The sequence below is a fragment of the Paenarthrobacter sp. NPDC090522 genome (genome assembly GCF_044769225.1).
In the GTDB taxonomy this organism is placed as follows: Bacteria; Actinomycetota; Actinomycetes; order Actinomycetales; family Micrococcaceae; genus Arthrobacter.
This window is the reverse complement of the sequence record NZ_JBIVXL010000011.1, coordinates 1-110,507: the sequence shown is the minus strand read 5'-3', so window position 1 is coordinate 110,507 and position 110,507 is coordinate 1. Positions and strand designations below refer to the sequence as shown.

At 63.9% G+C, this 110,507-nt stretch carries 108 protein-coding genes, 3 pseudogenes and 1 riboswitch; of the genes and pseudogenes, 64 read left to right on the top strand and 47 right to left on the bottom strand.

Annotated elements, in window-relative coordinates; all coding sequences use genetic code 11:
• Positions 1–32: 32 nt before the first annotated feature.
• Positions 33–221 carry a CsbD family protein gene (locus ACIQT2_RS15585; RefSeq protein WP_397324497.1) on the bottom strand — a complete coding sequence of 63 codons (189 nt, stop codon included), beginning with the start codon at positions 219–221 and terminating at the stop codon, positions 33–35.
• A 184-nt stretch (positions 222–405) separates the two neighbouring features.
• Between ACIQT2_RS15585 and ACIQT2_RS15580 the strand changes: the two genes are divergently transcribed.
• On the top strand, positions 406–822 hold the full coding sequence (locus tag ACIQT2_RS15580; RefSeq protein ID WP_402948103.1) for a hypothetical protein: 417 nt from the start codon (positions 406–408) through the stop codon (positions 820–822).
• 235 nt (positions 823–1,057) lie between these two features.
• On the opposite strand, the gene ACIQT2_RS15575 is transcribed toward ACIQT2_RS15580, so the two are convergent.
• Complete coding sequence (locus tag ACIQT2_RS15575; RefSeq protein ID WP_402948100.1) at positions 1,058–1,762, bottom strand: alpha/beta fold hydrolase; 705 nt, start codon at positions 1,760–1,762, stop codon at positions 1,058–1,060.
• A gap of 238 nt (positions 1,763–2,000) precedes the next feature.
• On the opposite strand from ACIQT2_RS15575, the gene ACIQT2_RS15570 reads away from it, so the two are divergent.
• The 7 genes from ACIQT2_RS15570 to ACIQT2_RS15540 all read left to right on the top strand — a co-directional run bounded on the left by ACIQT2_RS15570 (position 2,001) and on the right by ACIQT2_RS15540 (position 8,961).
• Complete coding sequence (locus ACIQT2_RS15570) at positions 2,001–3,524, top strand: fumarylacetoacetate hydrolase family protein (protein WP_402948098.1); 1,524 nt, start codon at positions 2,001–2,003, stop codon at positions 3,522–3,524.
• Positions 3,517–4,170: a GntR family transcriptional regulator gene (locus tag ACIQT2_RS15565; RefSeq protein ID WP_402948095.1), complete on the top strand. Its 654-nt coding sequence runs from the start codon at positions 3,517–3,519 to the stop codon at positions 4,168–4,170. Before ACIQT2_RS15570 ends, ACIQT2_RS15565 begins: the two co-directional genes overlap by 8 nt.
• Positions 4,171–4,182: 12 nt before the next feature.
• Positions 4,183–5,694 carry a 5-carboxymethyl-2-hydroxymuconate semialdehyde dehydrogenase gene (hpaE, locus tag ACIQT2_RS15560; protein WP_402948092.1) on the top strand — a complete coding sequence of 504 codons (1,512 nt, stop codon included), beginning with the start codon at positions 4,183–4,185 and terminating at the stop codon, positions 5,692–5,694.
• Between the two features lie 117 nt (positions 5,695–5,811).
• The gene (hpaD, locus tag ACIQT2_RS15555; protein WP_400333208.1) at positions 5,812–6,903 is read left to right on the top strand and encodes a 3,4-dihydroxyphenylacetate 2,3-dioxygenase; all 1,092 of its coding nucleotides are present in this window, start codon (positions 5,812–5,814) and stop codon (positions 6,901–6,903) included.
• Between the two features lie 4 nt (positions 6,904–6,907).
• Positions 6,908–7,693 carry a 2-oxo-hept-4-ene-1,7-dioate hydratase gene (hpaH, locus tag ACIQT2_RS15550; RefSeq protein ID WP_400333211.1) on the top strand — a complete coding sequence of 262 codons (786 nt, stop codon included), beginning with the start codon at positions 6,908–6,910 and terminating at the stop codon, positions 7,691–7,693.
• Positions 7,678–8,481, top strand: coding sequence for an HpcH/HpaI aldolase/citrate lyase family protein (locus tag ACIQT2_RS15545; RefSeq protein ID WP_402948088.1), 804 nt, complete (start codon positions 7,678–7,680; stop codon positions 8,479–8,481). Before hpaH ends, ACIQT2_RS15545 begins: the two co-directional genes overlap by 16 nt.
• A gap of 45 nt (positions 8,482–8,526) precedes the next feature.
• Positions 8,527–8,961: a hypothetical protein gene (locus ACIQT2_RS15540; protein ID WP_402948086.1), complete on the top strand. Its 435-nt coding sequence runs from the start codon at positions 8,527–8,529 to the stop codon at positions 8,959–8,961.
• On the opposite strand, the gene ACIQT2_RS15535 is transcribed toward ACIQT2_RS15540, so the two are convergent.
• Together ACIQT2_RS15535 and ACIQT2_RS15530 are read right to left on the bottom strand one after the other, a co-directional pair.
• Positions 8,962–9,318: a nuclear transport factor 2 family protein gene (locus ACIQT2_RS15535; RefSeq protein ID WP_402948083.1), complete on the bottom strand. Its 357-nt coding sequence runs from the start codon at positions 9,316–9,318 to the stop codon at positions 8,962–8,964.
• Between the two features lie 145 nt (positions 9,319–9,463).
• Positions 9,464–10,063 carry a hypothetical protein gene (locus tag ACIQT2_RS15530; protein ID WP_402948080.1) on the bottom strand — a complete coding sequence of 200 codons (600 nt, stop codon included), beginning with the start codon at positions 10,061–10,063 and terminating at the stop codon, positions 9,464–9,466.
• A 298-nt stretch (positions 10,064–10,361) separates the two neighbouring features.
• Here ACIQT2_RS15530 and ACIQT2_RS15525 point away from each other — a divergent pair, with 298 nt between their 5' ends.
• Complete coding sequence (locus ACIQT2_RS15525; protein WP_402948077.1) at positions 10,362–11,570, top strand: aspartate transaminase; 1,209 nt, start codon at positions 10,362–10,364, stop codon at positions 11,568–11,570.
• A gap of 13 nt (positions 11,571–11,583) precedes the next feature.
• Positions 11,584–12,258 (top strand): 4-carboxy-4-hydroxy-2-oxoadipate aldolase/oxaloacetate decarboxylase, encoded by a 675-nt coding sequence (locus ACIQT2_RS15520; protein ID WP_397324513.1) that lies wholly within the window; start codon positions 11,584–11,586, stop codon positions 12,256–12,258.
• Positions 12,259–12,629: 371 nt separating this feature from the next.
• Here the strand turns inward: ACIQT2_RS15520 and ACIQT2_RS15515 are convergent, their stop codons facing one another.
• Both ACIQT2_RS15515 and ACIQT2_RS15510 read right to left on the bottom strand, forming a co-directional pair.
• Positions 12,630–12,851, bottom strand: a complete 222-nt coding sequence (locus ACIQT2_RS15515; RefSeq protein ID WP_397324515.1) for a hypothetical protein — start codon at positions 12,849–12,851, stop codon at positions 12,630–12,632.
• Positions 12,852–12,975: 124 nt separating this feature from the next.
• Positions 12,976–13,920, bottom strand: coding sequence for a LysR substrate-binding domain-containing protein (locus ACIQT2_RS15510; RefSeq protein ID WP_397324516.1), 945 nt, complete (start codon positions 13,918–13,920; stop codon positions 12,976–12,978).
• Positions 13,921–14,250: 330 nt separating this feature from the next.
• On the opposite strand from ACIQT2_RS15510, the gene ACIQT2_RS15505 reads away from it, so the two are divergent.
• The 6 genes from ACIQT2_RS15505 (at position 14,251) to ACIQT2_RS15480 (ending at position 19,450) form a co-directional block, all read left to right on the top strand.
• Positions 14,251–15,039, top strand: coding sequence for a LamB/YcsF family protein (locus ACIQT2_RS15505; protein WP_402948072.1), 789 nt, complete (start codon positions 14,251–14,253; stop codon positions 15,037–15,039).
• A gap of 1 nt (position 15,040) precedes the next feature.
• Positions 15,041–15,778 (top strand): allophanate hydrolase subunit 1, encoded by a 738-nt coding sequence (locus ACIQT2_RS15500; RefSeq protein WP_402948070.1) that lies wholly within the window; start codon positions 15,041–15,043, stop codon positions 15,776–15,778.
• Entirely contained in the window at positions 15,775–16,788 is a 1,014-nt protein-coding gene (locus tag ACIQT2_RS15495) for a biotin-dependent carboxyltransferase family protein (protein WP_400333244.1), read from the top strand. The genes ACIQT2_RS15500 and ACIQT2_RS15495 overlap by 4 nt, the downstream gene beginning before the upstream one ends.
• A 58-nt stretch (positions 16,789–16,846) precedes the next feature.
• Positions 16,847–18,187: an MFS transporter gene (locus tag ACIQT2_RS15490; RefSeq protein WP_400333246.1), complete on the top strand. Its 1,341-nt coding sequence runs from the start codon at positions 16,847–16,849 to the stop codon at positions 18,185–18,187.
• A gap of 73 nt (positions 18,188–18,260) precedes the next feature.
• A complete protein-coding gene (locus tag ACIQT2_RS15485) occupies positions 18,261–19,010 on the top strand; it encodes an SDR family oxidoreductase (protein WP_400333249.1) in 750 nt (249 codons plus the stop codon).
• 206 nt (positions 19,011–19,216) lie between these two features.
• Positions 19,217–19,450: a hypothetical protein gene (locus ACIQT2_RS15480; RefSeq protein WP_400333252.1), complete on the top strand. Its 234-nt coding sequence runs from the start codon at positions 19,217–19,219 to the stop codon at positions 19,448–19,450.
• 184 nt (positions 19,451–19,634) lie between these two features.
• Here ACIQT2_RS15480 and ACIQT2_RS15475 read toward each other — a convergent pair whose 3' ends face one another.
• The 4 genes from ACIQT2_RS15475 to purB all read right to left on the bottom strand — a co-directional run bounded on the left by ACIQT2_RS15475 (position 19,635) and on the right by purB (position 23,201).
• The gene (locus tag ACIQT2_RS15475) at positions 19,635–20,069 is read right to left on the bottom strand and encodes an acyl-CoA thioesterase (RefSeq protein WP_397324526.1); all 435 of its coding nucleotides are present in this window, start codon (positions 20,067–20,069) and stop codon (positions 19,635–19,637) included.
• Positions 20,070–20,148: 79 nt separating this feature from the next.
• Positions 20,149–20,652 carry a GNAT family N-acetyltransferase gene (locus tag ACIQT2_RS15470; RefSeq protein ID WP_400333255.1) on the bottom strand — a complete coding sequence of 168 codons (504 nt, stop codon included), beginning with the start codon at positions 20,650–20,652 and terminating at the stop codon, positions 20,149–20,151.
• A gap of 198 nt (positions 20,653–20,850) precedes the next feature.
• Complete coding sequence (locus ACIQT2_RS15465; RefSeq protein ID WP_402948064.1) at positions 20,851–21,507, bottom strand: histidine phosphatase family protein; 657 nt, start codon at positions 21,505–21,507, stop codon at positions 20,851–20,853.
• Positions 21,508–21,794: 287 nt separating this feature from the next.
• Positions 21,795–23,201: an adenylosuccinate lyase gene (gene purB / locus ACIQT2_RS15460; protein WP_402948061.1), complete on the bottom strand. Its 1,407-nt coding sequence runs from the start codon at positions 23,199–23,201 to the stop codon at positions 21,795–21,797.
• Positions 23,202–23,368: 167 nt separating this feature from the next.
• Here purB and ACIQT2_RS15455 point away from each other — a divergent pair, with 167 nt between their 5' ends.
• The 3 genes from ACIQT2_RS15455 to ACIQT2_RS15445 all read left to right on the top strand — a co-directional run bounded on the left by ACIQT2_RS15455 (position 23,369) and on the right by ACIQT2_RS15445 (position 25,100).
• Positions 23,369–23,680: a hypothetical protein gene (locus tag ACIQT2_RS15455; protein WP_402948058.1), complete on the top strand. Its 312-nt coding sequence runs from the start codon at positions 23,369–23,371 to the stop codon at positions 23,678–23,680.
• A gap of 95 nt (positions 23,681–23,775) precedes the next feature.
• Positions 23,776–24,600: a hypothetical protein gene (locus tag ACIQT2_RS15450; RefSeq protein ID WP_402948055.1), complete on the top strand. Its 825-nt coding sequence runs from the start codon at positions 23,776–23,778 to the stop codon at positions 24,598–24,600.
• A gap of 35 nt (positions 24,601–24,635) precedes the next feature.
• Positions 24,636–25,100, top strand: a complete 465-nt coding sequence (locus ACIQT2_RS15445; protein ID WP_402948052.1) for a hypothetical protein — start codon at positions 24,636–24,638, stop codon at positions 25,098–25,100.
• 101 nt (positions 25,101–25,201) lie between these two features.
• Here the strand turns inward: ACIQT2_RS15445 and ACIQT2_RS15440 are convergent, their stop codons facing one another.
• A complete protein-coding gene (locus ACIQT2_RS15440; RefSeq protein WP_397324536.1) occupies positions 25,202–25,630 on the bottom strand; it encodes a phage holin family protein in 429 nt (142 codons plus the stop codon).
• Positions 25,631–25,768: 138 nt separating this feature from the next.
• Here ACIQT2_RS15440 and ACIQT2_RS15435 point away from each other — a divergent pair, with 138 nt between their 5' ends.
• The 5 genes from ACIQT2_RS15435 (at position 25,769) to ACIQT2_RS15415 (ending at position 31,519) form a co-directional block, all read left to right on the top strand.
• Positions 25,769–26,887 (top strand): histidinol-phosphate transaminase, encoded by a 1,119-nt coding sequence (locus ACIQT2_RS15435; RefSeq protein ID WP_402948049.1) that lies wholly within the window; start codon positions 25,769–25,771, stop codon positions 26,885–26,887.
• 151 nt (positions 26,888–27,038) lie between these two features.
• The gene (gene pdhA, locus ACIQT2_RS15430; protein WP_402948047.1) at positions 27,039–28,223 is read left to right on the top strand and encodes a pyruvate dehydrogenase (acetyl-transferring) E1 component subunit alpha; all 1,185 of its coding nucleotides are present in this window, start codon (positions 27,039–27,041) and stop codon (positions 28,221–28,223) included.
• The gene (locus ACIQT2_RS15425) at positions 28,223–29,203 is read left to right on the top strand and encodes an alpha-ketoacid dehydrogenase subunit beta (protein WP_402948044.1); all 981 of its coding nucleotides are present in this window, start codon (positions 28,223–28,225) and stop codon (positions 29,201–29,203) included. Before pdhA ends, ACIQT2_RS15425 begins: the two co-directional genes overlap by 1 nt.
• Positions 29,204–29,256: 53 nt before the next feature.
• The gene (locus tag ACIQT2_RS15420) at positions 29,257–30,879 is read left to right on the top strand and encodes a 2-oxo acid dehydrogenase subunit E2 (RefSeq protein ID WP_402948041.1); all 1,623 of its coding nucleotides are present in this window, start codon (positions 29,257–29,259) and stop codon (positions 30,877–30,879) included.
• Between the two features lie 22 nt (positions 30,880–30,901).
• Positions 30,902–31,519 (top strand): phosphatase PAP2 family protein, encoded by a 618-nt coding sequence (locus tag ACIQT2_RS15415; RefSeq protein ID WP_402948191.1) that lies wholly within the window; start codon positions 30,902–30,904, stop codon positions 31,517–31,519.
• A 73-nt stretch (positions 31,520–31,592) separates the two neighbouring features.
• On the opposite strand, the gene ACIQT2_RS15410 is transcribed toward ACIQT2_RS15415, so the two are convergent.
• The 3 genes from ACIQT2_RS15410 to ACIQT2_RS15400 all read right to left on the bottom strand — a co-directional run bounded on the left by ACIQT2_RS15410 (position 31,593) and on the right by ACIQT2_RS15400 (position 33,809).
• Complete coding sequence (locus ACIQT2_RS15410; protein ID WP_402948038.1) at positions 31,593–31,931, bottom strand: hypothetical protein; 339 nt, start codon at positions 31,929–31,931, stop codon at positions 31,593–31,595.
• A 145-nt stretch (positions 31,932–32,076) separates the two neighbouring features.
• The gene (locus ACIQT2_RS15405; protein ID WP_400333283.1) at positions 32,077–32,505 is read right to left on the bottom strand and encodes a universal stress protein; all 429 of its coding nucleotides are present in this window, start codon (positions 32,503–32,505) and stop codon (positions 32,077–32,079) included.
• Positions 32,502–33,809, bottom strand: coding sequence for a PLP-dependent aminotransferase family protein (locus tag ACIQT2_RS15400; RefSeq protein WP_402948034.1), 1,308 nt, complete (start codon positions 33,807–33,809; stop codon positions 32,502–32,504). Before ACIQT2_RS15400 ends, ACIQT2_RS15405 begins: the two co-directional genes overlap by 4 nt.
• Before the next feature lie 112 nt (positions 33,810–33,921).
• Between ACIQT2_RS15400 and ACIQT2_RS15395 the strand changes: the two genes are divergently transcribed.
• The 3 genes from ACIQT2_RS15395 (at position 33,922) to ACIQT2_RS15385 (ending at position 36,476) form a co-directional block, all read left to right on the top strand.
• Positions 33,922–34,770, top strand: a complete 849-nt coding sequence (locus ACIQT2_RS15395) for an isocitrate lyase/phosphoenolpyruvate mutase family protein (protein WP_400333289.1) — start codon at positions 33,922–33,924, stop codon at positions 34,768–34,770.
• A 103-nt stretch (positions 34,771–34,873) separates the two neighbouring features.
• Positions 34,874–35,956 carry a hypothetical protein gene (locus tag ACIQT2_RS15390; protein WP_402948031.1) on the top strand — a complete coding sequence of 361 codons (1,083 nt, stop codon included), beginning with the start codon at positions 34,874–34,876 and terminating at the stop codon, positions 35,954–35,956.
• Positions 35,937–36,476: a hypothetical protein gene (locus ACIQT2_RS15385; RefSeq protein WP_402948029.1), complete on the top strand. Its 540-nt coding sequence runs from the start codon at positions 35,937–35,939 to the stop codon at positions 36,474–36,476. The genes ACIQT2_RS15390 and ACIQT2_RS15385 overlap by 20 nt, the downstream gene beginning before the upstream one ends.
• A gap of 35 nt (positions 36,477–36,511) precedes the next feature.
• Here ACIQT2_RS15385 and ACIQT2_RS15380 read toward each other — a convergent pair whose 3' ends face one another.
• Both ACIQT2_RS15380 and ACIQT2_RS15375 read right to left on the bottom strand, forming a co-directional pair.
• Positions 36,512–37,408 (bottom strand): hypothetical protein, encoded by an 897-nt coding sequence (locus tag ACIQT2_RS15380; RefSeq protein WP_402948026.1) that lies wholly within the window; start codon positions 37,406–37,408, stop codon positions 36,512–36,514.
• Between the two features lie 173 nt (positions 37,409–37,581).
• A complete protein-coding gene (locus ACIQT2_RS15375; RefSeq protein WP_400333303.1) occupies positions 37,582–38,148 on the bottom strand; it encodes an NAD(P)H-dependent oxidoreductase in 567 nt (188 codons plus the stop codon).
• Between the two features lie 85 nt (positions 38,149–38,233).
• Here ACIQT2_RS15375 and ACIQT2_RS15370 point away from each other — a divergent pair, with 85 nt between their 5' ends.
• The 6 genes from ACIQT2_RS15370 to ACIQT2_RS15345 all read left to right on the top strand — a co-directional run bounded on the left by ACIQT2_RS15370 (position 38,234) and on the right by ACIQT2_RS15345 (position 46,347).
• Positions 38,234–38,839: a TetR/AcrR family transcriptional regulator gene (locus ACIQT2_RS15370; RefSeq protein ID WP_402948023.1), complete on the top strand. Its 606-nt coding sequence runs from the start codon at positions 38,234–38,236 to the stop codon at positions 38,837–38,839.
• Between the two features lie 350 nt (positions 38,840–39,189).
• Positions 39,190–40,173, top strand: a complete 984-nt coding sequence (locus tag ACIQT2_RS15365; protein ID WP_400333309.1) for an ABC transporter permease — start codon at positions 39,190–39,192, stop codon at positions 40,171–40,173.
• On the top strand, positions 40,173–41,144 hold the full coding sequence (locus tag ACIQT2_RS15360; protein ID WP_402948019.1) for an ABC transporter permease: 972 nt from the start codon (positions 40,173–40,175) through the stop codon (positions 41,142–41,144). The genes ACIQT2_RS15365 and ACIQT2_RS15360 overlap by 1 nt, the downstream gene beginning before the upstream one ends.
• Positions 41,141–43,288 carry a dipeptide ABC transporter ATP-binding protein gene (locus tag ACIQT2_RS15355; protein WP_402948016.1) on the top strand — a complete coding sequence of 716 codons (2,148 nt, stop codon included), beginning with the start codon at positions 41,141–41,143 and terminating at the stop codon, positions 43,286–43,288. Before ACIQT2_RS15360 ends, ACIQT2_RS15355 begins: the two co-directional genes overlap by 4 nt.
• Before the next feature lie 68 nt (positions 43,289–43,356).
• On the top strand, positions 43,357–45,087 hold the full coding sequence (locus tag ACIQT2_RS15350) for an ABC transporter family substrate-binding protein (protein WP_402948013.1): 1,731 nt from the start codon (positions 43,357–43,359) through the stop codon (positions 45,085–45,087).
• A gap of 210 nt (positions 45,088–45,297) precedes the next feature.
• Positions 45,298–46,347, top strand: a complete 1,050-nt coding sequence (locus tag ACIQT2_RS15345) for a Gfo/Idh/MocA family oxidoreductase (RefSeq protein ID WP_402948010.1) — start codon at positions 45,298–45,300, stop codon at positions 46,345–46,347.
• On the opposite strand, the gene ACIQT2_RS15340 is transcribed toward ACIQT2_RS15345, so the two are convergent.
• The gene (locus tag ACIQT2_RS15340; RefSeq protein WP_402948007.1) at positions 46,344–46,817 is read right to left on the bottom strand and encodes a hypothetical protein; all 474 of its coding nucleotides are present in this window, start codon (positions 46,815–46,817) and stop codon (positions 46,344–46,346) included. The two genes, ACIQT2_RS15345 and ACIQT2_RS15340, sit on opposite strands and share 4 nt — an antisense overlap.
• A gap of 48 nt (positions 46,818–46,865) precedes the next feature.
• Positions 46,866–48,044 (bottom strand): WXG100 family type VII secretion target, encoded by a 1,179-nt coding sequence (locus tag ACIQT2_RS15335; protein WP_402948005.1) that lies wholly within the window; start codon positions 48,042–48,044, stop codon positions 46,866–46,868.
• A gap of 272 nt (positions 48,045–48,316) precedes the next feature.
• Between ACIQT2_RS15335 and ACIQT2_RS15330 the strand changes: the two genes are divergently transcribed.
• The 6 genes and pseudogenes from ACIQT2_RS15330 (at position 48,317) to ACIQT2_RS15305 (ending at position 51,881) form a co-directional block, all read left to right on the top strand.
• Positions 48,317–49,030, top strand: a complete 714-nt coding sequence (locus ACIQT2_RS15330) for a hypothetical protein (RefSeq protein WP_402948002.1) — start codon at positions 48,317–48,319, stop codon at positions 49,028–49,030.
• Between the two features lie 137 nt (positions 49,031–49,167).
• A complete protein-coding gene (locus ACIQT2_RS15325; protein WP_402947999.1) occupies positions 49,168–49,725 on the top strand; it encodes an RNA polymerase sigma factor in 558 nt (185 codons plus the stop codon).
• Complete coding sequence (locus ACIQT2_RS15320) at positions 49,722–50,585, top strand: hypothetical protein (protein WP_402947996.1); 864 nt, start codon at positions 49,722–49,724, stop codon at positions 50,583–50,585. Before ACIQT2_RS15325 ends, ACIQT2_RS15320 begins: the two co-directional genes overlap by 4 nt.
• Before the next feature lie 147 nt (positions 50,586–50,732).
• Complete coding sequence (locus tag ACIQT2_RS15315; RefSeq protein ID WP_402947993.1) at positions 50,733–50,918, top strand: hypothetical protein; 186 nt, start codon at positions 50,733–50,735, stop codon at positions 50,916–50,918.
• 12 nt (positions 50,919–50,930) lie between these two features.
• Entirely contained in the window at positions 50,931–51,332 is a 402-nt protein-coding gene (locus ACIQT2_RS15310) for a class I SAM-dependent methyltransferase (RefSeq protein ID WP_402948188.1), read from the top strand.
• A 46-nt stretch (positions 51,333–51,378) separates the two neighbouring features.
• Positions 51,379–51,881: pseudogene (locus ACIQT2_RS15305) on the top strand (GNAT family N-acetyltransferase).
• 31 nt (positions 51,882–51,912) lie between these two features.
• Here the strand turns inward: ACIQT2_RS15305 and ACIQT2_RS15300 are convergent.
• The gene (locus ACIQT2_RS15300) at positions 51,913–52,368 is read right to left on the bottom strand and encodes a GNAT family N-acetyltransferase (RefSeq protein WP_402947987.1); all 456 of its coding nucleotides are present in this window, start codon (positions 52,366–52,368) and stop codon (positions 51,913–51,915) included.
• 148 nt (positions 52,369–52,516) lie between these two features.
• Between ACIQT2_RS15300 and ACIQT2_RS15295 the strand changes: the two genes are divergently transcribed.
• Positions 52,517–52,999: a hypothetical protein gene (locus ACIQT2_RS15295; RefSeq protein ID WP_402947984.1), complete on the top strand. Its 483-nt coding sequence runs from the start codon at positions 52,517–52,519 to the stop codon at positions 52,997–52,999.
• Between the two features lie 304 nt (positions 53,000–53,303).
• Here ACIQT2_RS15295 and ald read toward each other — a convergent pair whose 3' ends face one another.
• Complete coding sequence (gene ald, locus ACIQT2_RS15290; RefSeq protein WP_400333346.1) at positions 53,304–54,422, bottom strand: alanine dehydrogenase; 1,119 nt, start codon at positions 54,420–54,422, stop codon at positions 53,304–53,306.
• Positions 54,423–54,632: 210 nt separating this feature from the next.
• Here ald and ACIQT2_RS15285 point away from each other — a divergent pair, with 210 nt between their 5' ends.
• Together ACIQT2_RS15285 and ACIQT2_RS15280 are read left to right on the top strand one after the other, a co-directional pair.
• A complete protein-coding gene (locus tag ACIQT2_RS15285; protein WP_402947979.1) occupies positions 54,633–55,847 on the top strand; it encodes a PucR family transcriptional regulator in 1,215 nt (404 codons plus the stop codon).
• A gap of 103 nt (positions 55,848–55,950) precedes the next feature.
• Positions 55,951–56,871, top strand: a complete 921-nt coding sequence (locus ACIQT2_RS15280) for an AEC family transporter (protein ID WP_402947977.1) — start codon at positions 55,951–55,953, stop codon at positions 56,869–56,871.
• 194 nt (positions 56,872–57,065) lie between these two features.
• On the opposite strand, the gene ACIQT2_RS15275 is transcribed toward ACIQT2_RS15280, so the two are convergent.
• A complete protein-coding gene (locus ACIQT2_RS15275) occupies positions 57,066–58,625 on the bottom strand; it encodes a hypothetical protein (protein ID WP_402947974.1) in 1,560 nt (519 codons plus the stop codon).
• A gap of 3 nt (positions 58,626–58,628) precedes the next feature.
• A riboswitch (cyclic di-AMP (ydaO/yuaA leader) is annotated at positions 58,629–58,778 on the bottom strand.
• Between the two features lie 409 nt (positions 58,779–59,187).
• Between ACIQT2_RS15275 and ACIQT2_RS15270 the strand changes: the two genes are divergently transcribed.
• Positions 59,188–60,249: an ATP-dependent DNA ligase gene (locus tag ACIQT2_RS15270; protein WP_402947971.1), complete on the top strand. Its 1,062-nt coding sequence runs from the start codon at positions 59,188–59,190 to the stop codon at positions 60,247–60,249.
• A 77-nt stretch (positions 60,250–60,326) separates the two neighbouring features.
• Here the strand turns inward: ACIQT2_RS15270 and ACIQT2_RS15265 are convergent, their stop codons facing one another.
• A complete protein-coding gene (locus ACIQT2_RS15265) occupies positions 60,327–60,569 on the bottom strand; it encodes a DUF6480 family protein (RefSeq protein ID WP_397324588.1) in 243 nt (80 codons plus the stop codon).
• Positions 60,570–60,920: 351 nt separating this feature from the next.
• On the opposite strand from ACIQT2_RS15265, the gene ACIQT2_RS15260 reads away from it, so the two are divergent.
• On the top strand, positions 60,921–61,586 hold the full coding sequence (locus tag ACIQT2_RS15260; protein WP_402947967.1) for a hypothetical protein: 666 nt from the start codon (positions 60,921–60,923) through the stop codon (positions 61,584–61,586).
• An 11-nt stretch (positions 61,587–61,597) separates the two neighbouring features.
• On the opposite strand, the gene ACIQT2_RS15255 is transcribed toward ACIQT2_RS15260, so the two are convergent.
• From ACIQT2_RS15255 to ptsP, 5 genes are all read right to left on the bottom strand, one after another.
• Positions 61,598–62,242, bottom strand: a complete 645-nt coding sequence (locus ACIQT2_RS15255) for a maleylpyruvate isomerase family mycothiol-dependent enzyme (RefSeq protein WP_402947964.1) — start codon at positions 62,240–62,242, stop codon at positions 61,598–61,600.
• Positions 62,243–62,309: 67 nt separating this feature from the next.
• Positions 62,310–62,561 carry a hypothetical protein gene (locus tag ACIQT2_RS15250; RefSeq protein WP_387435469.1) on the bottom strand — a complete coding sequence of 84 codons (252 nt, stop codon included), beginning with the start codon at positions 62,559–62,561 and terminating at the stop codon, positions 62,310–62,312.
• A 92-nt stretch (positions 62,562–62,653) separates the two neighbouring features.
• The gene (locus tag ACIQT2_RS15245; protein ID WP_402947961.1) at positions 62,654–63,073 is read right to left on the bottom strand and encodes a helix-turn-helix domain-containing protein; all 420 of its coding nucleotides are present in this window, start codon (positions 63,071–63,073) and stop codon (positions 62,654–62,656) included.
• Positions 63,074–63,202: 129 nt separating this feature from the next.
• Positions 63,203–63,481: an HPr family phosphocarrier protein gene (locus ACIQT2_RS15240; RefSeq protein ID WP_397324594.1), complete on the bottom strand. Its 279-nt coding sequence runs from the start codon at positions 63,479–63,481 to the stop codon at positions 63,203–63,205.
• Between the two features lie 31 nt (positions 63,482–63,512).
• On the bottom strand, positions 63,513–65,198 hold the full coding sequence (gene ptsP, locus ACIQT2_RS15235) for a phosphoenolpyruvate--protein phosphotransferase (protein ID WP_402947958.1): 1,686 nt from the start codon (positions 65,196–65,198) through the stop codon (positions 63,513–63,515).
• A gap of 130 nt (positions 65,199–65,328) precedes the next feature.
• Here ptsP and ACIQT2_RS15230 point away from each other — a divergent pair, with 130 nt between their 5' ends.
• The 3 genes from ACIQT2_RS15230 to ACIQT2_RS15220 all read left to right on the top strand — a co-directional run bounded on the left by ACIQT2_RS15230 (position 65,329) and on the right by ACIQT2_RS15220 (position 69,284).
• Positions 65,329–66,051, top strand: coding sequence for a TetR/AcrR family transcriptional regulator (locus ACIQT2_RS15230; protein WP_397324597.1), 723 nt, complete (start codon positions 65,329–65,331; stop codon positions 66,049–66,051).
• A 66-nt stretch (positions 66,052–66,117) separates the two neighbouring features.
• Complete coding sequence (locus ACIQT2_RS15225; protein WP_402947955.1) at positions 66,118–68,136, top strand: PTS mannitol transporter subunit IICBA; 2,019 nt, start codon at positions 66,118–66,120, stop codon at positions 68,134–68,136.
• Positions 68,136–69,284, top strand: coding sequence for a mannitol-1-phosphate 5-dehydrogenase (locus ACIQT2_RS15220; protein WP_402947952.1), 1,149 nt, complete (start codon positions 68,136–68,138; stop codon positions 69,282–69,284). Before ACIQT2_RS15225 ends, ACIQT2_RS15220 begins: the two co-directional genes overlap by 1 nt.
• A 209-nt stretch (positions 69,285–69,493) precedes the next feature.
• Here ACIQT2_RS15220 and cycA read toward each other — a convergent pair whose 3' ends face one another.
• From cycA to ACIQT2_RS15195, 5 genes are all read right to left on the bottom strand, one after another.
• Complete coding sequence (gene cycA / locus ACIQT2_RS15215) at positions 69,494–70,954, bottom strand: D-serine/D-alanine/glycine transporter (protein WP_402947949.1); 1,461 nt, start codon at positions 70,952–70,954, stop codon at positions 69,494–69,496.
• A gap of 172 nt (positions 70,955–71,126) precedes the next feature.
• Positions 71,127–71,888 (bottom strand): ABC transporter permease, encoded by a 762-nt coding sequence (locus ACIQT2_RS15210; protein ID WP_402947946.1) that lies wholly within the window; start codon positions 71,886–71,888, stop codon positions 71,127–71,129.
• On the bottom strand, positions 71,885–72,691 hold the full coding sequence (locus tag ACIQT2_RS15205) for an ABC transporter ATP-binding protein (protein ID WP_402947943.1): 807 nt from the start codon (positions 72,689–72,691) through the stop codon (positions 71,885–71,887). Before ACIQT2_RS15205 ends, ACIQT2_RS15210 begins: the two co-directional genes overlap by 4 nt.
• Positions 72,688–73,053 carry a DUF1048 domain-containing protein gene (locus ACIQT2_RS15200; RefSeq protein ID WP_400333408.1) on the bottom strand — a complete coding sequence of 122 codons (366 nt, stop codon included), beginning with the start codon at positions 73,051–73,053 and terminating at the stop codon, positions 72,688–72,690. Before ACIQT2_RS15200 ends, ACIQT2_RS15205 begins: the two co-directional genes overlap by 4 nt.
• 1 nt (position 73,054) lies before the next feature.
• Entirely contained in the window at positions 73,055–73,384 is a 330-nt protein-coding gene (locus tag ACIQT2_RS15195) for a PadR family transcriptional regulator (RefSeq protein WP_400333410.1), read from the bottom strand.
• A gap of 105 nt (positions 73,385–73,489) precedes the next feature.
• Between ACIQT2_RS15195 and ACIQT2_RS15190 the strand changes: the two genes are divergently transcribed.
• The 3 genes from ACIQT2_RS15190 (at position 73,490) to ACIQT2_RS15180 (ending at position 75,797) form a co-directional block, all read left to right on the top strand.
• On the top strand, positions 73,490–73,993 hold the full coding sequence (locus ACIQT2_RS15190; RefSeq protein ID WP_402947940.1) for a GNAT family N-acetyltransferase: 504 nt from the start codon (positions 73,490–73,492) through the stop codon (positions 73,991–73,993).
• 116 nt (positions 73,994–74,109) lie between these two features.
• Positions 74,110–74,553 (top strand): MarR family winged helix-turn-helix transcriptional regulator, encoded by a 444-nt coding sequence (locus ACIQT2_RS15185; RefSeq protein WP_402947938.1) that lies wholly within the window; start codon positions 74,110–74,112, stop codon positions 74,551–74,553.
• A gap of 20 nt (positions 74,554–74,573) precedes the next feature.
• A complete protein-coding gene (locus ACIQT2_RS15180) occupies positions 74,574–75,797 on the top strand; it encodes an MFS transporter (protein WP_402947935.1) in 1,224 nt (407 codons plus the stop codon).
• A 57-nt stretch (positions 75,798–75,854) separates the two neighbouring features.
• Here the strand turns inward: ACIQT2_RS15180 and ACIQT2_RS15175 are convergent, their stop codons facing one another.
• The 3 genes from ACIQT2_RS15175 to rraA all read right to left on the bottom strand — a co-directional run bounded on the left by ACIQT2_RS15175 (position 75,855) and on the right by rraA (position 80,049).
• Positions 75,855–77,321: a sugar porter family MFS transporter gene (locus ACIQT2_RS15175; RefSeq protein ID WP_402947932.1), complete on the bottom strand. Its 1,467-nt coding sequence runs from the start codon at positions 77,319–77,321 to the stop codon at positions 75,855–75,857.
• 469 nt (positions 77,322–77,790) lie between these two features.
• A complete protein-coding gene (locus tag ACIQT2_RS15170) occupies positions 77,791–79,443 on the bottom strand; it encodes an MDR family MFS transporter (protein ID WP_402947929.1) in 1,653 nt (550 codons plus the stop codon).
• A 132-nt stretch (positions 79,444–79,575) separates the two neighbouring features.
• The gene (rraA, locus tag ACIQT2_RS15165; RefSeq protein ID WP_402947926.1) at positions 79,576–80,049 is read right to left on the bottom strand and encodes a ribonuclease E activity regulator RraA; all 474 of its coding nucleotides are present in this window, start codon (positions 80,047–80,049) and stop codon (positions 79,576–79,578) included.
• A gap of 156 nt (positions 80,050–80,205) precedes the next feature.
• Here rraA and ACIQT2_RS15160 point away from each other — a divergent pair, with 156 nt between their 5' ends.
• Positions 80,206–81,510 (top strand): MFS transporter, encoded by a 1,305-nt coding sequence (locus ACIQT2_RS15160; protein WP_402947923.1) that lies wholly within the window; start codon positions 80,206–80,208, stop codon positions 81,508–81,510.
• 5 nt (positions 81,511–81,515) lie between these two features.
• Here ACIQT2_RS15160 and ACIQT2_RS15155 read toward each other — a convergent pair whose 3' ends face one another.
• The 5 genes from ACIQT2_RS15155 to ACIQT2_RS15135 form a co-directional block, all read right to left on the bottom strand.
• On the bottom strand, positions 81,516–83,360 hold the full coding sequence (locus tag ACIQT2_RS15155) for an FG-GAP repeat domain-containing protein (RefSeq protein WP_402947920.1): 1,845 nt from the start codon (positions 83,358–83,360) through the stop codon (positions 81,516–81,518).
• Between the two features lie 47 nt (positions 83,361–83,407).
• Entirely contained in the window at positions 83,408–84,640 is a 1,233-nt protein-coding gene (locus tag ACIQT2_RS15150) for an FG-GAP-like repeat-containing protein (RefSeq protein ID WP_402947917.1), read from the bottom strand.
• A gap of 81 nt (positions 84,641–84,721) precedes the next feature.
• A complete protein-coding gene (locus ACIQT2_RS15145) occupies positions 84,722–86,008 on the bottom strand; it encodes an FG-GAP repeat domain-containing protein (protein ID WP_402947914.1) in 1,287 nt (428 codons plus the stop codon).
• A gap of 142 nt (positions 86,009–86,150) precedes the next feature.
• Positions 86,151–87,293 carry an FG-GAP repeat domain-containing protein gene (locus tag ACIQT2_RS15140; RefSeq protein WP_402947912.1) on the bottom strand — a complete coding sequence of 381 codons (1,143 nt, stop codon included), beginning with the start codon at positions 87,291–87,293 and terminating at the stop codon, positions 86,151–86,153.
• 51 nt (positions 87,294–87,344) lie between these two features.
• Positions 87,345–88,472 carry an FG-GAP repeat domain-containing protein gene (locus tag ACIQT2_RS15135; RefSeq protein ID WP_402947909.1) on the bottom strand — a complete coding sequence of 376 codons (1,128 nt, stop codon included), beginning with the start codon at positions 88,470–88,472 and terminating at the stop codon, positions 87,345–87,347.
• Between the two features lie 206 nt (positions 88,473–88,678).
• Here ACIQT2_RS15135 and ACIQT2_RS15130 point away from each other — a divergent pair, with 206 nt between their 5' ends.
• Positions 88,679–89,284 carry a TetR/AcrR family transcriptional regulator gene (locus ACIQT2_RS15130; RefSeq protein WP_397324630.1) on the top strand — a complete coding sequence of 202 codons (606 nt, stop codon included), beginning with the start codon at positions 88,679–88,681 and terminating at the stop codon, positions 89,282–89,284.
• A gap of 15 nt (positions 89,285–89,299) precedes the next feature.
• Here the strand turns inward: ACIQT2_RS15130 and ACIQT2_RS15125 are convergent, their stop codons facing one another.
• Positions 89,300–90,106, bottom strand: a complete 807-nt coding sequence (locus ACIQT2_RS15125; RefSeq protein ID WP_402947906.1) for an alpha/beta fold hydrolase — start codon at positions 90,104–90,106, stop codon at positions 89,300–89,302.
• A gap of 381 nt (positions 90,107–90,487) precedes the next feature.
• Here ACIQT2_RS15125 and ACIQT2_RS15120 point away from each other — a divergent pair, with 381 nt between their 5' ends.
• The 4 genes and pseudogenes from ACIQT2_RS15120 (at position 90,488) to ACIQT2_RS15105 (ending at position 94,337) form a co-directional block, all read left to right on the top strand.
• Complete coding sequence (locus tag ACIQT2_RS15120) at positions 90,488–91,675, top strand: NADP-dependent malic enzyme (protein ID WP_402947903.1); 1,188 nt, start codon at positions 90,488–90,490, stop codon at positions 91,673–91,675.
• Positions 91,676–91,843: 168 nt separating this feature from the next.
• Positions 91,844–92,344 carry a DUF456 domain-containing protein gene (locus tag ACIQT2_RS15115; protein ID WP_402947901.1) on the top strand — a complete coding sequence of 167 codons (501 nt, stop codon included), beginning with the start codon at positions 91,844–91,846 and terminating at the stop codon, positions 92,342–92,344.
• Positions 92,345–92,371: 27 nt separating this feature from the next.
• Positions 92,372–92,509: pseudogene (locus tag ACIQT2_RS15110) on the top strand (guanylate kinase); the annotation flags it as partial.
• Positions 92,510–92,606: 97 nt separating this feature from the next.
• Positions 92,607–94,337: pseudogene (locus ACIQT2_RS15105) on the top strand (HNH endonuclease).
• Positions 94,338–94,399: 62 nt separating this feature from the next.
• Here ACIQT2_RS15105 and ACIQT2_RS15100 read toward each other — a convergent pair.
• Together ACIQT2_RS15100 and ACIQT2_RS15095 are read right to left on the bottom strand one after the other, a co-directional pair.
• Complete coding sequence (locus ACIQT2_RS15100) at positions 94,400–95,383, bottom strand: polysaccharide deacetylase (protein ID WP_402947899.1); 984 nt, start codon at positions 95,381–95,383, stop codon at positions 94,400–94,402.
• 19 nt (positions 95,384–95,402) lie between these two features.
• On the bottom strand, positions 95,403–96,944 hold the full coding sequence (locus ACIQT2_RS15095; protein ID WP_402947896.1) for a purine-cytosine permease family protein: 1,542 nt from the start codon (positions 96,942–96,944) through the stop codon (positions 95,403–95,405).
• Between the two features lie 107 nt (positions 96,945–97,051).
• Here ACIQT2_RS15095 and ACIQT2_RS15090 point away from each other — a divergent pair, with 107 nt between their 5' ends.
• Positions 97,052–98,521 (top strand): PucR family transcriptional regulator, encoded by a 1,470-nt coding sequence (locus tag ACIQT2_RS15090; RefSeq protein ID WP_402947894.1) that lies wholly within the window; start codon positions 97,052–97,054, stop codon positions 98,519–98,521.
• A gap of 85 nt (positions 98,522–98,606) precedes the next feature.
• Here the strand turns inward: ACIQT2_RS15090 and ACIQT2_RS15085 are convergent, their stop codons facing one another.
• Together ACIQT2_RS15085 and ACIQT2_RS15080 are read right to left on the bottom strand one after the other, a co-directional pair.
• A complete protein-coding gene (locus tag ACIQT2_RS15085; protein ID WP_402947891.1) occupies positions 98,607–100,061 on the bottom strand; it encodes an MFS transporter in 1,455 nt (484 codons plus the stop codon).
• Between the two features lie 117 nt (positions 100,062–100,178).
• Positions 100,179–100,802 carry a GntR family transcriptional regulator gene (locus tag ACIQT2_RS15080; protein WP_400333465.1) on the bottom strand — a complete coding sequence of 208 codons (624 nt, stop codon included), beginning with the start codon at positions 100,800–100,802 and terminating at the stop codon, positions 100,179–100,181.
• 190 nt (positions 100,803–100,992) lie between these two features.
• On the opposite strand from ACIQT2_RS15080, the gene ACIQT2_RS15075 reads away from it, so the two are divergent.
• From ACIQT2_RS15075 to ACIQT2_RS15045, 7 genes are all read left to right on the top strand, one after another.
• Entirely contained in the window at positions 100,993–101,769 is a 777-nt protein-coding gene (locus ACIQT2_RS15075) for a FadR/GntR family transcriptional regulator (RefSeq protein WP_402947889.1), read from the top strand.
• Between the two features lies 1 nt (position 101,770).
• Positions 101,771–102,493 (top strand): hypothetical protein, encoded by a 723-nt coding sequence (locus tag ACIQT2_RS15070; protein ID WP_402947886.1) that lies wholly within the window; start codon positions 101,771–101,773, stop codon positions 102,491–102,493.
• Positions 102,494–102,731: 238 nt separating this feature from the next.
• Entirely contained in the window at positions 102,732–104,117 is a 1,386-nt protein-coding gene (locus ACIQT2_RS15065) for a protoporphyrinogen/coproporphyrinogen oxidase (protein ID WP_400333473.1), read from the top strand.
• A 43-nt stretch (positions 104,118–104,160) separates the two neighbouring features.
• Positions 104,161–105,063, top strand: coding sequence for a 4-hydroxy-tetrahydrodipicolinate synthase (dapA, locus tag ACIQT2_RS15060; RefSeq protein ID WP_402947883.1), 903 nt, complete (start codon positions 104,161–104,163; stop codon positions 105,061–105,063).
• A gap of 3 nt (positions 105,064–105,066) precedes the next feature.
• Positions 105,067–106,554: an alanine/glycine:cation symporter family protein gene (locus ACIQT2_RS15055; RefSeq protein WP_402947880.1), complete on the top strand. Its 1,488-nt coding sequence runs from the start codon at positions 105,067–105,069 to the stop codon at positions 106,552–106,554.
• A 27-nt stretch (positions 106,555–106,581) separates the two neighbouring features.
• Positions 106,582–108,087 (top strand): aldehyde dehydrogenase family protein, encoded by a 1,506-nt coding sequence (locus ACIQT2_RS15050; RefSeq protein WP_402947877.1) that lies wholly within the window; start codon positions 106,582–106,584, stop codon positions 108,085–108,087.
• Between the two features lie 67 nt (positions 108,088–108,154).
• On the top strand, positions 108,155–108,787 hold the full coding sequence (locus ACIQT2_RS15045; RefSeq protein ID WP_402947875.1) for a LysE family translocator: 633 nt from the start codon (positions 108,155–108,157) through the stop codon (positions 108,785–108,787).
• An 84-nt stretch (positions 108,788–108,871) separates the two neighbouring features.
• Here ACIQT2_RS15045 and ACIQT2_RS15040 read toward each other — a convergent pair whose 3' ends face one another.
• Both ACIQT2_RS15040 and ACIQT2_RS15035 read right to left on the bottom strand, forming a co-directional pair.
• A complete protein-coding gene (locus tag ACIQT2_RS15040; RefSeq protein WP_400333487.1) occupies positions 108,872–109,741 on the bottom strand; it encodes a substrate-binding periplasmic protein in 870 nt (289 codons plus the stop codon).
• Positions 109,742–109,814: 73 nt separating this feature from the next.
• Positions 109,815–110,507 (bottom strand): amino acid ABC transporter permease (locus tag ACIQT2_RS15035; RefSeq protein ID WP_402947872.1); only part of this gene is annotated, 693 nt, incomplete at its 5' end.

Sequence of the window (110,507 nt, the reverse complement as noted above, 5' to 3'; positions counted from 1 at the left end):
CCTGGCGTTGCTGCATCTGCCCAGTTGGACCCCTATTTCTTGTCGAACAGGTCCTTCGCTGCGTCCTTGACCTTCTCTCCGGCCTGCTTCAGGTTTGCGGAGGCCTGGTCTCCTTGGCCCTCTGCCTGCAGTTCCGGATCGCCAGTGGCCTCGCCGGTTTTCTCCTTGGCTTTTCCGCCCAGTTCTTCGGCGGCATTCTTGATCTTGTCACCCAGTCCCATGGTTTTCACTCCTCGGGTTGCGATGTCCTTGCCGGCGGTTTTCCGCTGGTTGGCATAAAAGTTTAGCCGCTGCGGGCAATTCGGCAAATGCACCATCATTTGGCCCCCGAAACGTGCGTGACAGTGTGTCTTGGTGGGTACTAGGGTCAATAAGGGAAATGGCACCTCGAAAGGAGTGATTCCTGTGAAAGGGAAGATTTTGTTCGCGGCGGGTGTGGCTGTGGGCTACGTGTGGGGGTCCAAGTCCTGGCCGGAGGTGTACCGGCGGATCCGGGGAGGCTCGGAGAAGGTGTGGAAGAACCCGGACGTGCAGGAAAACGTCCACCACGCGGCCGAAACCGTCCAGGAATCAGTTCCGGACATCCTCGACAACCTTTACGCGGCCGGCAAGAAACTTATGGAGAAGGCCGAAACCATGTTCCCGGGGATTCTGGACTCCAAGAACGGCCAGCACTCCACAGACGAGCCCGCCACGGTTCCTACGGTCAAGGGTGATGTGGTCTCCGATCCCGCGCTCGACGACACCACGGGCAGCGACTGGACGGGCGAGGGCGGGGCAGCTCCCGAAGGTCCGGCCACCAACACGCCGCCCAAGGCCTAGCCGGGGCAAGCCAGCCTGGCCGGGCCGCCTGTCAGTCCAGTCGGGCAGCGCTTCGGCCTGGCCGGGCCGCCTGTCAGTCCAGTCGGGCAGCGGCTCAGTCCAGCCAAGCGGCCCGTCGGCGAAGCCGGGCGGCTTGCAGCCTGGCAGCGCCTCAGCCCAGCCGGGCCGGGCCGTTGGCGGCGCACCCAAGGCGATGGCCGGCGTCGGGCATTAACGCCCGACGCCGGCTCCTGCGTTAAGCGCTCCGCTCAACTGCCCTGAGAATCGCCTCGCCCAGTTCAGTGGGCTTGGTGAACTGCGGCCAGTGTCCCGTGGGCAGATCGACGAGTTCGACGTCGCGGATGCGGGCCAGTTCCTCGGTGAACGGATGCCCGGCGTCCATCATTTCGGTGAGCATGGCGGACGGGAATTCGCACGCGATGATCGTGGCCGGAACCTCGTAGCGGCGAATGTCGTGGAGACGCTGCTGGTCGTAGGCCACTCCCTTGGGCTGCGGAATCGCCCGTGCGCGGAACGCGTCGCGGAGTTCGTCCGTCAGGTCCACCAGGTCTGCGTCCTCGAAACCTTCCCATGGAGGCAGCGGAATGTCATCGCCATCGTTGGGCAGTTCGTCGTTGATGACGGCACCCTCCCCGAGTGGTCCGCTGTCTACATAGATGGCGCGGGCAACCCGGTCCGGGCGGGCATCCGCGACGCCATGGATGATGGCGCCGCCGCCCGAGTGCCCCACCAGAATCACGTCACCGTCCAGCGAATCGACCTTTTCGATCACCGCATCGATGTGCGTCCGCAGGCCGATCCCGGACCGTGAAGCATCAACGGACTCCAAGCCCGGCAAAGTCAAGGGATGAATTGTGTGGCCCGCATCCACGAGGGCGGGTGTTACCTCCTGCCATGACGAAGCGTCCAACCAGAAACCAGGTATCAGGATGATGTCCATGCCCCCGACCCTACGGGAGGCCACTGACAGAATGAACCCACTTTTTGCTGGATCGTTGCCTTGGCTACGGAAGGCAAGCCCCGTCTTCGCGCGAACTTGCCGGCGTCCAGGCGAACGATCCAGCAAAACCGACGCCGATAAACAGGGGGTTGACGCCATCAGCAAACCGCGCCATAGTTTTCGTATACGATTTCGTACCTGATGGCGAAGGCAATCAGATATTTGGAGGGAGCGGTTCGTGACAGTGGAGTTCCGGACGCAGGAGCTGGGCCAGGATGTGCTGGACCGGACGCGCAAGGTGATCGCGGTCCATATCAATTACCCGACCCGTGCTGCCCAGCGCGGGCGGACCCCTGCGCAGCCGTCGTACTTCCTGAAGCCGCCGTCGTCGTTGGCGTTGGGTTCGGCGGATGCTCCGGGCACGGTGGAGCGTCCGGCCGGTTGTGAGCTGCTGGGTTACGAGGGTGAGATCGCGCTGGTGATCGGCAAGGCTGCCCGCCGCGTTGGTTTGGAAGACGCGTGGAGCCACGTCGAGTGGGTCACGGCTTCCAACGATCTCGGTGTGTACGACCTCCGTTACGCGGACAAGGGCTCGAACGTCCGATCCAAGGGTGGCGACGGGTTCACTCCGGTGGGCCCGGCTCTGATCCCGGCCGACGCTGTGGACCCCGCACAGTTGCGGATCCGGACTTGGCACAACGGTGAACTCGTCCAGGACGACACCACCGAGGATCTCCTCTTCCCCTTCGCCCAGCTCGTCGCGGACCTCTCCCAGCTGCTCACCCTCGAAGAGGGCGACATCATCCTCACGGGCACCCCGGCCGGAGCGTCGGTTGCTGCGCCGGGAGACGTCGTCGAAATTGAGGTCACCGGAGGCGATTTCAGCACCGGACGCCTGACCACCAAGGTGACGGAAGGTACGACGCCGTTCGCGGACTTTGGTGCCCGCCCCAAGACCGATGACACCCAGAGGGAAGAGGCCTACGGCTCCCGCGAAGCCGCTGGGCTGGCACCGGCCGCGTCCGATGCTTCCACCGCGAGTGTGTTGACTCCGGAGTTGAAGGCCAAGCTGGAGTCCGTTGCCACGGCCACGTTGTCTTCGCAGTTGCGTAAGCGCGGCCTGAACAACGTGAGCATCGACGGGCTGCAGGCCACCCGCCCGGACCGCAAGGTGGTGGGCCTGGCCCGCACGCTGCGTTATGTTCCGAACCGCGAGGACTTGTTCAAGACCCACGGCGGCGGGTTCAACGCCCAGAAACGCGCGATTGATTCGGTGAACGAGGGCGAGATCCTGGTCATGGAAGCCCGCGGCGAAAAGGGCACCGGCACGGTGGGGGACATCCTGGCCCTCCGCGCCCAGGTCCGTGGTGCCGCGGCGATCATTACCGACGGCGGTGTCCGGGACTATTCGGCCGTGGCGGACTTGGACATGCCCACCTACTTCGCGAACCCGCACCCGGCTGTGCTGGGACGCCGGCACATCCCGTGGGACACGGACATCACCATCGCCTGCGGCGGCGCGACCGTGCAGCCCGGGGACATCATCGTGGCCGACTCCGACGGCATCCTGGTCATCCCGCCGGCCATCGCCGAAGAACTCGTGGATGACTGCATCGCCCAGGAGAAGGAAGAAGTCTTTATCTTCCAGATGGTCCAGGAAGGCAACAGCGTGGATGGCCTTTACCCGATGAATAAGGACTGGCAGGCCCGGTACGCCGAATGGCTGGCCAAACAAGGCCCGGAAGGAGCCCAAGGTGACTGAAACCGCCGTCGGGAGCAAATCCCAGCAGGCGTATGAGGCCGTGAAGGCCCGGATCGTGGAGGGCACCTACACGCCGGGGTACCGGCTGGTGCTCGCGAAGATCGCCGAGGACCTGGGCTTCAGCGTGGTCCCGGTCCGCGAAGCGATCCGCCGCCTCGAAGCCGAAGGGCTCGTGAAGTTCGAACGGAACGTCGGCGCGACGGTCTCGGGGATCGACCCCACCGAGTACCTGTACACGATGCAGACCCTGAGCATCGTGGAGGGGGCGGCCACGGCGCTCTCTGCTCCGTTGATCGATCCGGCCACGATCGCCCGGGCACGTGCCGTGAACCAGGAGATGCGCGATTGCCTGGAACACTTCGATCCCGTCAGGTTCACCACCCTGAACCAGGACTTCCACAGCGTCCTCTTTGAACACTGCCCCAACCCGCACATCCTTGACCTGGTCCACCGCGGCTGGAACCGGCTGGCGTCCCTGCGCTCGTCCACGTTCCGGTTCGTGCCCGGCCGTGCCCAGGAATCCGTGCGCGAACACGAGGCCCTGCTCCAGCTCATCGAGTCCGGAGCGGACGCCGACACCATCGAAAAAGCAGCCCGCCAACACCGTGCCGCCACCCTCGACGCCTATCTGGCAACCACCAACTAAAGGACCTCAACGATGACGACCTCTGTAGAAACCACCAAGCATTACGTTCCCGAGGATCTGCCCACGCACATCCAGCACTTCATCAACGGCGAGTTCGTTGATTCGGTCTCCGGCAAGACTTTCGATGTCCTGGACCCGGTGTCCAACCAGAACTACGCCACCGCCGCAGCAGGGCAGAAGGAAGACATCGACCTCGCTGTCGCCGCCGCCCGCGAAGCGTTCGTCAACGGCCCGTGGCCGAAGATGAAGCCACGCGAACGCGCCCGCGTGCTGAACAAGATCGCCGACGCCGTCGAGGCCCAGGAAGCCCGCCTCGCCGAGCTGGAGACGTTCGATACCGGCCTGCCGATCACCCAGGCCAAGGGCCAGGCACTGCGTGCTGCGGAGAACTTCCGGTTCTTCGCAGACCTGATCGTGGCGCAGTTCGACGATGCCATGAAGGTCCCGGGGTCGCAGATCAACTACGTCAACCGCAAGCCGATCGGCGTCGCCGGCCTGATCACGCCGTGGAACACCCCGTTCATGCTCGAGTCCTGGAAGCTCGCCCCGGCCTTGGCCACAGGTAACACCGTGGTCCTGAAGCCGGCCGAGTTCACCCCGCTGTCTGCATCGCTCTGGGCCACGATCTTCAAGGACGCCGGCCTGCCCGATGGCGTGTTCAACCTGGTCAACGGCCTGGGCGAGGAAGCCGGCGATGCGCTGGTGAAGCACCCCGAGGTCCCGCTGATCTCCTTCACCGGCGAGACCACCACCGGCCAGACGATCTTCCGCAACGCTGCCGCCAACCTCAAGGGCCTGTCCATGGAGCTCGGCGGCAAGTCCCCGTGCGTGGTCTTCGCCGACGCTGACCTGGACGCCGCGATCGACTCGGCCCTGTTCGGGGTGTTCTCGCTCAACGGGGAACGCTGCACGGCCGGTTCCCGCATCCTGGTGGAGCGGGCTGTCTACGAGGAGTTCTGCGAAAAGTACGCCGCCCGGGCCAAGAACATCGTGGTCGGTGACCCGCACGATCCCAAGACCCAGGTGGGTGCACTGGTCCACCCCGAGCACTACGCCAAGGTGGCATCCTACGTGGAGATCGGCAAGTCCGAAGGCCGCCTCCTCGCCGGCGGCGGCCGACCTGAGCACCTGCCCGAAGGCAACTACATCGCACCCACGGTGTTTGCCGACGTCGCACCTGACGCGCGGATCTTCCAGGAGGAAATCTTCGGTCCCGTCGTCGCCATCACCCCGTTCGAGAACGACGACGAGGCCCTCGCCTTGGCGAACAACACCAAGTACGGCCTGGCGGCCTACATCTGGACCCAGAACCTGACCCGGGCCCACAACTTCTCCCAGAACGTCGAGGCCGGCATGGTGTGGCTCAACAGCCACAACGTCCGCGACCTGCGCACCCCGTTCGGCGGCGTGAAAGCCTCCGGCCTGGGCCACGAAGGCGGCTACCGCTCCATCGACTTCTACACCGACCAGCAGGCCGTGCACATCACCCTCGGCTCTGTGCACACCCCCAAGTTCGGCGCCTAACACGCAACCCTCACCCAACTGAGTCGCAATAGTGCGCGTTTTGAGCCGTCATAACGCGCACAACTGCGACCCAGTTGGGTAACCACAAACAAACGCTTTCAACGAAGAGAGACCATCATGAGCAACCCTTTCACCGGCCCCATCCCGACCCCGACCGTCCCGGCCCCGGATATTGTCCGTTGCGCCTACATGGACATCGTGGTCACTGACCTGGCCAAGTCCCGCGAGTTCTACGTCGATGTCCTCGGACTGCACGTGACCGAGGAAGACGAGAACGCGATCTACCTGCGCTCCCTGGAAGAGTTCATCCACCACAACCTGGTCCTGCGCAAGGGCCCGGTGGCCGCGGTCGCCGCGTTCGCGTACCGGGTGAAGTCCCCGGCTGAGGTGGACGCCGCCGAAGCTTACTATCGCGAACTCGGGTGCCGGGTGGAGCGCCGCAAGGAAGGCTTCACCAAGGGCGTGGGCGACTCCGTCCGCGTCGAGGACCCGCTGGGTTTCCCGTACGAGTTCTTCTACGACGTGGAACATGTCGAGCGCCTCACCCAGCGCTACGACCTGTACTCCGCCGGTGAACTGGTCCGCCTGGACCACTTCAACCAGGTCACCCCGGACGTCCCGCGTGGCCGCAAGTACCTCGAAGACCTCGGCTTCCGCGTCTCCGAAGACATCAAGGACGCCGACGGCGTCACCTACGCCGCGTGGATGCACCGCAAGCAGACCGTTCATGACACGGCCTTGACCGGCGGCAACGGACCCCGCATGCACCACGTCGCGTTCGCCACGCACGAGAAGCACAACATCATCCAGATCTGCGACAAGATGGGCGCCCTGCGCATCAGCGACCGCATCGAGCGCGGTCCCGGACGCCACGGTGTCTCCAACGCGTTCTACCTCTACATCCTGGACCCGGACGGCCACCGCATCGAGATCTACACCCAGGACTACTACACCGGCGACCCGGACAACCCCACCATCACCTGGGACGTGCACGACAACCAGCGCCGCGACTGGTGGGGCAACCCCGTCGTCCCGTCCTGGTACACCGAGGCCTCCCTCGTCCTGGACCTCGACGGCAACCCCCAACCGGTGATCGAACGCGAAGAGAAGTCCGAAATGGCCGTGACCGTGGGCGCCGACGGCTTCTCCTACACCCGACCCACCGAGGGCAACTCCGCCGAAGGATTCAAACTGGGAGCGCAGGTCTAAAACCATGCTGGACGCGAAGACGATCGAAGCCATTGCCGATGAACTGGTGGAAGCGGGCCGGAACCGCAAACCGGTGCCGCGGCTGACCGCCCGCTACCCGGAGATGACGGTGGAGGACTCCTACGCCGTGCAGCAGCTCTGGCGGCAGCGGAACGAGGAAGCCGGCCGCACGTTGGTGGGGCGGAAGATCGGACTCACGTCCAAGGCCATGCAGGCAGCCACGGGCATCACCGAGCCGGATTACGGTGCGATCTTCGATGACATGGTCTTCGAAACCGGCTGCTCCGTGGACTGGGACCAGTACACCCACCCGCGGGTCGAGGTGGAGTTGGCGTTCGTCCTCAAGGACTCACTCAAGGGTCCCGGTTGCACCATTTTCGATGTCCTGAACGCCACCGATTACGTGGTTCCGGCCCTCGAGATCCTGGATTCCAGGATCGAAATGGAGGGCCGGACCATCGTGGACACCATCTCGGACAACGCCGCCATGGGGGCCATGGTGATCGGCGGACGCCCGGTCAAGCCCGATGCCGTGGACCTGCGCTGGGTCTCGGCGATCCTGTACAAAAACCAGACCGTCGAGGAAACCGGAGTCGCGGCCGGCGTGCTGGATCACCCGGCCAACGGAGTCCACTGGCTGGCCAACAAAATCGCCGCGCACGGGGACTCGATGAAGGCCGGAGATATCATCCTGGCGGGCTCGTTCACCCGGCCCCTCTGGGTGTACAAAGGTGATACCGTCCACGCTGATTACGGACCGTTGGGAGTTGTCACATGCCACTTCAACTGACCCCAACCTTCTACAGCCCACTTGCGGAGGCAGACCGTCCGCTCGCGGGGATGTGGGTGTGCTCCGGGAGCCCGCTCGTGGCTGAAATCTGTGCTGGTTCTGGCCTGGATTGGCTCCTGATCGACGCCGAGCACAGCCCCAACGGCCTCGAATCGATCCTGTCCCAGCTCCATGCAGTGAGCGGATACCCGCTGCAGGTCATGGTCCGGCCCCCGGTCAACGACACCGTGGTGATCAAGCAGTACCTGGACCTCGGGGTGCAGAACCTGCTGATCCCGATGGTGAACAGCGCTGAAGAGGCCGCTGCCGCCGTCGCCGCTGTCCGTTACCCGCCCCACGGGGTTCGCGGGGTCGGCTCCGCGCTGGCCCGGGCCTCCCGCTGGAACAGGGTTCCGGACTACCTTGCCACGGCATCGGAAACCATCAGCCTCACCGTCCAGATCGAATCCGAGGCCGCCGCGTCCGCCGTGGAAGAGATCCTCGCTGTCGACGGCGTGGACGGCATCTTCCTCGGCCCCTCGGACCTCGCAGCGTCCATGGGCCTGCTGGGACAGCAGGAAAACCCGTTGGTGAGGGCCGTCGTCGAGCATTGCCTGGAAGCCGCGAAAGCGGCAGGCAAGCCCGCCGGCGTCAATGCCTTCAACCCGGACACCGCCCGCGCGTATCTCGACGCCGGAGCCTCCTTCGTTTTGGTTGGTGCGGATGTCGCCGTGCTCGCCCGCGCGTCGGAGGGTTTCGCGAAGACGTTCATCCCGGCGTCGGAGAAGGCCGAACGCGACAGCTACTGACCCTCGGGTAGGCTCGAAGGATCTACAGCCTGAGGGGGCAGAGCTATGAAGAGCCGTGTGTTGTTGGTGTTTGCGATGATGGCCGCACTTGTCGCGTGCTCGCCGCAGCCGGCCGGATTGAAGGTGCTGAACCAGGAGGCCACGGCGGAGGACACGTTGCCGGATTCCGTGGGTCTTTCCGGTGTGGATTTCGAGGTGGAGCCCGGGTCGACTCGGCTGCTCGCTACCTACCACGATGTGAAGTACTACGCCGGCAGGAGCAAAACCGCAGGCGTCGTGTGTTTGACAGTGGTCCCGGCGGGACTTCCCGAACGGTGGGTGACCGGTTGCGCGGCGGCCGGGGTCGCCCAGCGGATTGTCACTGTCACCAGCGTCGACGGTTCAGAGTCCACCTTGGTCAACGACGGCGTGGACACTTCCCGCCCTGAGTTCCAGGGACTCACCAAGATCCACGACAACGTCCTGGTCAGCCCCCGGTAGCTATTTCCGGGCCATGTACCACTCCGTGAACTCGCGTGCCCGCCCGTCCTCGGCGAACCGGATGACCCACAGGTTGTCGTAGGCGGGTTGGCCGTTGAGATAGGTGGTCAGGCCCTGGACGAACGCAGTGTCGCCGTCCTGGCCCAGGAGGGTCCACTCGAAGGTCCAGTCCTCGGGTTTATCGGAGGAATCGCCCGTCCACTCGTTCACGATTGCCTCGTGCCCGCGCCAGGCCTCCTTGTCATGGGGCCGGGTGTTGTAGACGGCATCCTCGGTAAACAAAGCCTTGATGTCTTCCGGCTCGTTCGAGGTCCACGCGCGTTGGTACAGGTCCATCCACGAATTCACGTCACTCATCACTCTGTTCTACCGGCGCGACCGCCGGGAGACAACGGTCCGTCCTACTGGCCGCGCGGACGTACGACGGCGGTCCGCCGGCTTCCGCTGCCTTCCCGCCTTGTGCGGTGCCTGCAGTGTGTGGGGGGAGTGCGCAGCACGCCTTTTAACTAGGGCGGGCGATGCCACGGGTGGAGCGGCGGATGTGGTCCGGCGTCAGGCCGGTCAGTGAAGCGAGTTCAAGGTCGTCGCACACCTGGTTGCGCAAAGCCAGGACGATCAGGGCTTCCCGGCGCTCGGTGATCTGCCCCCGATGGTGTTCGGCCGCCTGCAACTCCTGGCTCTTGGCCTTGAGCGCATCCAGTTGGGCCTGGCGGGGGAGGCCGCTCACGTGCAGATCGTCATAAGCCAAAGCGATGGTTCGGACGGTGCGGAGGTTCTCCCCGGTGACTGCTGCGACGGTGGCCAGCGACAGTCCGTCCTCCACAGCCTGCGCGATCAGGTCGTTCCTCGCCGCAGTCAGCGTCCTGATGGAACTGGCAGCGTGGGAGAGGAGCTGCCGATGGACGCCCAGCGCGTGCGTGAGTTTGGCGTGCTCGGCGTCGGGCGCTGATGCGGGCCTCGCCTGGGAGTTGGCGCGGTAGGTGTAACGCCCCGCGGCCGAACGCCCCTGGACCTGGTGCGGTTCACCGGACCGTGCCGAACCCATCTGGATCGTGGTTGATGCCGCAGCCGGGTGCTGGGATGGCCGGGTTCGCGCTGGCATGGGCTCCCTTTCACAGAGGATTCGGACACTGCTGACCCCTCGAATCTAGGCACCGTTCACCCGCCCGTGGAAATACCAATACCGCGTGAACCCATAAGCAAAGTGCATGGATGAGGGCCCGTATGCGCCTCATCATGCGCTTTCAGGCTCGAGTAACCCATAAAGAGACCCACGTCATAAGGCCCCCTTATGAATCCACGCACATTAGGTCTTATCCACAGCACCCCGGACGTACTTAGTCTCGAACAAAGGGATCCGCGAATCCGCGCGTCCCGAGTTCCACATTCCTGGAGGAGACATGTCCGAGTTCCTGCCGGCGTCGAGGGTCACCCGCATCAAGGCCTCAGCCAGCGTCGCCGCGGCCGCCCGCGTCCGTGAATTGAAAGCTGAAGGCATCCCGATCATCGACCTGACTGTCGGCGAGCCGGACTTCGACACCCCGGACCACATCAAGGCCGCCGCGATCGAGGCAATCAACGCAGGCGAGACCAAGTACACCTCGGTCACCGGTACCCCTGCGTTGCAGTCCGCCATCCTGAACAAGATCCAGCGGGACACCGGTCATAGCTACGAAGGCAACCAGCTGACCATCGGCGGCGGCGCCAAGCAGGTCCTTTACGTGGCGCTGATGGCGTCCCTCAACGAAGGCGACGAAGTCATTGTCCCCGCCCCGTTCTGGGTGTCCTACCCGGACATGGTCCTGGCCAACGACGGCACTCCCGTGATCGTTCCGTGCGGTGAGGAAACCGGCTTCAAGCTCACCCCGGCCGCACTCAAGGAAGCCATCACCCCCAAGACCAAGTGGCTCATCCTCAACGCACCATCCAACCCCACCGGTGCCGTCTACTCGCGTGAGGAACTCCAGGCCCTCGGCGCCGTCCTCGAAGCAAACCCGCACGTCTTCGTCCTCACCGACGAGATCTACGACGAGGTGTACTTCGGCGAAGGCCGCGTCACCAGCCTGGTCACGGCAGCCCCGGCGCTGAAGGACCGCATCCTGCTGGTCAACGGCGTGTCCAAGGCGTATGCCATGACGGGCTGGCGCCTGGGCTACGGCGTGGGGCCGGCTCCGCTGATCGCAGCGATGAACAAGCTGCAGTCGCAAACGTCTTCTTGCCCGTCGTCGATCAGCCAGGCGGCAGCGGCCGCCGCACTGAATGGCGACCAGTCCTTCGTCCGCGACAGCGTGGAGGTTTACCGCAAGCGCCGCGATGCCGCCGTCGAGGGTTTGAACGCCATCAACGGCTTGTCCGTTGCGCCGGCGGAAGGCGCGTTCTACGCCTACGTGAACTGCTCCGGCGTGATCGGCAAGACCGCGCCCGACGGCCGTGTCATCGACAACGACCAGGACTTCACGCTCTACCTGTTGGACGCCGCTCGCGTGGCCGTCATCCAAGGCTCGGCCTACGGCCTGGGCCCGTACTTCCGGATCTCCTTCGCAACCTCGCTGGAGACCATCAACGCCGGCGTGGACTCCATCCGCGACGCCGTCAACGCCCTCAACTAGAAAGATTCAGGAAATGATCCACGTCAAGACCAAGTTCGAGCGCCCCGACGCCGATGTCGTCGCCCGCCTCGCCAAGTTCTCCTCCGCAACCATCCATGAAGCCCAGGGCCGCCGCGGCGCGCTGAGCTCCCGGATCAAGCCGATCGACCGCTCCATGTCCTTCTGTGGCCCGGCCGTCACCGTCGCCTGCGCTCCGCAGGACAACCTCATGCTCCAGGTGGCCATCCACTACGCCCAGGCCGGCGACGTCGTCTTGGTCGGCGCGCAGGAAATGGCCGAAGCCGGCACGTTCGGCGACGTCCTGGGCAACGCCATGAAGGCCAAGGGTATCGCCGCGATGGTTACGGATTCCGGCGTCCGCGACACCCAGGACCTGATCGAACTGGGCCTGCCCGTGTTCTCCGGCAGCGTGTCCATCAAGGGCACCGTCAAGGAAACCCTCGGCCCGATCAATCACCCGATCGTCTTCGGCGACGAAATCATCTACCCGGGTGACATCCTCCGCGGCGACGCCGACGGCGTGGTGGTTGTCCGTCGCGAGGAAGCCGAGGAAGTCATCGCGCTGTCCCAGGCACGCGACGACCACGAGCGTGAACTCATCAAGCTCTACCACGACGGCGGCAACACCATCGAGCTCTGCGGCCTGACCGAGAAGCTCAAGCAGAAGGGCCTGCTGGTCGAGGACTAGATCCCACGCCACAGGGCCGGTCACCACGGTGACCGGCCCTTTTGGCGTTGGCTTGTGCTGGCTGCTGGCTGCTGGCTGCGCGGCCGCCGCGGTTTGTCGGCGGCGTGGCGGGGCGGCGTGGCGGGCGGCGTGGCCGGGCGCAATCCGGTGCCTGGCGCCGGGCACAAGTAGGTGCCGCACAAGAAAGGCGCCTTGCCTGGACTGTGGGTCCGGCAGGGCGCCTTGGGTGCGGTGCGGCGGTGATTGGATTGCCGTACGACGGCGGCTGGCCGGGTTTGGCGGTGCCGTACGACGGCGGCTGGCCAGGTTTGGCGGTGCCGTACGACGGCGGCTGGCCGGGTTTGGCAGGCCGCCCGCCGGGGGCGTGGGGTCTAGTCGAGGCCCGCGTGTCCGGGGCGGGTGTCCACGAGGTGCCATTCGATGCTGTTTCCGGCGTGTGCCGGCATCAGGCTGCCTTCGAAGACGAACAAGGGTTCGCCGACTCCGCCGATGGGACGCCAGAAACCATTCCGAGGGCAGTGAAATCCGGTACGTGCGCTGATCGTTCCGCGGGTTGGATTGGAAACCCATCCGGTCGAGTTGATCTTTTTCACCGTTCTATCCTTTGAGCAGGCCCGCGATTCCGTGAGCTGTATTTCGAATTTCTTGTTAATTCGATATTAGGTAACTCACACGGTTTTGAATAAGACCAAAGCTGTCTGTCCGGATAAGACTTTGTTATGGATGCGCGGGCAGCTGCACGGGGTCCGTTCCGTACTTCGAGATCAGCTGTTGGTGCAGCATCTCCTTGACCACCAGGAGCACGGCCGAGGCAGCCTCGGAGAGCGGCTCATGGTCCGGGGTGCAGAGGGCAATCTTGCTTTGCAGCCCGGGTTCGACGATCCGCAGCACCTTGAAGTCCTGGTCCGGGAACAGGGCATCGGCCGCCGATTTGGGGACCACGGTTCCACCCAGGTTTGCCCTGATGAGGCGCGTGAGCGAGGGGACGGACTCCACTTCGCCCACCAGCCGGAGCTCGAGGTCCTGGTCTGCCATGCCCTTCTCGATGATCTGGCGCAAGGTGTGGTTCTTTTCCGGCAGGAAGAGCCCCACCGAGCTGGCTTCCTTGAGGGTGATGGTGCTCTTGCCGTGGGTCAGGTCCACGTCAGGGTGGACCACCAGGTGGAGGTCCTCCACGATCATGGTGGTGAACTGCACGCCCCGGATCTTCCCGGGCTCGTAGATGAGTGCCATGTCCAGGCGGCCATTCTTGATGGCCTCGCTGAGGACGCCACCGAAGATCTCGGTCAGGTGGACCACGATGTCCGGGTAGCGCCGCCCCACTTCGCTGATGATCTGGGGCGTCAGGCTGGAAGCCATGCTGTACGGGGCGATCGCGATGGAGACGCGCCCGGACGGTGCCGCGCCCGATGTTGCAACGTCCTGCCTGGCCTGCTCAACCAGGCGAAGGATGGACTGGGCGTGGCGGTACAGCGTGTGGCCCGCGGCCGTGGGTTCCACCCCTTGCTTGCTGCGGATCAGCAGGCGTTGCTTGAGGTCCGTTTCCAGCGCGGAGACCTGTTGGCTCAGCGCCGGCTGCGCCACGTGCAGGGCCGCAGCGGCCTTGGTGATGCTCCCTGAATCGACGATTTGGACGAAGTATGAGAGCTTCCGCGTGTCCATGGATCTACCTTCCTTGGGAGTCACGAGTGCCGGGTGGGGGAGTCCCAGGGTGGCAAGTCCCGATGATCAAATATAGCGGCACTGCCAGCGCGTGGTTGGTGGGACCGCGGACACAGCCCACGGTGGTGCACGTCATAACGGAGAGCTATCACGGGATAGCTATTAGGTCTTTGTGCAACGTGGTTGACCAGTGCGAGACTTTTGGAAAGAACTTGCGGCGACGTTTGGGAATTCCAGCAGCGATTGCCATTCTCCGGAAATTATCCTTTGCCTTTCTGAAGGCTGTTTATTGTCCGGGCCATATTTGCAGAACCACGGAAAGAGAACCACGTGAACCGGATGATTGATCTTGTTGCGGATCTCGGAGAAGGATTCGGCGCCTACACCATTGGCGACGACTCGGAACTCCTGGAGATCGTCTCAAGCGCCAATATCGCATGCGGGTTTCACGCCGGCGATCCGGACATCATGGCAGCAACTGTGGCCGAGTGCGTCCGGCGCGGAGTTGGCATCGGAGCACACCCGAGCTTTCCCGACCTCCGCGGCTTCGGTCGCAGGGACATGGGCCTTTCCGCGGGCGAAGTCCAGAACGATGTCTTGTACCAAATGGGCGCCCTGAACGGTTTCGCGGCCTTCCACGGCACCAAGGTGACCCACCTTGCGCCCCACGGACGCTTGGGCAACCTGGTTGCCGTCCGCGCCGACTACGCCAAGGCCGTCGCTGAGGCAGCTGCCCGCGTGGACAACGAACTCATCGTCGTGGCGCAGGAAGGTGAACTCGCCAATGCCTCCCGTGAAGCAGGGCTGGATGTCGGGATCGTCGGCATTGTGGACCGCGCCTACCAGGAAGACGGCACGCTGGTTCCCCGCAGCCAGCCCGGCGCCGTCCTTCACGACCCCGCAGAAATTGTGGAGCGGACCCTCCGCATGGTGGTCGAAGGGAAGCTCCGCTGCGCCAATGGCGTAGACATGGACATCGACGTGGACACGGTCCTCCTGCACGGCGACAACCCCGGCGCCGTGGACCTCGCCCGCTTGATCCGCTCCGAGCTGATCGCAGCCGGCGTGCGCATTGCTCCGCTGGCTGAGGTCATGGATGCCAAGAGGAAGGCGGCCTGACATGTCCGTCCTGACAGTGGCTCCCACCGAGATCTACGAATCGGGTGATTCCGCGCTTCGGGTGGTAGCGATCTCGGCAGCCAGCGAAGACAACTGGCTGACGGTCCACCGCTTGGCTGACTGGCTGGAGGACTGCGGTGCCGAGGGCCTTCATGCTGCGGTTCCCACCTACGACTCCGTGCTGGTTGAGTTCGATCCCGTGATGGTGTCCGCCGGCCAGATGCGCGCCTTCGTCAAGCTTGGACTGGGCGAACTCGGCCGATCCGCAGGTTCTGCGGCGTCTCCCCGTGAGTTCGACGTTCCCGTGGTCTACGGCGGCGAATTTGGCCCGGACCTGGAGAAGGTTGCCGACTACCAAGGCATCTCCACCGAGGACGTCATCCGCCTCCACACCGAAAAGACGTACACCATCCGTTGCCTGGGAGCACCCGCCGGTTCCCCCATGATGGACGGGCCGGCATTCCCCAAGCCCGTGCCCCGCCTGAAGGATCCGCGCCTCAGCGTTCCAGCCGGCGCCGTCTCGGTTGCCGGCCGCCAAGCCGTCATTGCCCCGGCAGTGGCACCAGGTGGCTGGTGCGTCATCGGCCAGACTCCCTTGACCGTGCTCAACATCCGCCGCGAGCCCCTGGTCCCCTACAAGCCGGGCGATATCCTCCGGTTCCGCCAGATCGAGGTAGGAGACTTCCACGCATTGGCCGGCAATGAACTTGCACCCCGGGAAGCGGAGGCACGGCCATGATCGGCGAAATCCGCATCCAGCAGCCCGGCAATTCAGTAGTTACAGACCTGGGCCGCTTCCGGGGACCACGGTTCGGGCTGCCCGTGAACGGTGCACTTGATCAATACTCCGCTCGTGCGGCCAACATCCTTGCCGGCAACCTGGACAACGAACCCCTCGTGGAGATCACTGCCCTCGATTTCCGGATGACCACCACCGTAGACATCCTGATCGCGGTTACCGGTGCACCCTTGACGCTCACTGTCGGTGGGCGCCCGTGCAGCCAGTGGGAGCCGGTTTCGGTCCGTGCCGGTGAGTCGGTTTCCATCCGTGGCATTCACAGCGGCCTCCGCGCCTACCTGGCAATTCACGGTTCGGTGGAAGCGGAGACACTGCTGGACAGCGTCGCTCCGGACACCGTGGTGGGCTTCGGCCTGCAGCTCAAAGAAGGAACCACCCTTGCCACCAGGCGCACGGTCGGTCCGGTGCGGCAACCGTACTTCGACCTCCCGCTCTTCCGGTTGAATCTTGAGCGGCCCAGCATGGGACCGAACCTGTTCGTCGACGTAACCGACGGGCCGGACGTGACCGAATTCGGTGAGTCCGGTGAGTTGCTCTTCACCTCCGAGTACACCGTCAGCGGCCGCAGCAACCACATCGGCCTGCGTCTTGGCGGCGAACTGCCGGAAAGAACCTCAAGCGGCGAGGTGCTTTCCCGCGGTGTGCCAGTGGGCGCCGTCGAGGTTCCCTCGAGGGAAGAATTGCTGGTCCTGCACCGTGGACGCGGCGTCACCGCCGGGTATCCCGTCCTTGCAGTGGTCACCAGCAACGGACTGGATGTCCTGGCCCAGGCGCGGCCGGGGGACAAGGTCCGGTTCCGCAAGACTTCGGTGGCAGAAGCAACTGCCGCCCATCGACGCTCGCGTTCCCAACTTGAAATCCTCCGCGAATCCGTCACCACCGTTTTTGGACTCCTCGGCATTGGATGCCGGCCCCAATGGCAGGACTTGCCGGTTGCGGCATGCAGCTGAAGAACCTGTCCTCGTAACCCGTAGGCGTTGCTACGTTCATCCCCAGTAAGGAAAAGTCATGACCGCACCAGCAAATGCTGCGCCGGAGCAGCATGAGCGGCTCACAGGCCGCCAAACCCGCAAGGTTGTCACCGCAGGTTGTGTTGGCATCTTCGTGGAACTGTACGACAACGGCATTTTCGCCTTCATGGCGGGAACGCTGGCACTCGTGTTCCTGGCCCCCGGAAACCCGGACAACGCCCTGCTCTTTGTGTTCGCGGGCTACGCGGTCTCCTTCTTCGTCCGTCCGCTCGGCGCCATTGTGTGCGGCTACCTCGGCGACCGGATCGGCAGGCAGAAGCTACTGGTCTTCGTGATCATGCTCATCAGCATCGCCACCGCCGGCATCGGCCTCCTTCCGCCCTATGCGGCCATCGGCATTGCTGCCCCTATCCTGCTGGTCCTCCTGCGCCTCGTCCAGGGCTTCTCCGTGGGCGGCGAAGCCGCCGGCGCCATGACCTTCCTTGCTGAGCACGCCCCCGAGGGCAAGCGCGGCATCATCACCTCCTACGCCCAGATCGCGTCCTTCGCGGCACTGCTCACCGGTACCCTGGTTGCCTACGCCATGTCCCCGTGGCTCACCCAGGCAGCGATCGACGGCGGCGGCTTCGGTTCCTTCGCATGGCGCATCCCGTTCTTGGTCGCCATCCCCATGGGCATCATTGGCTGGTACATCCGCAAGGCCATCAGCGACACCCCCAACTTCGAAAAGCTCAAGGAAGAGGGCGGCCTGTCGAAGAACCCGCTCAAGGAAGCCCTGGCCAGCCCGGTCCACCGCCGCGCCATGCTCCTGGCACTCTTCATTCCGCTGATGAACGGCTCCGGCTACTACGTTCTCTTCTCCTACATGCCCACGTTCCTCAAGGGCAAGCAGCTCAACTTCACCATTGGCGAAGCCCTGCTGGTCACCGCCTGCAGCCTTGTGGTTATCTGCATTGCCATCCCGTTCATGGGCGCCCTGTCCGATCGCCTGGGACGCAAGAAGGTCATTGCCGGTTCGGCCATCGCCATGGCTGTCCTTGGCATCCCGTCCTACGCGCTGATCGCCACCGGCCAGATGGGCCTCGCCATCCTTGGTGCCTGCATCATGGCCGTCATCTTCGCCGGCCACACCGCTGTGATCCACATCCTGCTCGTGGAACTTTTCCCCACCCGGGTCCGCTACTCCGCCTACGGCGTGGGTTACAACATCTCCTCGGCCCTGTTCGGCGGCACCGCGCCGCTGCTCATGACCTGGCTGATCAGCAGCACCAACAACATCTACATGCCGGCCTTCTATGCAGTGGTCACCGCCTTGGGCACGCTCATTGCGGTCAGCACCGTCAAGGACCGCGCGCACGAACCACTGCGCGACGCCTAAGTATCTACAACCGGCGGGTGCTGTCAGTTGGTTGATGGTGCCCGCCCCTTTTCCCACCTTTTTGGAGGATCCCATGTCTTTTTCCGATTACACCACCGCCCTGGTCACGGGTGCGTCCACCGGTATGGGCGCCGCGATTGCTGAGCGCTTGGCCAAGCGCGGCCTCACGGTCCACGCCGTGGCCCGGAACGAGGAACGCCTGGCCGAACTGGCCGAGCGCACCGGGGCTGTCCCGCACGTGGTGGACCTGACCGACACCGCAGCGCTGGCCGCCGCCGTCGGGGACCTCAAAGTCGACGTGCTGGTCAACTGCGCCGGGGTCTCCCGTCCCGGGAACATCCTGGATTCTTCCGAACAGGACATTGACGAACTGGTGGACGTGAACCTGCGTGGCCTGCTCCAGCTCACCCGCCTGGTCCTGCCGGGCATGGTGGAACGGGACCTGGGCCACGTGGTCAACATCAGCTCCATCGCCGGGCTGTACAACTTCTACGGCCACACGGTCTACCACGCCACCAAGGCCGCGGTGCACCAGATCTCCCGGCAGTTGCGCAACGACACCGTGGGCAAGCGCATCCGTGTCACCGAGATCTGCCCGGGCCGGGTGGAGACGGAGATCTTCGGCCGGAACATGGGCGGCTCCCCGGAGGCCATGGAAGAGGCGTGGAAGACCTACTACGAAGGCTACGAATCCCTCACCACCGACGACATCGTCAACGCCCTGGACTACGCGATCGAAACCCCGCGCCACGTGAACGTGGGCATGCTCGAACTCATGCCCACCTTCCAGGTCCCCGGCGGACTCACCTTCGACCGGCGCTAACCCCTCCCCGGCGCTGAACCCGTTCCGGCGCTGTCACTTTCCAGTGCAGCGCTCCCACAGGTTCCGGTGGCACACACTCCCGTCACCGGAAAACACAAGCTGGCGGCCGCGTCCTACGCGGCCGCCAGCACCCGTATAAGCACCCCAGCCGGGGTCAATTCACACCCCGGGGTCAACTCGCACCCGCGCTGAATGAAAGTCACAGCATGAGAAGGGCACTGTGCCTCGCTGACCGCAAAGACTGGGACGCAGAGGACTTCGACAACCTGGATAACAACCGGCAGGAACCCCGTCGGCAGCAATTCGTTTGCCTCGCCTGCGGAGGCAAGGCAATCTTCCGCTCCGCAGGAAACACCCGCAAAGCAACCTTCAGCGCGCGGCACCTCTCCGATTGCTGCCTGAATGCCCAGGCTTGGACCGTGTTCCGGTACCTGCAGTAGGCGCGCGTACCGGGGGATTGTTCCTACGTCCGGCAATCACGCGCCCCCGAGGCCATGCCGCCCGGCAAGAGCGCTCGACGGCGGGCACGCGCCCGTTCCAACCATGCCGCCCGGCGAAAGCGTTCGACGGCGGGTACGCGCCCGTTCTAACCATGCCGCCCGCTAAAAAACCTCGGCGGGTGGTTCAGCCTGCTTCGGGCGTTTGGGTCAGGTGGTGCGTGGGGATCCGGTCCCGGTCATAGGTGATTTCGGTGTAGCCGTGAGGCTGGGGACGACCGTCCGCACCAAGATTCACGAACACGATTTCCTCGATGGTCAGGATGCTCTGGCGCGTGATCATGTTCCGGACTTCGGCCCGCATGGTCAGTGATGTCCGGCCAAATTTCTTGGCGGTCAGGCCCATCTCGATCAGGTCACCCTGCACGGCCGAGCTGACGAAGTTGATCTCCGAGATGTACTTGGTCACGGCACGGCCGTTGCCCAACTGGAGGATGGCGTAGATCGCGGCCTCTTCGTCGATCCACTTGAGCAGGCTGCCGCCAAAGAGCGTGCCGTTGGCGTTGAGGTCCTCGGGCCGCACCCATTTGCGCGTCCGGAAGGTAATGTCTGCTTTTTCCATATGCCGAGATTATCGAAGTGTACGGACGTGCGCCGGATGTTGCGTCTTCGCGGGCTTCACACCGGCAAGGGCGAGGGGCTCACGCCATGGCCGTATGCGATGCACTGTGGGAATCGATCTGCTTGGAATAGCAGTACGAACCGCTGACCCCGATGTACGGACCGAAATTTGGAACCTCCGCAAAGCCGGAGCTCTCGTAGAAGCTGCGTCCGTCCGATTGTGCCGACCCCGCTTCCGCCGCAATGACCGTGAATCCGTGCGAGTGTGCCTGTGCCTCAAGTGCCGCAAGGATGGAGCTGGCCACTTTCGACCCCCGGGCGTAAGGCACCACATACAGTCTCTTGACCTCAGCAGTGCGTTCATCGAGCATCCGAAGGCCGCCGCATCCGAGCGGCTGGCCCGAGCACTTTTCGTAGGCAACCACAAACACGGCTGTATCTGCTTCGGACGGCGGGGGACCCGGTTCGTGATCCGTGCTTCCGAATCGTGAGTCCAGCTCTGCCTGCTGGGCCGCACGGAGGTCCGCGCCCACGGGATTCGCCCAGGTGACCTGCCGGATGTTGAGCCGGGGATTCGTCTGCATGTGTGCCTCACTTCGTTTTGATTCCGCTGAGGTGTTGATGCGACTTAATCCTAGGAAGCAGCGGTTACCGCCGTGTTTCCTGTGCGTTAGCTTCGGGAGAACTGCAGTGGACGCCTCCCACCTCGCCTCGTGAGGCCCGCTTTACGCCCCATGGAGTGGCGTTCGCGCACAAAGCTGGTCCCGCAACGCGTGGTGAGGTCAGAAGGCTTCGCCGGTGGGGTCCTCTGTGGTCTGGTCTGCCAAGGCCAGTCCGCCCACGGGGATCTGGTCCCAATGGAGCACGCGCCAACCCTTCTTGGGGTCGCCCTCAAGTGCCACGATTCCCGTGTTCGGCAGCTGATGGGTTTCGGCGAACACCGTATCTATGTCTTCAGCCCTTCGTCCAGCCCAGCAACGGATGGCTGCGCCATGGCTGATGATTGCAGCCGTTGCATGGCCTGCTGCGGCCACCTTTTCCACCGATGCGTCGAACCTGGCGAAGAAATCGTGCCCTGTGAAGGCACCCGGCATCCGCATATCGAGGTCACCGCTGCTCCAAGCGAACACCGTGCCCATGTAGCGCCTGTGCGATTCATGGTCGGTCTTCTTCTCCAGCGAACCGGCCTCGATCTCATGGACACCATCCAGGATCTCCGGTTCCAGCCCAGTCGCCTTGGCCAAAGGAATCACAGTGCGCTGCGTGCGGAGCAGTGTGGAGGTGTACAAGGCCTCGATTGACTCGTCCTTGAGCGCCTCCGGCAACGCTGCTGCCTGCCGTTCGCCAAGCTCGGTGAGCCCGGGTCCCGGAAATGCCGTATCCAGCTCACCCGCGACGTTGCCGGGGGTCTGTCCGTGCCTGATCAACAGGAGCTTCATGGCTGCTCCGCTCCTCACTAGTAGCCGGGTTGCCGTACCGTGGTTCGCGTTCCCGCGATTCCGTAGTCCAGCCTAGCCTTCGGGTCTGACACCCAGCCCACCACCCGGTGGCCGCTCAGGTGGTCCCGCGTTTCCCAAACCCCAGGCAACGCCATGGAGTTGCAGTTAATGCACTGCAACTTTGGCATTGACTGCCGTCCCGGCACGCCCCAAAAGCCACAGCGGCGGGCAGGGCACCAGCCCGGCCCGCCGCCGTCGTTCGATTCTTGTTAATTGATCGAATCCAGTTACTGGAGGTGATCCACCAGCTTGTCGGCGATGCCCGTGTACTTGCCCGGAGTGAGGGCGAGAAGACGCGCTTCGGCGTCTGCAGAAAGGCCCAGGCCCTGAACGAATTCCTGCATGCGTGCTACGTCCACGCGCTGGCCTCGAGTGAGGTCCTTGAGGCGCTCGTAGGGGTTTTCCATACCGTCAACGCCAGCGATCGCCTCTGCGCGCATGACCATCTGAATGGCTTCGCCCAGGACTTCCCAGTTGGTGTCGAGGTCGCCGGCCAGAACGTCCTCGGCGACGTCGAGGGCCTTCAGGCCCTTGGCGACGTTGGAGATTGCCAGGAGCGAGTGGCCGAAGGCAACGCCAATGTTGCGCTGCGAGGAGGAGTCCGTCAGGTCACGCTGCCAGCGTGAGGTCACCAGCGTGGCACCGAGGGTGTCCAGGAGGCCGTTGGAGATCTCCAGGTTGGCTTCGGCGTTCTCGAAGCGGATCGGGTTGACCTTGTGAGGCATGGTGGACGAACCTGTGGCGCCAGCGACCGGAATCTGGCGGAAGTATCCGATGGAGATGTAGCTCCAGATGTCCGTGCAGACGTTGTGCAGGATGCGGTTGAAGCGGGCGATGTCCGCGTACAGCTCGGCCTGCCAGTCATGGCTTTCGATCTGCGTGGTCAGCGGGTTCCACGTGAGGCCCAGGCCTTCCACGAAGGACTTGGCGACGGCTTCCCAATCCGCGCTGGGCACGGAAGCAACGTGGGCCGCGTAAGTGCCGGTGGCTCCGTTGATCTTGCCGAGGTACTCGGTCTTCGCGATGCGGGCAAGCTGGCGGTTCAGGCGGTGTGCGATCACCGCAAGTTCCTTGCCAAGGGTGGTAGGCGTGGCGGGCTGTCCGTGGGTCCGCGACAGCATGGGAACAGTGCGGTTGGCTTCCGCCATGGCCTGGATCTGCTGGACCAGCGCGGTGGCGTTCGGGAGCCAAACGTCCTCAACGGCACCCTTGATGCCCACGGCGTAGGAGAGGTTATTGATGTCCTCGGACGTGCAGCCGAAGTGCACCATGGCAGTGAGGTTTTCGATGCCGATTGCAGGGAGCCTGCGGCCGATGTAGTACTCAACGGCCTTCACGTCGTGCACCGTTACGGCTTCGATTTCGGCCAGCTCGTTAACGGAGGCGGCGTCGAAACCGGTCACGATGGCGCGCAGCTTGGCGACCTGGTCATCGGACAGCGGACCTGCGCCCGGCAGGACGGACTGGCTGGTCAGGTGGATGAGCCACTCGACTTCGACGTGAACACGATCGCGGTTGAGGGCGGCCTCGGACAAGTAGTCAACGAGGGGCGCGACGGCGGCACGGTAGCGGCCGTCGAGGGCGCCAAGGGCGAGGGGTTCGGAAGCGAGGGACACGCGGGGGGATTCAGCCATGGTTCCTATTCTTTCATGCTCCCAGCTTGGGACCGGAGTTGGTGACGGTGCTATGTGGATACGGCTTGCGTTATCCACATAACCGGGTTGGCGCCTTCTGGCGTTGCCCGCACCCTCCGTAGCTTCGAAGTATCGATCAGCACCACAACCTTTGGAGTAAACGGACCATGAGCGTCGGCTTGATGCCTGCAGCCACCCCGCCCACTTTCGATCCTTTGGAGTGCGCCTCACGTGGCCACGAAGTCCAAAGGCTGGCATGGCGCATCAAGAAATGCGTGGATGACGTTGACGCTGTGCTGTCCAGTCTGCGGCGTGTGCAATTGGATGATTGGCAATCCCCGGCCGGAAACAAGTACAGGACCACGGTCGCAGTTCACGCCTCCGCACTCATGCGCGCCCGCGAGACTCTGGACGATGCCGCGGCGACGGTGCTTCGCCATTCCCGCAACGTAGGGGCCTCAGACAGGGCTGGCTTCTGATGTCCGATGCAGCACCCATCGGTGCAGGATCCGCACCTGACCCCACTCCGCCGGTGCCGGACGGAATCCTTCGCATACGAGGGGGTGTAGGCGGAATGTCGTTCCAGCTCGATGAGCTCCTCCAAGGTGCCGCGGTGCTTGATCAACTGGCACAGAGACTGATGAGCGTCGAGGTCGAGGCGCAGCGTGTGCAGGATGCATTGGAGCCCTTCTTATACGAGTCCTATGCTTCTGGGTGCGCCGCTCTTGATGCCGTGGCAGAAGGCAGGAAGCGGATTGCCGGCGTTCGTGCGGAATTGGTGGAGGTCAGCCGGGACGTCAGAGCCAGCAATCAGGCCTACGAGACCGCCGAGGCCAAGAACGCACTGCTCGCCAGGACAGGGCTGGACCCCTGGAAGACACTGGGCCTGGAGAATACGGGCAGGTTCAGCTTGCGGGACATCACGGATAACGTCCTCGGATTGGTCCTGTCAGCGTTCATGAATGTCCGGCAAGGCATGGTGCCCGGCGCGGCACTCGCTGTGGGTGTCATACCCGGACGATCGGACAGCGGCAGCGCCTTGCGTGACCTCCTGGCGTTGCCAGGCATGGAGAAGTTTCGGCCGCGTCCGGTGAAGGCCGAACAGATTGGACAGGGAGTGGAAACCGTGGATCCCTCCATGGCGGCAAACCTGAGAAGGCTTGACGAGATCCATGCCCGCGGTGAAGGGGAGATCGAGATCATCGAACTTCACCATGGTGCCTCTAGCACCTGGACGGTGTTGATCCCCGGGACGGAACCGGAAAAAGCCAACATGGGTGGTGCCAATCCCCTCGATGAGGCCGGAATCGCCGAGGCATTGGGCTATGGGTCCAAGACGTTATCCCTGCCATCACCCAAGCGCTTCACGAGGCGGGAGCTGAAGCAGGGGACCAAGTAATTGCGGTGTCTCACAGCCAAGGCGGAGTCCACGCAATGAACCTCACGCAGGACAAAGCGTTCCTCGCCGAGTTCGACCTCCGGTTTGTCCTGACGGCCGGCGCTCCGGTCGGGGGCGTTGCCGCTGGGCCGGGGATCAGCACCTTGCACCTGGAACACGCTGATGACTGGGTCCCCGGCTCAGACGGTCAGAAGAATCCGGACACCAAGGATCGCGTCACGGTAACTCTCACCAATCCCGCCCGCACACCGCCCGGGGAGGGGTTTGGCCTTGGTCCGGGGCACCGGTTGGAGACGTACGCCGTGGGAGCCGAGGAGATTGCCCGCAGTCAGGATCCCTCGCTTGTGGCGTCAGCGGGGGCGTACGCAGGGGCAGTTGGCGCTGGCGGAGCTGCGACGGTCACCAGGTTCAGGTTGGTTCGCGAAGCTATGCCTGAGAAGGTGCACAGCGATCCAAAACCCAGCGTGAGGCAGAGCAAATCCGAGGCCGGTACAAGGTGAGCCCCGCACAGCGGGCTCCGGGCGCAGCCATTGATGACGCAGCGGTTGGCGAGCCAAGGAAGGTGGGGACAGGGGTGGAGGGCTCTTCACCCCGGTGGGCCCTAGCGCTTGCCGGTACCCGGGATGAGGCCGGCCACCATGCTGACGATGCTGATGATGATGGAAGCCAGGATGGCCGTCCAGAAGAACGAGTCGATGGTCAGGTGCACGGGCGTGAAGCTGCTGAGCCAGGCTGTCAGGTACAACATGGCTGCATTGATCACGATGGTGAACAGTCCAAGGGTCAAGATGGTCACGGGCAGCGAGAGGATCTTCACCAAAGGCCTCACAAACGCGTTGACGATGCCGAAAATCAACCCGATGAAGAGGTACGCCAGGACGATGCCCACTGTGTCTGCGTTATCCGTCAGTCCCGCATTCGTGGCGGCTTTTTCTGTGGCTGTGGTCGAGATTTCCAAGCCAGTCAGGAGCCAACTGGCCACCCACAAGGCAAGTCCATTGATGATGACGCGAACGATGAAGGAACCCATGGGTCCAATGCTTCCATATCCAGCTGTGTCCAGGCTGGACTCCGCAGATTCGTGGCGGGCGCGGGAACCCGGGCGAGGGGTCTGGTGCCGGCACCGGAGAACCCCGGTCGCGGGTTGGGTGCCAGTAGGCTTGAAGCCATGACTACTACTGACAACGTGCCGGAGGGCGTACTCCCCCGCCCGGTCGTAGACAGGCTTCCAAAGTATGCCGCGGGCAAACCCCCGGCTCCCATTGAGGGCCTCACCAGCTACAAATTGTCGTCCAACGAAAATCCGCTTCCCCCGATTCCTGCAGTGTTGCAGGCCATCGCGGACCAGTCGGACATCAACCGCTATCCCGACCCCCTGGCAAGCAAGCTGCGGAACGCGCTCGCAGAGTTCCTGGATATTCCGGCTGACGACGTCGTCACCGGTGCGGGGAGCCTGGGAGCGCTGAACCAGATCCTCACCACATTTGCCGGTCAAAACGATGACGGCAAAGCGGACGAGGTGATCTACGCCTGGCGTTCCTTCGAGGCCTACCCCATTTGTGTTGGCCTCGCGGGCGCTGCAAGCGTGCAGATTCCGTTGCTCGACGATGGGCGCCATGATCTGGACACCATGGCTGCGGCGGTCACGGTGCGGACCAAAGTGATCCTGCTGTGCACTCCGAACAATCCAACGGGCCCCATCCTTACCGCCGAGGAAACCGAGCGTTTCATCCAATCGGTGCCGCCGAACGTGGTCATCGTCATCGACGAGGCCTACCAGGAATTCGTGCGTGATGCCGCGGCCGTGGATGGCATCAAGCTGTACCGGAAATATCCGAATGTGGTGGTTCTCAGGACCTTCTCCAAAGCCCATGGGCTGGCAGGTTTGCGGGTCGGCTACAGCGTTTCCGGTCCGTTGCTTACACAACACCTGCGTGTCACGGCCACGCCATTTGCGGTTTCCCAAATTGCTGAACGTGCGGCAATCACTTCCTTGCAGAATTTCGACCAGGTTGTTGAAAGGGTACAAAGCCTGGTGGACGAGCGGGACCGCGTCACCAGAGGCCTCAGGGAGCTCGGTTGGTTCGTTCCCGAGGCGCAGGGAAACTTCGTTTGGTTGAATTTTGGCGAGCACAGTGGCGAATTCGCGGCCCTTGCGGGCGAGCAGGCATTGTCCGTACGCGCTTTCGGCAGCGAGGGTGTCAGGGTCAGCGTCGGAGAGGTCGAAGCGAACACCCGGTTCCTCGCCCTCTGTGCAGGTTATACAAAGGCACCGCTGGGTTCCTAGCGGTTAACAAATGCGCCTTCGCTACTTACTGCCTATAAAGTAAGGACCGAAAGCCAAAATATATGCCTATTCAGGAATGCATTCCTGAATAGGCATATATCCCAGCGACAGACGTTGCCCGGCCACTGGCCGCAGCAAGCAAGGAGACGGAATGGGCTCGACACAACTGCCCCCTGGGGCCGAGGAAACTCTGGCGGCAACGTCTGCGGCAGTGGCCGCGGACGATTCCGTGGAGATGGTCCAGTTGCTCGGCCCTGACGGAAAGATGGGCACCGATCCGGTCTTCTCGGATCACGCCAAGCGGATCGACCCCGAGAAGTTGCGCGTTTTCTATGCTGACATGGCCAAAATCCGCCGGTTCGACCAAGAGGCCACGGCGCTCCAGCGGCAGGGCGAGCTTGCTCTCTGGGTTCCGTTGACGGGCCAGGAAGCGGCCCAGATCGGTTCTGGCCACGCGAGCCAAGCCCAGGACTACATCTTCCCGACGTACCGCGAACACGGCGTCGCACTGGTCCGTAACGTGGACCTCGCGGAGTTGCTGAGGCAGTTCCGCGGAATCTCCAACGGTGGCTGGGATCCGCGCCAGAACAATTTCCACCTCTACACCCTGGTTCTTGCGGCGCAGACGCTGCACGCGGTGGGCTATGCCATGGGCATCCAGCGCGACCAGAAGTCGGCTGCGGATTCAACCGACCCCAAGGCCGCCGTCATCGCCTACTTCGGGGACGGTGCAAGTTCCGAGGGTGACGTCCATGAGGCCATGGTCTTCGCTGCCTCATACGACGCTCCCGTGGTGTTCTTCTGCCAGAACAACCACTGGGCCATCTCCGTGCCCACGGAAGTCCAGACGAAGGTGCCGCTGGCGAACCGCGCGAAAGGCTATGGTTTCCCGGGCATCCGCGTGGACGGGAATGACGTCATCGCCGTGCACGCTGTCACCGAATGGGCCCTGGAACACGCACGCGAGGGTCGAGGCCCGGTGCTGATCGAGGCCTACACCTACCGGCTTGGCGCACACACCACCGCTGACGATCCCACCAAATACCGCGAGTCGGCAGAAGAAGCTGCCTGGCGTGCGAAGGATCCGCTGGATCGCCTGGAGAAGTACCTGCGTTCCGAGGGCCTTGCCGATGACGCTTTCTTTGAGCAGGTCAAGGCCGACGGCGACGAACTCGCCACCTACGTCCGTGAAACAACCCATGGCCTGGAAGTCCCGAACATCCGGGACGCCTTCGCCAACGTGTACGCCGAACAGCATCCGCTGATCGCGGAAGAACTGGCCTGGTTCGAGGAGTACTCGGCAGGCTTCGAAAGCGACGAGGAGGCAGCTAACTGATGGTAACCATGACCATTGCCAAGGCCATCAACGAGGGCCTGCGCGCCTCCCTGAAGAGCAACCCGAAATCCCTGCTGATGGGCGAGGATATCGGGCATCTGGGCGGCGTCTACCGCGTCACTGACGGCCTCATCAAGGAGTTCGGCGAAGACCGTGTAGTGGACAGTCCCTTGGCCGAATCCGGAATCGTGGGAACGGCGATCGGCCTGGCCCTGCGCGGCTACTCGCCGGTGTGCGAGATCCAGTTCGATGGGTTCGTCTTCCCGTCCTTCAACCAGATCACCACCCAATTGGCCAAGATCCATGCCCGCAGCCATGGCCAACTGACGGTACCCGTAGTCATCCGCATCCCCTACGGCGGCGGCATCGGCTCGGTGGAACACCACTCCGAATCGCCCGAGGCACTCTTCGCCCATACGGCCGGCCTGCGCATCATCTCTCCGTCCAACCCGCACGATGCCTACTGGATGATCCAGAAGGCCGTCGAATGCCAGGACCCCGTGATCTTCTTCGAGCCCAAGCGCCGGTACTGGCTCAAGGGTGAGGTGGACGTGGAAAACGCGGGCCTTTCCGAGGATGCGTTCAAGGCGCACGTGATCCGCGAGGGCACGGACGCCACCATCGTCGCCTACGGCCCGTTGGTACCGGTGGCACTGGCCGCTGCCAACGCTGCGGCGGAGGACGGCCGGAGTATCGAAGTCATCGACCTCCGCTCCATTTCCCCGCTGGATTTCGACACCATCGAGGAATCGGTCAAAAAGACCGGTCGCCTGATCGTGGCCCACGAGGCACCCACTTTCGGCGGAATCGGCGGTGAGATCGCAGCACGCATCACCGAGCGGGCTTTCCTTCACCTAGAGGCTCCTGTGATCCGCGTCGGCGGCTTCCACATGCCTTACCCCGTTGCGAAGGTCGAAGAGGACTACTTGCCGGACATCGACAAGATCCTCGAAGCACTCGACCGCTCCCTGGCCTACTAACCCGCCCTGATCCAGCCCGCTTCTGCAGGGCGCACGGAAATCCGAGGACCACTGTGACTGTAAAGAAATTCAACCTGCCGGATGTCGGCGAAGGCCTCACCGAAGCCGAGGTAGTGGCTTGGAAGGTCAAGCCCGGCGACACCGTCGCGATCAACGACGTCCTGTGCGAGATCGAGACAGCCAAATCGCTTGTTGAGCTCCCTTCGCCTTTCGCCGGCACGGTTACGGAGCTCCTTGTCGAGGAAGGAATCACGGTTGAGGTGGGTACGCCCATCGTCGCCGTCTCGGACAACCAGCCCGGTGAAGATTCTCCGCAGGCGCCGGCACCCTCCGCGGATGAGGTCTTCACCCCGATCCACGGAAAGCTGTCTTCGGACCAGGCAGTCACGCCCACCTACGGCAAACTGCCCGTGGACTCCGGCGATACCCTCGCAGGTGGCCCGCTGGTAGGTTCCGGTCCAAAGGCCGACGCCGTCAAGCGCCGCCCGCGCAAACGTCCGGCCGCTGCTTCGGCCGGCTCGGTCCGGGTTGACGAAAACGCCGAAGGCACCGTGCAGGACCACCAGTCCGTGCTCGAAGCCCAAGCAGCCGTGACATCGGTGACGCACAGGCCGCACCCGGCTCCCGCCGTCGTCCGTCCTGCTGCACCTGCCCAAACCTCCCCGGCCCAAACTGCGTCGCCTCAAACCGCGCCGGCGGTGCAGAGCCAGCCCGACGTCCAGCAGCCGGCCGCATCCCGCGGCGCTGCGATCAGTGGAACCATCAGCGGATTGGTGAACAAGGTGCTGGCCAAGCCGCCGGTGCGGAAGTTTGCCCGGGACCTTGGTATCGACCTCGCCGACGTCGTAGCTACCGGGCAGCGCGGTGAGGTGACCCGGGAGGACCTGGTGAGCTACCAGGCGCAGCGGGACGCGGAATTGGACCAGGCGGACTCGTTCTGGGGCGCCTCCAAGAAACCGCAGGACCAGCGGATCGAGCGCGTGCCCGTGAAGGGTGTTCGCAAGGCGACGGCCAAGGCCATGGTGGATTCGGCTTTCACAGCGCCGCACGTCAGCATCTTCGTGGATGTCGACGCAAGCCGGACCATGGAATTCGTGAAGCGCCTCAAGGCTTCGCGGGACTTCGAAGGCATCAAGGTTTCACCGCTGCTCATCCTTGCCAAGGCAGTCATTTGGGCGGCCGCGCGGAATCCCAGCGTCAATGCCACGTGGGTGGAAAACGCAGACGGTAACGGTGGCGCCGAAATCCAGATCAAACACTTCATGAACCTTGGCATTGCTGCTGCCACGCCGCGCGGTCTCATGGTCCCGAACATCAAGGACGCCCAGGACCTCTCCCTCAAGGAGTTGGCTTTGGCACTCAACGAGCTGGCAACCAAAGCACGTGCCGGGAAGACGCAGCCCGCCGAGATGCAGAGTGGCAGCCTGACCATCACCAATATCGGAGCCCTTGGCATCGATACCGGAACGCCCATCATCAACCCGGGTGAGGTGGCGATCATCGCGTTCGGCACCATCAAGCAGAAGCCGTGGGTCCTGGACGGCGAGGTGATCCCGCGCTGGATCACCACGCTGGGAGGCTCCTTCGACCACCGCGTGGTGGATGGCGATCTGTCCGCACGCTTCATGGCGGATGTCGCCGCGATCCTGGAAGAACCGGCGCTGCTGCTTGACTGACCGCAAGGCCACTGCAGCTTCGATAGTTACCGAGCCACAGCTCGTCACGGGAACGTGGCGGACTGTGGCGCGGGTGTTGACGGAGGTCTTCCAGCCGCCGGTGGTGGTGAGCGTCCTCCTGCTGATCAGCCCGGCCATCGAACCCGGTTTCCCTGGAACAATCTGGTTTGGCTTGTTGGCCGCCTTCTTCGTGTGTGTCCTGCCCTTGGCCTACGTCCTGGTGATGGTGAAACTGGGCAGGATCACGGACCACCACGTCAGCGATCGCCGCCAGCGCACTCCCTTGCTGCTGCTGGCGTTGGCATCGGTGGTGGCCGGCCTCCTGGTGCTCCAATGGCTGCACGGGCCGGTGAGCATCACCGTCATGATCATTGCCCTGATTGGCGGGATCGCGGTTCTGGCCGTCGTCAGCGCTTTTTGGAAGATGAGCGGGCACGCCTCGGCCATCTCATCGGCGGCGGTCATCGCGGTGTTCATGTTTGGCCCGGCTTGGCTGCCCTTGTTGCTGCTGATCCCGGCTGTGGGCTGGTCCCGCGTGGTGCTGCGGGCCCACACGTTGGCGCAAGTCGTTGTGGGCTCCGTCTTCGGCGGCGGCGTCATTGCCGGCCTGTGGCTGCTGCTCCGCGAGTGGATGCTCTGACTCGGAAGACGCTTTAAACAGCAATGCCGCCGGATCCCCGGCGGCATTCTTGCTGTTCCTGGTGGAGCGGCGCTTAGAAGGCGGGGTAGTTAACCAGCAGCGCTTGAAGCTCCGAGGTAGACATGTTGTTGGCCATCTCCACGCTGATGCCCATGGCAACGGCGGCTACGGTGAGCATGGCAACCAAGGCCACGGAGAGGAAGCGCCAGTCCTTACGGAAGACGCTGCCGATGGTTTCCGGCATTTCCAGCTGCGGGGCGATCAGATTGGGGGCGCTGTCCCAGGAACCGTCGTCGAGGAGCGCAATGATGCGGTCGTTGCTGCGGTCGAAGTGCATGGTGCTGATGTTGTTGCCGTGGCGGGCAAGCAGGATGTCGTGTCCGACGCGCTGACGAGGCTGCAAAGTAAGCAAAGAAAGATCCCCTGAAATCGAAAGAGTGGTGGTGGCTCACGCCATTGGGGGCATCTCAATTTTATAACGGTTGCTTGTGCGAACTTGTCCAAAAGACGCCAAAAGCCGGGTGAGGCTGCCCACCCGGCGGCGTGATTCGGATCGCTTAAGGTTCGTCGGTCTTGGCGATGTAGACATCGCAGGGAGCGTTGTGGGCCACGGTGTTCGCCACGCTTCCCAGCACCCGGCCGAGGCCCTGCATGCGGCGGTTACCCACCACGATCAGGGCGGCGTCAAGCACTTCGGCTTCCTTGACCAAGGCTTCTCCAGGCTTGCCCCGCGCCGAGGAGTAGGTGACTTCAAGCCGCTCGTCCTGCAGCTGTTCGGCGACGGCGCGTGCCACTGCTTCAGCTTCGGCGGCATCGGAGACGATCCAGCGATCGGTACCGATCTCCACCACTTCGGTCCTGTTGCTGTCGAAAGCGCTGACCACGCGAAGGGAGGCGCCCAGTCCGATGGCGAGTTGCTGCGCGGCTTTGGCTGCCCGCAGCGCAGTTTCGCTGCCGTCGACTCCTACAATGACAACTCCGGTCATAGCGATGCTCCTTCATTGCTGGCTTGGATGGCCGCTGCGAGTACAGGGGCCAGACGGCGTACGCCTTCGGCAATGGTAGCCGGAGGTACCGCGCTGAACGCGAGGCGAAGCTTGTTGGAAGGCCCGTCGGCAGGGACGAATGCTGCTCCGGGTATGAACACCACGCCGGCGTCGATGGCCTTGCCCAGCAAGGGGTAGGTGTCCACGCCCTCGGGCAGTGTCACCCAGACGAAGAAGCCGCCATCGGGCCTGGTCCAGGTCAGCCCGGACGGCATGTGCTCGTCAAGGGCGGAGAGCAGGGCCTGGCAGCGTTCGGCGTAGAGGGAGCGGTAGGTGTCGATCTGCCCGCGCCAGTCGTAGTCACGGAGGTAGGCCGAAATCAGCATCTGGTTCAGCGGCGGCGGGCACAGCGTGACGGATTCGGAGGCCAGGTAGAAGCGCCGCTGCAAGTGCGCGGGAACCAGGGCCCAGCCAATCCGGAGGCCGGGCGCGAAGATCTTGGAGAACGAGCCGAGGTAGATCACGTCGTCCGGGTTGGCTGCGCGCATGGGTGCGATCGGATGGCCGTCGAAGCGCAGCAAACCGTAGGGGTTGTCTTCCAGGACCAGAATATTCGCGGCACGGCATATATCGACGATCCGCTGCCTGCGCTCTTGGCTCAAGGTGATGCCGGACGGATTGTTGAAGTTGGGGATCGTGTACAGGAACTTGATGTTCTTGCCCGCGGACTGGAGTGCCGCAATCCTGGCCTCCAGAAGCTCAGGCACCAGGCCGTCGTCGTCCATTTCCACAGGCTCAACCTGCACTTGGTATGCCTCGAACGTGTTCAGGGCGCCAACGTAGGTTGGGTTTTCCACCAGGACAACGTCGCCCGGATTGCAGAAAACCTTCGTTGCTACGTCCTGGGCTGACTGCGACCCGGCGGTGATCACCACGTTCTCCGGCGCAGCGTCGGTGATGCCCTCGGCGGCCATGACTTCGCAGATCTGCCGGCGCAACTCCTCGGTGCCCTGTCCGCCGCCGTACTGCAACGCCGTCATGCCTTCCTTGGCAATGATCCGGGATGCAGTTTCGCCGAGCTTTTCCAGCGGCAGCGACTGCAAGTAGGGATTCCCGCCCGCGAGCGAGACCAGTCCGGGCTGCATGGAGATATCGAAGACGTCCCTCACGGCGGACTGCTTGATGTTGGCGGCCCGCGCGGAGAACAATCCCTCGTGCGGGTGAGCGGCGGTAGCAGCGCGCTCGATGGCGTCGATGGCTTCAGCGGGCAGCGAAGTGCCGGCATCCAATGTTTCGTGGGTCACAATGTTCAGGATACTCCCGAAGGTTGCTAATGAGGCAACATATGTTTTCAAGATCTCTTTGCAATCCAGCGGGCGGCTTTACGGAGCCGCGGCCAAGGGCTGGAATGTACTCATGACATCGAACCGGGGATCCGTGACCAAGGCCGAACACTTCCACAAGCTCCACGATGCTGGGCCAACACCCTTGGTCCTGGTCAACGTGTGGGATGCGGCCTCCGCGCGGGTTGTCCAGGAAGCGGGGGCCACAGCCATCGCCACGTCAAGTTCCGCTGTCTCCTGGAGCCTGGGGTTCCGGGATGGCGACCACGTGCCGTGGGGTCTCGCGATGGCGGCGTTGGGGCGGGTGGTTTCCGCCACCAGCCTGCCGGTCACTGCCGATATCGAGACAGGCTACGGCAGGACTGACGACGAACTCCGCGCCACTATCCATGCAGTACTCGATGCGGGTGCCGTCGGCATCAACATTGAGGATTCCGCCGTCGAACCCCTCACGGACATCGCCGAGCAGTCCCGGCGCATCGCCCTCATCCGCGCCACTGCAGATGATCGGGGGATTCCGCTCTTCATCAACGCACGCACCGATACCTACTTGTCGGGGCTTTTCCCGGACAGTGCCTACGACGAGACGCTGACCCGGGCCGATGCCTACATCACGGCGGGTGCTGACGGTATTTTCGTTCCCGGAGTCGTCGATTTGCATGTGCTGCACGAGTTGTCCGGCCACATTCCCGCGCCGGTCAACGCGCTGGCGGGCGTAGGTGCACCATCTCCGCTGGAACTGCACGACGCCGGCGTCCGTCGCGTCAGCATCGGCGGCAACACCGCCAAGGCGGCCTACGCCAAGGTTGCGAGGGTGGCCAAGGAAATCCTCGGCGACGGCAACTGGGCCGGTTTGGCCGGCACTCGCAGCCATGACGAGATGGACTCGCTGTTTGCGCCGGGACCCAAGTACAGCATGTGACGCTGCCGCGGAGCCGGTAACTGTACGACGGCGGCACGCACCATATTGTCGGACCCCACCTATAGCTTGGGTTGAGTAAACGGAAAGGGCAGAGGAGGGCCGGATGGCAAGACGCAGTGTGCAGTTTTGGCGCATTGAGCAGCTCAACGGAGATGCCCTCACCCGGCCGTTCCCTGCTCGGCGCGTGGCCGACGTCGTCCGGAAAGCCCGCGAGGATGGCACCGACCGCCACTTCACCTGTTCCGATGGCACGGTCCTGCTGGCCCAAACGGCGGCAGTCTCGCCGAACCCCGTGCTGTTGCTGGACCGGGTACGGGATACCAACCTGCCCAGCGTCGGCGATGCCCTTGGCCGTCGTAAACCCCTGCCGTTGGCTCCCGGAGACCACCTTCTTGAAACCACTTACTTCGCCTTCCTGAAACGGAATGTCATCGCCGTGCTCACCAGCGGCAACGGCCCCAGGGCTTCGCGGATGGGGGAGTACCTGGGCGGGATGCTCGGACTGGAGCCCGCGCTGGTTCCCGTGGTCCGGGAGGACATTGAGGAGATCCTGACACGCTTGGAGGTGAGCCGCTTCGAGTTCGCCCTTCCGGCCGAACGGTTGTCCGGGAAGCTGATGGAAGGCGAATGGGCCGATGTCCTGGACAGCGCGTCCCGGCTCATGACCGAAGGCACGTTCCGGATCTCCTTGAGTGTAGGGCGGTCCGGCAAGGCCGAGGACAAGCAACGGATCCGCGACCGCATCCAGCAACTCATCGACCTTTTCCGGAGGGCCGGTTCCGTGGAGCACTTCGACTATGTGGTGGCCGAGGGCAAGGACTCACTGACCGGAGACCGCGAAGTCGTGGATCTGCTCAAGGAACGCTTCATCTCGCACATCGACGTTGATGCGGACGTGTTCAACGATCCCGCCAAATCGGTGGCAGAGGCCGTTGCCATCCTGAACAAGCAGGCCAGGGATAACGAGGCCTTCTTCGCCCGAACCCTCCCCGACACCAAGGGCGCGCCGGATAACGGTGCGGTGCCGGACCTCGTCGCTGGCGGCGTGGCCGCGGTCCGGGCGGCCATGGCTGCTGCCGTGACCAGCCGGGACGAACCCAAGCCCCAGGACGAACCCAAGCCCCAGGACGAACCCGAGTCCCGGGAAGCGCAAGGCGGTGCGGGCCATGAGCTTGTACGAGGTTGACATTGAACGCACTGGGCGGCGCCGGACACTGTGGCGCTGGTTCCTGCTTCATCCACGGGCGGACTACGCCTGGGCCACCCTGGCGGTCCTGTTGTGGCTCGGTGCCGCGTTGCTTTTCCGCCAGCCATTGATCCTTGAAGGCGTTGGACCGGGTGCCCGGCGAACCCTCTTCCAGACGTTGGCTACCCTTGCCGGTGCCACAGCGGGCTTGACCCTGACCAGTGTTTCCATGCTCATCAACGTCCTCGGCAAGAAGGCCGCGCCAGGACAACGTGAGCTGCCGCTGGAGAAGCTCACGGCCACGCACCGGCGCCAGATCGGCGAGGTCTTCCTGTTCGCCATCCCCGGTCTCGGGCTGCTCCTGGTTATTGCACTGGCAACCATGGTCCTGGAGGGCGATGCGCCTACCGGCCTGTGGGTCCCAGAGGCCGTGGTCTTCGTGCTGGCATTCGCGTCCGTCCTGTCCTTGCTGCGCGTTGCCTGGGCCCTCCGGCGTGTGCTGGCAATAGCCACGGCCTGAAGCAGCCCGCTACCTCGTTCCCGCCCCCGCGCGGCTCAGCGCAGGCTCAGCGCAACGTCCAGCGTCATCCCATTGATGTAGATCTCCGCCCGCGTCGCACCGCTGGCCGACACCACCGTGTGGGTCAACTGGGCTTCGATCCGTGGAATGTCGCACACGCCGCCTGGTCGGAGGGAGCCGGTCAGGTTCACCACCACCGTGGATCCGCTGACGTACCCGGACACGAACTGAAGGGAGGACGCGGCGAGGGAATCATAGAGCGCGGCGTCGTTGTCCAAGGGCATCCCCGCGCCCAGCAGCCGGCCGAGTGCCACGGTCAACGGATCGCCGGGTACGGCTGCACCCCGCACGGCCACCAGGCTGTCATTGCACCCGAACCGCACTCCCCGGGAGCCGCCGTCGTTGATGGCAACGTAGTAAACGGCGGGGCCGAGGTCCGCCGGAGGCTGCGCGGCGGCCGCCCGGGCGGCAGGAACAGCAGCGCCCTGCGACGTGGCCGGAGCGGATGTGGACGGCGCGGACGGCGCGGACGTGTACGGCGCGGATAAGGCTGGAGCCGTTGATGGCCCGACGGCGGCATCCGGGGTCGGTGGGCTGGTTGGGGCGCTGGACGTGGTCCCAGTGCCTGGACCGGAAGCCGTGGATGCAGGGGACGGAGAGGGGGAGGCGGCGGAGGCGGGTGCGGACTGCCCCGGGGCCGACGATACTGCCGACCCGTCGGTGAAAGTCGATGGCGTCGGCGAAGCAACAGGGTTCGAAGGCGAGAGACCGCTGGGATAAGGTCCAGCGGCAGCCGGGGAAGCAGTGCCAGACAAAACACCACCGCCCGGCGAAGCCTCCGGTGACGGGGTACAGCCAGCCACGAAGCAACTGGCCATGAGGCAGGCAGCCGCGATCGCCGTCGTACTTGGCAGTCCCCACCCGGCACGCATGACAGCCCCACGCTCCTGTCCGTTTACCTGTCCTCCAACGTTAGGCCGCCGGGGCGGCGAGGAACATGCCGCTTCGGTGTCGGTTCGGACAAGAGTTGGTCACGCCGGGAAACGAAGATGCCCCCGTTTCGCCCGGGGCAAGCAGGCGGAACGGGGGCAAGAATGGGGGAGCCTTAGGCGGCGACTTCTTCTTCCTGGACGGCCGTCAGGGGCTCGAAGATGCCCTTGATCTGCTCAACAACTTCGGCGTCGTCCTTGGGGTGCAGTTCGGCGAAGCGGATCATGGAGCCCGGCACGGCGAGCTTGACGTCTTCCAGGACCTTGGCGCCGGCAATGCCCACGGCCTTGCGGGCTTCGTCCTGCGCCCAGACGCCGCCGTACTGGCCAAAAGCGGTTCCGACGACGGCGGTCGGCTTGCCTGCGAGGGCGCCGGCGCCGAAGGGGCGGGACAGCCAGTCGATGGCGTTCTTCAGCGATGCGGGCACGGTGCCGTTGTGCTCGGGGGTGACCAAGAGGATGGTGTCTGCCTTGGACGCGGCTTCGCGCAGGGCGGCGGCTTCGGCGGGAACCTGGCCTTCGATGTCGATGTCTTCGTTGTAGAACGGGATGCTTCCCAGGGAGCCGTGGATCTGGACGTCGACGTCCTCCGGGGCGTTCAGCTGGATGGCTTCGGCGAGCTTCTTGTTGTGGGAATCAGCGCGGAGGCTGCCGACGAGGGTAAGAACAGTGCTCTTGGACATTGGGTTCTCCTTGGTGAGTTTGAGCCTTCATCGATACTAAACGGACCGCGGTCCGCTTTCTATTCCCGGGTCTAGAATGTTTCTTGTGAGCTTCATCCCAATGCGGCCCGACGTTCCCCTCGGGGCGCCCCACGAGCGCAGCGATGCCGCACGGAATCGCGAGCGGCTGCTTTGCGCTGCCCGCGAGTTGGTGGATGAGTTCGGGGCGGAAGCGCTCACCATGGATGCGCTCGCGTGCAAGGCGAAGGTGGGCAAGGGGACGGTCTTCCGGCGATTCGGCAGTCGGGCCGGGCTCATGATGACCCTCCTCAGTGACTCGGAGTCCGAGTTCCAGCGTGGCTTCATGTTCGGGCCGCCGCCCCTTGGTCCCGGCGCGCAGCCCAGGGAACGGCTCGTCGCCTTCGGTGAAGGCCGCATCTATTTTGTCCTCGAATACGGGGATCTCTGGAAGGCGGCCGGAGCCTCCACCAGGAACCGCTTCGATGTTCCGGCCACCGTGCTGGCCCATCGACATATCGAGGTCCTGTTGCGCGAGGCGGGTGTGCCGGATCCCTGGGTGATGGCGATGACCCTGATCTCGGCACTGGACCCAGAACGCATCGTCAACGATGTCCGCGTTCATGGCATCTCGCCCAAGCGGCTCACCGATTCCTGGGGAGAGCTGGTCAGCCGCCTGGTCGCGGGCCGGTAGGCCGCGAAACCGGCGGTTGCACCGAAGAAGGGCTCCGGTGTTCACTCGCGATTCGCGCTGGAGTTCACCCGGGAGGAACTCCAGTGGCGTAACCTGCCGTTTCGTGACGCAGTCTGTACATAACAATCTGGCCGCAGGGGCGAAACTGGACCTCGTGAAGCGATATGTGAAGCAGTTATTGTGGTAGTTTCCTCTTGAATGTGACCCATGCCATACAACGGCCGGCGTTCACTGAAGGGGCTTTGGGGGTACATCACCCCTGCGCCAATTCGTAGCTGACACCGGCCACAGCCGGGAACCGCGGAAGGACCAGCTTTGAGCTTTGCCACGATCCAGGGCAGCTGCCCGACATGCTGAAATATCTGTTGAAGCGGTCGGGGATCTACCTGATCATGATCTTCCTGACCACGAGTGCGGGATACTTCCTGGCAGTCTCCACGCTCAAACCGGCCCTGCTTGAGCAGGAGAAAATTCCGCGGCCAACCCCCGAGCAAGTCGCTGCTTCCTTCAAGGGCCTCGGCCTCGATCCCAACGCGAACCCCTGGGAGCGCTACGTCGAGTGGCTCGGCGGGATCGTCACCCGCTGGGACTGGGGCCGCAGCCCCAACGGCGCCTTCGTGAACGCCGAATTCGCCGACCGGGTGCTCGTCTCCACCCGGCTGTTCATAGCGTCAATCATCCTGACGCTGATCATCGGCGTGGCCCTGGGCGTGTACTCGGCGGCCCGGCAGTACAAATACCAGGACCGCGTCATCACGTCCTACAGCTACCTGGTCCACATCCTCCCCGCCCCCATCGCTTACTTCCTGGTCCAGCTGGGCGCCATCGGCCTCAACGAGGCCGCGGGGCAGCGCATCTTCTTCGTGACAGGAATTTCGACGCCGGGAATCGACCCCGGCTGGCCCGCTTTCGTCGACCTGGTGGCCCACTACGCCGTGCCTACCTTCGCGATGACCATCTTCGGTTGGGCGGGCTACCAGATCGCCCAACGCCAGTACCTGCTGGACAACGTCAACGCCGACTTCGTACGCACGGCCCGGGCCAAGGGCCTCACACGCAACCAGGCCATTCGGAAACACGCCCTGCGGGTCTCCTTCATCCCGGTGGCCCAAAGCATCGCCTTCACCATCCCCGCTATCTTCACGGGCGGCTTCTTCGCTGAGGCCATCTTCGCCTGGCCCGGTATTGGTCTGTGGAGCATCCAGTCGATCGGACTCCAGGACGTCAACGTCGCCACCGCCACGCTGGCCTACGGTTCGGTGATCTTCGCGATCGGCGCCATCCTTGCCGACTTCGCCACCACGCTGGTCGATCCACGAGTGAGGGTCCAGTAATGACCAACATCATTGATCCCATCGCCGAAATCGAAGAATCCCGGGTTTCGGACCCGGACGTGGTGATCGGGAAATCCCGCATCATCTTCCGGCGCTTCATGCGGAACAAGACCGCCGTGGCCGGCCTGCTGATCTTCCTGGCGTTGTTCCTGTTCTCCTTGCTGGGCGGTTTCCTGACCCCGTGGGACAAGGTCACCATCGATCCCTTCAACATCGGCATGGGCCCATCGCCGGACCACTTCTTCGGCACCACCCAGGCCGGCATCGACCTCATGGCCCTCATCGTGGACGGAACCAGGACATCGATCTTCATCGGCCTGATCGTCGGTGGGCTGTCAGTCCTGATCTCCGCGGTCTACGGCTGCACCATGGCGTTCTTCGGCGGCAAGGTGGACGCCACCATGTTGTTCATCCTGGAAGCCCTCATCATGATGCCCGCCATCCTGGTGGTCGCCGTGGCAACGAGCGGCAGTGGCGGGCTCAAGGACCTGCCCAGCTGGCTGCTGCTGATCATCGTGTTGCTCTTCTTCAGCTGGATGGGAACCGCCCGTTTGGTTCGGTCCCTGTCAATGTCCCTCATGCAGCGCGACTACGTCAAAGCTGCCAAGTACATGGGAGTCCCTTCCCGCCGCATTGTGTGGCGCCACCTGGTCCCGAACATCGGCTCGCTCCTGGTCCTGGACTTCACCCGCGGCATTACCGGCGCGGTGCTGGCCGAAGTTGCTTTCTCCTTCATCGGCATCGGCATCAAGTACCCGGACGTTAGCCTGGGCGTCCTGATCGGCCAGGCAACCGGCCAGGTGTCCTCCTTCCCGTGGATGTTCTGGGTTCCGCTGATCGTCATGTTCCTCCTCACGGGTTCGCTCGCCATGATGAACGACGGACTGCGCGACGCCTTCGACCCCAGCTCCAGCTCCATCGGACGGGCGAAACGCAAAACACCCAAGACTGTGAAGGGGGCCAGCAAATGAGCACCAATATTTCCCACACTCCAGCCGAACGGCTCCGTGACGCCGGCCTGTACGCTCCGGGCGACGCCGTACTGAGCGTCCGCGACCTCAACGTCCGCTTCAATTCCGAAAACGGCGTGGTCCACGCGGTCCGTGGTGTGGACTTCGACCTCATGCCGGGCAAGACGCTGGGCATCGTGGGCGAGTCCGGCTCGGGCAAGTCCGTCACCTCCATGGCCATCATGGGCTTGCTTCCCGAAACCGCTGACATCACCGGCTCCGTCCGGTTCAAGGGCAAGGAACTTCTTGGCCTCAGCGACAAGGCCATGTGCAAGCACCGTGGCAACGACATTGCCATGGTGTTCCAGGACCCGCTGTCCTCGCTGACCCCCGTTTTCACCGTGGGCAACCAGATCATCGAGGCGCTCACGGTGCATAACCCCACCATGAGCAAACAGGCAAAAGAAGCCCGCGCCGTCGAGCTTTTGCGCATGGTGGGCATCCCCAGCCCGAAGGACCGGCTCAAAGCGTTCCCGCATGAGTTCTCCGGCGGCATGCGCCAGCGCGTCATGATCGCCATCGCGATCGCCAACGATCCGCGGGTACTCATCGCTGATGAACCCACGACGGCGCTGGACGTCACCATCCAGGCGCAGGTGCTGGAAGTCCTGCACACCGCGCAGGAGGAGACCGGTGCCGCCGTCGTCATGATCACGCACGATCTTGGCGTGGTGGCCGGCATGGCCGACGACATCATGGTCATGTACGCGGGCAAGCCTGTGGAATCCGGGACTGTGGAGGACATCTACTACAACCCCCGGATGCCGTACACACTGGGTCTCCTCGGCGCTGTTCCCCGAGTGGATTCGTCCGAGAAGCAGTCGCTGGTTCCCATTGAGGGGACCCCGCCCAACCTGGCCCTGCCGGTGAACGGCTGCTCCTTTGCGCCGCGTTGCCCGCTGGCTGGCGAAGCCTGCCTGGAAGGTGAGCCGGACCTCTGGAAGGTGCCGGGCTCGGACGGCCACCGTGCGGCCTGCATCAAGTCGGACAAGCTGTCCGGCGACGCGGACGCGCACAAGATTTTCCACGCGCCGCCGGTTCCGGTGTCAAAGTTCGACGGCGTTCCCCGCCTCGAGCGCCAAAAGGTCCTGGAACTCAAGGACGTGAAGAAACACTTCCCGCTGCTCAAGGGTGCCTTGATCAAGCGACGGATCGGCACGGTGAAGGCCGTGGACGGGCTGAGCTTCGATATCCGCGAAGGCGAGTGCGTCTCGATCGTGGGCGAATCGGGGTGCGGCAAGACCACCACGCTCCTGGAAATCATGGAATTCCACCCGGACCAGGCGGGTGAAGTGGTGATCGGCGGAGTCAGCAACAAAGCAGCCACTGACAACAAGACCAAGATGGCCATGCGCAAGGAAATGCAGATGGTCTTCCAGGACCCCACCGGAGCCCTGGACCCGCGCTTCACTGTTTACGAGGTCCTGGCCGAGCCGCTGGAAAACCTGGGCATGCCCAAGGCCGCGGTCAAGAAGCGGATCATGGAACTCATGCGCCTGGTTGGGCTGCAGCCGGACCACGTGAACCGCTTTCCCAACCAGTTCTCCGGAGGACAGCGCCAGCGCATCGGCATTGCCCGGGCGCTTGCCGTCAACCCGAAACTCGTGGTGCTGGACGAGCCCGTATCAGCGCTGGATGTTTCCGTGCAGGCCGGAGTGATCAACCTGCTGGACAAGCTCAGGGCCGAACTCGGGCTGAGCTACCTCATGGTGGCGCACGATCTTTCCGTGGTCCGCCACATCTCCAACCGGGTGGCCGTGATGTACCTCGGGAAGATCGTGGAGACCGGAGACGTGGACGACGTGTTCGACAATCCACGCCATCCGTACACCCGTGCGCTGCTCTCCGCGATCCCCGTCCCGGACCCCGAGGTGGAACGCACCCGTGAACGCATCATCCTGCAGGGAGACCTTCCCAGCCCGTTGGATGCGCCGAAGGGATGTAACTTCGCGACTCGTTGCCCGGTCTTTGCCGCGCTGCCTGCTGCGAAACAGGAGAAGTGCCTTAATCTGGAGCCGCCCCTGGCTTCGGAAGGGCAACAGGACTTCGCGTGCTTCTTCCCGGACGGAGAAATAGATGCCGACATGCTGGTGGTGCATGCCTGACGACACATGACTCATTTGAACCCTGTATTCAACTCGCAATCCAAGTCGTAAAACATGAAGGGCAAACCATGAAGAAGTACACGACGATCGGCGGCGTAGCACTCGCGGCAGCGCTGATGCTGACCGCCTGCGGCGGGGGAACGCCGTCGGGTCCGGCCTCCCAGAAGGCCGAAGAAGCGGGCGGTGACATCAGCAAGCTGATCAGCGTCAACGCCAAGGAAACCAAGGACCTGGACCAAGGCGGCACCGTCACCTTGGCGGTGGGCAGCATTGGCCCCGACTTCAACAACAACTCCAACGTGGGTAACAGTGCCGACAGCTCCGCACTGCTGACCCCGGTGAACACGGCCGCCATCAGCAGCGGTGGCATCGGCGGTTGCTGGAAGCTCGACTACGACGGCAAGGCGACCCCCAACAAGGACTTCTGCGAGGACGTCAAGAGCGAAGTCAAGGATGGCAAGCAGACCATCACCATCAAGGTCAATGACAAGGCGACCTGGAATGATGGAACTCCGATCGACGTCAAGACCTTCCAAAACACGTGGAACATGCTCAAGGGCGAGGACAAGTCCATCGACATCGTCACCGCAGGCAACTACGCCTTCGTTGATTCGGTCAAGGCAGGTGCCAACGACAAGGAAGTCATCGTCACCACCACCCAGCCGGTCTACCCGCTGGAAAGCCTGTTCTTCGGCCTGATCCACCCCGCCATCAACACCGCGGACATCTTCAACAAGGGTTTCGCCGGCGACATGCACCCTGAGTGGATGGCTGGCCCCTTCAAGGTGGACAAGTACGATGCCACCGCTAAGACCGTCACCATGGTTCCGAATGAAAAGTGGTGGGGCCAGAAGCCGGTCCTGGACAAGATCATCTGGCGCCAGATGGAGCCCAGCGCCACCATCGCCGCCTTCAAGAACGGCGAAATCGACGCCACGAACGCCCGCACCCTGAACCGCTATAAGCAGCTCGAAGGCACCAAGGACGCCGACGTGCGTCGCGGCCAGCGCCTGTTCGCAGGTGGCCTGAACATCAACGCCAAGCGTCCGGCCCTGACCGACGTCGCAGTGCGTAAGGCGATCTTCACCGCCGTCGACCGCAAAGCCATCCGGGACGTCCGATTCAACGGCCTGAACTGGTCCGAAGAGAGCTCGGGCTCCATGATGCTCATGCCGTTCTCCGAGTACTACCAGGACAACTACCCTGTGAAGGAAACGGGTGCTGATGCCGCGAAGAAGGTCCTGACCGACGCAGGCTACACCGCCAATGACAAGGGCATCATGGCCAAGGACGGCGTCCCGGTAGCCTTCAAGATCACCAACTTCGGCGACGACCCCACCACCGGAGCCACGTCGCAGACGCTGATGGCCCAGCTCAAGGCTGCAGGCATGGACGTGACGATCGACCAGCGTGGTGACGCCGACTTCGGCAAGGTCCTGGGTACCCGTGACTTCGACCTCACCATTTCCGGCTACACCGTGGGTGCGGATGCCACCGACGCCGTGAAGCAGTTCTACGAATCCACCACCAACGAAAACGGCCTGGGTGATGCTGAACTGGACGCCGAGATCAAGCGCCTGGCAGCCATCGCCGATGACACCGAGCGGAACAAGGCTGCCGTCGAGGTAGAGAAGAAGCACATGGAGAAGTACTTCTCCATGGGTACCGTCCTCAACGGCCCGGAGATCCAGTTCGTGCACACGGGCCTGGCCAACTATGGCCCGTCCCTGTTCAAGAGCAACTCCAACGTTCCCGACTGGACCACCATCGGCTGGGAAAAGGGCAAGAAGAAGGGCTAACCCTTCCGAAGTTTGACCGGTAGAAGGCCGGGATCTTCCGCACCAGCGGAGGTCCCGGCCTTCACCTTTCCAGCCCTCTCTCACCGAACACCCCCAAAACCCGATCCCTCTCTCACCGAACATCCCCAAAACCCAACCCCTCTATCACCCGATGAGAGAGGGATGCCGGAAAAGGGCGGTTTGGTGAGAGAGGATCGGTAGCCTTGGGGCATGACCTCCTCGCCGATCCGTACCGCCGTCGCGGGCTTTGGCCTGTCCGGCAGTGTTTTCCACGCACCTTTCATCGCGGCCAACGCTGCCTACGAGCTCAGTGTCATCGCCACGTCGGACCCGGAACGCCAGGCAAAGGCACGCCGGCGGTATCCGCAGGCACGGATCGTCAACACCCCGGAGGACATCCTGGCCCTCGCGGACCACCTGGACCTCCTGGTGCTCGGCACGCCGCCCGCAACCCATTTCCCGCTCGCGAAAGCCGCGCTGGAAGCCGGCCTCGACGTCGTCGTCGACAAACCGTTCGTGGTCCACAGCCGTGACGGCGAGGAACTCATCCAGCTCGCTGCCAAGGAGGGCCGCGTCCTCACCGTTTACCAAAACCGCCGCTGGGACGGGGACTCGCTCACTGTCCGGAAACTGCTCGACGCCGGGACGCTGGGTACGGTGACACGGTTCGAGTCCGGCATGGAGCGCTGGGCGCCATCCATCGCCAAAGCGTGGAAGGCCGGCGCCACGGCGGACGAAGGCGGGGGAGTACTGTTCGACCTCGGCTCACACGTTCTGGACCTGGCGCTCCGGTTCTTCGGTCCGGCGAAAGTCACGTATGCCGAGATCACGGCCAGGCGTGCCCAGGAGCGTGCCGATGACGACATTTTCCTTGCCCTCCGCCACGATTCCGGCGTGGTGAGCCACCTGACCCTCAACCTCAACAGCCAACTGCACGGTCCGCGATTCCGCGTCCTCGGCACCAAGGGTGCGTACGCGAAGTTCGGTACCGATCCGCAGGAGCCGTTCCTCCTGGGCGGCGGGCTGCCCACGGACGCCGAGTACGGCGTCGAACGTCCCGAGGAGTACGGGACCCTCGAGGTCGGTGGCCAGCGGACCACCGTGCCCACCGAGCGTGGGGCCTACCCGGAGTTCTACCGCCTCCTTGCGGAAAAGATCGACGACGGCGGCACGGCCTCAGCGCTTCCGGTACCTGTGGATCCGGTCGGGGCGGTGGACGTGCTCAAGCTCATCGAGGAGGCACGGAGAATCGCGGTCTAGGCGATCTGGGCGCTGGCAACCACGGCGTAGATGGCCTTGATGTCGTCGCTGCCCTCCACGAAACGGCAACTGCCGGTTAGCTGGACCACGTCAGCAGCCACGCCTTGGTGAACCACGGTCACGGCGGTGAATTGGGTCAGCGATCCCGCATCCGGATGCGTGTAGTGCGCTTCCCGGATGTGCCAGTCCCGTCCGTTGATGACCACTGGTTCGGTGCCAAGCAGGACGGCATCCGGGAGTGACGAGAGGAAACCGTCCACCGAGGCGGCGATGTCCCGCAGTTGGTAGTCGGGAGCCCGGCGGGACACGGAGATAACGACGTTGGGCGTGTACTCCCCGGATATTTCCGGGGCAAGGAGCGCGCCGACGGCGTCGGGAACCACCTGCGTACGCCATCCTTCGGGCGGATCGACGCTGATGGAAGGGTAGGCGGGGAAGTCAGCGGACGGGAAAATCTGGTGCGATGGCATGGGATCCTCAGGGGTTGCGGGACAGCTGGCGTGTTCGGGGCTACTTCTTCAGGAAATCAACAAAGCCGGAGACGGAGTCCGCAAAGCCGGACGGGCTGATACGCACTTCTGCGCCTGCGCCAAGGCGAGTTCGGCAGTGATCTTGGCGCCAACGCCCAAGGTGAGTCCGTCCTCGTCCACGGAAGCCTTGAACGTGTAACCCTCGCCGGCGCCGGCGGCCACTGTTCCCGACGTGGTGAGGCGCTGGCCCAGGAATTCCACGTACTGCGACTGGGTAGCTTCGGCGCCCGCCCCGGCGCTCGCAGCCGAGCCCGTGACGCCGTCGGCCTTGCTCTTACCCACCTCCGCCTCGCCTGCACTGGCCCACGCACCGCCGCGGACTTCCAGGCCCTGGCCAAAGCCAAACAGTCCGCCTGCCACCTCGGTTTCATTACCGAACGTGACCTTTTGCCCGGCAAAAGCCTCGGCTCCTCCGCCGAAGAGGAACGAGTTGTTCCCGGCGTGGGCACTGGCCTCGGCGCCTGTCATGGCGCGGACCGTGGACGTGTTGTTCACCCAGCCGTCCAGGAAGTTGGTCTTGGTGGTGGTGATGTTTTCCGCACCCACGAACACTTCGCCACTGGCTTTGATGGACGCGGGGTCGAAAGGATTGAAGCCAAAGGGAACGCGTCCGCTGATACTGCCTTCACCCCGCGCACCGATGAACGTCTCGTTGGTGGTACTTGTCGAGACCGGCCCAAGGTTGCCGTTGCTTGAGACCACAAAACGGGTGCCCGCTGAACCGTCGGCGGAGGCCCCGAACTCGAGTCCGTTGGGACCCATCGAACTGTGGGCCTCGCTCTTGCCCTCCACTCCTACGGACCCCTCGGCACCCAGCTGGACGGGTCCGTAGGATCCGAGGTCAACGGAGAAACCACGAATGTTGGAGTAGCTGCTGCTGGCAACGAAGGCATCGCCGCGGGAAGCGAGTTCCTGCTCGGCAGCGTTACGGCGCAGTGCCTTGGCATTGGTCCGCAGGCACGCGGCAGCGGCACCGAGCCGCTGGGCCAGGTCGCTGTTCCACTGGCTGCGGAAACGGTCGGCGTCATTGCCGCGCCAATAATGGCCGTCCTGGACCAGGGAGGAGAGCTGGCGTTGGAGGTTGGTGATCTTCTCCGCGTCGGCATCCATCTGTTGCGAAAGACGCCGGAGGTCGCCAACGTCGGCACCGATCAAACCATGTCCCACAGCCGCATCCCCCTGCGTTTCGATATATGTAGCCCGTCCTGGATCAAGGACAAGGCCGGGTTTGCCCTGAGCCTAGCCGCTGCCAGTGCCTGGCCGCGATGGGCAGATCTCCCCCGGCAGCGAGCGGCGCGAAAGAAAATTTTCGAGAGCGCGTAACCTCACCGGGGTCCACAGCGATGTAGGGGGTGTACGGGCCACGTCCCGCACTCTGATCATCCGGCCGCGGCCCGTCCGCTGCCGGGGCAATCTCCCCAAACTTTTCGGAGGGTTTCATGTCCTTGTTCTCTGTCCTCGCCACCAGCAAAGTCGCCGCAGGCGTCCTGGCCGCCGGAGCGGTTGCCGCCGGCGGAACCGGTGTTGCCGCCGCCACCGGTGCGCTTCCCGCCGATATCCAGCAGACCGCCCACAACCTGGTGGGTGCTCCCGCCCCTGTCGCTGACAAAGCAGCTGCCCAGGCCACGGACGCAACGGACGCCGCGTCAACCAAGGCAACTGACCCCGTCGAGACCGCAAAGGCCAAGGCTGGAGACGTCAAGGACGCCGGCCTGGCCAAGGCTGAAGACGCCGTAGCCAAGGCACAATCCGCAGCCGGTGACTCCATCGAGGCGACGCCGGAAGCATTCGGTCTGTGCACTGCTTTCCTCAACGGCGGCCTGCAGTCGGATTCCAAGGTTCCCGGTTACCAGTCCCTGGTTGTTGCCGCGGGCGGCGAAGCCAAGGTTGACGCGCACTGTGCAGCGGTGGTTGACGCAGGCAAGGCTGCCGGCCTGAAGGCTGACGCCAATGCCAACGCTTCGGCAAACGCAGGTGCGTCCGTGGATGCCAAGCTCCCGGCCGTTCCGGCTGTGCCCGCCGTCCCCGCGACGCCTGAGCTCCCGGCCGTTCCCGCAGTACCCGCCACTCCGGCGGTGCCTTCGCAGGTGCCTTCGCAGGTTCCCACCCACGTGCCGGCAGCCCCCGGCGCAGCACTCGATTCTGTCCGCTAAGCACCTGGCGGCTACGGTTTAAGGGCGAGGGCTCCTCGGTTTGTACCAGGAGCCCTCGCTACGAAACGGATGGCAGCGTCGACGGTTCCACGGGCCCCGGGACGTCGCTGCGCTGCGTTGGATGGAGGCATCCGCGGGTGCTGAACCCTTTGGTTGAAGAGAATGTGCAGGCGGATCACGACGATCCCGCTCTGCTGTTCACGGCTGCCTACAATGCCTTCTCCGGGCCGGTCTTCGGCTACCTCCGCGCACGCGGCGTGGATGATCCCGAAGCTGTGACTCAGGACGTCTTCCTGGCCCTCTACCCCAAGCTCGCCACCCTGCGCGGAGGGCTGCAAGGGGCCAAGACACTGTTGTTCTCCATCGCCCACGCGCGGATGGTGGACCACTACCGGAAACGGGAACGCACCCCCGAGCCCACTCCGTATGAGGCGGACCTGGACAGCCGGAGCGCCCCTTCCGCCGAGGACCAGGCTGTTGGCGCCCTGGGGGTCACCGAACTCATGGACGACTTGGCCGACGATTACCGGGAGGTCCTGGCCCTGCGCGTGGTCGCGGACCTCTCAGTGGAAGAAGCGGCGGACATCATGGGCAAATCCCAAGGTGCCGTCAAACAGCTGCAACGCAGGGCACTGAATGCGTTGCGAAAGAAGGCTTTGGGGAAGCGCGCTTTGCAAAGGAACGGCACATCATGAGCGAACACAACCCGCGGCGCCAAGCGGAATCCGCCGTCGATCGCCTGCTGGACGACTCCGGGTTCCCGCACGGCAGCGATGTCCGCGACGAACTCCTGGAGCTTCGCTCGCTCGCGGACACCGCGCCTTTGCCCTCCGATGCCGTGCGCGCCCTGATGGTTGGCGACGCACCCACCGCCAAGCTCACGACGGCGGAAGGCGCCTCCGCGGTGCAAGAGCTGCCGACGGCGGTACTCACCACGGTCGGCTCCACGCTTGGGCTGCATGCCGATGAAACGCCTGCCGGCGCCAAAGCACCAACTACCGCTCAAGCACCCACCACTGCGCTGCCGGTGAAAGACGAACTGGCCGCCCGCCGTCGTAAGCGCCGGGCCGCCATCGCAGGACTTGCGGTGGCTGCAGCCCTGGGCGGTGGAGCAACCGCTGCCGCTGCCCAGGAAGGCGGCATCCCGGCAACCATCCAGCATCTCGGGTCAGCTGTAGGCTCGATGGTTTCGCAGTTCACGCCGGCCCCTGCTCCCGTGCAAAAGCATCCGGCAGTGCCGCCAACCTCCGGAGTCCAGCCGGCACCGGCTGCCCCTCAATCGACGGAGGGAGCCGTCCCCACGGAGGAGGGCAAGCCAGGCAAGTCTGGATCAGTGCCCTCGCAGACGGGCAAGGTCCCGGCCGCCGAAGTGTCGCAGCCGCCGAAGGACCAGGGCAACGCAGGCAAGGTGCCGCTGCCAGCGCCTCCTGTCACGCCACCGTCCCTCGGGGAGCCGTCGCTTCCCCCGAGCTTGAGGCCGTCCACCCTTCCGGAGACGCTGCCGTCCCACCTGATCCCGGAGGTCCCCAAAGCGCCGGGTGGCCCTGCGAAATGATGATTCGTGCCGGGTCCGACCGGCTGCTTTGAGGTCCGGGAGAGTGTGTAGCGTTTGGGGTACCTTCACCGGGCACTTTAACGGGCGGGCCTATGGGCATCCCTGTTGGTCCGGCGTGAGCATTCTGGTGGGACTAGGCTCGTAAAGATGGGGAACGAATCTACCCGGGCCGCGTACCGGACCCACGCCGCCGAGTACACCCGCATTCTTGGTTCTGTTGAGGATATGCATGAGCTTGATCAGCAACGCATCAGGCGTTGGGCAGCGGGCATCGACGGTCAAATGATCGACGCCGGGTGCGGACCAGGCCACTGGACTAACTACCTGCACTAACGAAACTCGACGATAGAAGGGATCGACCTTGTCCCTGAATTCATCGAGAGCGCCCGCGCTCGCTTCCCCGACGTGCCCTTTCGCGTGGGATCCTTCCGTGACATGGACTTCCCAGACAAAGCCTTGCATGGCGTGCTGTCCTGGTACTCCCTCATTCACATTCCCCCAGACGAAGTGCCCATGGCACTAGAAGAATTCGCTCGGGTCCTTGCCCCGAGAGGACAACTACTCCTCGGATTCTTCGACGGCCCGCCTGGTACACCTTTCCAACACGCAGTAACTACTGCCTACTACTGGTCCACCGAGCACATGGGGCACCTGTTGGCAGAAGCTGGTTTCCGCGTGCTGGAGATTGATATGCGCCAAGACCCCGGCAAGCGTCCCCATGCTGCCATAACCGCCACTGTCCGCTGAAGGATCGACTTGCGAGCTCAGCTGCCATTGGAAATAGAGTCGTAGCATGCCAACCCCACAACGGACTGATCGATTGCAATTCCGTGAGATGACGGATGCGGACCTCGACAACATGGCCGCGTTGCTCGGAGATCCCGAGGTGATGCGCTTCTACCCCGCACCCAAGTCTCGGGAAGAAGCGCAAACTGGATCCACTGGAATCGTGAGAACTACGCGGAGCACGGGTACGGCCTATGGATTGTCGAAACGCATGACGGAGACTTCATAGGCGACTGCGGCCTTACCTGGCAGCAGGTGAACGGCGCACAGAAGCTTGAGGTCGGATACCACGTGCGCTCGGACCTGCACGGCCAAGGGTATGCGACAGAAGCAGCCGCCGCTTGTCGCGACTACGCCCGACAAAATCTTGCAGCCAAGGAACTGATAGCCATCATCCATCCGGGTAACCGAGCTTCAGAGCGGGTGGCTAAGAAAATTGGAATGCACCGCATCGCTGATGATCTGGGCGGGAATATCCCCGTCCGAACAGTTTTGAGCATGCAGCTGTAGATACGTCCGAGAGCGTCCGCTGGAGGATCGCCTACCGGGACGCCTTGAAAAGGATGAGCTCTGACTGACCGCTGTCAGCGGTCACTCCGCGAATCTCCGAGAATCGGGCGACCGGCCTGAAGTTGAGAGCCTCATGCATCCTGATGGATGCCGTGTTGTGTTCGTTCGTGAAGTAGTACGCAATCGAATCCCGGGACCAGATCCATTCCAATCTCGCCCAAGTTAGTGCAGAACCGATACCTCGCCGGCGGAACCCCGGAGCGACTTCCACGCCACCGAGATAGTGGCCCGCTGGGGCGTTGCCTTCGGGTTCTGGGTGGAGATGCGTCTTGGCCACGCCGACTACTTCATCCTGTGTGACAGCCACCAGAACGACGCGGTCGCTCCTTGGAGCGATCATCGCACTGGTCCAACGAGTTCGGCCACTGGCATCACAGACCGCATTCACATCTCCCAGGTCATCCATGGTGGCTTCACGAACCTGCATAGGCACAGAGTACCCGGAGAGCTGAACCGCTCCGTCGTTCCCGCCCGCGAGCCAGTGGCGCTGCGGATACTCCAGCGTCCGTTAGGCGATCGGCTTGAGGGACGGCCTTAGCCCGGGCAACAGGCCGAACGATGACTAGGGTGAGCCTATGAACATCATTTCCGCCCCATCAGACCTTGTCATTGCGAACAGTGACGGAATTGACGTACGTTTCGCGGGTATCAACCTGGATATGGCACCCGGATACATAGGAGAAAGGGCAGGCGAACAGAGTGTCCACCTGCACCTAAACGGTATCCGCGGCACCGAAACCCAACTTCGAGATAGCCAGTTCTTGAGAGACCTTCAGGATTGGTCTGAACGAGACAAAGATCTAGAAATTGTTGGTCAGGAACAATATCCTCCCCAGATGCCGAGTATCGCTGTCTTCGATCAGATTGGCATCGAACTCACTGACGATGTCGGTACCGAGTACCGTCGTGTGGGCGGCAAGATGGCAGGTAGCGGAACAGAGTGGGATGCACTCTGGATTTACACCCCCGTACCTCCGCCCAGTGCCCGAACGCTGCAAATCGGGTTCGATGTAGACGGTCAAACCACCGGAAAGCACTGCATTCTAAGCCTCGATTGAAGACCGTCCGGTGGAGGATCCCGTAACGGGCATCCCAGAGCCGTGAACTCACAGCGGCCCGGGAGACCTCGACTCCGTGTGGCCGCCAACCCACTGACGGTCTTGACCTGATCGGCATGGCCAGGCCCTCAACTCTGAAGTCCTGTGGGCCCCAAGAACTGGGAAGTTCAGGCGAACCATCCGGAGCTTTCAGTTACCAAGCCCGCCCTACGGCTCGGCGACGCCTTAACCCAAACGACGGCCGGGTGCGGCTTCGATGGAAGCCGCACCCCGCCGTCGTTGTTCGCCTGAGGAGGCTCCGACGTTAGGCGGAGACCAGGCTGTGCCAGTCCTCAACGAGGGGCAGGTTGTGCGCCTCGGAGACGGAGTGGTGTGCCACGTGGCCTGCGGCGATGTTGAGGCCGGCAGCGAGTGCGGGGTCGCGGTCGAAAGCGGCCTTGACTCCGAGGTTGGCCAGGGCGACGGCGTAGCGCAGGGTGACGTTGGTCAGTGCGTACGTGGAGGTGTTCGGAACGGCGCCGGGCATGTTGGCAACGCAGTAGAAGATCGAGTTGTGGACCTTGTACGTCGGTTCCTGGTGGGTGGTGGGGTGCGTGTCCTCGAAGCAACCGCCCTGGTCCACGGCGATGTCCACCAGCACCGATCCCGGCTTCATCCGGGACACGAGTTCGTTGGTGACCAGCTTGGGAGCCTTGGCGCCCGGGATCAGGACGGAACCGATCACGAGATCTGCGTCGACAACTGACTTCTCGATCTCGTAGGCGTTGGAGGCGACGGTCTTCAGGCGGCCCTGGTAGAGGGCGTCGAGTTCGCGCAGCCGGTTGATGTTGATGTCCATGATGGTGACATCAGCACCGAGGCCCAGCGCCATGGCAGCGGCGTTGGTTCCCGCAACGCCGGCGCCGAGGACAACAACCTTGGCCGGGCGGACGCCCGGTACGCCACCCAGGAGGATTCCCTTGCCGCCGGCCGGGGCCATGAGGGAGGAAGCGCCGACGACGACGGACAGGCGGCCTGCGACCTCGGACATCGGAGCGAGCAGCGGGAGGGTGCGGCCTTCCTGCACGGTTTCGTAGGCGATGGCCGTGACGCCGGAGTTGATGAGCTCGGCGGTGAGTTCGGGCTCGGCAGCGAGGTGCAGGTAGGTGAAGAGGATCAGGCCCTTGCGGAAGCGGTGGTATTCGGCCTTGATGGGTTCCTTGACCTTCATGACCATGTCCGCGCGGCCCCACACGTCGTCAGCCTCGGCAACGATTTCGGCTCCGGCGATTGAGTATTCCTCGTCGGTGATGCCCGAACCCAGGCCTGCGCCGCGCTCCACCAGGACGGTGTGTCCGTGGGTGCGGAACTCGTGCACGCCGGCGGCCGTGATGGCTACGCGGAACTCGTTGTTCTTGATTTCCTTGGGGACGCCAATGATCACGTGGGGCTCCATCGTCAGCGGCCTCTTAAGGCCGGTTTTGTTGCTGTGGGCTGTGATTCCAGAATAGATCCGGCTGTGAGGCAGGCGACATGAGTGCTGCTGAAGTGCGCTGGCAGGAACCGCGTAAATTCAGGCTTTTTGAGATTCTTTGCTCGACATTTGTCGAGCACTCAAGCGTCAAGTGTCGCCTGCTGTTGGTACGCTTTCCGGATGCAGCAAGACGTGGAGCAAATCGTTGAACGCGTGGCGTTGAAGCTCGGGCGCGGACTCTCCCTGGAAGACCTCGACGGCGTCCTTCTCGCCTACAGTTCCAACCAGTCGCACGCCGACCGCGTCCGCGTGAACTTCCTGCTCAGCAAGCGCGTGCCAAGCGACGTCAGCGCGTGGCAGCTCTCGCACGGAATTGCGACGGCGGTGCGCCCTGTTGTGGTGCCGGCGAACGACGAGCTAGGCATGCTGGGCCGGGTGTGCGTCCCCTTGCTGGTCCGGGGTTTCCGTGTGGGCTACTTATGGGTCCAGCAGGACCTTGAGGAGCAAAGCGCGACGGCGATCCTCGCCGAACTGCCAGGGGTCCGTGACGAGTTGGACTTGCTGGCAGGGCTCCTGCTCGACTCGAACACGGCCGAGTCGGAGTTCCGGAGGCGCAGGGAGCAGGAGTTCCTGGCGGCCTGTGGCGGAGAATCCAACGCCGTCGCGGCGGTGGCAGGCTGGAAGGAAATCCAAGGCCGCGGTCCCTGGCAGGTGGTGACCATCCTGGACGCGGACGGTGCCGGGTCCGCCGTCGACCCTCTCGCGGCGACGCTGACGCACCGCTCTGCCGCGCTGCAGTCGACCATCGGCGTTGATGCGGCCCTGTTCAGTGCCGGGACCGAGACCCATTCCGTGGTCCTGTTCCGCGAATCCGGCGGCCGTGCCGATCACGCTCAAGTCTTGGTGCACTACCAGTTGGAACTGGCGAAGCGCGCGGGGCGGAAAGTGGATCGCGTGATCCTGGGCATCAGCGAGCCGATCCAGGTGATCCGGCAACTTGCGGGTGCGTACCGGCAATCGAAGGTGGCCGCCCAGGCGGCCGCTGTTGATCTTCCACTCGGCGAGCTCGTGGACAGCAAGTCCGTGGGGGTCTACCAATTGTTCGACCGGCTGCAGGCTCCCGGGGGTTGGGATGACGCCGGATCCGTGCACTTCCGTGCCCTCGAAGACCACGACCGGAATGGCGAACTGCTCCCCGTCCTGGAGCTGCTGTACGACAATGACGGCTCGGTCCAGGACGTCGCCGCCAAACTCCACCTGCACCGCAGCAGCATCTACAACCGGCTTGGCAAGATCCGCCAACTGATCGGCGTGGATCCGCTGGGCGGTGCCATCCGGCTGGAGCTGCATGCTGCGCTGAAAGCGCGCCGCTGGGCCGGGCGGCCGCGGATCTGACCCCGCCGCGCACCTGAACCGCACGCCGCGGAGCCAAATGGACAGCCGGGACACCGTCCGCCTACTCTGAGAAAACGGTTTCTCACCTCTCGGAAGGATCAGTGTGGGCGGCGTCGTTTCCGGAATCCTCACTATTTCTGCGGTCATCGCCGTGGGATACGTGGCAGTGCGATTGAAGGTGCTGCCGCCCGAGGTCCAAGGCGCCTTGACCAAGACGGCCTTCTACATCACCAATCCGGCGTTGCTGTATACGGTGGTGGCCGGCAGCGATATCCGTGCCGCGCTGGGAATTGATGCCCCGCTCGCGCTGCTCTCCGCCGTAATCGTGGGGCTTCTGTATTGCCTGCTGAGTTTCCTGTTCTTTCGCCGACCGGTCGCGGAAACGGCTGTCGGTGCCATGGCCAGCAGCTACGCCAACGCCAACAACATCGGCATCCCGGTTTCCCTTTATGCTGTGGGAACAGCGCAGCACGTTGCTCCCGTCCTCCTGGTGCAACTCCTGGTCCTGGCCCCGTTCTACGTCACCATCCTGGGGCTGGCGGGTGGCGAAAAGATCCACTGGAAGCGCGTCGTCCTCCAGCCGCTGGGCAACCCCATGATCATTGCCTCCGGGCTTGGCGTCGTGATGGCACTGACTGGGTGGCACGCGCCGGAACTGGTCCAGAAGCCCGTCGACATGCTGGCGGGGGCCGCCGTGCCCATGGTGTTACTGGCGTTCGGCATGTCCTTGGCAGGGAAAGCGCCGCTGCAGCAGGGGGACGGGAGGGTGGAGACCTTGGTGGCCACGCTCCTCAAAGTCGCAGGCATGCCTGTGGTGGCGTGGGTGCTGGCGCGGTTTGTGTTCGGTTTGGACGGCAACCACTTGCTGGCAAGCGTCATCATGGCTGCCCTGCCCACCGGGCAAAACGTGTTCCTCTTTGCTTCTCCCTATGGCCGCGGCACGGTTGTGGCGCGGGACGTGATCCTGTGCACCACCGTGCTCTGCGTCGCTGCGCTCCTGGTGGTCGCGTGGTTGTTAGGGTGACCCGGCGGCGGAGACGCGAATGAGGCAGCCACCCGCGCGGGTGGCTGCCTCATTGTCTTGCTGTGGGTCCTACGAGCGCCGCAAGCGTTGGCAGCTCCAGCGGCCCATCCGTCGGCGGAACGTCGCCGTCCGGCTGCTGCTGCAATAGCGGCCGTGCCAGCCGGCGTGTGTGGTGGTCCGGGGCATACGTGTGCTCACTTGAGCGCCTCCTTGGCGATGTCCAGCAAACCGTCCACACTCACGGTCGGCGCAGTCGTTTCAGGGGCGCTGCTTGCTTTTGGGCTGTTGCTCGGCCTCGGCTTCGACGTCTCGGTAGGGGTGGGCGTCGGCGTCGGAGTGACCGTCGGAGTAGTGGTGGGGGTCGGCGTCGGTGCCGTGATGGTGTCCGACGGCGGAGCGGGCTGGCTCGGGACCGGAGAGGTTACGCCGGGCACCGGGACAACAGCCGATGGAGCCGTGGACGGTACCCACTGCGGGGCTGCCAGCGAAACCTGGGGAGCAGCCGCGGACGACGCCGGCGCGGCAGCAGGTGCCTCTGCTGCCGGCGGTGCGGGGTCGGCTGAGGGCTGCACGGCTTCGGTCTTGGCGGCCGACGTGGACGAAGCTGTGGTGTACGACGGCGTGGGGCCGGGTGACGCCGTGCCCGTTGCCCGTCCGTCGTCGTCCTTGGAGGAGCCGCTGGCTTCCTGGGATTGGTTGTCCTGGCCGAAGAGCGGAAGATCCAGGGCCTGGCTGACCGTACCCACCGTCAGGACCAAGCCAAGTGCTCCAGCCACGACGGCCATGCGCTGGCCCATGGTCTTCACGGAAGCGGCCTTGGTCAGGACGGCATGCGGTTCCCGGGTGAAGGACGATGCCCCGAATGAACCGAAGGCCGACTTGCTTGCCGTGACCGGCTTGCTGCTGGCTGAAGTGCCGGCGCCGGCTGACGTGCCCGTGCCGGGAAAGGTGGTTGCGCGGCGCGGCTGTGAACCGTCAGCTGCCTTGGCCGCGGTGGCCTGCCGGCTTGCCAAGCCCGCGGCGGCGGTTGCGGCGGCGGCAATCTGTGCAGGCGTCTTCGGCTGGGCGCTGGATTCAGGCTGGGCATTGGACGTACCGAGCACCGGTGCGGCTACGGTCGGAATGGCCGCGGTGGCGGTCTCGGCCTCGACGGCGGGCTGCGCCGTCGGGATGGCGGCCGTTGCGGGTTCGGTCTCAGGTGTGGGCTCGGCCGGCTTCACCACGGGGATGGCAGCAGTCGCGGGAGCAGCCTGCACCATCGGAATGGCTGCCGTTGCGGGAGCGGGGTCTGCCTCAGAAGCGGGCTCGGCCGGCTGCACCATCGGAATGGCTGCCGTCGCAGGAGCAGCTTCCTTGTCGGAGGCAGGCTCGGCCGGCTTTACCACGGGGATCGCAGACGTCGGCGGCCCGGGCGTGGTCGACGCGGTCCGCGGAGCATCGTCCGCGATCGTGCTTGGTCCCTGGACTGAGGCAGGAGCCGCAGCATCGTCCGAAACCGAAGCCTCCGGCGCAATGACAGCCTGGGCGGCTGCCTCGCGCTCGGCCGCGCGGCGCTCCGCGCGCGTCATGGGCGCGGTGAGCGCAGACACGGTGGGCGCAGGCGGGGTGGGATTGACAGCAGTGGCGGGTGCCGCCGTCGTGCTTTCAGCGCTGGTGGGGGACTGTCCGCTGGGTTGGGCCCGACGGCGTCCGGATGGCTTGGTGCGCTCGATGGCCTCCTGGGCACGGCGCGGCTGATCCATGGTTGGGGACATGGGTGATTGCCTCTCAACGCCTGCGAGGTTAGCTGTCGGGTTCGGACGAGGCCGTCCGGCCGCACGTGGCGGCTTCACCCCAAGGGCCTGCGGAATTCAGGCCCGGGAACTCTGGGTCCCCCGTCTCTGCCGCGGATCTGGCGGATTCCGGGATGCGGCAGAGCTCGGCGTCAGCCCGGAAGCGGCCCAGCGGAGATCAGGGTCGCCCTTCGACCGTACAGGAGCAGGGAAGTAAAGTCACATTAATGTAACGGACGGAACGTCCAAGGTTTCGAGGTGGCCTTATCGCCTACCCTTCGGCGCTGGAGCCGGAGACGGCAATTCATGCTGGACCTTTTGTACCTGGTGCGCCTGGTGGGTTTCTGGGCGGTAGATCTCGTCCACGATGCCCAGGACGCCCGCCAGGGCCGCGCGTTTCACCGGGCGCTTAGTGCCCCTGCGCCGCGTCCATATCCAAAGGAGCGCAACGAGAGCGGGTCCGCAGAGAACGGCAGCCAACACGGCCAACAAATCCATGGATCAACACTAGCTTTGAGCATGTACTGGCCGGTAGACATGATCTATGGACCTGCCTGTGATGCCGCCCGTTTCGCCCATGCTCGCCAAGTCCGTGCCCACCATTCCCGATGTGGGGCACTACGAACCCAAATGGGACGGCTTCCGGACCATCGTTTTCAAGGATGGGGACGAGATCGTCCTTGGCAGCCGCAACGAGAAGCCCATGACCCGCTACTTCCCCGAACTCGTGGACGCGCTCCAGAAGAACCTTCCGGAGAAGTGCGTGGTCGATGGTGAGATTATCCTCATTTCCGGCAACCGTCTGGACTTCGAGGGCCTGCAGCAGCGCATCCACCCCGCCGACAGCCGCGTCCGGATGCTCGCAGAGAAGACGCCGTCCTCGTTGGTAGCGTTCGACCTGCTCGCCCTGGGGGATGACGACCTGATGGGTCGGCCCTTCGCCGAGCGCAGGGCCGCACTGGAAGAGGCGCTCGCCGACGCCGAACCGCCCGTGTACGTCACGCCCGCGGTCACCGACCTTGATCGCGCCAAGGAATGGTTCGTGCAACTTGAGGGAGCAGGGCTCGACGGCGTGCTGTCCAAACCGCTCGACGGCACCTACCAGCCGAACAAGCGGGTGATGTTCAAGACGAAGCATGAACGGACGGCAGACTGCGTGGTGGCAGGATTCCGCTGGCACAAAACGGCGAAGGTTGTGGGGTCCATGTTGCTGGGGCTCTATGACGACTCGGGCCGCCTGCACCATGTGGGCGTCGTGGCGTCGTTCCCCATGGCCAAACGGGAAGCCCTGGTGGCGGAGTTGGAGCCGTACCAGGTGGAGTTCGCCGAGCATCCGTGGGGCGAATGGGCCAACCAGGAGTCCGCCGGGGGATCCAGGATGCCCGGTGGCCAAAGCCGGTGGAGTGCCGGTAAGGACTTCTCCTTTGTTCCGCTTCGCCCCGAACTCGTGATCGAGGTGGCGTACGACTATATGGAGGGCGACCGTTTCAGGCACACCACCCAATTCCGTCGGTGGCGGCCGGACCGGACTCCTGACAGCTGCACTTACTCGCAGCTGGAAGAACCCGCAGACTACGATCTGGGCGAGATCCTGCGGCTGAAATAGCGCCCCATCGCCGCCAAGCCTCTGTCTCGACGTTGCCCAACAACGGACCAGCGGCTCGGCGACTGATGTGGGAGCGGTTACTCCTGATGGCCTTGGTCGCCGCTCATGCTGCCTTCTCCGGGAGGGGTTTCTCCCGGAGGTACTCCGCCGCCCGGCTCCAGTCCGGTGACGTTGCCGTCGGCCGGATCCGGATTCGACGATGCTGCGGGGTCTTGGTCTTCGTCCTTCCGCATATCCGGATCCTCGTGGATGCTGTCCGGTTCAGCGGCGCCGGAAACGCCGAACGTTTGGGGGTCGTCTTCGGGGTCGTAGCTCGTCATGGCCAAACCTCTTCCTCAGTAACCTTATTATTTGCATTGCCCTGCCAGCCTAGTCTCGGGCCCGGAGCCCAGCAAGGGCAGCCCCGGCGGCACGCCGTTCCTCGCGCTCAAAGTCTTTCCCGTTCAGTGAGAGGCCTGTGGAAAAGATGGTTTTTGCAGAGTTCTGTTTCGGCCGCTTACCTGGAATGGGCGTACAAAAAACCCCGGCCGCATCATGGCTCATGTCTAGAGAGGCGGGTCCGGGGACTTCATCTGCAGTCTAGCAAGGAGCGCCGAGTACTGACCAATGCCCAAACTTGGTCCAACGGCGCCCACAGCCGCGCCCTCAACGAGGCCATCACCCCAGTCCGCATGGCAACGTACATGGCCGCTGCCTCTTACGATCACTCGCTGGCGAGACAGCTCTATATTTGGGATCGTGACGTTTCGGCAGCCCTTTTGGCCGACATCGCAATCGTGGAAGTGACCGTGAGGAACGCTATGGCCAAGCAACTGGAGCTTGCCTACGGGGGCTTCTGGTACACGGCAGATATTGGGCTGGATGGCCCGAGCCGGAACAAGTTGGCCGAGGCCTGGTCGAAATTGCCGCAGGGGCGGCGCACTTCCGGCCACCTCATAGCAGGCTTGATGTTCGGGTTCTGGAAGGGACTCTTGGAACCAGGGGGATATGTGGGGCGGGAACCACAGCGATTTCGGGCTTCGCATGAGCTTCTTTGGAATAGCTGCCTCAACAGGGCATTTCGATTTGGAAGATCCGTGGCTTCGGCCGACGGCGTGAAATTCACAAGGACCTGGACATTGGGAGTCGTCACGATCGTCCATGCCGCACGAAACAGGGCCGCCCACCATGAGCCATTTGTGGCTGGCTTTCCGCTCCCCGGTCAGCAGCATCGGCTCACCGTGCAGCAGGCCCACGAGGCTTGCCTGAAGCTGGCTCGAATGTTGGACCGGAACCTCGCCGGATGGCTCGAATCAACCACTCGAGTTCCTGGAATCCTCGCCGCCCGTCCAGGCTAGGTCGCAGCGCCTTACCCTCGCGCCCGCTGGAGGAAAACGTCCGCGCCCGGGCCTGTCAGTTCATGGCCCGCAACGGCGCGCCCGGAGACGGCGAGGAGCAGTGAGATGGCGGGCCCCTGCACTTCCGGACCTTCGCCGCGCGCGTAGCGGGTATCCGTCGCAACGAGGCGCCATCCTGCTCCGAGCTCCTTGCCGCCTCCCATCTTGGTGGTGGTCTTCAGTTGGTAGTGCAACGCTGTGGCCACGTGCTCGGCAGGATAACTGTGGCTGATCGCCAGCGGGCGGCGGATGTCCTCGCCATGCACGAACGCTTCCACCAACCGGGTGGCCAAGGAGGCTGGAGGTCCGGAAGTCCTGGCGGCAACGGCATGAAAGGACTTCAGGGTATGGCGTGGGTCGGACGCCCGTTCCCGCTCTACTCCTACGGCATTGTCCTGGTCGAAGTCGAAGCGTGCGGCCATCATCCCGCGGGCAAATCCCAGGCGAGTGGTCTTGGCGGAGTCGATCAAGTGGGCCACCACATCATGGACGCTCCAGCCGGGGCATAAGGATTCAGCGTTCCAGAGCGGACCGTGCAATGGCTCCAGATCCCTGATGAGGGCGCGTCGTTCCTCATGTACCACCGGCCAAACCACGGAGCGGGACCTCGAAGCCATATGGCTATTCAAACAGTAAGCGCCGGCTTTTTCCCCGGTTTGGACGCCTTGCCTTTGCCGCCGAGGGTCAGTCGCGCGTGGCGTCGTCCGATTCGGCGGGGTCTCCCGCGGGGCGCGAAGCGTCAGGTGCGCTGCCGGCGTTCGCTGCCTCCCGGCGTCGGGCAATCCGTGATTCGGTCCACATGGCCACCGCCACGAATACGACGCAGGCGAACATGAAGGTGGCCACGAAGTTCAATCCCATAGCGGATCCCAAGGGTGCGGCAAGTGCCATTGCGGCCATCCCGGCCACGATATGCCACCCTTTGAAATTGCCCACCAAACAAGCGTAACCCCGGTGTTTGCGGGTGCTGGCCCGTTGGCTTGGATCGTTGCTTGATCCTTATCACTCCGACATCTGCCGGACGCATTTCAACTGGCGTCGGCGTCGGCGCCCGTGTCGTCTCCAGACGCGGATTCTTCTTGTTTCCGCTTCTGGGACTCCAGCCACGCGATGATCGACGCCTGTCGGATCCGGCGGTGCGTTCCCCGGTATTCCACAGGAATTTCGCCGCGGTCGGTCATGTTGCGGAGATAGGTGTGCGAAATGCCCGCGAGTTCGGCGGCCTGCGACGTGGTCAGCATTTCTTCCACGCTGCTGACGGTCACCGCTTCGCCGCGGCCCAGCCGGGCCAGAAGGTCTACGACGGCGTCCCTCGCCTGGTCCGGCAGGCGGTGGACGGTGCCGTCGACGAACACCGTGATGTCGTTGCTGTCCTGGAGGGAGCGTGCCAGGTTCCGGGCGTCGTCGGCGGGCAGGCCGGCCGTGACGCGGGGAGCTATCAATGCCATGGCAGAAGCCTAACGCGGGCGGAGTGGTGCCGGGGGACCATCCGGAACGGGGCTTCGCTGCGCAGCATGCCGTGCGCACGGCACACTGCGCAGCGAGCCATCGAATCGGAGGTTCGGCGACGCCGGAACTTACACTGCGTCCAAATCCGTCTCCAGCAGTTTCACCAGGGCGTCCAGCGCCTCATCGGCTCCTTCGCCCTCGGCCCGCAGCACAACAACGTCCCCCTTCGCGGCTCCGAGCGTCATGAGCGAGAGGATGCTGGCGGCGTCGAGCGCTTCATCCGCCGGTTCGCCCTGCATGGCGATGGTGACATCCACCGACTGTTCACCGGCGGCTTCGGCGAAAAGCGCTGCGGGGCGGGCGTGCAGTCCGGACTTGCTGGCAATGGTGGCAGTGCGTTCGGGCATGGGTTTCTCCTTGCGGTTGGTTTTGCGAAACTTACAGGCCGAGCTCTTCGAGCACGGGGAGCTTGGCACGGACCCAGTCGCGGGCCTCGGTTGCGCTGGGTGCGGAGAGAGCCAGGCGCGCGAGTTCCTGCGCCTGTTCCAGCGTGACCGTCTTGAGCACGGTTCCGACGGCGGCCAGGGACCGCGCGGTCATGGACAGCGTGGTGACGCCCAGGCCGGTAAGCACGACGGCGAGGGCCGGGTCCGCGGCGGCCTCACCGCAGACGCCCACGGGCTTGTTGTTTCCCTCCTGCGCCGAGCCTTCCACAGTCAGTTGCACGAGCCGCAGGACGGCCGGCTGCCAGGGTGTGTTCAGCTCGGCAAGGGGTCCGAGCTGCCGGTCGGCGGCCATGGCGTACTGGGTGAGGTCGTTGGTGCCCAGCGAGGCGAAGCCGACTTCCCGGAGTACCGTGGCGGCAGTCAGTGCTGCGGAAGGAACCTCCACCATGACGCCGGGGGTCTGCAAACCGGCTGCGGCGCAGAGGGAAGCGAAGCGTCCTGCTTCGGCGGCCGTGGAGATCATGGGTGCCATGACCCACACGTCGGCTTCGGATTCGGAAGCAGCGCGGGCGATCGCTTCGAGCTGGCGTTCCAGCACGCCGGGCGTGGTGAAGTCCGTACGGTAGCCGCGGACGCCCAGTGCAGGGTTGGGCTCGGTGGCATCCGTGAGGAAGGGCAGGGGCTTGTCGGCTCCGGCGTCGAGGGTGCGCAGGACCACCTTCTTGCCGGGGAAGGCATCGAATACGGCCTTGTAGGCTGCGGCCTGCTCGTCCCCGGAAGGTTCGGTATCGCGTTCCAGGAAGCAGAATTCGGTGCGGAAGAGGCCCACGCCCTGGGCGCCCAGGCCGGCAGCGGCCACCGCGTCTTTGGCACCTCCGACGTTGGCGAGGAGCGGCACCGGGTGACCGTCCGCCGTCGTGCCGTTTCCGTCGAAGGAGGCGAGTGTTGCGGATGTTTCGGCCCATGCTGTCGCGGCAGCGCGCTGCTCTTCGGATGGTTCAACTGCCACGAAGCCGGCGGCACCATCCACGAAGACTTCGGAGCCATCGGCCACGGAGTCAACGCCGTGCGCGGCAACCACAGCCGGCAAGCCCAGTGAGCGGGCGATGATCGCGGTGTGCGACTGGGGGCCACCGCCGGAGGTGACGAGGGCCAGCACCTTGGCGGGGTCCAGGGTGGCGGTATCGGCGGGGGCGAGGTCCTCGGCCACCAGGATGAAGGGAGTGTCGGAGGAGGGGATGCCGGGGGCGGCGACGCCGCGGAGTTCGGCGACGATGCGGGCGCGGACGTCCAGGACGTCGGTGGCGCGCTCGGCCATATAGCCGCCCAGGTTGTGCAGCATTTCCGAAACGGACGCACCGGCTTCCCAGATGGCGCGCTCAGGGGACGAGCCACCGTTGATCAGCTTGGTGGCCGACTTCAGCAGCATGGTGTCCTTGGCCATGAGGGCCGTGGCTTCGAGGACGGCCTTTCCGTCGCCGGTGGCGATGTCCGCGCGGCCCTTCAGTTCGTCATGGACGGACTGCGCGGCGGCTTTAAGGCCCGCGACGGCGTCTTCCGGGCTGGTGTCCGCGGCGAGCCGTTCGCCCGACGGCGGTTCGCTCACCGGCTTGGGCATCTGACGGACGGAACCGATGATGCGTCCAGGGCTTACCCCTACTCCTTGGAAATTCTGCACTGAATCCTCTGTTCCCTGCTTGTTGGATCGGACCCACCGGCAACGGCACCTTGGGCCTGTGGAAATAGCCTACAAAATTCTGTTGTGAGCCACTTCATATAGCAACGCTATAGGTGCTAGGGTAGCGGTTATGAGTTTCGATGACCAGCTTCCGCCGAAAATTCGGTTGCTTCGCGCAGCTGCCGAATTGCTGGCGAATTCGGAGGGGTCAGCGGTCTCAACGCGCCAGATCACCAAGCTTGCGGGGGTTACGGCGCCTACGCTCTACCACCACTTTGGCGACAAGGAAGGCCTGTTCGACGCCGTCGTTTCGGCCGGCTTTGAAGAGTATGTGGCAGGGGAGCGCGATTTTGCTCCGTCCGGGGAACCCTTGGAGGACGTGCGGCGGATGTGGGATAACCACGTCCAGTTCGGCCTCACCCAGCCCCATCTGTACCTGGTGATGTTCGGCAATATCCGTCCGGAGAGCCGCCCAGCCATCGTGGCCGATGCTGAAGCACTCCTCGAGGAAATGCTGAACAAGGCCGCCATCTCAGGTCAGATCAATGTGCCGCCCCGCGAGGCGGCACGCAGTATCCTCGCGGCCAACGTGGGCGTCACGCTCATGCTTATCGCCGAACCGGTGGAAGACCGGAACCTGGAGCTCTCAACCATGACCCGGGATTCCATGATTTTCGCCGTCTCCACGGACACAGCCCGTGGCGCCGCAGCGGAGGACTCCGGTAAGTCCTCCGTGGTTGTTGCGGCAATCGCCCTGAACGCGGCACTGCAGGCCTCGCATTCAGACCAACTGTCCAGCTCTGAACTGAAGCTCTTCCTTGAGTGGCTTCACCGCATTTCCAGCAGCTCCTAAAGCTGTCCTCTCTCGATCTATATCGACTGACCCCGCGCCGCCGCGGGACACACGTTAGGAATTCACATGGCAACAGAGACCGTTGCGAAGCCCCGCACCAGCCTGCGCGTTGGCGTCCAAAAGTTCGGAACCTTCCTGTCCGGCATGATCATGCCCAACATCGGAGCCTTCATCGCCTGGGGCCTGATTACGGCCCTCTTCATTGAGAAGGGCTACATCCCCGTGCCCCAGCTCGGTGGCTTCGGCACCAACGCCGAGGGTGTTGCCAATGTGGGCCTGGTTGGCCCGATGATCACGTACCTGCTGCCGCTGCTGATCGCGTACACCGGCGGCAAGATGGTCTACGACGTCCGTGGCGGCGTGGTGGGTGCCATCGGAACCATGGGTGTGATCGTCGGTGCCGGTATCCCGATGTTCATCGGCGCCATGATCATGGGGCCGCTGGGTGGCTGGACCATCAAGCAACTCGACCGCCTGTGGGACGGCAAGATCCGCCCGGGCTTCGAGATGCTGGTCAACAACTTCTCCGCCGGTATCTGGGGAGCGGCCCTGGCCCTGCTCGGGTTCTACGGCATCTCCCCGTTGGTCTCCGGATTCAGCAAGGGCGCCGGCAACGTGGTCCAGTTCCTGGTGGACAACGGCCTCCTGCCCCTGACCAGCATTTTCATCGAGCCCGCCAAGGTCTTGTTCCTCAACAACGCCATCAACCACGGCGTGCTGACCCCGCTGGGTGTCCAGCAGTCCCTGGAGCAGGGCAAGTCCATCCTGTTCCTGCTCGAAGCCAACCCCGGCCCTGGCTTGGGCATCCTGCTGGCCTACATGTTCTTTGGCCGCGGTGCCGCCCGGGCTTCGGCCCCTGGTGCCGCCATCATCCACTTCCTCGGCGGTATCCACGAGATCTACTTCCCGTACGTCCTGATGAAGCCGATCCTGATCCTCGCTGCCATCGGTGGCGGCATGACCGGCATCGCAACCTTGGCCCTGACCAACTCCGGCCTGGTGGCTCCGGCCGCTCCGGGTTCCATCATCGCCGTCATTGCCCAGACCGCCCGGGACAGCTACTTCGGCGTGATCCTGGCGGTGGTCCTGGCCACCACGGTCTCCTTCCTGATCGCCTCGCTGATCCTGCGTACGTCCAAGAACAAGGGCGAGGATGACCTCTCCGCCGCAACATCCCGCATGGAAGCCATGAAGGGCAAGAAGAGCTCCGTTTCCTCCGCTTTGGTAGGCGAAGGCGGCGGACGCAGCGACGTGGCCGTGCTCACCCGTCCCGTCCAGAACATCGTGTTCGCCTGCGACGCCGGCATGGGTTCCAGCGCCATGGGAGCCTCGGTATTGCGCAACAAGATCAAGGCAGCGGGCTTCCCGGACGTCAAGGTCACCAACTCGGCCATCGCCAACCTGAGCGATACCTACGACGTTGTGGTCACGCACCAGGACCTCACCGAACGTGCCCAGCCGAAGACCTCCAGCGCAGTGCACTACTCCGTGGACAACTTCATGAACAGCCCCAAGTACGACGAAATCGTGGAGCTCGTGAAGACCAGCAACACCGACGGACCCGCAGCCGCACACCCGAGCAGCGCTGCCGAAGCGGAAGCAGCCACCAGCCACGGTGCGCATGCCGCTGAGCCGGGTGCCGCCGTCGGAGGCAAGGGCGTGCTGTTGGCCGAGAGCGTCACCCTGAACGGCACTGCCCGTGACCGCGATTCCGCGATCGACGAGGCCGGCCAGCTCCTGCTGGACCGTGGCGCCGTGGACGTCAGCTATGTCCACGCCATGCACGAACGCGAAGAATCCGTGTCCACGTACATGGGCAGCTTCCTGGCCATCCCGCACGGTACCAACGACGCCAAGGACCACATCAAGCACTCGGCCGTTTCGATCGTCCGTTACCCGGAAGGCATCGACTGGGGCGGCAAGCAAGTGAAGTTCGTGGTCGGTGTTGCCGGCATCAACAATGAGCACCTCCACATCCTGTCCTCCATCGCGAAGATCTTCACCAACAAGGCCCAGGTTGCCCAGTTGGAGGAGGCCACCACGGTTGAGGAAGTCCTGGAGCTGTTCGGAAAGGTCAACGCATAGTGAAGGCAGTCCATTTTGGGGCGGGCAATATTGGACGAGGATTTGTGGGGCTGCTGCTGCACGAGGCCGGCTACGAGGTGGTGTTCGCGGACGTTGCGGACGCGCTGATCAGCCAGCTGGCCTCGGCGGACAGCTACGAGGTACACGAGGTTGGCGAGAACGCCGCGGTGAAGACCGTGGACGGCTTCCGTGCGCTGAACTCGAGCACCGAGGAAGCAGCCGTCGTGGAGGAAATCTCGACGGCGGATGTGGTCACCACGGCGGTGGGGCCGCACATCCTGAAGTTCGTGGCCCCCGTGATCGCCCGCGGGCTGGCCGCACGGCCCGCGGACTTGCCTCCCCTCCAGGTGATGGCGTGCGAGAACGCCATCAATGCCACGGACCTCCTGCATGTGGAGGTCCGGGCGGCCTGGGACGATTCCGCGGGGGACTTGGACTCCGTGGCCGTTTTCGCCAACACTGCCGTGGACAGGATCGTTCCCAACCAGGATCCGGGCCAGGGCCTGGACGTCACGGTGGAGACCTTCTACGAATGGGTCATCGACCGGACGCGCTTCGGTGCCAACCCGCCCGTCATCCCCGGCGCGACGTTCGTTGATGAGCTGGGACCGTACATCGAGCGCAAGCTCTTCACGGTTAACACGGGCCACGCCTCCGCGGCGTACTTCGGCTACCAGGCAGGGCTGGAGAAGATCTCCGATGCCATGGCTGATCCGTCCGTCGCCGCGAAGGTCCGGGCTGTCCTGGAGGAAACCAAGGAACTGCTGGTGGCGAAGCACGGCTTCGAGGAGGCCGAGCAGGAAGCCTACGTGCAGAAGATCCTGTCCCGCTTCACCAACCCGCACCTGCCGGACACGGTGGTTCGCGTTGGCCGTGCTCCTTTGCGGAAGCTGGGCCGGCACGAGCGCTTCATCGGTCCCGCTGCGGAGCTCGCCGAGCGGGGCGTGACTCCTTCGGCACTGCTTGAGGCCATGTCCGCGGCCCTCCGTTTCGACGATGGGTCCGATGACGAGGCCGTGGAGCTCGCCAACCTCCTTGCGGAACTGGACGCGGCCGCCGTCGTCGAACGGGTGACGGAACTGACGCCGTCGCACCCGCTGTTCCCGGCAGTCCAGAAACTGGTGGAGGACCGCAAGGCGGAGCTCTAACGCTCTCTCACCTTCCGCCCGTTTTTCCTGGACGCTCTCTCACCGAACCTCCCGTTCTGGGGGACGCTCTCTCACCGAACCTCCCGTTCTGGGGGACGCTCTCTCACCGAACCTCCCGTTCTGGGGGACGCTCTCTCACCGAGGCGCAAGAAAGCCCGACGTCGGCACTCAACATGAGTGCCGACGTCGGGCTTTTCTGCGTGCTGGACTTAGCGCGCTGCCGCGGTTTCGCGCTGCGCCATTGCCTTCCATTCGGCCACGCGGGCCTGGTGGAGGGGTGAGCGGCGGACCATGGCGTAGGCAATACCGAGGATCGCGAACCACGCGGGGGTCACCAGCAGGGCAGTCAGCGTGTCAGGCTGCGTGGTCAGCGCCCAGACCAGGAAAGCGAAGAAGGCGAAGACCGCCCAGACCATCACCACGCCGCCAGGCATCTTGAACGGCGAGGCCGCATGCTGCCCGGGGCGGCGCTTGCGGTACACGAGGTAGCTGGCCAGGATGATCGACCAAACGAACATGAAGCAGACGGCGGACACAGTGGTCACCATGTCGAAGGCTGCTCCCACGTCCTTGCCCAAGTAGAGAAGCGCGACGCCGGAGAGCAGCAGGACGCAAGAGAGGAACAACGCGTTCTGGGGTACCTTGCGGCTGGAGAGCCTGCCGAAGACCTTGGGGGCGTCGCCGTCGTTCGCGAGGCCGAAGACCATGCGGGACGTGGAGTAGATGCCGGAGTTGGCCGAGGACATGGCGGAGGTGAGAACCACCAGGTTCACCACCGTGGCAGCCATGCCAAGGCCTGCAAGGGAGAACATGGCGATGAACGGGCTGTGCCCGGCCTTGAACTCCGTCCAGGGGGTAACGGACATCAGGATGATGAGGGCGCCGACGTAGAAGAGCATGACGCGCAGCGGGATGGCGTTGATGGCGCGGGGAAGGTTGTGCTCGGGGTTCTTTGTCTCGGCTGCGGCCGTGCCCACCAGTTCAATGCCCACGAACGCGAAGACGGCAATCTGGAAGCCGGCGACGAAGCCCATGAATTCCTTGGGGAAGAACCCGCCGTGGCTCCAGAGGTTGGTGAAGCTGGCCGTGCCGGCGGGGGACTGGAAACCGGTGAAGATCAGGACCAGGCCAACCACGATCAGTGCAACGATGGCCACGATCTTGATGAGGGCGAACCAGAACTCGGTCTCACCGAACGCCTTCACCGTGGGCAGGTTCAGCAGCAGCAGGATGACGATCGTGGCGAGTCCGGGGATCCACAGGGGGATGCCCGGCCAGAGCTCGTTCGCGTAGCCGGCGATGGCGATCACGTCGGCAACACCGGTGACCACCCAGCAGAACCAATAGGTCCAGCCGGTGAAGAAGCCGGCCCACGGTCCCAAGAGGTCGCCGGCGAAGTCGCTGAAGGACTTGTAGTTCAGGTTGGACAGCAGGAGTTGCCCCATGGCCCGCATGACGAAAAAGAGCATGAAGCCGATGATCATGTAAACGAAGATCACCGAGGGACCGGCCACCGAGATGGTCTTGCCGGAGCCCATGAACAGCCCGGTGCCGATCGCGCCGCCGATGGCCAGGAGTTGGATATGGCGGTTGCTGAGCGAGCGTGACAGATGGGGCTCGGCGTCCCTGCTGGAGGCAGCGCGCTGCCCGGTTGTTGTCTGGTCGGACATGAGTGTTCAAGAACCCTTCGGCAGAACCGTCAAAATGGTGACGGCCGTTACAAATTTGGTTCTGTAAAGCTATAACTTATGTCTGACAAATGGCGAATCGGTCTGCATGGCGAAAGCTCCCGCTGTGGACAGGGGAGCTAAGCCGTTGGTTCCTTTGTTTCACTTCCGGAGATCAGGAGATCTTCCGCCGGTACACCCTTGCCGCGAACGCGTAGGCCAACACCAGGATCCCCAGGCACCAGGCGAGGGCTACCCAGATGTCTGTTCCTACGGGTCGCAGCGCGAAGATGTTCTGGATGGTGTTGACGATTGACGTGACCGGTTGGTTCTCGGCGAACCAGCGCACCGGGCCCGGCATGGTGTCCGTGGGAACGAACGCCGAGCTGATGAACGGCAGGAAGATCAGCGGGTAGGAGAACCCGCCAGCGCCATCAAAGGACTTGGCCGTCAGTCCGGCGATGATGGCGATCCAGGTCAACGCCAGGGTGAAGAGTGCCAGTATTCCGGCCACGGCCAGCCAATCCAGCACACTTGCCGAGGTCCGGAAGCCCATGAGCAGGGCAACGCCCACGATGATCACCAAGGACAACCCGTTGGCCACGAGCGACGTCAGCACGTGGGCCCACAGGACGGAAGACCGCGCGATCGGCATGGACTGGAGCCGCTCGAAGATGCCGCCCTGCATGTCCGAAAACAGCCGGACGGCGGTGTAGGCGATCCCCGAGGCGATGGCGATCAACATGATGCCTGGCAGGAGGTAGTTGACGTAGTTTTCCGTGCCGGTCCTGATCGCGCCACCGAAGACGTAGACGAACAGCAGCATCAGGGCGATCGGTGTGATGGCGGTGGTGATGATGGTGTCCACGCTCCGGAAGATGTGGCGCATGGAGCGACCGGTCAGGACGGAGGTATCTGCGAGGAAGTGCGTGCTCATGACCGTTCCTTTGCTGTTTCGTGGCTTTCCGCGACGCCGCTGGTTCCCACCAGTGCCAGGAAGATCTCTTCCAGCGTGGGCTGCTTCTCGACGTACTCCACCGTGGCCGGTGGCAGGAGCTGCTTCAGCTCCGCGAGGGTTCCGTTGGCAATGATGCGCCCTTGGTGAAGGATGGCGATCCGGTCCGCAAGGTGCTCGGCCTCGTCCAAGTACTGAGTGGTCAGCAGGACCGTGGTTCCTTGCCTGGCGAGGTTCTTGACGATCTGCCACACGTCAAGGCGCGCCTCCGGGTCGAGACCCGTGGTGGGTTCGTCCAGGAAGATCACCTTGGGGCTGCCAATCAGGCTCATGGCGATGTCCAGCCGGCGACGCATGCCGCCGGAGTACGTGGCCACTTTTCGGCTCCCGGCTTCCGTGAGGTTGAACTGCTCCAGCAGCCCATCGGCCACTTGCCCGGGGTCCTTGAGGTGCCGCAGCTTGGCCACGAGCACCAGGTTCTCCTTTCCGGAGAGGATCTCGTCCACGGCGGCGAACTGTCCGGTGAGGCTGATGGACTCGCGCACCTTGAGCGGTTCGGCCGCAACGTCGAAACCTTCGACGGCGGCAGCCCCGGCATCCGCTGTGAGGAGCGTTGACAGGATCTTGACCATGGTGGTCTTGCCGGCGCCGTTGGATCCCAACAGGGCGAAGATGCTGCCCGGGGCCACCTCGAAGTCCACTCCCTGCAGCACATGCAGGTCCTTGTAGGATTTCTCGATTCCCTGCACGCGGATGGCCGGTGCTGCCTGGACTGCGGTAGTCATGACTCCTTCTCCTTTGCCTTGTCAACGGCTTTGATGAGGCGGTCGCGTTCCTTGTCGATCCAGCGCTTCCCGCCGTAGGCCTGGGCGAACGCTTCTGCGAATTCGATGGGGTCTTCTCCCACGATGTCGCTCACCGGGGTACCGTCGATCGCGGCGCGTTCCCAGAGGTCAGCGAGGTCGACGAACATCTGCACCATGGTGTCGCCTTCGGTCACGCCGCCGTAGTACATGAGGTATCGGTTAAAGGCTGTGGCCACGGTGACATATGGCTCCGGAAGGGCTTCCAGCCGGGCCCTGGCCTGCTTGAACTGCTTCTTCTGTTCGAGTGATCCGGTGACCAGTTCGATCCATTTTGCTGCCATGTCAGTTTCCTTCCTTGCGGAGTTCTTCGAGCCGTTCGGACAGGAAGCTCCAGGTGTTCCAAAAATCGTCCAGTTCGTTTTCGCCCTTGGCGTTGAGCGTGTAGACCTTGCGCGGCGGGCCCTTTTCGGAGGGACGTTTCTCGACGTCCACCAGGCCCTTCTGCTCGATCCTGACCAGCAGGGCGTAGACCGTGCCTTCAGCGATCTCGGTGAATCCCTGCGCCCGGAGGAGCGTGGTGATTTCGTATCCGTACGCCGGTTTCCCGGTCAGGAGGGCCAGGACAATGCCCTCCAGTGTCCCCTTGAGCATCTCCGTCATTTGCTTGCCCATCGGACACCTCCTCACTACTCGGTATTACTGACTACCACTACATAGTAGAACTGAGTACCGGTACTTAGCAATACTGAGTTGCAACTTAAATGGCATGCTGGGGAAATGACCACCAACCCTGCCGCCGTGCCCGCTTTGATGACTGCCGCCGTCGACTCCGGAACCTTCACGCTTCGCCGCGCAGCCAAAGGTGACCTGCCCGCCATCCTGCGCCTCCTTGCGGACGACCAGTTGGGTGCCGGTCGCGAGAATGCCGACGATCTGGCGCCATATGAGGCCGCCTTTGACGCGATCGACGCCGATCCGGCCCACCTGCTGGTGGTGGGGGAGTTGTCCGGCGAGGTAGTGGCCACCTTCCAACTCAGCTATCTCCCCGGCCTGTCCCGCAAGGGCTCGTGGCGCTCGCAGATCGAGGCCGTAAGGGTTTCCGGCGAACTGCGCGGACAAGGTGTTGGCGCGCTGATGATCCAGTGGGCCATCGACCAAGCCCGCGATCGTGGCTGCACCCTGGTTCAGCTCACCACTGATAAATCCCGCACGGCCGCGCACCGCTTCTACGAACGGCTCGGGTTTGTCTCGAGCCATGAGGGCATGAAGCTCACCCTCTGAACCCAACTGAGTCGCAGTTGTGCGCGTTTTGACCGCTGAAAACGCGCACTAATGTGATCCAGATGGGTGCGCTGGAACTTGACTATTAGGTACCCTAACTATTAGGCTACCTAAATATGACGAAAGCATTTGATCCCCGGCTTCTCGATCTCGCGCAGGACTTCCGCGAAGCCCTGCGTTTGGGCGTGTACATGTTCCGCCGCCTCGATCCCGAGGGCGAACTTACGGCAGCCCAGCTCAGTTTGCTGTCGATGATTTCCGACGGCGGTCTCCGCGTCGGGGACATCGCCAAAAACCTGGGGATCAAGGTTCCGAGCGCCACGGAGCAGATCATCAAGCTTGAGCGCGGCGGCCTCGTCAACCGCCAACCGGACCCGCACGACTCACGTGCCGTTCAGGTGGTCACCACAAAAGCCGGGCTTGCCGCCGTCGAATCCGCCAACCACCGGCGGAACGCCATGGTCGCCGAACTGTTGCAAGAGCTCACCTCCGACGAAATCGAACAGCTCACCGCGGCACTCCCCGTGATCACCAAGCTCAACAACTCATTCCAGAATTAGTCCGATAGGAGCACAACCGCATGTCACGCCAACTGGCTGACGCAACAAGCGCCGAAAACACCCTGGAAGCCGAGAAGGTTTCCTTCCTCAAGCAGCCCAAAGCCGTGTGGGCCACCGCCCTCGCCGCCGTGTTCGCGTTCATGGGCATCGGCCTGGTGGACCCTATCCTGCCCGCCATCGCCAAGAACCTGCAGGCTTCCACCAGCGAGGTCTCGTTGCTCTTCACCAGCTACTTCCTGGTGACGGCCATCGCGATGTTGATCAGCGGATTCGTTTCCTCGCGCATCGGTGGCAAGAAGACCCTGCTGATCGGGCTCGCCGTGATCGTAGTGTTTGCGTCGTTGTCCGGGCTCTCCGGCAGTGTTGAGCAGTTGGTGGGGTTCCGCGCCGGTTGGGGACTGGGTAACGCCCTGTTCGTCGCTACAGCGTTGGCCGTTATTGTCGGGGTGGCCAGCGGTGGCACCGGGACGGCGATCATCCTCTATGAAGCCGCCCTTGGCCTCGGTATCTCCCTGGGCCCGTTGCTCGGTGCACTCCTGGGTGGCTGGCAGTGGCGTGCTCCGTTCTTCGGAACTGCCGTTCTCATGGCTGCGGCCTTCATTGCCCTGCTTGCGCTGCTCCCCAAGACTCCAGCCCCGGCGAAGAAATCCCGGCTGAGGGATCCGCTTTTGGCCCTCGGGCACAAAGGCCTCAGCACCACGGCTGCCAGCGCACTCTTCTACAACTACGGCTTCTTCACCATCTTGGCCTTCACGCCCTTCATCCTGGGCATGGACGCCTATGGAATCGGCGGAGTGTTTTTCGGCTGGGGCGTGGCTGTCGCCGTGTTCTCGGTCTTCGTCGCGCCGGTGCTGCAGAAGCGATTCGGCGCCGTCAGGGTCCTGACCGGCACGCTGTTCGTCCTCATGCTCGACCTGATCGGGCTGGGACTGGCCGCGGGGCACTCGGTGCCTGCCGTCGTCGTGCTTGTCATCGTGGCGGGTGCCCTGCTGGGCATCAACAATACGATCTACACCGAACTGGCCATGGGCGTCTCCGATTCACCGCGCCCCGTTGCGTCGGCCGGCTACAACTTTGTCCGCTGGATGGGTGGCGCGCTGGCGCCGTTCGCCGCGGCCCAGCTTGGCGAGCACTTCGGCCCGCAGGTTCCGTTCTTCGCAGGTGCCGTGGCCATGGTCATTGCGATCCTGGTGGCCTTCGGCGGGCGCAGCTACCTGAAGTCGCACGAACCGCACCTGGTGTAGCCCAACTGAGTCGCAGTAGAGCGCGTTTTGAGCCGTCAAAACGCGCTCTACTGCGACTTACTTGGGTTCCTCGCCGGTGGGCAGCGGCGAAACCTGCGCACCCTTCGGGACGAACAAAGTCTCGGCCTGCTCCAGGGACATGCCGTTGGTCTCCGGCACCTTGAACATGACAAAGAAGAACGACGCCGCAGCGAACGCCGCGTACATGGCATACGTCAGCGGCAGCGAACCTGCCGCCATGACGGGAAAGCTGAGCGTGATGGCGAAGTTTGCGATCCACTGCGCAGCCGCGGCAAGTCCCAGCGCCCGGGCGCGGATCCGGGACGGGAAAATCTCGCCCAGCAGCACCCAGACCAACGGACCCCATGAGGCGCCGAAGCTGATCACGAAGACGTTGGCCGCAACCAGCGCCGCTGGTCCCCAGCCGCCGGGCAAGGTGATCTCCGAGCCTGTCCCGGTTGCCGAGGAGAACGCCACGGCCATGACACCCAGCGAGACGGCCATGCCGATGGAGCCGGTGAGCAGGATCGGGCGGCGGCCTACGCGGTCAACCAGCGCAATCGCAACGAGCGTCACCAGGATGTTGGTCACCGACGTCGCAACGGAGATGGTGAGGGAATCCTTCTCCTGGAATCCCACGGCCTTCCACAGCGTGGTGGAGTAGTAGAAGATCACGTTGATGCCGACGAACTGCTGCAGCACGGACAGGATGATGCCGATCCACACCACGGGCTGCAAGCCAAACGCCTTGCCGCGCAGGGAGCCTTTCTTGCTGGACAGTTCGTCCTCGTGGATAGATTCCTTGATCTCGCGGATGTGCCGGTCGATGTCGTCGTTCGGCATGATGGCCTTGAAGACGGTCATGGCTTGCTCATCTTTGCCGTTGAGCACCAGGAAGCGCGGGGACTCCGGCAACCTGAAGGCAATCAATCCGTACACCGCGGCCGGAACGGCGCAAGCGATGAACATCCAACGCCACGCCTCGATCCCGAACCAGAAAATGTTTCCGGCGCTGCCTGCCGAGTTGGCCAGCAGGGCGTCGGACAAGAGTGCGGCGAAGATGCCGGTGGTGATCGCCAGCTGCTGCAGGGATGCCAGCCGGCCACGGACATGGCGGGGCGAGATCTCCGAGATGTAGGCCGGGGCAATCACGGACGCCAGGCCGATACCGAGTCCGCCCACCAGGCGCCAGAAGATCAGGTCCCACACTCCGAAGGCCAAGCCGGTGCCAATGGAACTCACCAGGAAGAGAAGTGCACCAATCTTCATGGCAGGAATACGGCCGTAGCGGTCAGCGACCTTGCCTGCGAGGTAGGCGCCCAGCGCACAACCGAGCAAGGCGATGGCCACGGCGAAGCCGGTGACGGCCTCGCTCAGCAGGAATTCATCCTTCATGGCATCCACGGCGCCGTTGACTACGGAGGAGTCGAAGCCGAAGAGGAAGCCACCTACCGCTCCCGCAACAGCCAGTCCCACCACTTTTCGGGAGACTGGGGGCACGCCTTCGGTGCTTGAGCTGGACATGGTTCTCCCTTGCGGCAGTGGAATGGGTTTCACAGTGCGGGACGTCGTCGGCCGGCCCGACGGGTCGCCGGTGCACGCGCGCTACACAGTGTGGCACGTCATATCGGGCAAGTTCCAGTCATGGGCGGTGACATGACATGCATTCACTTTCTGAACCCAAGAAGCATTGAGGGTCTACCAATGGCTCGATGCGGGTGCAAATGGCGTCTGAAGTGGCCCTTTGGTTGAACTTCTTTAACGCAAGTGCCCGACGGCGGCAGGCGGCGCGGGCGCCTAAGTCGGGTAACGCCGTCGTCATCTTTATGGGGCTCAAACCATCTTCAGCCCTCGCCGGTATGGCACCTTCGAAGCGCGTCGGGATCCGCTGGGCGCACGAAGCCGGCCTCTTACGCGCAAAAGGCGGGCAACCCATGGATTGCCCGCCCATTGCTATGTTGGCTTTGAATTCTGAGGAGCCTGGCCTCTGATCCTAGTGCGCTGCCACGGATTCCTTCGCCGCCGACTTGGGGTCGGTGAGCTTCTTGTTAGGCAACGCGAAGCTGATCAGGAACGCGATGACCATCAGGCCCGCCGCGGTAAGCATCACAGTGTCGATTGCCTGCGCGAAGCCCTCGGTGATGGGGCGGGTCAGCGTACTGTTGGCCGCGTGCAGCCAGCTGGTGTCGTTAAGGGAATCGTTGGTGGCGCCGTTCTTGAAGAAGTCGAACAACTTGGCGTTTGCGGGATCGGCGGCCACAGCCGGATCCTTCAGCACGGCCTGGTAGTCCGGGCTGGAAGAGGCGGTCTTCATGCCGTCCGCGATCTTGTCCGCGGCAAGGCTGAACAGCATGGAGATGAACACTGCGGTGCCCACGGCTCCACCCATGGAACGGAAGAACGCGGCCGTTGAGGTGCCAACGCCCATGTCCTTCGGCGGTACGGAAACCTGCATGGCGAGCGTCAGCGGCTGCATGCAGAAGCCCAGGCCAACGCCGAAGAACACGGCGATCAGGCCGGGGACCCAAAGCCCGGTGTCGACGCCCAAGACCAGGCCCATGACCACTGCCGCTGCGGCCAGGGTGAAGGTGCCCAGAATCGGGAAGACGCGGTAGACGCCCGAGGACGAAATGGTCCGACCGGCCGTGATGGAGCCGAACAGGATGCCCACGGTGAACGTGATCATCATGAGGCCGGCTTCGGTAGGCGTGAGGCCCTTGACCAGCTGGAGGTACATGGGGAGCATGGCGATCGCGCCGAACATGCCGATGCCGATGATGAAGTTCAACAGCGAGGAGAGCCCGAACGTGGCGTTCTTGAAGAGGCGGAGCGGGATCAGGGCGTAGTCGCCGGCGCGCTTCTCTGCGAAAAGGAAGGCAACGATGCCGAGGACACCGAGTCCGTAGCAAAGCCATGAACCACCCGAGGTCCAGCCCCACACACGGCCCTGTTCAGCAACAAGCAGGAGCGGAACGATGGCGAGCGTGATGGCCGCCGCGCCCCAGTAGTCGATCTTCTGTTTCACGTGCCGGGCCGGCAGGTGCAGGAACAGGAACACAACCACCAGGGCTGCGAGGCCGATGGGGAGGTTGATGAAGAAGACCCAACGCCAGCCGTCGAAGCCCAGGATGTTCGAGGCGCCGGCGAAGGCGCCACCAATAACGGGCCCCAGCACGGACGAGATGCCGAAGACGGACATGAAGTAGCCCTGGTACTTGGCGCGGTCCTTCAGCGCCACAATGTCGCCGATGATGGTCAGCGCCAGAGCCAGCAGGCCACCGGCGCCCAGGCCCTGGACGCCGCGGGCGATCGCCAGTTCGGTCATGGAGTGGACGGATCCCGCGTACAGGGAGCCAGCGAGGAAGATCAGGATGGCAGCCAGGTACAGCGGGCGGCGACCGAAGATGTCGCTGAGCTTGCCGTACAGCGGAGTGCTGACCGTGGAGGTAATGAGGTATGCGGTGGTGGCCCACGCCTGGAGGGACAAGCCGTCGAGGTCGTTGGCAATGGTGTAGATGGACGTGGACACGATGGTCTGGTCCAGCGAGGACAGGAACATGCCGAGCATGAGTCCCACCATGACGGTGAGTGTCTGACGATGCGTCAGCACCTCACCGGCGGCCCGGACGGGCGCAGAGTTGGACATATCTTCTCCAAGAGAGGCAGGCGTGGGTTTTAAGCAGGATAGTTGCTTTCAGTAACTATCCTAATGCCTGTTTGATTCCCGGGTCACCAAACTTTTTTTCGAACTCCCCGTAAATCACGTCCGGGCAATGCCTCACCGTTCCACGAGGATGCCGTCCGGATCGCTGTAGATCATGACTCCGGGCTGGATCCGGACGCGGTCGATCACCAGATCCACGTCAACCTCGCCAATACCTGTCTTGGCGCTCTTCCTGGGGTTGCTGCCCAAGGCTTTGACACCAAGCGGCAATCGCCCCAAGGCCACCCGGTCCCGGATAGCGCCGTTGATAATGACGCCCGCCCATCCATTGGCCACGGCGCTCTCGGCGATCATGTCCCCCATGAGTGCGGTGCGCAGCGAGGCGTGTCCGTCCACCACCAGGACGGCTCCCTCGCCCGGGGTGTTCAGGATGGTCTTCACCAAGGCATTGTCTTCGAAGCACCGCACCGTTCGTACTGGGCCGCTGAAATGGGAGTGTCCGCCGAGATTCTGGAGTTGCACTGAGATCGACTCAAGTTCCTCTCCGCGTTCGTCGTAGAGGTCGGCGGTGTTTACATGCTCGCTCATGGGCTTCTCCTTTAGGGTTTGAGACCACACTAAGGCCCGCCTCCAGAGCCCCGCACGGCCTGTCCACGCTATGTGGATAAGGCCGCCACAAAGGGTTAGGTAAGCGGTCGCCGCGCTAGGCTGAATCCAAGCATCCAGACCTAGGGGGAACCTGCCATGAGCCTGTCCGACCTGCCTGGGCCGGTCCCTGATCCGGCCGTGGTACGCGCCAACACGACGACGGCGCTCGCCGAGCCGGTACAACGTGTCCGCTCGCTGTGGGTAACCGGCGTAGTGCTGGTCAACCTCGGCATCAACGCGGCCTTCTTCGGCCCACTCCAAGTGCTCCTGGGCCAACAGGCGGCACATTTTGACGACGGCCAGAAGGAAGCCATCCTGGCGCTGGTGACGGGCTGTGGCGCAGCCGTTTCAATGGTGGCCAATCCCTTGTTCGGTGCCTTCAGCGACCGCACCACGTCCAAGTACGGACGCCGGGTGCCATGGGTCCTCATGGGAGCGATCCTTGGCGCAGTGGCCCTCGTGGCGCTGGCCGGCGCCCCCAATGTCGCGGTCATGACCGTGCTCTGGTGCCTCGTCCAGGCCGGGGCCAATGGAATGTATGCCGCCATCACGGCAGCCGTCCCGGATCGCGTCCCGGTGGCGCAGCGCGGTACCGTCGGCGGACTTGCCGCCATGGGGCAAACGGTGGGCATCCTGGTCGGCGCGGTGATTGCCGCCGTCGTTGCTGGAAACTTCGGGCTCGGTTACTGGCTGTGCGCGGCGGCGCTGCTCGCCGGCGTCGTGCTTTACCTCTTTAAGAGCGACGACGAGCCCCTCGACGCACAGGACCGGCCGCCGTTCAGAATCGGCGCTTTCCTCAGAGGCTTCTGGGTGTCGCCGAAGCGCTTCCCGGATTTCAGCTGGGCTTGGCTTACGCGGCTCTTAGTGAGCACGGGCAACCATATGGTCACGCTGTATCTGCTCTTTTTCCTCAGTGACGCCGTGCACCTGAAGGAGACCGAGGGCATTGATCCTGCTTTCGGCGTCCTGATCCTGACGGGGCTATACGCTGTGGCGGTGATCATCACGAGCGTGCTCGGCGGCCGGTTGAGCGATCGGATGGGCAAGCGCAAGCCCTTGGTTATCGCCTCGTCCGTGATCATCGCAGTGGCGTCGCTGATTCTCGCCTTTGCGCCGACCTGGATCGGTGCGCTGGCCGGAGCGATTGTCCTCGGGATTGGATTCGGCGCCTACTTGGCCGTGGACTTCGCCTTAATCACGCAGGTCCTCCCCACGGCATTGGACCGTGGAAAGGACCTGGGGGTCATCAACATCGCGAACTCGCTGCCGCAGGTGATCGCGCCGAGCATTGCGTTCCCGTTTGTTGCCTACTGGGGCGGCTACGTCTCGCTGTACATAGCCGCCGCCGTCATCGGCTTGCTGGGCGCGGTGTTCGTGGTGAAGATCAAGAGCGTCGCGTAGTTGGTTTAGAACACGGCGGTGAAGCCGCCCCAGCCCCAGCCGACCACCTCTGCGCCCTTCCAGCCTCCTGTGCCATTGCCGTAGTACATGTGCATCCGGCCTGAGTAGTCGATGGCATAAACGTCCTGATAGCCGTCAGCGTTGAAGTCCCCAGCGGCTCCGATCCTGGCCATGGTGTTCCAGCCAACTCCGATGATGTCGCGTTTTTCGATCTTGGAACCATCGATCTGGTAGCTGTAGAGAAGCCCCGATGGTGTCCGTCCCATCAGGTCCTCTACACCGTCACCGTTGAAGTCACCGGCAGGAAAGACTGTATTGAACATGTTCCACCCGGTACCAATCGGCTGCCCGCCGTAACCAAGGCCACCGTCGTAGCCCGTTCCGTAGTACCAGAGAGTTCCGTTGGCGTCGCGGCCGTAGATACCGCTGTGCCCGCCTTCCTGGGTGCTCGTCGTCGCAAAGATGGTGTTAAAGACATTCCAACCGGTGCCCAGCTGTTGGCGCTGCAGCCAGCCACCTTGGCCGTCGCCGGGATACAGGAAGAGCCGGCCGGTGCTATCGCGGGCCACAACATCATTCCTGCCGTCGCGGTTCAGGTCGCCGGTCTTGAAGATCGACGTCATCTCTGACCAACCTTGTCCGACGACGCGGGACGCTTCCCAACTTCCCCGTGTCGATGTGGGGTACATGCTGAGCAATCCGGAGCGGTCGCGAGCAAGGATATCTGTGGTCCCGTCGCCATTGAATCCGCTGGACCAATGGGAGTCCCTGATGTTCTCCTTCCACTGGCTGGTAACAACCCGCAGGTCAACCCCGCCCGCGTTAACGGTTACCTCCGCAGCAATGAAGTTCTGCTCGTAGTTATGGTGCTGGTCCTGGAGGGTGGGGCGATATGTTGGAGCCGTGGGGCGTTCCACATAAGGAGGTCCCACCCAGCGCGACTTGACTACTGGATTGGACCCGGCCGGCACCACGACTTCTGACAACCTGAAGTCGGTTCGCAGAATAGAGCCCACCGATGCTTCGCCCAGCACGTTTGGACGGCGGGGCTGAATAATGGGTCCGGCCGGTTTTGACACGGCCTCCGTCGGCAGGTACCCAGGAGAGTAGACCTTCGTACGGAAGGAAACCGATGCGCCCACGTCGAAGGAAGACAGGTAGTAGTCGGAGGTCTTGTATTCCAGATCGATGCCGTTGCGCATCCACTGGTACTCCGCATAATCCGGCTGGCCCTGCCACGTGCCAGGATTGGCCTTGGCCCAGATCTCAGTTTCGGCTCGCCCTTCAACGTAAGCTGGGCTGACATTCACATTTGGCTGCAGTATTAAACCCGGGTTGTTGACTCTGAATGCCGCCTCCGGAAAGTCATCTGTGACTGAGGAATCGCCACTGTACTTCCTGGGCCTGATCATCGCCGACGATCCATCGGCGAATTTAACCGTTGCCTGTCGTAGCGAGTACTTTCCCGTGGCGTCATTGGCCTGCACGGTTCGGAACGCAGAGCCGGACTGTTGCGATTGCACGCCGTTGGCGGGCTTCCATGACAAGTAACTCTCCGTAACCCCGGACTCATCCTGCATCACGAAGCTGACTACGGTGGCAGGTCGCGCCACCGTAAAGTTCAAGCGCAACTCGCCACCCACCGAAGCGGTTGTTTTGCTGGCCGCGCTAATGCTCAGAAAGGCTGGATCCGGCGGCCATACGTACGAGTCCGCGGTGGAGGAACCGCTGTCAGTGGGTGTCGCACCAGCGGCAGGAATGTGAAACAGGAGGCTGGCAAGCATGCTTGTCACGGTGAGTGCCAGAACCTGCAAACCGAGGAGCATGGAACGATGTGTGGTGAGTTTCATGGTCGGTCTTCCCAAAGTGATTGGTTCTTTTGAAAGAGAAGTTGCGCTTAGAAGACAGCGTTGAAGCTATTCCAGCCCCAGCCAACAACTGGCGAGCCTTTCCAGCGGAAGCCGGATATGCCGGAGTGGGTGTAGCCGGAGGGGTCACCCAAATACATGGTTAGACGCCCACTGTTGTCTATTCCATAAACGTCCGAATAGCCGTCACCATTGAAGTCGCCGGCCATCCCGATCTTTGCCACCGACTCCCAGCCCCAGCCAATGGATCCCGAGAAGCCGCCTGGCAATCCGAATTCTTGAAACCACCCGTTCCGGGTGGTGCTTCTTACCTCAAGCGTTCCCCAGAAGGGTCGGGTGAGTACCACCAGGTCCGGGCTGTCCAGAAAGTGTCCCGCGCCCACTGCATAGTAGCCATCCCAGCCTGGACCGATTTTGTACGGAGTAAGCCATCCACCTCGACCATTGCCGGGGTACATGAAGAGATTCCCCGCGGAGTCCTTGGCGAGAATGTCGTTAGTACCGTCACCGTTGAAATCGCCGGGCGCGATGAGGTCTTTGAATCCTTGCCACCCCTGGCCTACCTGCAGCGCTTTCTTCCAACCGCCGGATCCGTTTCCCTGGTAGAGGAAGAGCCGTCCCTGGCCATCGCGTGCCAGGACGTCCACGGTTCCGTCGCCGTCGAAGTCCCCGGGAGAGAGCAGCATGTTGAAGTTGTTCCAACCCCAACCGATCACTTGTGGCGTCTGCCAATTTCCGCGTCCATCAGTGGGGTACAACAGCAAACGGCCAGCGGAATCGCGGGCAAAAAGGTCAAGCGTGCCGTCGCCGTTGAATCCACGGGCACGTGGCGCTGCCGCGATCCGGAGCGGATGGGACGCCTGCGCGGTCACGGACGACTCGGCGTCGTACGTAACGGTGAGACTGGCGGCAATCACTCGTCCTAAGTCAGCGGACGTAGCCAGGTAAGTGCTGCCGGTGGCGCCCGGAATGACCACACCGTCGCGGGTCCAGGTGTAGGACACCGCTGGCGTTCCGCCAGCGGGCGAAACGTAGGCGAACGTCGTCGAGATATCGACCTTCAGGAGACCCCCTACCGTGGGGTCGCTTTGGAGCCTCGGTGAAGTAGAGACGTAGACGTATCGCGACGGCACGGCCACCGAAGGCGCCGCAGCTTGGACGGGCACGCCGGACGCCAGGACACCGCAGGCAAGGACCGATGCCGTGACAATCGAAGAGAGCCGACGAAGCGCGTGAGAGCGCGTTGATTTGAGAGACTTCAAGATTTCCTCATGGAGTAGGCGCCGGAAGGGCCGGCAGGACGAATAGCCGGGCAGAAAGGTCAGATCCGGACAGGCGCGCGCCTAGAACACTGCATTGAAGTTGCCCCAGCCCCAGCCGACAACCCCAAAGCTCTTCCAACCACCAGAGCCGTTGCCGTAGTACATGCGCATCTGGCCGGCGGTATCGATGCCCCAAACATCGTTGGCGCCATCGCCGTCGAAGTCGCCTGCGCCACCGAGCTTGGTGATTGCGTTCCAGCCCTGGCCGATAGCCCTGCTGGAGGTCCAGCCGCCTGCGCCGTTGCCGCCGTAGAAAACCAGGTTTCCGGCACTGTCCCGGGCCAGGACGTCGGGCTTCTTGTCGCCGTCGAAGTCGCCGGGGGAGAAGATCGAGGTCATGCCGTTCCAACCCCAACCGACGGTGGAGGCAGCAAGGAAACCACTGCGTCCGTTGCCCGGATAAAGCACCAGTTCACCGTTGGTCTTGCGCGCCAGAAGGTCGTTGTGGCCGTCACCGTTGAAGTCGCCGGCGGCGAAGATGGAACTGAAAATATGCCAGCCCCAGCCGATCTGCTGGCGTGGATGCCAACCACCCCAGCCATTTGAGGGGTAGAGGAACAATGACCCAGCACTGTCACGGGCAATGACATCGTTTTCCCCGTCGCCGTTGAAATCGCCGGCCGTGAACATGGTGTTGAAGATATGCCAGCCTGAGCCGACCTCGTAGGCCGGCTGCCACGTGCCGTTTCCGCCCGTCGGGTAGAGGCCAAGGCGGCCCCATGAATCCCGGATGAACAGGCCCATGGTGTATGGATCCCAATACCGGTCGGCACCCCGATAGACGCCGGTGGTGTGTGGCCGGTCTACGGTCCCGGAGGTGTCGAAGCTGAAGTCCAGGGCGTTGAAGGCAACGGGAACCGTTCCCGACTCCGGGAGGTTGCCCGGGTTGTAGATGGAACCGTCACGCCAGTAGCCCACCTGGTTACCCGCGACGGTTTGGATGTTCATGTACTGGGCAAGGTAGGTGCCAGGCGGCGTTCCCTGCTCAAAGAAGACATCGAACGTGTAGGTTGAATCGGCGGAATTGTAGGTGCCGCGTGTGAGCTGCTCGTGGAAGGTACCCTTCACCGTGTTCCGAAACGCCACGTAGACCTCGGCGATCGGGCCGAAGGCTTGGAAAGTCACCGTGGACGTTGCGTGGCCCCCACGGGGGATGGATCCCGGCGTCGTTGATACTGCTACCGGCACCGGAGCGAAAGTGTCATCAGCGTGTGCTGCGGGTGCGGCGACCAGCCCTCCGAGCAAGAGAATGCCGGCAATAAGCGCCGCCGGTAAAGAGCGTGCAAAGCGCACAGGAGTGCTCCCCATGGTTCCCCCAATTCGAGCCGGCCACAGACAACCGGCGGGTGTAAGTGACTAGAGAGTACATGGAGGAATGAGAAAGCTGGGAATTCGCTGGCAAAAATTCACGGGAAAGACAAGTCACGCCAGAAAAGCAACCGAAATCGGCTTAGAAAACTGCGTTGAACCCGCCCCAGCCCCAGCCGATGGCGGCGGAACCGTTCCAACCGCCGTCGCCGTCGCCGTAGTACGCCAGCAGTTGTCCGGAACCGTCCACCGCGAAGACATCCATGTTGCCATTGCCGTCGATGTCGCCGGCGGCGGCGATGTTGGACAGGCTACCCCAGCCCCAACCGATGGTGGCAGATCCGCTCCACCCGCCGTTGCCGTTGCCCTTGTAGAGGCGGAGGTTTCCAGAGGTGTCGCGGGCCAGGACGTCCACGTTGTTGTCGCCGTTGAAATCGCCGGGAGTGATGATCTGGTTGAGGACGTTCCAGCCGGTACCCACGAGCGAGCGGTTCAACCAGCCGCCGTTGCCGTTGCCAGGGTACAGGTAGAGGTTTCCGGACGAATCACGGGCCAGGACGTCATTGTTCCCGTCGCCGTTGAAGTCGCCGGGGGAGACGATGGACGTAAACCCGTTCCAGCCGCTGCCGATCTGCCGGCCGGCGTGGAAGCCGCCGTCGCCAGTTCCTTCATAGAGGAAAAGCCGGCCGGAGGAGTCGCGGGCCAGGACGTCGTTGGTGCCGTCGCCGTTGAAGTCGCCGGGGGACAGGACGGTGGTGAAGCCGTTCCAGCCGGGGCCCACGGTGCGGGCGGATTCCCAGGCGCTGTTGATCCGCGGGTACATCATGAGCGTGCCGTCCGAGCGGCGGGCCAGCAGCTCGAAGGCGCTGCGCCCGGTGAAGCCATTGGGGCGGTGGGAGGCGGAGACGGGCGCTGTTTCCGCGCTGGAGACTTCCACGGGATCGCAACCATTTTGGCTGGCCACCAGGTGGGCTGCGATGGTGGCACCGCGGTCGGCTTCGGTCACGACGTAGTTCGGCCACTGCCTCGAAGAAAGGACTCCGTCTCGGGTCCAGTAGATGCTGTAGTCCGGTCCGGCGGCCGCACCGCAACCGCTGAACGAGCCCTGCTCGATCTCTACCGTGAGGGTCGAACCGACGAACGGCGCACCGTGTACCACGGGCTGGTCGGGGTCCATGGTTGCCATGGCGGGTGCGGGTGCGAAGGCGGCTGCCGCGATGAATGCGGCAGCGATTCCGGAAAGCGCTCGGCGCACGCCGGACGTCGGGCGTGATGAAGCGTACATGGTGTCCTCCCCAGACTTTATGCGGTTAATGGTACCGCGGCTGGGATATACCTAGAAGATCGCTGTGAAGGCGCCCCATCCGTTACCGGCCACTTCCGAGCCGCGCCAACCGGTCCTGCCATCGCTGTAATAGACCACCAACCGGCCCTGTTGGTCCACGCCGTAGACGTCCGGATTGCCGTCCTTGTCGAAGTCGCCGGCGGCCCCTGCGGCCTTGAGCGTGTTCCATCCGACGCCGATCAACCAAGAGCGCGTCCACCCGCCGGCGCCGTTTCCGCCATAGAAGTACAGGTAGCCGCTGCGGTCACGCGCCAGGATGTCCACCTTGCCGTCACCGTTGAAATCGCCGGGTGCCAGGAGCGCGTCCATCACCTGCCAGCCCTGCCCGACGGCGGTGCGCGGCAACCAGCCACCGGAACCATTGCCGGGGTACAGATAGAGGGCGCCGCCGGGCTCGCGCGCCAGAATGTCGTTGTTACCGTCGCCGTTGAAGTCTCCGGGGCTGACGATGGAGTCGAAGATGTTCCAGCCCTTGCCGATGGTCTGTCCGGGCTTCCAACCCCCGGTTCCGTCACCCGCGTAGAGGTACAAAGTGCCTGCAGAGTCGCGGGCAATTACATCGGTCTTGCCGTCGCCGTTGAAGTCGCCCGGGGAGAGGACCAGGTTGAAGATGTTCCAGCCCCAGCCCACGGTCCGGGGAGCGTCCCAGGCGTTTCCGGTGCGGCCGAAGAGCGACAGCGAACCGTCGGTTCCGCGGGTCAGGAGTTCGAAGGACCGCCCGGTGAACCCGGCTGCGCGATTGACGGAGCCCACGGGCGCGGTCTCGTTGCTGTGGAGGGTTTCGCCGGAGCACGCGGTCTTGCTGGCGGTCAGGTGGGCAGCCATCCTTGAACCGGCGTCGTCCTGCTGCAGCACGTAGTTCCTGCCCGTTTCCCCTGCCACGAGGAAGCCGTCACGGGTCCAGTAGATGCTGAAGTCCGGCCCTTTGCCGCCGCCGCAACCGTAGAACGTGTACGGCCCGATGTCGGTGGTCAACGTCTTGCCCACGAACGGTTGGCCGTTGACCACGGGGTCGGGTCCGTTGCTCGGGGCAGCCGACGCCGGCAGGGGACTAAGTGCCATGGCCGCCAAAGCGGCGCCCATCAGCGTTGCCGCCACCCGGCGTCGTACGTTCCCCATCCGTGTTCCTCCCATGTGCAGACCTGAAACCTCACTGAAGTTTAGGGGTACGCTCGGGGGAATCCTTGGAACGCTGCGTAAGCCTTGTTCGCGGCGGCATTCAGGAAACGGTCATTTTGCTCCCGTATCATTGATCCGATCGGCCAGCCGTGGGTTCCATCCTCGACCGGCCGCTTCCTTGCCAGCTTCCCAAGAGATCGCCGGAGATGTCTGCAGCAAATTCACTGGAACCGTACTCCCTGGATCTGACAACAGGGCTGCCCCGCATGGCTGCCGCGCCCACCACTCCGCGGCAGTTGTTGCGCTATGCCCGCATCCTGAAGACCGCGGCCGGGTTCGCTCAGCGCCAGTTCGATACGCTGAGCCTGTCCGATGTTGCGGCCCGGGCTGATGTGCCCCTCGGCACCTTGTACCGCTACTTTCCCTCTACCGCGCACCTCATGCTGGCCGTGTACCGGCAGCAGTTGCGGGAACTGCGCGACGGCGTCCGCCAACGCCGGGGCAAGGGCCAGTTGGCGGGCCTCATGATGGAGATTTTCCACCTCCGGGTCATGCAGCCGGGAGTTGAACACTGCCTGATCCGCCCGGCGGGCAAGGACACCGATACGGCGCAGTTGCTGCGTGAGATCGATTCCCTGTCCCAGGAAGTGGTGGGATCCCTGAGCGAGGATTCCGGTAAGGACCCCGTCAAGGCCCGCATCCTGTTGCACCTGGTGAGCGGCCTGGTCCAGGCCGTCCGGTGCCGGAGGCTTTCCCTCTTCGAAGCGGAGAAGGACCTCAAGAAGGCCTGCAGCCTGCTGACCGGAGAGTGACTGGCCCGCAGATGGTCAGCGGCTAAGGAACTGTCGGATGGCCTGCGCTGCTTTCTCTTTGCCGGGTCCAATCCACAGCAGGTGGGAGGGCGAATCCAATTCCACCAGCGTGGCGTTCGGCAGCCGCGATGCGAGATCCCCGGCATGTTCAAAGGCCACCCCGGCGTCCAGGCGGGATGCCGTCACCAGCGTGGGACATCGCACGCCCGTGATGAGGGCGCGGCGGGATGCCGAGCGTTCGGGCTTCGCCTGCGTGAGGTCGTTGGTGAAGCCCCGGCCGGATCGCATGGTCCCGAAGAACCGCCGGGCCTCGGCTTTATCCGCTGGTGCCAGCATGCCCATCAGTGTGCGGCGCGGCAGGCGGGACAACTGGGCCATCATCAGGCCCAGGCCGGTGTCCGTCCGGACCATGAGCCTGACCAGCGACCACGTGAGCATCTCCGCCCATGGGGAGAAAACCACCGGCCCCATCAGCGTCTCCGCGCGCGAGTCCGGATACGGCAACGTGGATGGGGCGCAGCTGTGAAGCACCAGGCGCTGCGCCTCGATGCCGTCGTCGCCGGCCACGGCCATCGCCTGAAGTCCTCCGAAGGAAACGCCAACCACCACAGGGTTGGTAATCCCCTGGCCAAGGCACACTTCCCGTACCAACGGCGCGAACTCGCCCGCGGTGAGGTCACCGACGTCGGTGGCGCCGTAGCCGGGCCGCGAGAAGGAGAGGACCCCGAGGCCGCGATCCGTGTAGAGGCTCCAACCGCAGTCGCTCACGGCTGAGCAGTGCCCGCCGGGGAAGAAGAGGACGTAGGGCTGGTTTCCAGGCACGTTGACTATCTCCACCGGCCTCGGGACGTTGGAACCATCATGCGTTCGGCCACGGACGTCATTCTGCCTCATGTTGGGCGGGCCGAGACCCCTTGAGGGCGGTATCTGAGGTGGTGGTCTAGACCGATGGGTACCAAAAGTGCCCAAATTAGCGTGAGCTGAGTCACATATTTGACAGGTTGAACGTTTTACTCTCGAATCATCTCTTTAGGTATTGAATCTTGTACCCTCTTGGCTTCCCTAGGCTGGAAATACCGAAGCGGCTAGCAGCCCATACCTGCAGACTCACCGCCGGGCCAGCCACCCTTGGCCCGAACCCGCAGTTCTGTTCCTGCCATTCATCACGCCGTGGGTCCACGGCTAGCCTGAGGAGACAAAGACGTGTCCATTGAGACAACTGAAGCCACTGAGAACCTGGTCCTGACTGAAGAAGAAATCTTCAAAGCCCACGAGGGCGGCAAGCTGACCGTTTCCAGCACGGTACCCCTGAACGACAAGCGCGACCTATCCATCGCGTACACCCCCGGCGTTGCGCAGGTCAGCCGGGCCATCCACGCAGACCCCAAGCTTGCCCGCACCCACACCTGGGCCGAGCGCCTGGTTGTTGTGGTCAGCGACGGCACCGCTGTCCTGGGCTTGGGCAACATCGGCCCCAGCGCCTCCCTCCCGGTTATGGAGGGCAAGTCTGCTCTGTTCAAGACCTTTGGCGACCTCGACTCCATCCCGCTGGTGCTCAACACCACCGACGTTGACGAGATCATCGAGACCCTGGTCCGTCTCCGCCCGAGCTTCGGCGCAGTGAACCTCGAGGACATCTCGGCACCGCGCTGCTTCGAGCTCGAAGAGCGGCTCATCGAAGCCCTGGATGTGCCTGTCATGCACGATGACCAGCACGGCACCGCCGTCGTTGTCCTTGCGGCCTTGACCAATGCCGCCAAGGTGACCAACCGCGCCATCGAAGGCTTGAAGGTTGTTGTTTCCGGCGCCGGTGCGGCAGGCATCGCGATCGCCGAGATTCTGCTGGCTGTGGGTGTCGAGGACGTCATCCTGCTCGATTCCAAGGGCGTCATCAGCGCGGACCGGGCGGACCTCGTTGCGGACTCCGGCAGCGTCAAGGCCCGATTCGCCCAGCGAACCAACCCCCGTGGAGTTACCGGCGGACCGGCTGAGGCCCTCACCGGCGCGGACGTCTTCGTTGGCGTTTCCTCCTCGAAGCTCGCCGAAGAGCACCTGAAGCTGATGAGCGATCAGTCGATTGTCTTCGCGCTGTCCAACCCGGACCCCGAGGTCCTGCCCGAGGTTGCCCGCAAGCACGCGGCCGTTGTTGCCACCGGCCGCAGCGACTTCCCCAACCAGATCAACAACGTGCTGGCCTTCCCGGGCATCTTCCGCGGTGCCCTGGATGCCGGCGCCCGCCGCATCACCTCGGAGATGAAGATCGCGGCTGCCCGTGCCATCGCCGAGCTCGCCGCGGAAGATCTCTCTGCGGACTACATCGTGCCGAGCCCGCTGGATGCCCGCGTGGCACCCGCCGTCACCGCGGCTGTGGCCGCAGCCGTCACCAAGTAGCGGCTACTGACGCAAGAACGACGACGGCGACGCTCCCTTTCCGGGGGCGTCGCCGTCGTTTCTTTTCCAACGCGGGGTCATTTACGGCCCATGTTTGTCGGCGGAATGGGCCGTAAATGACCCCGCGTTGCTTCTGGCGGGGCCGCACACCGGACCTACACTGGGGCCATGAATGCCGAAGTGATCGTGACCATCCTGTGCGGCTTGGCGATTGCTGTTGGTGTCGCGGGAACCATCATCCCTGTCCTGCCGGGCAGCATTCTCATTGGTGTGAGCCTGCTGGCGTGGGCCATTTGGGGCGGCGCGGGCACGCTGGGCTGGGTGGTGTTTGGCATCGGCTTGGTGTTCGTCGTCGCGGGGATGGCGGCCAGTGCTGTGTTGACTGGACGCAAGCTGAAGCAGCACGGGATTCCCAACCGATCTGTCCTGGTGGGTGTGATCGTGGGCGTCGTGGGGATGTTCGTCATTCCTGTCGTGGGACTCTTTGTTGGCTTCGCGCTCGGCCTGTTGTTGAGCGAATTTGCGCGGACCCGGGACTTCCGCTCAGCGGTCCGATCGAGCCTCGCTGCCCTCAAGGCAACCGGCATCGGCATCCTGGTGGAGTTCGCCCTGGCCTGCGCAGCGGCGAGTACGTGGGTGATCGGCGTGTGGGTCAATGCGGTGACCTGACTTTTCTCGGATCCCAGCCAAACCGGACTGACTGTCCGTGGAGGCCCAACTGCTGTTGGCAGCAAGGGAACTGTATGCACCTACATCAGGGACAACTATCCAGAGGTTTGGCTGTCAGTACCAGCCACGACCGGCCCGGCCCGGCCCGGAGAGAAGGATGGCGTCACTACTTCTCGTTGGGGCTTGAGGCTGCTTCGTGGGGTTTTCCACATAGGGCAATTGAGGCCTTATTCCGGCGTTCCTGCGCTGGAAGAGTGGGGGTATGGACGGGTTTTCGGGGCAGGTGGGTGGTGGTGTTGGTGGCGCTGCCGGGGTTGCTGGTGCCTCCGGTCATGCGTCTGTGGAACGCCCTCTGGCTGCGGGCTGGTCGATTGCGGATTTGATCGCAGTTGTTGGTGCGCTTGAGCCCGCGGGCGACAGCGGGGCGTTGGTGGATCAGTTGCGGGGTTTGGAGGATGTGAAGTCGGCGGTGTCGGCGGCGCAGGCGAGGGTGGCTGTGGCGTTTGATCTGGCCCAACGCCGGGAGCAGGCCGCGGCGGGGGTTCCGGCCTCGGAGCGGGGTAAGGGTGTGGGGGCGCAGGTGGCATTGGCGCGGCGTGAGTCCCCGAACAAGGGGGCCCGGTTGTTGGGGTTGGCGAAAGCACTCGTGACGGAGATGCCGCGGACGTTGGCTGCGTTGGAGACCGGGCAGTTGAACGAGTGGCGGGCAACGTTGTTGGTGCGGGAAACGGCGTGTTTGTCGGTGGAGGACCGGTGCGCGGTGGATGAGGAGTTGGCTGCGGATACGGGCACGTTCGACGGTGCCGGTGACCGGCGGATGGTGGCGTTGGTGAAGGCTGCGTCGTATCGGCGGGATCCGGCCTCGGTGACCCGGCGGGCGGCGTATGCGGTGAATGAGCGGACGGTGGGGTTGCGTCCTGCGCCGGACACGATGACGTATTTGACGGCGTTGTTGCCGGTGGCGCAGGGGGTGGCGGCGTATGCGGCGCTGACCCGGGCCGCGGGGTCGGCCCGCTCTGCCGGTGATGCGCGGTCCAAGGGGTAGGTGATGGCCGATACTTTGGTGGAGCGGCTGACCGGGGCCCCGGGTGGTGTCGCTGGGGTGCACGTGGAAGTGGTGATGACGGATCGGACGTTGTTGCAGGGTGATAGTGAACCGGCGAGGTTGAAGGGCTACGGCATCGTCCCGGCCGGCTGGGCCAGGACCCTGATCAAGCACGGCGCCGACAGCGACCCGGCCACACGCGCCCGTCAGGTGGCGGGCGGCGACCCGGCAACACGTGCCGGGCAGGAAACGGCCAGCGGCAGGGCTGCAGACGACTGGCAGGAAGCGATCGGCGACAGGCCACGCGGGCCATCCGGGTCGGCCGGGTCGCCCGTGGCTGCCGTGAGTGAACCGGATTCCGGTCATGCCTCAGGCCTTCCGACGGATTTCGACGTGTGGGTCCGGCGGCTGTACACGGCGCCGGGAACCAATGAGCTGCTGGCCACCGATTCCAAGGCCAGGTTGTTCCCCCAGGGGATGCGCAGGTTCATCCAGACCCGTGATGACACCTGCCGCACACCGTACTGCGACGCGCCCATCCGCCACTACGACCATGTCCTGGCCTGGCGCTCCGGTGGAAAGACCACCCTGGCCAACGGCGCAGGGCTCTGCGAAGCGTGCAACCACACCAAAGAAAACCCCGGCTGGAACACCAAGCGACTCCACGATGCGCACAAGGTGGACCTGACAGCTCCGGCGGGTGGGGCAGCTCCGGCGGGTGGCGCAGCCCCGGCGGGTGGTGCAAGGCAGTCGCTTCAGCCACGCAGGGCCGGCCAGTCCACCGAGCGAAAGCAAACAGTCCTGTCCGGCCAACCCTTCGAAATACAGACACCCACCGGCCACCGTTACACCTCCATGCCCCCACCACTTCCCGGCTACTTCCAGGAGGCCGTCCCCCTGGCAACGGTTGACCGCTTCACCCCGATGCCAGACGGGGCATCGAGGTGAAGGGTGGTTGGAATCGGGTGTTCGTGCGCGGCTGCGTGGCGTTCCGCACTGCGTTGATTCGTCTAGCCGAGTGCCGGAACCTTGACCTGGGCCGGGCGGAACGTCGCCCCGGCCCCGGGGAACAGCGGTATGTCGATCCTTGCGAGAGTGTGGATCTCCTGGACTGTGGCCTTGGTGTGGGCAGCGATCTCAGCGAGGGTGGTGACCCACATGCCGTCGAGACCTTTGACCCGCTCGATCAATTGCTCCAACGCGACTGCCCTGGACGGCCTTCCGGAAATGAAGGGGTGGTTGGTCAGGACGAAGCAACTGCCCTGGGCATGGTGGGCTTCGGCTTCAAGCGTCCACATTTCCAAGGCCTTGGCAGGGCTCTCGATCACACCGCTGCCGGTGACGCCAGGGTAGAAGCCGTATTGCTCCCAGTCGTCCAGTGCCCAGTCGACGGGAATCTCCACGATGTCCCGGGAGTCACCGATGTCCCGCGAGTTACTGTCGCCCCGGGAGCCGCCATCGGCGACGGCCAGGCGGTAGGGGGCATCGCCGTCGAGCAGGCTCGAATCATAAAGGAAGCCGCGGTCCGCCAGCAGCGCCGGGGTGTGCCAGTTGAGCTCCCACCAGGGAGCCCGATAGCCGAGGGGCCGGACTCCGGCAACCTTGTTCAACGCCTCCAGTCCGCGATCGAGGTAGCTGGCTTCCGTCGCGGCGTCGATGCCTTGCATGGGCTCGTGCAGGTATCCGTGGTGGGCGATTTCGTGGCCGGCGTCGGCGATCCGGCGGACGATGTCCGGGTAGCTCTCCGCCGTGAATCCGGGGATGAAGAACGTGGCCTTGATGTCCTGGCGGTCCAGGATCTGCAGCAATCGCGGCACGGCGATCCGTGGGCCGTAGGACTGGTGGCTCATGAGCGACATACGTCGGGTGCTGGTGGGGTCGTGGGCGATGGTGCAGGATTCGGCGTCCACGTCGAAGGTGAACGAGGCGGCGGCCCTGAAGCCTTCCGGCCAGGCGATCGGATGCAGGGAGTCTGCGAATGCGGGCTTGTTCATGAGGTGTCCTTCGCGATAGTCAGGCTGCCGGTTCCGGCGTGGAAGCCGGCGCGGGCTGGGTGGCTGAGACGTGGTTGGAATCTGCCAGCAGGAACTTCCGGTGGGCCTTCGGTCCCAGGAAGGCGTAGGCGGCGGCGCTGGTCAGGCCACCGGCCAGCCAGGACAGGTCCCAGCCGCCCAGGGCAACGGCGATGGGTCCCTGCATGATGGGGATCAGGCCGTACATGAAGAGCCAGGTGGCGAAGATGCCTGCGAGGAGGGAAACGATGCCGGCCCAATTGACCACGGGCAGTCGGTGGGTGCCGACGGGATCGAAAAGGCGCTCCACTTTGGCCGGCCAGCGCTTCTCGAGCCAGAAGTAGTGCACCAGCATCACGCCGCCCCATGCGGCAACCCAAGCAACCAGGCCGATGAGCCAGGCATCCAGCACGGCGGCGAAGTCCTCTTGGAAGATGAAGAAGATGACGGCCGCCAAGGAGAAGACGCCCACGAAGAGGTTCAGCTTGCGCCGGTTGATGTTGATGTCCAGGGCCTGGGTAGCTACGGAGAACGTGTAGATATTGAGGATGTTGGTGGCAATGGGTCCGTGCAGCACCATGAGGAGGACAGGGAGTGCCAGGACGCCGAAGTTCTGCACGATCAACTTGCCGGGGTCTATTTCGCCGCTGTTCGTGGCCAGGCTGGCGCCGAGGACGCCGAGCCACACCACGGGGATGAACTGGCCCAGGACCGATGCGAGGTAGACCTTGCGCTTGGGGACCGAGGTGCTGACGAAACGGGAGTAGTCGGCGGCGTAGGTGAACCATGTGATGCCCCAGCCGATGCCGATGGCCGTCATGACCGCACTCATGGCGGCAATCCGGTCCGATCCCGTCAGGATGTTGCCGGCAGGCCCGGCGTAGCCCCAATCGATCTTCATTCCGAACCAGGCCACGGCGGACATGACGGCGAGGATGAGGATGGTGGGCGGAACGGTCCAGCGCTCGAAGGCCGCGATGGCCTTGTAGCCGAACCAGGCGATGGCCACCTGTGCGGCCATGATTGCCGTGGCGACGCCGATCTTCCATCCGTAGTTGTGGGCAGCGGGATCCACCCACCCAAGGGTTCCGAAGAGGGCCATGACCAGGTCCAGGATGATCCACGTGTTGACCGCGCACCAGCCGATCACCAGGAGTGCCTGGATGGCCGCCGGGAGGTAGTTGCCGCGTCGGCCGAATGCGGCGCGGGCAAGGACCATGCCAGTGGCCCCGGTTTTCTGGCCCAGGAGGACAAAGCATCCGAACAACAGCATGCCAATGAGGTTGCCCAGCACCAGGACGGTCACGGTGTCCGCGAAGCCCAGGCCCAAGTGGATGCCGAGGGCTCCGAGCACCCAGTTGATGGGCGCGAGGTTGGCGCCGGCCCAGATCCAGAATTGCCCGGAGACCCTGCGGGTGCGGTCTGCTTCGGGAATGGGTTGGAGCCAGGCTTCGCTGTCGTGGCCCGGCGCCGTTGCCGGACCTGACTGCGCCTGGCCAGGGTTTACTGGTTCCGAGTGCGCGGGGGAGAGGTTGTCTTGCATGGGAGAGCCTCCGTGTGTGAAAGGGACACTCTCAGATTATGTGCGCCACATCACAGCAACAAGATACGATGTGTCTAAAGGAATTCCATCAAGAGTGACGGAGTGTCATGTCAGTTCTGCTGGGTGAAGCGCTCACCTACTCCAGCCTCAAAGCCGCCGAACCTCTGCTCCTCAACGAGGTCCCCGGAGCGTTGGACCGTCCCGTACGCTGGGTCCACTCCAGCGAAGTCCTGGACATCGCACCCCTCCTGAACGGCGGCGAACTGCTCCTCAGTGGCGGGCAGGCGCTCGCAGGAGTCACAGCGGAGCGCCAAGCAGGGTACGTCCGCGACTTGGCGGCACGGGGAATCTCGGCGCTCGCACTGGAGACAGGACCGGCCCTGCCCGGCGTCCCGCAAGCGATGCTGGACGAGGCCCAGGCGGCAGGGCTTCCCGTCATCGAGTTGCGCCAAGTGGTCCCGTTCGTTGGAGTCATGCAGGAAATCAATTCGCTCCTTGTCAGTGAATCGGTGGAGCAACTGCAGCGCGGCGACCAGGCCAGCCACGCGATGGCGGCTGAGCTCGCCCACGGCGGCGGGCTGGACCAATTGCTCGCCGTTTTGGCAGAAAAGGCCGGGGTGGGCGCGAGGCTGGTATCGCCGTCGGGCCTGACACTGGGCGCTGCCGGTTCGCTGGCGACGGACGACGTCGGCTCCGTCACCTCCGTGGATGTGCCGGTGCGGGGCGTCCTGGCGGCCCGCCTTGAGCTGCACGTGCCCGACGACGGCGACAGCGGCTTGGCGCGCGTGGCGGGGGAGCGGTCCGTGGACATCCTGGGGCTGGCCCTCATGCAGCGCATGCCGCCGGGCTTGAAGGAACTTGCCGGGACCGAACTCATGCGCGCCATCAAATCCGGAAGCCAGCCGTGGCAACTGCAGCAACTCGGTCCGGCCGCGGGCTTCCCTGCGGACGGTGCGGTGGCCGCCGTCGTGATCCGTACGTCGGGTGCCGGGCACCTGCGTTCCGCCGTGGACGAGGTGCTGAACCGATGCGTCGCGCACAGCGCGAGCTATGCGGACAATGCTGAGCTGATCGCTCTCGCGGCCCTGCCAGGCGACGCCAGGGCTGCCCGGAATGCGCTGCTCGAAGGGCTGCGTGCCCTGGAGGTGCCTGGGGGCTCGGCGCTTTCCGTGGGGCCGCTCGGGATGGGGATCGAGAATGCGCCGTGGTCGCTCGCGGAGGCGAGGCGGACGCTCGACCTGCCTTTCCTCGTCGCTGGCGTGGCGGATGCGGAGGCCTACGCTGTGGAACTGCTCGCGGGCGCGTCCCTGGACCCGGCCATTCGCGAAGGGTTCGTGCAGCGGCAGTTGGGCGCCGTCGTCGAGCATGACCGCTTGAGGCGATCCGGGCTCCTGGCGACGCTGACCGTATGGCTCGATTCCGGCTGCAACACAGCCCAGGCGGCGCGTGAGATGCATCTGGAGCGACAATCCATGCACCATCGCCTGCAGCGGATCTTTGAGCTGTGTGGCGGAGACCCGCGCGGTACAGGCCGGCTCGTGGCGCTGCATCTGGCCACGCGGCTGGCGAGGTTGTAGCCGCCGCAACGCGAAAGCGCGGGTCCACTACCCACGACGCCGTAAATGAACAGCGAAGGTGCAGCGGACCCGCGAAGTGGAGGAACTAGACGGTTTCCCGGACCGGCGCCTTCTCCTCGGCAGTGGGCTCGCCACCGGGCTGGGCTGTGGGCTCGCCGCCGGGCTGGGCTGTGGGCTCGCCGCCGGGCTGTGTTGTTGGCTCGCCGCCGGCTTGGGCCAGCGTCATGCCGCGGGTCTCCTCAGCAAGGAAGAGGCAGAGGAAGAATCCGGCGGCGGTGACTACGGCAGCGATCACCATCGTGGGGCCAATGCCCCAGGCGTCGATCGCGAAAGGAAGCCCGAAGGTGCCCAGCGCGGCGCCGATCCTGCTGGCAGCGGTAGTGATGCCGACGGCGCTCGCCCGGACATTGGTGGGGAACAACTCGCTCGGGTAGGCCCATTCGAGAATGCTCGGTCCGCCGGAGAAAAGAGCGTAGGCACAGAAGCAGGCAATGATGACGCCCACCGGAGCCGACGGTGCGAAACCGAGGATGAACAGCGGGATGGCCATCAGGGCGAAGCACCAGATGATGAGCGGGCGGCGGCCCCACGTCTCGATCAGTTTGAGGGCAGGGATGCAGCCGGCCAGGAAGACGAGGTCGATCACCACCGAGCCCAGATTGGAGGCGTTGCCGTGGCCGAGTCCGAAGGACGCAAGGATGGTGGGGCCGAAGGTGTAGATCGCGAACAGCGGACCCACCTGCAGGGTGTAGAAGCCGCTGCAGAAGATGATGCGCTTGAGGTAGGGACGCTGGAGGAGGACCCGGAGGTTGACCTTGCCGGTTTCCGTGGCGGGCTTGGCTTCCGACTCGAAGACCAGGTGCTCAACGCTGAGCTGGTCTGCGAGGGCTGCCCGGAGGGAGGCCTTTGCTTCTTTGGTCCGGCCATGATGGAGGAGCCACCGGGGAGATTCGGGGGTGCCCAGTCGGACGAGGAGGACGATGGCGCCCAGGAATGCGGACGAAACGAGCATCCAACGCCAGGACTCGCCGCCGAAGAGTTCGAACATGGCGTAGCCCACCAGGGATGCCAAGGCTGCGCCGATGAACCAGCCCACCTGGAGGACGCCGAGCATTTGGCCGCGGCGCTTTCGCGGCAGCCATTCGGCCAGCAGGGAGTTGGCGATCGGGTAGTCGGCGCCGATGGCCAGGCCCATGATGAAGCGGGCGATGATGAGCTGGGTGGGGTCCTGGACGAAGAACTGCAGGACCGAACCGATGACCAGGACCCACAGGTCGATGGTGTACATGAGCTGCCGGCCGATGCGGTCAGTCAGCGGGCCCAGGAAGACGGCTCCAAGGAAGATGCCCACCAGCGCTGACGCACCGATGAGGCTGGTTTCGAGGGCGCTGGTGTTGAAGTCGGCGGAAATGCCGATGAGGGCGATGGCGATGATGCTGAGGATGTAGCCGTCCAGAATGGGGCCGCCCATGCAGGCGGCGACAAGTTTCTTGTGGAACCGCGTGAAACGCGCTTCATCAATGGCGACTTGGATGTCCATTGAGCTCCTTTGACATGCGGGCGAGTGATGGCCCGTGTTGTTGTCAACAGCCTGACGACAGTTGATATATCAAAGACTAAGATGTGATCCACCACACGGTCAATGGTTAATCCAGTGTTACCTCTGGCTCGCGACGAACTCGTTGAAATGGTGCACGTGGTCGTCCATCAGTGACTGGCTCAGTGCGGAATCCTTGGCGATGATCGCGCGGGCGATGCCGGCCAATTCCCGGGTCTGCTCCACGACTGGCGGGCGTCGCTCGAGGATCTGTGACCAGATGCGGGTGGAGAGGTGGGCGTAGCGGACCAGCGTATCCGCGAGGTGGACGTTGCCGGCGATCTCGTAGATCAGATGGTGCACGGCCAGGTTCAGGCGCATCAACTCGTTTTGGTCCACCGTCCGGCTGTCCAGGGAATCGAGGAGGGGAAGGAGCTCCTGCAGCTTATTGGCTCCGTCGGGACGGATGTTTCCTGCGGCCAGCCCCGCCGCCAATGGCTCCAATGCCTGGCGGATCTGGGCCACTTCGAACAGGTCGGTCAGGTTGATGGGAGCGGCGAAGGAGCCCTTCCGTGGCTGCGTGACGACGAGCCGTTCGCTCTCGAGCTTGCTGAGCGCCTCGCGGATGGGGGTGCGGCCCATCTGCATTTCCTTGGATAGCTGGGACTCGTTGATGGCCTCATTGGGGCGGATGTCCAGCGTGATGATCCGGTCCGCGATCACCCTGTAGGCGAGGTCGGCCAAAGATTCGATGAGCTGCTCACCCCGTTCCGATTTAGGCTCAGGAACTCAATGTACCGGCTGGCGCCGGGTCGGCGTGCGCGGGGGATAATGTGAACGCTTACGTACCTCCGGTAAATGTGAAAAGATTCAAGGAAATAGCGAATGGGCCATTGCCCTTGCCGCCCCTAATCGGCCAAAGGAGGGTCTGTTCATGGAGAGTACGGCGCTCTCGACCCGTGCCCTTGACCTGCTGCTCCTGTTGCGTGGCAGTGAGCCCGAAGGTCTTGGCCGGGCAGACCAGGTGTCCTACCAGATTGAAACCGCCATCCTCATGGGAATCCTGACGGAAGGCGACCGGCTTCCCACGGAATCTGTGCTCGCGGCGGAGCTTGGCATTTCACCGATCACCTTGCGCCAGTCGCTGGCGGCGTTGCGGACCAAGGGCCTGATCGAAACGAGCCGTGGACGCAGTGGGGGCAGCGTCATCCGGGGCCAGATCGAGTTGACGGACACCCAGCTCCAGCGGAAACTCAAGGAGGCCAGCACGGAATCGCTTCGCGACCTGGGCGATCTCGGGGCTGCGGTTTCCTCCATGTCTGCCAGGCTGGCGGCCAGCCGCGCCGACGCTCAAAATGTGGCCCATCTTGACGAGTTGGTACAACGCCATCGGGATGCCAAGGATGCGCGGACCCAGCGCCGCCTGGACAGCCGTTTCCATGTGGCCATCAGTGTGGCGGCGCAATCGAGCCGGCTGACGTCGGCTTCCCTCCAATTGGAGGCCGAACTGATGACCCTCTGGTGGGGCCACCCCGAGGAAGCCGGGCATCTGGAAGCGCTGGTTGAACAGCACGAGGCCATCCTGGACGCGATCCGTGACCGTGATGCTGACCGCGCGGGGGCCGCTGCCGAGCGCCATTCCCGGACCGAGACCGAGTATCTGATAGCCCAGCACCTGAGATTGACGATGGAGTCCGACGGAAGTGCATGACGTGACGGTTGTACATGAAACCCTCCAGCGAACCGCGCAGGCAATCTCCACCAGTGTCGGCGGAGTCTTTGAGAGCCTTGAAGAAATTGCGGCGTCGGTTTCCGCGGTAGCCGCATCGGCGCCGGGTACTCCCCGCCGCAGCGCCTACTCCTACTTGAAGGCGGAGTTTGCGGCTTTCATCAGCAGTCACTCTGCGCTCATTGGCGGTGCCGGGATTGCGTACGCACCCGGCAGCCTCCCCGAGGCGCATCTCTGGCTGGAATGGTGGCGGGCTGGCCAAGGGGCGGGAGAACCCCGGTTCGTGACGCACGACCTCAACTCGGAGTCGCTGAATTATTACGACTACACCAGCCGGGAGTGGTTCACGGCTCCGTCGGAGAGTGGCCACTCCGTGGCGGTGGGACCGTATGTGGACATCGGCGGGATCAACGTCAACCTCATCACGCTCAGTGCGCCCGCACCAACGCCGCAGGGGACGCACGTCCTGGGCTGCGACCTTGCCCTCGCAAAACTCGAAGGCGTGTTCCTTCGCGCGCTGAAACTCCGGGATCCTTCCGTCATCCTCCTGGGTCCGAATGGTCGCGTTATCGCTTCCAATGATGCTGGAATCGCCTCCGGCACACTGCTTCTGGAGGAGGACATGGAACGCGTGGATCTCTCGTTGGACATCGCTTCGGGCACGCCAGCCAGGCTGCCATGGAAGTTGATCTCGCTGAAGCGGTAACCCTCTCCGCAGACATCCCCGCCAGCGCCCCGCGCGCTTGGCGGGGATTTTTTTACCCAAAAGACCTATTGCATTAATCATACAATGATGTATCTTTTATATGTGACCAGGCGCACAAGGCTCTGGGATGCACCTCATAGAAACCTCTCCAGGAACTGGCGGAACCGATCTCCAGCTGCCGAGGAAGACAGCACAAGGGTCCGCGCACCGTGATCCCCCAACAAGGAAGTTCAAGCTCATGAAAGACGTAGTTATTGTCGGCGGCGGTCTCGCTGGTCTCTCGGCAGCGTGGCGGTTGCGGCACTGGGACACCCTGGTGCTCGAGTCGGAACACCGCGTTGGTGGCCGCATTCGCTCTGAACGCCGCGGAAACTACTGGTTGAACTGGGGCGGCCACGTCTTCGCTGGTGCCGGTTCCTCCACGGACTCCCTGCTCAACGAGGTTGGCGTCACCGCGGTGCAGATTCCCGGTTCGCTCCAGGCTTTGTCCATGAACGGGAAGTTCATCAAGAAGGGGCACATCGCCACCTACCCGTTCCGTATTCCGATGTCCCTGTCCTCCCGCTTTGACACGCTGAAGGCCGGCATGAAGGTTGTCAGCGGAGTGGCCAAGTACACGGGCGTGGTCCGCAAGCGCGCCGGAGAATCCGGTGCCATGCGCCAGCAGCGCATCTACGACTTCGAGAACTCCGCCTCGTTCCAGGACTTCATTGGCGATTTGTCCGAGGATGCTGCGGCGTTGTTCAAGACCACTGTGACCCGCTCCGCCGGGGACATGGACCAGATTTCCGCAGGTGCGGGCATCGGCTACTTCAGCCTGGTCCTGGGAATCGGACAGGGACTGAGCCAGGGCATCGTGGGCGGCCCGTCCACCCTCACCGAATCCATTGCCGCGGCACTGGGTGACCGGGTCCAGCTGGGTGCCACCGTCAACGAGGTAGTCCACAAGCAGGATTCCGTAGTGGTCCGTTACACCCAGGGCGGAGTGGACCGGGAAGTGGAAGCCCGCACAGTGGTTCTCGCAACCACGGCGGATGTCTCCAACAAGATCGGCGTGGACCTGCCCGAGGAACTCCGCGGCGCACTGAGCCAGATCAAGTACGGCCCGCACGTCAGCACTGCCTTCCTGACCAACGAGACCTCGGCACGTCCCTGGGATGACATCTACGCCATCGCGGCTCCCAAGCGTTCTTTCGCCATCGCCCTGAACCAGGCCAGCATTGTCCGTGGCACGGAGACCGTCCGCAAGCCGGGCGGCAGCTTCATGACGTTCTCCCCGGCGGCGCTCGGCAAGGCCCTCCTGGACAAGAGCGACGACGAGGTCATCAAGACCCACCTCGCAGACCTCGACCAGGTGCTGGGCGGCGGCTTCGCCGACAGCGTGGTTGAAGCCCAGACCGACCGCTGGCGGGTGGCATCCCCGTATTGCTTCCCGGGCCGCGCCAAGCTCCAGTCAACCCTGATGCGCGGCACCAATCGCGTCTTCCTGGCCGGCGACTACCTGGGCACGCTCTACACCGAAAGCTCCATCACCACCGGCTTCTCTGCCGCACAGGAAGCAGCCAGCGTGCTCGCCACCCACCGCCAGGCACCCCCGGCAACAGGCCTCTCGGTCGTCGCCTGAACCCCCTGAATACCCACAACACACGTACTGAAACGAGGAATCCATGTCCAAGGAACTTCGCGGCGTTCTGACCGCTCTCTCCACCCCCTTCAACCAGGACGAGACGATCGACGTCGAAACCCTGCGCAAGATTGTGGACCGCTCCATTGATGCCGGCGTCGACGGCGTCGTCGCGGCCGGCTCCACCGGTGAAGTCGGGGCCCTGTCCTCGGAGGAGCGCCTGCTCCTGATCAAGACGGTCATCGAGCAGGCCAATGGCCGCGTCCCGGTGATCGCCAACACCGGTGCCACCTCCACGGCCGAGGCAATCCGTCTCTCAAAGGCTGCCGAACAGCTGGGCGCAGACGTGCTGATGCTCATCACGCCCTACTACGAGCCGCTGACCCTCGAAGAGACCGTCACCTACATCAAGGACGTCGCACGCTCCGTGAGCATCCCTGTGATGCTCTACAACATCCCTCCGGTTACCGGCGTCAACCTGGACCCGGCAACCGTGCGCTCCCTTGCCGAGGAAGTGGAAAACATCCTCTACATCAAGGACTCCAGCGCCAACTGGGAGCAGGCACTCCAGCTCATCCACCACCACAGCGATGTGATCGGCACCTTCATCGGCTGGGACGCGTACCTCTACAGCGCCCTGGTCGAAGGCGCAGCAGGCGTCATGGCCGGCACGGCCAACGTGGTTCCTGACGAGATTGTTGCCGTCACCCGCCGGATCAACGAAGGCGACCTTGCCGGTGCCCGCGAACTGTGGAACGCCGTCTACCCCGTCATCGACGCCCTGCTGTCCTCGCCGTTCATCCCCGCCGTCAAGGCCGGCCTCACCCTGCAGGGCCTCCCTGCGGGATCGCCGAAGCGCCCCACGGCAGACCTCGACGCCGAGCAGCTCGCCAAGGTGGAGCAGGCGTTGGCGAAGTTGGCCTCGATCAAGCAGAACATCGGATAACGCATGGGTGACTTCGACTTCGCGGAGTTCTTGTCAGGCGTTTCCGACGCGATCTGGGCGCCCATGGCCTACGTTGTTCTTGGACTGGGCATCGCCTACTCGGTGGCCACCAAGGGCATCCAGTTCCGGCGGATTCCGGACATGCTGCGCCAGCTCAAGGAGTCCGAACACGGCGACGGCGGTTTGTCCTCCTTCCAGGCCTTGGTCCTCGCCTTGGCCAGCCGTGTTGGCGTGGGCAGCATCGCCGGTGTCGCCACTGCCGTCAGTGCCGGCGGCCCCGGCGCCCTGATCTGGATGGCTGTCACCGGCCTGGTTGGCTGCACCGTCGGCTACGCGGAAGCCGCACTGTCCCAGGCCTTCAAGCGCCAGGTCCTTGATGAGGACCGCAAAAAGGCCAACGAGGACATCGGCGGCATGCCGTACTACATCAAGTACGGCCTGAAGCTCCCGAAAGTCGGCGCGATCGTCGCAGTCCTCGGCGTGATCGGGTACGGATTCGTCTTCCCCGGCCTGCAGGTGAACACGATTGCTGCCAGCGCCGAGAAGGCCTTCAGCCTGCCCACCTGGGCTCCGGCGATCCTGGTGACGGTGTTGATTGGCCTGGTGATCATTGGCGGCACCACCCGCGTCGTCAAGGTCACGCAGGGACTGGTCCCTGTCCTGGCCATCGGTTACCTGCTGCTGGCTTTGGCGGTCATCGCCATCAACGTGGACAAGGTCCCGGATGCAGTTGTCCTGATCTTCCAGTCGGCCGTCGGCATCCACCCCGTTATGGGTGGCATCGCCGGTGCAGCCGTGGCCTGGGGCGTACGCCGTGCGGTCTTCGCTTCCTCGAACGGCCTCGGCGAGGCCACGTTCGCGGCAGCTGCTGCTCGCACCTCACACCCCGGCAAGCAGGGCCTGGTCCAGACCTTCAGCATCTACATCGACGTGCTGCTGATCTGCATGGCTACCGGCTTGATGATGGTGGTTTCGGGCAAGTACAACGTCTCCGACGGCGCTGGTGGCTTCCTGGCGAACAACCTCCCGGGCGTTCCCCCTGGAGCCAACTGGGTCCAGGAAGCCATCGATACGATGCTCCCGGGCTGGGGCGCCGGCTTCGTCGCCGTCGCGGTCTTGCTCTTCGGGTTCACCTGCCTCCTGGCCTACTTCTACGTGGCCAACTCCAACCTCCTGTACCTGCTGGACGGCCGGACGGGGACTGGTTGGAAGAACGTCCTGAAGATCGGAACCATGGGCATCGTGTTCATCGGGTCGATCGTCAATGCAAAGCTCATCTGGGCCGCGGGCGACATCGGCTTGGGCCTCATCGCCTGGGTGAACCTCATCTGCCTGGTGTTCCTGTTCCCGCTGGTCCGCAAGATCTACCGGGACTACGAACGCCAACGGAAGCTCGGCTTGGATCCCACCTTCGATCCGAAGGCCTTGGGCATCGAGGGAGCCGACTTCTGGGAACACGAAAAAGAAAAGTCCGCCGCTGCCGTCAAGTAGCCCCAACGCAAAGGAATTGAGCACATCATGACAACCACAGAAACATCCTTGTTCACTGTCCGTCGCGGGGGCGTCTTCCCGGCCCCGTCGCTTCCGCCCTTTGGCCAGTTCATCGGCGGCAGTTTCGTGCCCTCCACCTCTGAGGAAACGGTCGACGTCGTCAATCCGGCTACCGAGGAAACCATCACCCAGGTGCCGGCCGGCTCCCTGGAAGACGTCGACGCCGCCGTGGCGGCTGCCGTCGCAGCGAAGGCGGAGTGGGCAGCGAAGACGCCGAAGGACCGCTCCACGATCCTGCTTCGGATCGCGGACATCGTTGAGGAAAACCGTGAGCTCCTGGAAAACCTGGAGGCTGCCAACACGGGCAAGCCCGCTGCCGTGGCTGAGGATGACATCTCCAGCGCCATCGATACCTTCCGGTTCTCCGCCGGTGCAGCCCGTGCCTTCACCGCGCTGGGCGCGGGAGACTACGCGGAAAACCACACGTCCGTGGTGTTCCGCGAGCCGGTGGGCGTGGTGGGTGTGATCACCCCCTGGAACTACCCGTTGCTGATGGCTGTCTGGAAGATCGCACCGATCCTCGCTGCGGGCAACACCTTGGTACTCAAGCCCTCGGAGCAGACACCGCTGACCACGCTGAAGCTCGCTGAGCTGATCGCGGGCGAGGTTCCTGCCGGCGTCGTCAATATTGTCACCGGCCCCGGCCGGGTGGTGGGCAACCGCCTGTCCGAGCACCCCGACGTCGACCTCGTGGCCATCACCGGCAGCGTCGGCAGCGGCCAGAAGGTGGCCGCCAACGCCGCTTCGACGGTCAAGCGCGTCCACCTCGAGCTCGGCGGCAAGGCACCTGTTGTGGTGTTCGACGACGCCGACCTGCAGGCGGCTGCCGAAGGTGTCCGTTCTGCCGGCTTCTGGAACGGTGGCCAGGAATGCGGCTCTGCTTGCCGCGTGCTGGTGCACGAGTCCGTTGCGGAGAAGTTCACCGAACTTCTGGTGAAGGAAATCAGCGCCATCACCGTAGGTGCTCCCGGGGCCGACGCCGAAATCGGCTCCATGATCTCCAAATCGCACTATGAGCGGGTCCTTGCGGCGCTGGAGGATGTCCGCAAGGACGGCCACACCATCGCCGTCGGCGGCAACGCCCTCGAGGGACCGGGCTACTTTATTGAACCCACCGTGGTGACCGATGTGCCTGCCGGTTCCCCGATCACATACACCGAGATCTTCGGGCCGGTGGTTTCCGTGGAAACGTTCAGCACGGATGAGGAAGCCGTCACCCGCGCCAATGAGACCGTGTACGGCCTGGCGGCGTCGGTGTGGACCAACAATGCGCAGCGCACGTTGACCGTACCGCGCCAGCTCGACTTCGGCACCGTGTGGGTGAACTCGCACCTGGTCATCGCCAACGAGGTTCCGTGGGGCGGCTTCAAGGGCTCCGGCTACGGCCGCGACCTGTCCATCTACGCCCTTGAGGACTTCTCCCGCACCAAGCATGTGATGTACAACCGCGGCCGATTCCGTCCCGAACCATAAAGCGTGCATCCCGGATAAACCCGGGGTGCACGCTTTTTTCGTGGCAGATCAGGAGTAGTGTGCCTTCATGGTCCCCATCGATAACCTCCTTGCGTTCGCCCTCGCATCGGTGCTCATCATCGTGGTTCCCGGCCCAAGCGTGCTCTTCGTTATTGGGCGCTCGATCGCCCTGGGACGTCGGGCAGGCCTGCTGAGCGTGCTCGGAAACGCCCTCGGCACGGTGCCCGCTGTGTTCGCCGTGGCTTTTGGGGTGGGCGCGATCGTAGCATCGTCCGTGCTCGCGTTCACTGTCATCAAGATCGCGGGTGCGATCTATCTCGCATACCTGGGGATTCAGGCGATCCGCCATCGGCACGATCACGCACGCAGTTCTCCGCGCGCCCCGTCCTCCTCATGGAAACTTCTTCGGCAGGGATTCATCGTGGGAATCTCCAACCCGAAGACCATCGCGTTCTTCGTGGCCGTCCTTCCCCAGTTTGTCGACCCAACTGCCGGCGCTGTCTGGGCCCAGCTTCTGTTCCTCGGACTGATCTTCCAGGGCCTTGCCCTCGCCTGCGATAGTGTGTGGGCCCTCGCCGCCGGGACAGCGCGCGCGTGGTTTGCCAAGTCGCCCCGCCGGATCTCCACGCTCTCCGGCGCCGGCGGCGTCATGATGATCGGGCTCGGCGGGACGCTTGCCGTCACCGGCTCCAAGTCCTGACCGCTGTTTTTCGCCGGAACAAAAGGAACGACGCCGGGCGGTTGCCCGGCGTCGTTCCTTTTGTTTTTGTTCTGGCGCCTGATGTCAGAGGAGGCTGGGTTCGCCCGGCTCGCCGACGGAGGGGTCGATTCCGTACTTCTCGAGGATCGACTTGATGGTGCCGTTTTCACGGAGCTTCTTGATGTCCTCGTCCAGGGCCTTGCCGAGGGTGTCATTGTCCAACGCGGACGGCAGCATGACCTGGCCTACAGTCGCGAACTGCGGGACGTTCGCATTCGGCTTCACGTCCACCACGGTGGCGCCTTCGATGGGGGCGTCCTTGAAGCGGTACTTGGCGGAGGCTGCGGAGGCCACCAGGGCGTCGATGCGGCCGGCCTTGAGGTCGCCGTAGATGGACTCGTCATCCTGGTAGATCTTGAAGTTGTCGCCGAGCCACTTCTGCATGGAGTCGTTCCAGAGGTTGCCCGCCACGGAGCCGATCTTCTTGCCCTGCAGGTCGTCGCTGGTGAGGCCGGTCTTGGACACGATGGCCTGCGGGTCGCTCCAGAGCGGGGTGCTCAGGTAGACGATCTTGGTGCGTTCCTTGGTACGGAGCCAGTTGCCCGATCCGATGTCCACGCGCTTGGACTGCACGGAGGGAATGACTGCGCCTGCGCCGCCCGAGGTGCTGACGGTGACCTTCAGGCACTCCATCTTGGCAATTTCGGCGATGAGGTCCCCTTCCATGCCTGTGACGGTGTCGCCGTTCAGGATGGTGGCCGGGGCGTAGTCGTAGCTGGCCACGGTGAGTTCGCCCTGCGTGAGGGTCTTCAGGTCCTTGTGGGCCGGGGTGCAGTCGCCCGAGCCGGCGGACGTGTCACCGCCGCCTCCGCAGGCTGCGAGGGAGAGGGCGACCAGGCCGGCGGCGGTGCCGGCCGAAAGTACGCGCACGAGGGAACGGGTTGTTCGCGACATGGTGACTCTTTCTTTTGCTGGGGTTGTGACCCCGGGGTGGGCTGGTGCGAAACGGTGGGTTGCGATGCGGGTGTCAGTTGCGTTGGAGGTGGCGGCCGAGGCGGTTTTCGAGGAGTTTGACGGCGCCGAGGAAGACGAGGGTGAGGGACCCGTAGATGATGGCGGTGAGGGTGTAGACGGAGAGGTATTCGAAGGTGATGGAGCCGATTTCGAAGGCTTTGGACATGAGTTCGGGGACGGCGATGACGAACGCGAGGGCGGAGCCTTGGAAGACGAGGACGGCGAGGCCGGCCAGGGGTGGGGTGGAGATGCGGAGGGCTTGGGGGAGGATGATGAGCCGGAACCCGGTCCAGCCGCGCAGGCCGGTGGTGAGGGCTGCTTCTTTTTGTCCGAGGGGGACGGAGGCGATGCCTGCGCGGAAGTATTCGGAGGCGTAGGCGCCGGTGTTCCAGGTCAGGGCGATGATGGCGGTGGTCAGGGAGGTGAGGGTGATTCCGGCGTCGGGGAGGCTGAAGTAGAGCAGGTAGAGCAGGACCAGGGCGGGCAGGCCGCGGCCGACTTCGACGAAGAGGAAGCTGATCCATTGCAGGGGTTTGAGTTTGGCTTCGGCCATGACGGCGAGCAGGAGTCCGAAGGGGAAGCCGAAGAGCAGGGACAGGCCGGTGAGTTGGAGGCTGACTCCGAGTCCTGGGGTGAGGTTGGGCATCCAGGAGAGCCATTGGGTGATCAGGTCCATCACGCTACTCCGATCTTTCTGCGCAGTTTC

What these genes read in the sequence shown, in the direction of transcription:
- ACIQT2_RS15530 (WP_402948080.1), bottom strand. Translation starts at nt 10,063, where the DNA reads ATGCCAGCGCGAACCCGGCCATCCCAGCACCCGGCTGCGGCATCAACC.
- ACIQT2_RS15500 (WP_402948070.1), top strand. Translation starts at nt 15,041, where the DNA reads ATGTCCGTCCTGACAGTGGCTCCCACCGAGATCTACGAATCGGGTGAT.
- ACIQT2_RS15485 (WP_400333249.1), top strand. Translation starts at nt 18,261, where the DNA reads ATGTCTTTTTCCGATTACACCACCGCCCTGGTCACGGGTGCGTCCACC.
- cycA (WP_402947949.1), bottom strand. Translation starts at nt 70,954, where the DNA reads ATGTCCGACCAGACAACAACCGGGCAGCGCGCTGCCTCCAGCAGGGAC.
- ACIQT2_RS15440 (WP_397324536.1), bottom strand. Translation starts at nt 25,630, where the DNA reads ATGGGTTCCTTCATCGTTCGCGTCATCATCAATGGACTTGCCTTGTGG.
- ACIQT2_RS15540 (WP_402948086.1), top strand. Translation starts at nt 8,527, where the DNA reads ATGAAGAGCCGTGTGTTGTTGGTGTTTGCGATGATGGCCGCACTTGTC.
- ACIQT2_RS15445 (WP_402948052.1), top strand. Translation starts at nt 24,636, where the DNA reads ATGAACCTCACGCAGGACAAAGCGTTCCTCGCCGAGTTCGACCTCCGG.
- ACIQT2_RS15145 (WP_402947914.1), bottom strand. Translation starts at nt 86,008, where the DNA reads ATGGGGAGCACTCCTGTGCGCTTTGCACGCTCTTTACCGGCGGCGCTT.
- ACIQT2_RS15545 (WP_402948088.1), top strand. Translation starts at nt 7,678, where the DNA reads ATGCCACTTCAACTGACCCCAACCTTCTACAGCCCACTTGCGGAGGCA.
- ACIQT2_RS15520 (WP_397324513.1), top strand. Translation starts at nt 11,584, where the DNA reads ATGATCCACGTCAAGACCAAGTTCGAGCGCCCCGACGCCGATGTCGTC.
- ACIQT2_RS15465 (WP_402948064.1), bottom strand. Translation starts at nt 21,507, where the DNA reads ATGAAGCTCCTGTTGATCAGGCACGGACAGACCCCCGGCAACGTCGCG.
- ACIQT2_RS15130 (WP_397324630.1), top strand. Translation starts at nt 88,679, where the DNA reads ATGTCTGCAGCAAATTCACTGGAACCGTACTCCCTGGATCTGACAACA.
- ACIQT2_RS15090 (WP_402947894.1), top strand. Translation starts at nt 97,052, where the DNA reads ATGTCAGTTCTGCTGGGTGAAGCGCTCACCTACTCCAGCCTCAAAGCC.
- ACIQT2_RS15510 (WP_397324516.1), bottom strand. Translation starts at nt 13,920, where the DNA reads ATGGACACGCGGAAGCTCTCATACTTCGTCCAAATCGTCGATTCAGGG.
- ACIQT2_RS15230 (WP_397324597.1), top strand. Translation starts at nt 65,329, where the DNA reads ATGAGTTTCGATGACCAGCTTCCGCCGAAAATTCGGTTGCTTCGCGCA.
- ACIQT2_RS15385 (WP_402948029.1), top strand. Translation starts at nt 35,937, where the DNA reads ATGAGCTTGTACGAGGTTGACATTGAACGCACTGGGCGGCGCCGGACA.
- ACIQT2_RS15300 (WP_402947987.1), bottom strand. Translation starts at nt 52,368, where the DNA reads ATGCAGGTTCGTGAAGCCACCATGGATGACCTGGGAGATGTGAATGCG.
- ACIQT2_RS15455 (WP_402948058.1), top strand. Translation starts at nt 23,369, where the DNA reads ATGAGCGTCGGCTTGATGCCTGCAGCCACCCCGCCCACTTTCGATCCT.
- ACIQT2_RS15480 (WP_400333252.1), top strand. Translation starts at nt 19,217, where the DNA reads ATGAGAAGGGCACTGTGCCTCGCTGACCGCAAAGACTGGGACGCAGAG.
- ACIQT2_RS15390 (WP_402948031.1), top strand. Translation starts at nt 34,874, where the DNA reads ATGGCAAGACGCAGTGTGCAGTTTTGGCGCATTGAGCAGCTCAACGGA.
- ACIQT2_RS15285 (WP_402947979.1), top strand. Translation starts at nt 54,633, where the DNA reads ATGCAGCAAGACGTGGAGCAAATCGTTGAACGCGTGGCGTTGAAGCTC.
- ACIQT2_RS15340 (WP_402948007.1), bottom strand. Translation starts at nt 46,817, where the DNA reads ATGCCATCGCACCAGATTTTCCCGTCCGCTGACTTCCCCGCCTACCCT.
- rraA (WP_402947926.1), bottom strand. Translation starts at nt 80,049, where the DNA reads ATGAGCGAGCATGTAAACACCGCCGACCTCTACGACGAACGCGGAGAG.
- ACIQT2_RS15195 (WP_400333410.1), bottom strand. Translation starts at nt 73,384, where the DNA reads ATGGGCAAGCAAATGACGGAGATGCTCAAGGGGACACTGGAGGGCATT.
- hpaE (WP_402948092.1), top strand. Translation starts at nt 4,183, where the DNA reads ATGACGACCTCTGTAGAAACCACCAAGCATTACGTTCCCGAGGATCTG.
- ACIQT2_RS15585 (WP_397324497.1), bottom strand. Translation starts at nt 221, where the DNA reads ATGGGACTGGGTGACAAGATCAAGAATGCCGCCGAAGAACTGGGCGGA.
- ACIQT2_RS15315 (WP_402947993.1), top strand. Translation starts at nt 50,733, where the DNA reads ATGGGGAACGAATCTACCCGGGCCGCGTACCGGACCCACGCCGCCGAG.
- ACIQT2_RS15475 (WP_397324526.1), bottom strand. Translation starts at nt 20,069, where the DNA reads ATGGAAAAAGCAGACATTACCTTCCGGACGCGCAAATGGGTGCGGCCC.
- ACIQT2_RS15055 (WP_402947880.1), top strand. Translation starts at nt 105,067, where the DNA reads ATGGGTGACTTCGACTTCGCGGAGTTCTTGTCAGGCGTTTCCGACGCG.
- ACIQT2_RS15450 (WP_402948055.1), top strand. Translation starts at nt 23,776, where the DNA reads ATGTCGTTCCAGCTCGATGAGCTCCTCCAAGGTGCCGCGGTGCTTGAT.
- ACIQT2_RS15535 (WP_402948083.1), bottom strand. Translation starts at nt 9,318, where the DNA reads ATGAGTGACGTGAATTCGTGGATGGACCTGTACCAACGCGCGTGGACC.
- ACIQT2_RS15525 (WP_402948077.1), top strand. Translation starts at nt 10,362, where the DNA reads ATGTCCGAGTTCCTGCCGGCGTCGAGGGTCACCCGCATCAAGGCCTCA.
- ACIQT2_RS15265 (WP_397324588.1), bottom strand. Translation starts at nt 60,569, where the DNA reads ATGACGAGCTACGACCCCGAAGACGACCCCCAAACGTTCGGCGTTTCC.
- ACIQT2_RS15295 (WP_402947984.1), top strand. Translation starts at nt 52,517, where the DNA reads ATGAACATCATTTCCGCCCCATCAGACCTTGTCATTGCGAACAGTGAC.
- ACIQT2_RS15345 (WP_402948010.1), top strand. Translation starts at nt 45,298, where the DNA reads ATGACCTCCTCGCCGATCCGTACCGCCGTCGCGGGCTTTGGCCTGTCC.
- hpaD (WP_400333208.1), top strand. Translation starts at nt 5,812, where the DNA reads ATGAGCAACCCTTTCACCGGCCCCATCCCGACCCCGACCGTCCCGGCC.
- ACIQT2_RS15135 (WP_402947909.1), bottom strand. Translation starts at nt 88,472, where the DNA reads ATGGGGAACGTACGACGCCGGGTGGCGGCAACGCTGATGGGCGCCGCT.
- ACIQT2_RS15180 (WP_402947935.1), top strand. Translation starts at nt 74,574, where the DNA reads ATGTCACGCCAACTGGCTGACGCAACAAGCGCCGAAAACACCCTGGAA.
- ACIQT2_RS15095 (WP_402947896.1), bottom strand. Translation starts at nt 96,944, where the DNA reads ATGCAAGACAACCTCTCCCCCGCGCACTCGGAACCAGTAAACCCTGGC.
- ACIQT2_RS15330 (WP_402948002.1), top strand. Translation starts at nt 48,317, where the DNA reads ATGTCCTTGTTCTCTGTCCTCGCCACCAGCAAAGTCGCCGCAGGCGTC.
- ACIQT2_RS15185 (WP_402947938.1), top strand. Translation starts at nt 74,110, where the DNA reads ATGACGAAAGCATTTGATCCCCGGCTTCTCGATCTCGCGCAGGACTTC.
- ACIQT2_RS15075 (WP_402947889.1), top strand. Translation starts at nt 100,993, where the DNA reads ATGGAGAGTACGGCGCTCTCGACCCGTGCCCTTGACCTGCTGCTCCTG.
- ACIQT2_RS15160 (WP_402947923.1), top strand. Translation starts at nt 80,206, where the DNA reads ATGAGCCTGTCCGACCTGCCTGGGCCGGTCCCTGATCCGGCCGTGGTA.
- ACIQT2_RS15245 (WP_402947961.1), bottom strand. Translation starts at nt 63,073, where the DNA reads ATGGCATTGATAGCTCCCCGCGTCACGGCCGGCCTGCCCGCCGACGAC.
- ACIQT2_RS15255 (WP_402947964.1), bottom strand. Translation starts at nt 62,242, where the DNA reads ATGGCTTCGAGGTCCCGCTCCGTGGTTTGGCCGGTGGTACATGAGGAA.
- ACIQT2_RS15240 (WP_397324594.1), bottom strand. Translation starts at nt 63,481, where the DNA reads ATGCCCGAACGCACTGCCACCATTGCCAGCAAGTCCGGACTGCACGCC.
- ACIQT2_RS15065 (WP_400333473.1), top strand. Translation starts at nt 102,732, where the DNA reads ATGAAAGACGTAGTTATTGTCGGCGGCGGTCTCGCTGGTCTCTCGGCA.
- hpaH (WP_400333211.1), top strand. Translation starts at nt 6,908, where the DNA reads ATGCTGGACGCGAAGACGATCGAAGCCATTGCCGATGAACTGGTGGAA.
- ACIQT2_RS15425 (WP_402948044.1), top strand. Translation starts at nt 28,223, where the DNA reads ATGGTAACCATGACCATTGCCAAGGCCATCAACGAGGGCCTGCGCGCC.
- ACIQT2_RS15140 (WP_402947912.1), bottom strand. Translation starts at nt 87,293, where the DNA reads ATGTACGCTTCATCACGCCCGACGTCCGGCGTGCGCCGAGCGCTTTCC.
- ACIQT2_RS15320 (WP_402947996.1), top strand. Translation starts at nt 49,722, where the DNA reads ATGAGCGAACACAACCCGCGGCGCCAAGCGGAATCCGCCGTCGATCGC.
- ACIQT2_RS15495 (WP_400333244.1), top strand. Translation starts at nt 15,775, where the DNA reads ATGATCGGCGAAATCCGCATCCAGCAGCCCGGCAATTCAGTAGTTACA.
- ACIQT2_RS15490 (WP_400333246.1), top strand. Translation starts at nt 16,847, where the DNA reads ATGACCGCACCAGCAAATGCTGCGCCGGAGCAGCATGAGCGGCTCACA.
- ACIQT2_RS15045 (WP_402947875.1), top strand. Translation starts at nt 108,155, where the DNA reads ATGGTCCCCATCGATAACCTCCTTGCGTTCGCCCTCGCATCGGTGCTC.
- ACIQT2_RS15395 (WP_400333289.1), top strand. Translation starts at nt 33,922, where the DNA reads ATGACATCGAACCGGGGATCCGTGACCAAGGCCGAACACTTCCACAAG.
- ACIQT2_RS15350 (WP_402948013.1), top strand. Translation starts at nt 43,357, where the DNA reads ATGAAGAAGTACACGACGATCGGCGGCGTAGCACTCGCGGCAGCGCTG.
- ACIQT2_RS15260 (WP_402947967.1), top strand. Translation starts at nt 60,921, where the DNA reads ATGGCAACGTACATGGCCGCTGCCTCTTACGATCACTCGCTGGCGAGA.
- ACIQT2_RS15190 (WP_402947940.1), top strand. Translation starts at nt 73,490, where the DNA reads ATGACCACCAACCCTGCCGCCGTGCCCGCTTTGATGACTGCCGCCGTC.
- dapA (WP_402947883.1), top strand. Translation starts at nt 104,161, where the DNA reads ATGTCCAAGGAACTTCGCGGCGTTCTGACCGCTCTCTCCACCCCCTTC.
- ACIQT2_RS15210 (WP_402947946.1), bottom strand. Translation starts at nt 71,888, where the DNA reads ATGAGCACGCACTTCCTCGCAGATACCTCCGTCCTGACCGGTCGCTCC.
- pdhA (WP_402948047.1), top strand. Translation starts at nt 27,039, where the DNA reads ATGGGCTCGACACAACTGCCCCCTGGGGCCGAGGAAACTCTGGCGGCA.
- purB (WP_402948061.1), bottom strand. Translation starts at nt 23,201, where the DNA reads ATGGCTGAATCCCCCCGCGTGTCCCTCGCTTCCGAACCCCTCGCCCTT.
- ACIQT2_RS15470 (WP_400333255.1), bottom strand. Translation starts at nt 20,652, where the DNA reads ATGCAGACGAATCCCCGGCTCAACATCCGGCAGGTCACCTGGGCGAAT.
- ACIQT2_RS15435 (WP_402948049.1), top strand. Translation starts at nt 25,769, where the DNA reads ATGACTACTACTGACAACGTGCCGGAGGGCGTACTCCCCCGCCCGGTC.
- ACIQT2_RS15050 (WP_402947877.1), top strand. Translation starts at nt 106,582, where the DNA reads ATGACAACCACAGAAACATCCTTGTTCACTGTCCGTCGCGGGGGCGTC.
- ACIQT2_RS15115 (WP_402947901.1), top strand. Translation starts at nt 91,844, where the DNA reads ATGAATGCCGAAGTGATCGTGACCATCCTGTGCGGCTTGGCGATTGCT.
- ACIQT2_RS15355 (WP_402948016.1), top strand. Translation starts at nt 41,141, where the DNA reads ATGAGCACCAATATTTCCCACACTCCAGCCGAACGGCTCCGTGACGCC.
- ACIQT2_RS15085 (WP_402947891.1), bottom strand. Translation starts at nt 100,061, where the DNA reads ATGGACATCCAAGTCGCCATTGATGAAGCGCGTTTCACGCGGTTCCAC.
- ACIQT2_RS15200 (WP_400333408.1), bottom strand. Translation starts at nt 73,053, where the DNA reads ATGGCAGCAAAATGGATCGAACTGGTCACCGGATCACTCGAACAGAAG.
- ACIQT2_RS15380 (WP_402948026.1), bottom strand. Translation starts at nt 37,408, where the DNA reads ATGCGTGCCGGGTGGGGACTGCCAAGTACGACGGCGATCGCGGCTGCC.
- ACIQT2_RS15040 (WP_400333487.1), bottom strand. Translation starts at nt 109,741, where the DNA reads ATGTCGCGAACAACCCGTTCCCTCGTGCGCGTACTTTCGGCCGGCACC.
- ACIQT2_RS15575 (WP_402948100.1), bottom strand. Translation starts at nt 1,762, where the DNA reads ATGGACATCATCCTGATACCTGGTTTCTGGTTGGACGCTTCGTCATGG.
- ACIQT2_RS15360 (WP_402948019.1), top strand. Translation starts at nt 40,173, where the DNA reads ATGACCAACATCATTGATCCCATCGCCGAAATCGAAGAATCCCGGGTT.
- ACIQT2_RS15205 (WP_402947943.1), bottom strand. Translation starts at nt 72,691, where the DNA reads ATGACTACCGCAGTCCAGGCAGCACCGGCCATCCGCGTGCAGGGAATC.
- ACIQT2_RS15275 (WP_402947974.1), bottom strand. Translation starts at nt 58,625, where the DNA reads ATGTCCCCAACCATGGATCAGCCGCGCCGTGCCCAGGAGGCCATCGAG.
- ACIQT2_RS15170 (WP_402947929.1), bottom strand. Translation starts at nt 79,443, where the DNA reads ATGTCCAACTCTGCGCCCGTCCGGGCCGCCGGTGAGGTGCTGACGCAT.
- ACIQT2_RS15375 (WP_400333303.1), bottom strand. Translation starts at nt 38,148, where the DNA reads ATGTCCAAGAGCACTGTTCTTACCCTCGTCGGCAGCCTCCGCGCTGAT.
- ACIQT2_RS15155 (WP_402947920.1), bottom strand. Translation starts at nt 83,360, where the DNA reads ATGAAACTCACCACACATCGTTCCATGCTCCTCGGTTTGCAGGTTCTG.
- ACIQT2_RS15365 (WP_400333309.1), top strand. Translation starts at nt 39,190, where the DNA reads ATGCTGAAATATCTGTTGAAGCGGTCGGGGATCTACCTGATCATGATC.
- ACIQT2_RS15225 (WP_402947955.1), top strand. Translation starts at nt 66,118, where the DNA reads ATGGCAACAGAGACCGTTGCGAAGCCCCGCACCAGCCTGCGCGTTGGC.
- ACIQT2_RS15100 (WP_402947899.1), bottom strand. Translation starts at nt 95,383, where the DNA reads ATGAACAAGCCCGCATTCGCAGACTCCCTGCATCCGATCGCCTGGCCG.
- ACIQT2_RS15270 (WP_402947971.1), top strand. Translation starts at nt 59,188, where the DNA reads ATGGACCTGCCTGTGATGCCGCCCGTTTCGCCCATGCTCGCCAAGTCC.
- ACIQT2_RS15405 (WP_400333283.1), bottom strand. Translation starts at nt 32,505, where the DNA reads ATGACCGGAGTTGTCATTGTAGGAGTCGACGGCAGCGAAACTGCGCTG.
- ACIQT2_RS15175 (WP_402947932.1), bottom strand. Translation starts at nt 77,321, where the DNA reads ATGTCCAGCTCAAGCACCGAAGGCGTGCCCCCAGTCTCCCGAAAAGTG.